The sequence below is a fragment of the Pseudoalteromonas sp. Of11M-6 genome, from assembly GCF_022347905.1.
Lineage (GTDB): Bacteria > Pseudomonadota > Gammaproteobacteria > Enterobacterales > Alteromonadaceae > Pseudoalteromonas.
In genome coordinates this window covers 1-115343 of record NZ_JAKRFW010000002.1, presented here as the reverse complement: position 1 = coordinate 115343, position 115343 = coordinate 1, and the positions used below count along the sequence as shown (strand labels likewise).

Below are 115343 nucleotides of genomic sequence, written 5' to 3'. Positions count from 1 at the left end.
GCCAGAATTATCTTACTTATCAGTGCAGTACTGTTCACATTTGGCTATTGGCAATCTGAAAAGATGCGTATTGGTGATTTACATGCTGGTGCACCGGCGCTACATGAAGATGCCAGATACAACCAAGACACTTTCCTTATCTCAGACCGTTATGCAATTTCTTCTGATATCTTAAAGGTCATTGTAGAAGCGACGCCTGCGGCTTGTACCGAGCACGATACAATGGAGCGTATTAGTCGTTTCCAATGGAGAGTAGAAAACTTACCGAGTGTACAATCGGCTGTTTCTTTAAGCTCCGTTGCACAAGCGGTTAATGCTGGGTACAACGAAGGTAACTTAAAGTGGCAGACGTTACCAAGAAATACCGCTTCTCTAGTTCAAGCTACCTCTCGAGTGGAGACAAGCTCAGGGCTACTTAACGGTGATTGTTCGGTGATGCCTATTATCATCTTTATGGCAGATCATAAGGCCGAATCTATCGACCATGTGATTGCGAAGATAAAAGCGTTCTCAGAAGAAGAGGGAACTGATGACGTTGCCTTTAAATTAGCATCAGGTCCAATCGGTGTGATGGCGGCGACAAATGAATCTGTTTCTGAGGCACAGGTTCCTATGATGATCTATGTGTACGGCGCGGTGATCCTGTTGTGCCTAGCGAGCTTTAGGAGCGTGCGAGCGACTATCGCAGTGGTACTACCTTTATATGTGGTATCAACGCTGGCTCAGGCGCTTATGGTGCAGCTTGAAATCGGGTTAACAGTATCGACGTTACCAGTAATTGCTTTGGGTGTGGGAATAGGTGTCGATTATGGCATTTATATTCTATCCTCTATGATGGGACAGCTTAAGCAAGGTATGCCGTTGTCGGTCGCCTATCGAAATGCACTTGCTGAACGAGGCAGTGCGGTACTGTTTACGGGTATCACATTGGCGATTGGAGTTAGCACATGGATTTTCTCTGCGCTTAAGTTCCAGGTTGATATGGGTATCCTTTTAACCTTCATGTTCTTGGTTAATATGCTGGGTGCTGTGCTGCTTTTACCGGCAATTGGAACGCTTATCTGGTCTGACCAGAAAAAATAATGTGAATAATTGTGCTCCTTTTTATTTGGTATTGGCGATTTATATCTATTTTTTGTGAATAGATGAGCAAACAGCTGAAAAGCTTGAAATGTTTTCGTCAAAAAGGCTGTTTATTAGCGTCAGAAAGGTTAGAATTTACCTGACTCCACGCTAATAAATGGCTGTACAAATAATCTACCGTTCAAAGGTGGTATAGATTAAGGAACACATAATGACACAAAATGAAGGCACAGCTTCTGTTATCCTAGATAACGTCTGCAAGCTTATCCATAAAAAAGTCCATGCTGACAAAGTGTCACTTGTCGAAACGTTTGCCAAAACCTTGTACAGCAACATGTCTAAAGAGGATTTGGCACATCGTAACGACAGTGACTTATACGGCGCAGCATTGAGCCTTTGGAATGCCCTTGATAAAAACAAGTCTGACGATGCCGTCATTCGCGTTTTTAATCCTGAGGTTGCAAAGGATGGATGGCAATCATCGCATACGATTGTCGAGATAATCGCTAAAGATATGCCGTTTTTGGTTGATTCAGTGCGCATGGCGATGAATCGCAAAAACATAGTCTCTCACCTATTACTTCATTCTCCACTTAAGTTACAAAGAAATGATGCAGGTGCAATCACCGCAGTTTCTAACTTAAAAGCAGAACAAGAATCTACGTCTACTAAGACCGTATTCTTTATCGAAATCGACAGGCAAACAGATGATTCGGTGATCGCTGATTTTACAGCTGAGCTTGAATCTGTCTTAAATGATGTTTCTGTTGCGGTTGCTGATTGGCTACCAATTCGCGATAAATTGGTGAGCGTAAGTAAAGAGCTGCCGACCCGTCATTATAGTTGTTCAAAAGAAGAAGTTGCTGAAGCCGTCGAGTTTTTAGACTGGCTGGTTAGCGACAACTTTACCTTTATGGGCTATCGCCAATATGATTTGACTCCAGTTCAAGGTGACTATGAGCTGAAGCCAGTTGAAGGCACAAGTCTCGGCCTGATGAAGAACTCTGGTGACGATCACAGCCGTTTATTGTCTGAACTGCCTGAAGTTGCGCGCAAAGAGGCACGCAGTAACAACTTGTTGATCTTAACCAAGACAAATTCACTTTCACGCGTTCATAGACCAGCGTATATCGACTATGTTGGTATCAAGCGTTTTGATGATGAAGGTAACGTGATTGGTGAAGACCGTTTCATTGGCTTGTTCTCTTCTAGCTTCTACAACAACAGTGCGGTAGATGTTCCGGTACTTAAGAGTAAAATTAACCGTATCATGGAGCAATGTGACTTTGCTAAAGGCACACATGCATACAAGGCGGTACTCAATATTCTTGAAACCTATCCTCGTGATGAGTTAGTACAGGCACGCGAAAGCGAGCTACTTGAAGTGGCAATGGGCGTTTTACAAACTCAAGAGCGTGACATGTGTCGCTTATTTGTGCGTAAGGATGTGTATGGTCGTTTCTTCTCTTGTATGGTTTATGTGCCAAGAGAGAGATACAACACAGCGTTACGCCGTGAAACTCAACAACTGCTAGGCCGTGCATTTAAGTCTAGCGACAAAGTAGAGTTCACCACCTTTTTCTCTGAATCAACACTAGCGCGTACGCATTACATCGTGCGTGTTGATGACAACAACATAGATTACAACGTGAAAGAAATCGAAAATAACTTGGTAGAAGCCGCTCGTACTTGGGAAGACAAGTTACAATCTGCACTTCTTGAAAGAACGGGTGAGTCTCGTGGTAACGAGTTAAACCGTAAATATACGAATGCCTTCCAGTCTGCTTATAAAGACCAAGTGTTGCCGAGTGCAGCAGTAGTAGACATCGAAAAGCTAGAGCAACTAAACGAAGATAACAAACTTGAGATGCTGTTCTACAGACCTCAAGAAGAAGCAACGTCGCAACTTGTTCGTTTGAGTCTGTTCCATAAAGCAGAGCCAATTCACCTATCAGACGTGATGCCAATGCTTGAGAACTTTGGCCTACGTGTTATTGGTGAAACACCATACGCTGTGAAGACGACTGATGGTCAAGTAAACTGGATCATGGATTTCTCTATGCTTATCGACAGCAAAGGGATCACAGATTTTGACAAAGTATCAGCACGTTTCCGTGCGGCATTGACCAATGTGTGGAATAACCGCCTAGAAAACGATGGTTTCAACCGTTTAGTGTTATTAGGTGGTCTAACTGGTCGTGAAGCATCTATCTTACGCGCATATGCTAAATACATGCGTCAAATTGGTGTGACGTTCTCGCAATCTTACATCGAAAATACATTTGACCGTTACCCGCACATTGCAGCGATGATCGTTGATCTATTCGTGAAGAAGTTTGCACCGAAGAAAGTTGCCACTGAAAAGGCACTTCAGAAGGTTGTTGATGCAATCTACCTTGAGCTTGAAAACGTAGCGAATCTAGATGATGACCGTATCATTCGTTTGTACGTTGATATGATCAATGCAACGCTGCGTACTAACTTCTATCAAAAAGAAGCTGATGGCACGAATAAGTCGTATACGTCATTCAAGATCCAGCCAAGCGCAGTGCCAGATATGCCATTGCCATTACCAGCGTTTGAAATCTTCGTATACTCTCCACGCGTAGAAGGTGTTCATCTACGTGGCGGTAAAGTGGCTCGTGGTGGTCTACGTTGGTCAGACCGTCGTGAAGATTTCCGCACAGAAGTACTTGGCCTAGTTAAAGCACAGCAGGTTAAGAATACAGTTATCGTACCTGTGGGCTCTAAAGGCGGCTTTGTTTGTAAACAACTTCCAACTGAACGTGAAGCGTTCTTCAAAGAAGGCCAAGAGTGTTACAAGATCTTCATCCGTGGTCTACTAGACATCACAGATAACATCGTACATGGTGACATTGTGCCGCCAGTGGATGTTGTACGTCACGACGAAGACGACCCATACCTAGTTGTTGCAGCGGACAAAGGGACTGCGACTTTCTCTGATATCGCAAATGGTATCGCTGAATCATATAACTTCTGGCTTGGTGACGCTTTCGCGTCAGGTGGTTCAATTGGTTACGACCACAAGAAGATGGGTATTACTGCTAAGGGCGCTTGGGAATCGGTTAAGCGTCACTTCCGTGAAATGGACATTGACTGTCAGACGACTGATTTTACTGCAGTTGGTATCGGTGATATGGGTGGTGACGTATTTGGTAACGGGATGCTGCTATCTAAGCACATTCGCTTACAAGCGGCATTCAACCACATGCACATCTTTATCGATCCAAACCCAGATGCAGCAAGCTCGTATGTAGAGCGTGAGCGTCTATTTAATCTGCCACGTTCAAGCTGGGAAGATTATAATAAGGATCTGATCTCTGAGGGCGGTGGTATTTTCTCTCGTGCAGCGAAAGCAATTACGCTAAGCGCTGAAATGAAGAAGATGATAGGCACTAAGAAATCGAGCATGACACCAAATGAGTTGATCAAAGCATTGTTGAAGATGCCAGTTGATTTATTGTGGAATGGTGGTATCGGTACTTACATCAAGTCTAAATCTGAAACTGACGCTGAAGTAGGCGACCGTGCAAACGACGCGCTACGTATCAACGGTGGTGAGCTTGGTGCGAAGATCTTTGGTGAAGGTGGTAACTTAGGTGCTACTCAGCTGGGTCGTATCGAATTTGCTTCAAACGGCGGTCGTATCAACACTGACTTTATCGACAACGTAGGTGGTGTTGCCTGTTCGGATAATGAAGTTAATATCAAGATCCTACTTAACGGCCTAGTTGCTGAAGGTGAATTGACGAATAAGCAGCGTAACGAATTACTGTATTCAATGACAGATGAAGTATCAGAATTGGTACTGAAAGATTGTTACCGTCAAACGCACACGCTTTCGGTTACTAAGTCTAAAGGTCCAGCGACGCTGAAAGAGAAAGTACGCTTTATCCATGCACTTGAAAAAGACGGCAAGTTAAATCGTGCAATCGAATTCTTACCAACTGATGAAGAGCTAGCAGAGCGTGCGGCGGCAGGTAAAGACCTAACGCGTCCTGAGCTATCTGTACTGGTTTCTTACTCTAAGATGGTATTAAAAGAGACATTAGTTGTTGATGAGATCTCAGAAAATCCATACTACCGTCAGTTGCTAGTGAACTCGTTCCCAGCACCGCTGCGCGAGCGCTTCAATGCTGCGATGGATAATCACCCGCTACGTAAAGAGATCATTGCAACGAAACTTGCAAACAATATCGTTAACGATATGGGTCTAAACTTCATGGTTCGTATGCACGAAGAGACAGGTGCAACGGATGCAGAAATTGCGGTTTGCTACTCAATTGCAAGTGCAATCTTTGAAATGAAGGAAACGTGGTCAGCGATTTCTGCGCTAGATAATAAGATCCCAGCGGCAGTTCAAACGGAAATGCTATATCAATTACGTCGTACAGTTCGCCGTGCAACGCGTTGGTTCTTGCGTCACCGTGACAAGTCTCAAACTATCGAGCAAACCATCGCGTTCTTTGCACCAACATTTAGAGATTTAAGTGCAAATCTACACAACTACATGGTTGCAAATGAAAGCGAGCAGATCGTTGATAAAGCACGTGACCTTGAATCTCAAGGTGTACCAGCTGAGATTGCACTGCGTATCGTGTCACTTTCAAGCTTGTTCTCGGTCATGGACTTAGCGGAAGTTGCACATAGCTCAGGTCGTAAGATCGGTGTTGTGTCTAATACCTACTTCACGCTCGGTGCAAACATGGGTCTACATTGGTTCCTTGACCAAATCACGGCTCAACCTGTTGCAAACCATTGGCAGGCGCTTGCTCGAGCTTCATATCGTGAAGAGCTTGATTGGCAACAGCGTTCATTGTCAGAGGTTGTGTTAAACAGCTTTGCTGGTGATGACAGTGATATCAATGAACAGATTGAACAGTGGATGGATAAGCAAGCAGGCTTACTACATCGTTGGCAGCAAATGCTAACTGAGTTTAAGACGTCGCAAAGCCATGACTTTGCTAAGTTCTCAGTTGCACTTCGTGAGCTAATGTTACTAAGCCATAACTGCGATACTTCCAAATAATCTAGAAATCGCTACAATACCCCAGCTTTGACTGGGGTATTTTTTTGTCTAATGCCATTGGCATAATCCATTTAGCTAAAGTTACGCTTGGGTAATTTTAGCTAAGTTGATTACGTTACCAATACTGAGGAGCTACCATGTTTTACGATCTTGCGCGTCGTTTTATGTTTAATAAAGATGCGGAGTGGGCACACGATTTTGCCCTAAGCAACCTGCGCCGCTTTGCGAATACGCCAATGAGCCTTGCATGGTCTCAATCAGTTCAAGACAAACCGGTTAATTTTTTAGGTTTAGAGTTTAAAAATCCAGTAGGGTTGGCCGCCGGTCTTGATAAAAATGCTGAGTGTATCGAAGCATTTGCGCAAATGGGTTTTGGTTTTATTGAAGTAGGGACTGTCACGCCAAGACCACAAGCGGGCAACGACAAGCCTCGGATCTTTCGTCTACCTGAAGCAAATGCGATTATTAATCGCATGGGGTTCAATAACAAGGGCGTCGATTACCTAGTCAACAATGTAAAAGCAGCAAAATACGATGGGATCCTTGGGATCAACATTGGTAAAAATAAAGATACACCGAATGAACAAGGTAAAGATGACTACATTCACTGTATGAGAAAAGTATTTGAGCATGCCTCATATATCACCGTGAATATCTCTTCACCAAATACACCGGGCCTGAGAGATCTACAATATGGCGAAGCGCTAGATGATCTATTGCAAAGCCTGAAAAATGAACAGATGGATCTGATCGCCAAGCATAATAAGTCTGTGCCTATGTTGGTAAAGATCGCACCAGATGTTGATGGCGTTCAATTAACTCAGATAGCAGAATCATTAGTTAATAATCGTATCGATGGTGTTATTGCAACTAATACAACATTAGCCCGAGATGCGGTAGAAAACCTAGAGTACGGTAATGAAGCAGGTGGTTTGTCTGGTAGACCTGTTCGTGAAAAATCGACGCATGTTGTCAGCGAATTGAAGCGTATTACCGACGGTAAGCTACCAATCATCGGTGTAGGTGGTATTGACAGTGCGGAATCTGCAAAAGAGAAATTTTCAGCTGGTGCAGATTTAGTACAAATCTACACAGGCTTTATTTATGAAGGGCCTGCACTTGTTAAAAAGATCGTTTCGTCCTTATAAGGATCGGTCATATAACCAAATGATCCAAAACAAAACGTTATTATAAAAAATTTCATCATTGCGTTTTTCGCGTTATACTCCCACTTACTAGTTGAGCTAATTGGTTGGTGGGAGAGAAGTTTTGCAAGCTTCAAAAGAGTGGCAATGGATCCGCTGCACAGAAAGGAACAGGTTGTTAATTGATTTGGGTGACGAGCTTCAGCTTTGCACGCCTTTTCGGTTGCGCCACCTTACTGAAGACTCAACCGCTAATCCCAATTTTAGTCTCAGCGAAGCTGAATTTTATCAGAGTGTATTTTCCTACCTTTGCGGTTTTGGTGTTTGGAATGAGCCCAGATGCTGCCAAATCGCTTTAAATGCAACTGCGGCTAAGTTTCATCTGCAACCGATGCAAGCAAAAAGCTGGTTTTTTAAGCCATATTTTGGTGGTGAACCTGTGAGTGAGGCGGTTGTGTGTTTAAATTCCAAGTTAAGCCGCGGCGAGTTTCTAATTATAGAACATGATGGTCAGTCAAGTCTTTGTTTAAGCTTGAACGAGCAATTTATTCTTGATGAGGGAATAGAGCTTGAACAATTTCAAGCGATAAAAGTACTGAACGATCGGTTAGCGCCTCTTGTGTTAACACACCGAGTTCATCAAAGCGCATAGCCAATTTCATCCCATCGTTTTATTGACCAGCAATTATTTCCTGTATTAATCTGTACCTAATTTGAGTTGTTTGTTGATCTAGGAAACAGAATGCGCTGCCTCTGCGATAAAACATTAAAACTAACTTATGCCGACGCTGAAGGACATTGCGGTTATCAATGTCAGTCATGCGGTGCCATTTGGTTGCCGCGCAAATTGATTGATTCCATTAAATATACTTATCATTTTAGTTATACCGATTTTATTGCAAAGCGGTCGTTGGTTGAGCGTGACGTTTTACAATTATGCCCTGATGATGGTCATACACTTAAAGACTATACGCTCTTTGAAGCTAGTTTTAGTGAGTGCGGGTGCTGTGGTGGCGTGTGGTTTGAAAAAGGGGAGCTCCATAACTTACTGCAAAATTACCAAAGCAGGAACTCGAACATAAGCGCGCTAGATAAGTTAGATTTTCTGAACTTGCTAAATTTTTAACGTAATTTATCCCCATACAACCAAGCTCAACTAATAACTAACGATAACTTGTGTGTTATACTGCGCCCAGTTGAAATTTAAGGGTATTCAAATTGCAATTTATCGCATTGACATCTATTGGTGTAGAGCAGTTACTGGTTGAAGAATTAACCGAGTTTGGTTTTGAAATAAACAAGCAAACCGTTGGTTCAGTTAAGTTCACAGGTGCTAATCTAGACGTACAAAAGTTCTGTATGATGACACGATTTGCAACGCGCGTGATGTTGCTTATTGATGACAAACCAGAAGTGAATGACAAAGATTCTCTCTACAAGTTTGTTCGTTTTCAGGCATGGCAAGATTGGTTTAGCCCAAAGCAGACCTTTGCAGTAGAGTTTAATGGTACGAATAATGCGCTTAAAAATACGCAATTCTCTGGCTTGGTGGTTAAGGATGGGATCGTTGACTACTTCAATGACCTGTTTGAGCAACGTCCAGATGTTGACAAACAGACACCGGATATTCGCATCATAGCGAAATTATCTAAGCAAGGCTGTGCGCTATATATCGATTTCTCGGGACCTCGCTTATCTGATAGAGGTTATCGTGACAAACAAGGTAAAGCGCCAATTCGTGAACATTTAGCGGCAGCGCTGGTTAAACGTAGCGGCTGGCTTGAAGATACTAATAAGCCGCTTTTTGACCCCTGCTGTGGTTCTGGCACGTTACTAATTGAAGCGGCATCTATGGCGCTTGGCTTACCTACTAACCTTAATAAAGATTTTGCCTTTAAACGCTTGCCGAGTTTTCGTGAAAGTAAGTTCACCGAGCTTAAAGCACAATTAAAGGTACAACCAGAGCACAAGAGCTTATGGCTGATCGGTAGTGATATCGATGAACGTGTGCTGTCAATTGCTGAGCGTAATGCCAAGCGCGCAGGCGTTGAGTCACATATTAAGTTTAAGTTTGAAGATGCCAATCACCTTAGCCTTGCTGCTAAACGTCCTGGCACTGTGCTGAGTAACTTGCCTTATGGCGAACGTCTAGGTGGTATGGCTGAAATTATTACGCTATATCGCAATATGGGTATCGCCTTTAAAAAGCACTATAAAGACTGGAATTTGGCGTTACTTGCGAGTGAAGAAAGCCTATTAAAAGTGCTAAAACTAGCGCGTAAAAAGTCTTATAAATTCAAAAATGGCCCACTCGATGTGCTGCTTAACTTGTATGAAATGAATGAAATGCAGGTACAGCAAAATAAACAGAACAGTGGGCTTAATTTTGAAGGCTCGACTGCGTTTGGCAACCGCTTGAAGAAAAATCTACAAGGCTTAAAATCTTGGCTGAAAAAAGAAGACGTTAACGCGTATCGTGTTTATGACGCGGATATCCCTGAGTACAATGTTGCGGTTGATGTATATAACGACAACGCAGTCATCTTTGAATACAAAGCGCCAAAAGAAATTGACGATAGCGTTGCACAAAAACGTTTGCAAGACGTGATCACACTGACCGCCGAGCAGCTTAATATCGACCCGCTGAACATCGCGGTAAAAGTAAGAAAGCGCCAAAAAGGTCAAGAACAATACAAAGCCCTAGACAAGCAAAACCGTACTGAGGTAGTAGAAGAGTACGGTGCTAAGTTTAAGGTTAACCTATTTGATTATCTCGATACTGGTCTATTCCTTGACCACCGTTTAGCCCGCAAGTTTATTCAGCAACATTCGAAAGATAAACGCGTGTTGAATCTATTTGCATACACAGGTAGTGCTTCTGTGCACGCTGCAGTTGGCGGTGCTAAGTCTGTTACCACAGTAGATATGTCAAAGACCTATCTAAAATGGGCTGAGGAAAACTTTGAGCTAAATGGTTTGAAGAATCCACGTTTCAGATTTGAGCAAGCGGATTGCTTAAAATGGCTTGAAAGAGCAGTTGGTCAATATGATTTGATATTCTTAGACCCACCAACATTCTCTAACTCTAAACGTATGTCTGACGCATTTGATGTACAAAGAGATCATTTAAAACTATTTGGTTGGGTAAAGAAGATATTAGCACCGAACGGTGTACTACTGTTTTCTAACAACAAACGCGGATTTAAAATCGATGAAATGGGACTTGCGGCACTTGGCCTAACCGCTGAGGAATACTCATCGCAAACCTTGTCTTTGGATTTTAAGCGTAACAAACAAATTCACAACAGCTGGTTGATCCGTCATGATTAAATGTACTTTATTTCACACCGATGGTTGTCATCTTTGTGAAGAAGCATTGGCGATGTTAATTCAATTTTTGCCTGAAGCCGAAATTGAACTAGTCGATATCGTCGATAGTGAAGAGACGATGACGGAATATCAATATAGAATTCCAGTGATTAAAAAAGGCGAGACAGGTCAGGAACTTGGCTGGCCTTTTACTCAACAACAACTACAAGAATTTATAGAATAATATGGATCTCATTCGAATTGCTAAAGCCCAATTAGCTTTTGGTTCACACCCTATACTTGACCAAGCTGATGCCGTTATTGAATCAGGCGAGCGCGTTTGTATTGTGGGCCGAAATGGTGCCGGTAAATCAACGTTACTGAAAGTACTTGATGATCAAGTTCAACTTGATGATGGTGAAATCAACCGTGTTGGTGGATTAAAAGTTTCAAGGCTAGAACAAGACCCACCAAAGGGCGCAAATGGGTCGGTCTTTGATTATGTTGCAAACGGTTTACCTGATGTTGCTGAGCTACTCATTGAATTTCATGAAGTCAGTGAAAAACTACAAACCAGCCAGTCAGATAAACTGATGACCTCGCTTGAGCGCCTGACTCAGCGATTGGAAAGCGAAGATGCGTGGCGTTTTGAGTCACGGATCAAGCAAGTGCTTAGCCAGTTGCAATTAGATGCGAATATGCGCCTAGAAGAACTCTCAGGTGGCTGGCTACGCAAAGTTGCACTGGCCAAAGCCTTGGTGAGTGACCCAGATTTACTGTTACTCGACGAGCCGACTAACCACCTTGATATGCAAAGTGTCATCTGGCTTGAGCAATTCCTGAAAGAGTTTAAAGGAGGGATCGTGTTTATCTCTCACGACCGTGCCTTTATTCGCGCAATGGCGACTCGAATTTTAGATTTAGACCGTGGCAAGTTGGTTTCATACCCTGGAGATTATGCGCAATATCTAGAACAAAAAGCTCATGATTTAAAAGTGGAAGAGCAACAGAATGCCTTGTTTGATAAAAAGCTTGCCGAAGAAGAAACCTGGATAAGGCAAGGGATCAAGGCTCGCCGAACCCGTAACGAAGGGCGTGTGCGAGCACTAAAAGCGCTTCGTGTTGAGCGCAAGCAACGCATCGAGCAACAAGGCAAGACAGATTTCAACATCGAGACGGCAGATCGTTCCGGTAAGTTGGTCTTTGAAGCGAAACATTTAGACAAAGCATTCCAAGAAAAATGCATTGTGAAGGACTTTTCAACGCTGGTGATGCGTGGCGACCGTATTGGCTTGGTCGGTCCTAATGGAGCAGGAAAAACTACGCTGTTAAAAATGCTTTTTGGTGACATTAAACCTGACGCAGGCAGCGTAAAACAAGGCGTGAACCTGGAAGTTGCGTACTTCGACCAATACCGTGAAAAATTGGATGAAGAAGCAACTGTGCAGGATAATGTCGCAGAAGGTAAGCAAGAAGTAATGATGGGCGGCCGCTCACGTCATGTGCTTGGCTATCTGCAGGACTTTTTATTTCCGCCTGCGAGAGCTCGAACCCCTGTAAAGGCATTATCAGGCGGTGAAAAAAACCGCTTATTGCTTGCAAAGCTCTTCCTTAAGCCTTCAAATATTATTGTGCTGGACGAGCCAACCAATGACTTGGATATTGAGACGCTTGAGTTACTTGAAGAAATCTTAAACCAATACCAAGGCACGGTGTTAGTCGTCAGCCACGACCGAGAGTTTATCGATAATACCTGCGGCAGTGTGTGGGCGTTCGAAGGCGAGGGCTTGGTGACAGAAATTGTTGGCGGTTATAGTGATTTTGAACTGTACCAGCAAAGACGAGAGCAGCAGAAGAAAGAGGCACAAAAGGTTCATCAAGAAAAACAGCAACAAGCCGAGACTAAAAAAGCAGCTGCACCAGCTCGTTCAAATAAGCTGAGTTACAAATTAAAACTTGAATTAGAGTCGCTGCCCAGTAAAGTAGAGGAACTTGAAGAGGCTGTGAATAAACAACAAGCACTGGTCAGCGATCCAGACTTCTTTAAACAAGATCAAGAAACGACCCACAAGGCATTGAACCATTTGACTGAGCTAGAGTCGAAGCTGGAAGCCGCGTTTGAACGCTGGGAAGAACTAGAAGCATTACAGAATCAGCAGTAAGGATTAAAATGAAATTTAAACTTTTAGCCGCGAGTGTCGCCGTAGCCCTTTCACAACAAGCGGCCGCTGCCACCTATCAGTTAACTGAATTACCAAGACATGATAATAGTAAATATAGCTACGTGTCGGACGCAAATGAAGCTGGAGACGTGATTGGTCATGCTTCCAATTTATTTGGTGTTAAGATTGATGTGTCATATATCGACTTCGATGATTCAACACTGAAAAGCGATTATGACAGTGTAAAGAAGCAATATGAGCAGATAGAAGAAGAAATTACCTTCACCTTAGATGATATTCAAAATAACGATGCTGCAAATACCAACGCACAAGCTCATGCATTTATGCTTTATCACTTAAGTCGAAGAGGGGCTAATCAATTTCAAACTGTTGTTCAAGCAATCTCTCTTACGTACAACAACAATACTGCTGAAGAATTTGTAGTATATGATGAACAATCTCCTGATTACGAAGGCCTAACTCGCTCGGTCACTAACTATCTTACAAGCATCGCAGAAGACGGTACGATAGTGGGCTGGGGCTCTGCACCTTTTAAAAAGATAACTTTTACTCCTGAGGGTGAAACAGAAGAAGAAACTTATTTTGTACGCGATTGGCGAAATAAAGGAATTTTGGTAACTCCTGCTGGTGAGAAAGTTAGGCTGGAGCCCGCATTTACTGAGCATGGCGGTATTTCTATCGCGACGGACATCAAGCAAACTAACGAAGGTGGTTATATTGTCGTCGGGCAAAGCTCTACGTCATTATCTCAAAGAGCAATCGAAAATATAGCGGATGATTGTGATGGTGTAGATGAGCCAGTGGATGTTTGCATCCAGAGTATCAGCACTCCATATCACACTAGGGCATATAAATGGACTTTTGATAACAACTTTAATTTAGTTGATGCAACAGATTTAGGGCTCGGTTTTACGCCTGATGAAGATAGTGAAATTGCATACTCTAGTATTGCTGTTGCGACTAACTCGGATGGGTTAACCGTTGGTTACTCTCGAGTACGTAGACAAAGAGATGATAGACTACTGCCATATGAACAAGCTGTTTATTTCGAAGACGGTGAAATCAAACGAGTTAGAGAAGTTGAGAGCTTTATTGAATATAGCCAAGCAGTCGATGTGAATGACAACGGTACCATAGTTGGTGTATTTGGACGTTTCAGTGGAGGTTCTAGAGACTATGACGCAACTGGCTTCTACTTTAATACTACAAGTGCTGAGTTTAAGGAGATGCCCACATACTTTGAAGGTTCAGCAACAGCAATAAATGACATTAACAATAATGGCTTTGTTGTTGGTCAAGGTGTGATTGAAAAGAGTGGTTCAAACCGTCGTCGTGAAGCCTTCTTATATGAAATCGGGGCGGAAAAGCTAGTAAACATTAATTCTCTTCTTCCCTGTAAGAGCGATACCTTCCCTTACACGATTGCGGAAGCAGTAAAAATTACTGACGATAACAAGATCTATGCGATTGCCACCAAAACGGTTGAAAGACGCAATACACTTGGTGAAATTGAGAAGGACAGCAAAGGTGAGACTGAGTATGAGTCGGTAAGCTTACCGGTTCTACTTACGCCAATTTCTGGTGAACCTGAAAGCTGTACACCACCTGAAGCAGAGACATATGAGCGTCAATCTGCAAGTTGGTCTTGGCTTAGTTTACTCGCGCTACCACTAGTGGCGCTGAGAAGACGTCGTAAAGCCTAAAGTACAATTTATACGATAAAAAAGCCCGGAAGGGCTTTTTTTGTGTTTGAAAAGAAATATTCGCAAATTCAATTCGATATTTAATTCAAGCGATAAAAATCTTAACTATACTGGTATTAGCCTTGGCCGCGACTTTGCCACGCTTTATTCACTGAGCGTCGCCACAGGTAGTCGATACCGAAAAAGCCGATAATGGCGGCAAGTGTTGCGCAGATCAAAGAGCCGACGATAAATGCAGGCCCAATCGTTGTTAGGCTTTGTGCAAGCCATTCCCAACTTGCCTCAAAATGGAATGGTTGCTGCTCTTGACCAAGAGCAAATACACCGACTAGGTATGAGCAGTAAAATATAGGCGGCATCGTAAGTGGATTGGTGATCCACACGAGTGCAATAGACAAAGGCAAGTTAACGCGAAATGGAATCGCTAGTGCTGCTGCCAGCACCATTTGAAAAGGAACAGGGATGAATGCGAAAAATAGCCCCACCGAGAATGCGCCGCGTGCTGAGCGCCGGTTTAAATGCCACAGGTTGGCATCATGCAGTAACTTACCAAAGATTTTTAATGATTTCTGTTGTTTGATTTTATTATGATCAGGTAAAAAGCGTTGAATCGTTTTTTTCGCCATTTGCAGCTGCCATCTACTTGGATTCTGATATGTTTTGGAATAATTCTGGGTTGCTTCAGTGCAGTATTTCTTCTCGACAATTGGCGATCAGCCGCAATAAGCATATTCCTCTACTTCATGGGCCGCTATTCTAAGCTTTTTTGTCCTATATTGGCAGGATTTATTTTAGGGATTTCCATTGCTATTGGTCATTACTTTGTTTTTTATCAGCTAAAAATACCAGAAATGTGGCAATCGCAGCTTGTTACTGCTTCGGGTAAAGTTATTGAGGTTGATAATTCTGTGATTGGTGAAGCGTTAAAGGTAAAGCTTGAGCAAGTTGATGGCTACCAATTTGCCCGTTGGCGTACAGTAAACGCAAAACTCTATCGTAACTCATCCACGCCTATGTTGCGTGTCGGTGACCACATTGAATTTACGGTAAAACTTAAGCGTTATCGTAGCCGAATTAATATCGGACTTTTTAATGCTGAATTGCATGCGTTTAGGAAGCATATATATTTTAAGGGCAGCATCAAAACAATCAAGTCGGTAGTGAAGGACACTACGTGGCGAGATAACTACCGCTTATTCATAGATAAAAAGCTTGATGGGCGCAGCTATGCTTGGCTGTACTATATTTTATTAACTGGCGATACAAGCAAAGTCGACTTCGAAAACAAAACACAATTTAGAAGTCTTGGCTTGAGCCATCTGTTAGCGATTTCAGGGCTGCATATCGGAATGGTATTTGCCATCGCGTTTTTGCTGATAAAAGTCGTGCTGTATTGTATCCCGGTAATAATTCCCCAAGCAGCTAACTTACATCAATGGTGTTTGGTTTTTGCGTTACTGTTGTGTTTTGGTTACGTCATTCTCTGCGGTTACAGCGTATCGGCGACTCGAGCTTTAATCATGGCAATGGTGTGGGTTGCTTGTTACCTCTTTGCTGTGCGCCTTAAAGCGCTTCAGGTGCTAACAGTTGCGTTGACCATCGTCTTGATAGTAGACCCGTTTTCACTACTCAATCCTGGTTTATATTATTCCTTTTTTGCGGTTGCTATCATCGTAACGTTAGTGACAAAAGTTGGCAGAGGTTTAGGTGCAAAGCTACTTGCCTTAATCAAGTTGCAGCTTGCGTTATTTATCTGTCTGTTGCCACTCAACCTGTATTTCTTTTCCGGTGCGAGTATTATCTCATTGGTTGCGAACATCATTGTGATCCCGTTGGTTTCCATCGTGGTATTTCCGCTACTACTGCTTCATGTTACTGCGCTGCACGCTATTGGTTGGCAACTTCCACTTCATTTAGTTGATAATGTGTTAGTGTTTCTTTTTGAGCTGTTGCAAAGCGCTCCACTAACTTGGGTAGATATACCCGGCGTTTCGTCCATGTTTCTAATAACCAGCTACTTAAGTGCTTTGCTGCTGTATTTATTCAGAAATTATCTTGGTTTATTACCCATATTGTTTTTCCTCGTTCAGTATCAATTTCGAGCCTCTCCGCTATGGCAAATCGATATCTTTGACGTGGGTCACGGAACGGCAGTGTTAGTTTCTCGCAATAACAAAGGGCTGCTCTATGATGTGGGGGCCAAGTATTTTGGTTATTTTTCGATGTTCGAGTTTGTGATCAAACCTTATCTTTTGAATAATCGAATTACGCTGCAAGATACCATCATTAGTCATAATGATGGCGACCATAATGGTGGCGTTGACGACCTCATAGTCTATGACGGCGGAAAATCGTTACAGCGTTTTCACCCTGCAAGTCCAGCTGATAGTTGTGTGCTAGGAACACATCAATTTCAAGGGCTAGACGTATCTGTGATCTGGCCTCAAGAAGTGTCGAACAATGACAATAATAATTCTTGTGTGGTTCGTATCTCTGATGGGCGTTTTACGCTTTTATTACCAGGAGATATTGAGAAAATAACCGAAACTAAGCTGCTTAACATTGAAAAAGAAGCACTCAAGGCCGATATATTACTGGTTCCGCATCATGGTAGTGGCAGCTCTTCAAGCGAGCAGTTTATTCAAGCGATTGACCCTGATATAGCGATATTTTCTCGTGCCTTTTATTCGCCGTGGAAAATTCCCAATGAGAAAGTGATTGAAAGATACCAAAGAGTAGGGAGCACACTATTGGATACCGCCTTAGATGGCCATATAAAGATCTCAATTTTTGCTCAAGAAATTACAGTTGAACGAGCTCGGGAAGTGGAAAATTACTGGTTTCTCAGATAATCCATTCAGTTTTAACGATTTGAAAGTTACAATAATGCCATATAGAAAAGTAGAGGCTGGCAATGCAACCAACCGACAAGCAGATTTACGCTAGATTATTTAGCTATGTAAAAGATTTTAAACTCGCTGCCGTATTTTCAGTAATTGGCATGATAGGGTACGCTGCGATGGACGCTTCGTTCGTTGCCTTAATGGATCCGTTTATCGATGAGGGTCTCACTGCAGGCAATCGCGATGTACTAAAATTGGCTCCCTTTGTTGTCATCGCGCTAGTTATTGGACGCGGCATCTTTAATTATATGGCATCGTATTGCTTGTCTTATGTCGGGTCGCAGGTTGTGCGTGCTTTGCGACAGCAACTATTTGAACACATGTTGTATCTACCAGTGTCGTTTCATGATCAACACTCTAATGGTGAAATGATATCAAAAATCACTTTTGATACGGAGCAGGTACAGCAAGCCGTCACTAAGGCACTTCAAGTGCTGATCCGTGAAGGTGCATTTGTATTTTTCCTGCTCATTACGATGTTTTATGCAAGTTGGCAGCTATCGCTCATTTTCTTAGTTGTGGTACCGATCGTGGCGGTGATCGTTACTGTGGTGTCTAAGCGCTTCAAGAAAATCTCCAAGAATATTCAAGATGCGATGGGAGAAGTGACGAAAAGCTCTGAGCAAATGATGGCGGGTCATAAAGTCATTCATGGCTTTGGCGGCCAAGAAAAAACCATCTCTCACTTTGCTAAAGTTAATAATCATAACCGTCAGCAACGCGTAAAAATGGATGCGACTAAAGCGCTGAGCGTATCTATCATCCAAATCATAGCGGCGAGCGCAATGGCGGTGATACTCGCGATTGTCGCGATGCCTACTATGGTAGACAAAATTTCATCGGGCACTTTTGTCACTTTGATCACCTCTATGATGATGATGCTGCGTCCTTTAAAACAACTTGCCAATGTGAATAGCGACCTGCAACGCGGGATCTCTGCGGCGAAAAGTGTGTTTGCGGTGATTGATCTTGAAAAAGAAAAGGACACTGGCACTCAGTCTTTATCTCGTGCTCAAGGTAACCTACAAGTCAAAGACTTAACCTTTACTTATCCATCTAAAAACGATCCGGTGATTGAGTCATTAAACCTTGAAATCAAAGCTGGGCAGAGTATTGCGTTGGTAGGTAGAAGTGGTTCAGGCAAATCAACTATCTCTAATCTATTACCACGTTACTATGATATTGAAGCGGGCAGTATTGAGTTAGATGGCACGAACATAAATGATTACCAGCTTGCGGATCTACGCGCGCAGTTTTCCATCGTGTCGCAGCAAGTGGTGTTGTTTAATGACACCATTGCAAACAATATTATGTACTCGTTAAAGCAACCCTTATCGCAAGAAGCCCTAGAAAAAGTAGTAAAACAAGCCCACGTCTGGGAATTTGTTAAAGATCTTCCTGAGGGCCTAAATACCGTTGTTGGTGAAAATGGCGTGATGCTTTCTGGCGGACAACGACAACGTATCGCTATCGCGCGTGCTATTGTGAAAGATGCACCTATCCTTATTTTAGATGAAGCAACATCAGCATTAGACACAGAATCTGAGCGTTTGATCCAACAAGCGTTAGAAGAGCTGATGGCCGACAAAACAACCATAGTAATTGCCCATAGGTTATCGACAATCGAGCGTTGCGACTGCATCTATGTGCTAGATAAAGGTAAGATCATCGAACAAGGCAAGCATGCTGAATTGGTCGCGCAGGAAGGGGTTTATCATGCACTTTGCAAAATGCAGTTTGGTGAGCAATAAATGGCATCCAAAATAGAGCAAAGTTGGTATAAAAAACCGGGACTACTAACGCTATTATTGCTTCCGCTAAGCCTGTTATTTGGACTTATTAGCTCGGTGAGAAAGGGGCTTTATCAACTCGGCTTTTGCCCTGCGTACCGCTCGCCTGTTCCGGTTATTATTGTCGGTAACATCAGTGTGGGCGGTAACGGCAAAACGCCATTTGTACTTTGGTTAGTCCCTTTTCTTGAAAATCTTGGTTTTAAGGTTGGGGTGATCAGTCGAGGCTACGGTGCAAAACCCAGTTTAACCCCATTTTTGGTCACTGAAGCGACCTCAACGGAAGAGGGCGGTGATGAACCTTGTTTGCTCGCCAAACGATTGAAATGCCCAGTGATGATTGGTGCTGATAGACAAGCCAGTATTGAAAAATTATTGGGTAATAGCGATGTAAACATCATCGTCAGCGACGATGGGCTACAGCACTATAAATTGGCACGAGATATTGAGTTCTGTATTGTTGATGCTGTGCGACGCTTTGGTAATGGCTTATGGATGCCAGCAGGGCCGCTTAGGGAATTACCTAAGCGTATTCAGAGTGTTGATCTTGCCGTATATAATGGTGGATGCGAAAGTTATTCCTACACGTTAGAGACCGTTGGTTTTTTTCGTGTTACAGATGATAGTCCAGCATCCAATATTGAAATGGCTGGCGCTTCAGTCTGTGCTATCGGCAATCCCGCGCGATTTGAAAATACGCTACGAGATAGGGGGATTGTTCTGAGTGAAAGCCTACATTTTGCGGATCATCATCCATATCAAGCGTCCGACTTCGCGCAAATCGATAACGGCGCTATTTTTATGACAGAGAAAGATGCGGTAAAGTGTCGCACTTTTGCAAAAGATAATTGGTATTACCTCAAAGTAGATGCCAAACCTACATCAGCGCTTGAAAAAGCGGTATTAAATTTACTTAAAAAGAAAGAGATTTATCATGGCCTTTGATACCAAATTACTAGAAATAATTGCCTGCCCAGTATGTAAAGGCAAATTAAGATATGACAAAGAAAACAAAGAGTTGATCAGCACAGCAGCTAAGCTTGCTTATCCAATTAAAGATGATATTCCTGTGTTATTGGAAAACGAAGCGCGCGAGCTGAGCAGCGATGAGGTTGAGCAGTGGAATTCGTAGTCGTTATTCCGGCGCGTTATGCTTCAAGCAGGCTGCCTGGTAAACCACTTGCTGATATCGGCGGTAAACCAATGATCCAGCGTGTTTACGAACAGGCGATTCAATCTGGTGCGGCAGCGGTTTATATCGCAACCGATCACAGTGCGGTATTTGAGGCAGCGCAAAACTTCACTGATAATGTGCTCATGACGCGTGAAGATCACCAATCTGGAACTGAGCGACTCGCCGAAGTTGTTGAACAACTGGGGCTGAACGAACAAACCTTGGTGGTCAATGTACAAGGTGATGAGCCACTGCTAGAGCCTGATAACATCGCACAAGTGGCAGCACTACTGCACCATTCTGATGCACCGATGGCGACTTTGTGCGTTGATGTGGAAGATGTGGAAGAGGTGTTGAATCCGAATGCGGTGAAAGTGGTGTCTGATATTCAAGACAACGCACTGTATTTCTCTCGCTCGTCTATTCCGTTTCAGCGTAACAGCATGTTAACGCTCGACAAAAATAGCATTCCAGTGAGCCATTTTAAACGTCATGTTGGCATATATGCCTATCGTGCGGGCTTTATTCAAACCTATTTATCGCTAAGTGTTTCACCGCTAGAGGTGCAAGAGTCACTAGAGCAGCTACGTGTGCTGTATCATGGATACAAAATTAAGGTCGCTAAAGCGGTTAAGCCGGTGCATGCTGGAGTGGATACCCCCGAAGATTTGGCACGGGTTCAAGAGATACTGAATGGAAAAGTTTAAGCTCATTGCAGACGAGATAGACTATGTGGTTGCATACAAACCACAAGGTTTGAGCTTCCATAGTGAGGACGGTGCAGGTTTTGTTGCCTTACTGACGGAGCAACTAGGCTATCCCTTATTTGCGGTTCACCGCCTCGATAAAGTCACGTCGGGACTCATCCTTTTAGCGAAGTCTAGTGAGGCTGCAAAGCAGCTGACGAGCCTGTTTTCCGCTCGAAAAATAGATAAATTTTACCTGGCGTTAGTTAGTGTGAAACCGAAGAAAAAGCAAGGTTGGATAAAAGGCGATATGGCTAAGTCGCGCAGAGGCACCTATAAACTGATTAAAACTAAGCTAAATCCTGCGGTGACTCGATTTTATTCATGCTCTGTTGCGACCAACCTACGCGCTTGTATTGTCAAACCGTTTAGCGGTAAAACACACCAAATTCGGGTGGCACTAAAAAGTATCGGTGCACCAATTTTAGGTGATTTAGCCTATAGTGGAGAGCCTGCGGATAGAACGTATCTTCATGCATTTTGTCTTGAATTTGAATGGCAAGGTATACATCAACGCTATCAAGCTGCGCCTGAAGGTGATGGTGCATTTGGCCATTTATTGGCACATGAAATCTTTGCAAGTTGGCAAAATCCAAGTCAATTAGAGTGGTAACATGACGGATTCGAATAGAGAACTAAGATTTGGCGGTATTGGTCGGTTATACGGTAACGCCGAGTTGGAAGCATTAAGTAAAGCACACTTTTGTGTCATTGGTATTGGTGGCGTTGGCAGTTGGGCTGTAGAAGCGCTAGTGAGAACGGGTATAGGTAAAATAACGCTTATCGATATGGACGATATTTGTGTAACCAACATCAACCGTCAGTTACATGCTCATAGCGAAAGTATCGGGATGCAAAAGATTGAAGCAATGCGAGATCGCTGTCTTGCGATTAACCCAGATTGTGAAGTTACCCTGATCGATGATTTTCTGATGTTAGATAACATTAGAAACTACATTCAAGGCTTTGATTATGTTATCGACTGTATCGACGCGGTTAAAGAGAAAGCGGGGCTAATCGCACATTGTAAGCGCAATAAAATACCGGTGATCACCACAGGTGGTGCAGGCGGTCAAACCGATCCGAGTCAGATCCAGTATGGGGATGTGGCAAAGACGACCCATGATCCGCTGCTGGCAAAAGTACGCTATATTCTCAGAAAACAATATAACTTTAGCGATAATCCAAAACGTAAATTTGGCGTCGATTGCGTGTATTCCACAGAGCAACTCGTTTACCCAAGTACCGATGGCACCGTGTGCAAAGCAAAGCAACAAGCTGAAGGTGGGAAAAACATGGACTGCGCCACCGGGTTTGGCTCTGCCACTATGGTAACCGGGAGTTTTGGTTTTTTTGCGGCGTCCAAAGCAATACGTAAGTACCTCGATAAACGAAGCAAAAGCAGCGAATAAGTGTGCTCGTTTGAGCACCTTAATTCACGTTATTTTAATATCTCCGCCTGCACTTGGATCTGTTCAACAATCGCACGGATACCATTACCTCTTGATGGGCTTAGGTGAGCAATTAATCCAAGCGACTCAAACAGTTCATAAGCATTAAACTGGCTTGCTTGTTCTGGCGTTTTACCTGCGTACGCTGCAATGATGATTGCAAGTAAGCCTTTGACAATACGCGTATCTGAGTCGGCAATAAGTACAAGCTGTTGCGCGCTTTCATCTAAGTCAACATAGAGCCAAACTTTACTATCACAGCCTGACACTAATGCTGAGTCGACTTTCAGTGCATCAGGAAGCTCAGGAAGTTGTTTTCCTAGCAGCATAATTTCACGGTATTTGGCTTGCCAGCCGTGACTTTCGGATAATTTTTTTGTGATATGTTCGATATTCATAAGTCTAATCTAGTAATTCGATTGTGGCATTTAATGCATTAATAAAATGCTCAATATCGTCTTGGTTATTATAAAAAGCCAAACTTGCACGTACAGTCCCATTAACCTTGAGCATTTTCATTAGCGGCTGAGTACAATGGTGTCCGCTTCTCACTGCTACGCCGTATGTATTGAGTAGTGTGGCAAGATCGTAGTGGTGTTCGTTTTTATAGTTAAAACTGACGACGCCAACATTGTTTTGTGTATCGCCATAAACCGTGATGCCTTTAATCTGTCTTAGCTTTGCTAAAAGGGAGTGATAGAGCGCTTGCTCAAAACGTTGAAGTGCACTTGGATCAATCTCGTTTACATAATCTATCGCTGCGGCAAATCCGATAACGCCAGAAATATTGGGAGTGCCGGGCTCAAACTTGCCAGGTGCCTCTCGATAGCTGGATCGCTCAAAACTCACTTCTTTTATCATTTCGCCGCCGGTTTTGTATACGGGGAGCGCATTTAGTTGCTGGTATTTACCATAAAGTCCGCCGACACCTGTTGGTCCAAGCGCTTTATGAGCTGAAAAAACATAAAAGTCGCAATCCAGCGCCTTCAGATCAGGTCTTAAATGCAGTAAAGACTGTGCGCCGTCGATAACCGTGATGGTACCCAAGGCTTTGCAAACCGAGATGAGCGACTCAACTGGATGAATATTCCCAAGTGCGTTTGAAACATGGCCCATCGCTAACACATCAGGTTTATGCTGCTTTAACATCGCAATGGCACCTTGCTCATCGAGGACGCCGTCTAACATAGGTAACACCAGTAAAGTTGCGCCGGTACGCTGACAAGCTTCTTGCCAAGGCACTATGTTAGCGTGATGTTCAAAGGGACTGATGGCAATTACACTGTCTGAAGTGAAGCGTGCACTCAGGCCATGAGCCAACAAGTTTAGTGATTCAGTTGCGCCGCTGGTCCATACTATTTCTCGTGTTTCAACATTTAAAAAATTGGCAATTGTTTCTCGGGCACTTTCATAGCGAACGGTGGCGTTTTCACTAAGCGTGTGTAAACCTCTATGTACGTTTGAATTCTCATTTTGATAAAAAGTTTTTATGACATCAATGACTTTGTTCGGTTTTTGCGCAGTTGCAGCAGAGTCAAGATAGCAAAGCGGCTGCCCATCGAGTTGTTTGTTCAAAATTGGAAAGTCGTTGCGCAGAGATTGGATGTCAGTCATAACGTACCTGAGTTAATTGAGCAGCGCGATTCTAACGAATACGCGGCGATATTAAAACAAAAAAGGCCGCATTAAGCGGCCTTTTCAAACACCATAACGAGATTATCTGTCGTTTTGTGTTTTGTAGTCGCGAGACGTGTAGCCTTTGTAAAGCTGACGCGGACGACCAATTTTGTGTCCTGGCTGAGAAAGCATTTCGTTCCAGTGTGAAATCCAACCCACAGTACGAGACATCGCGAAGATAACTGTAAACATGCTTGTTGGGATACCGATTGCTTTAAGAATGATACCTGAATAGAAGTCTACATTCGGGTATAGCTTCTTCTCAATGAAGTAAGGGTCTTCTAGGGCAATCTGTTCAAGTTTCATTGCAACGTCAAGCAGTGGATCTTGAATGTTTAGCTCTTTAAGCACTTCGTGACACGTTTGACGCATTACTGTCGCACGTGGGTCAAAGTTTTTATAAACGCGGTGACCAAAGCCCATTAGACGGAACGGATCGTTCTTATCTTTTGCTTTTGCAACGTACTCGTCAATACGATCAACAGAGCCAATTTCTTCAAGCATAGTTAAACATGCTTCGTTTGCGCCGCCGTGTGCAGGGCCCCAAAGTGATGCAATACCTGCCGCGATACACGCGTAGGGGTTGGCACCTGAAGAGCCAGCAAGACGAACTGTTGAAGTTGACGCGTTTTGCTCGTGATCTGCGTGAAGCATGAAAATACGATCCATTGCTTTAGCAAGTACAGGGCTGACGTTGTAGTCTTCAGCTGGCACAGAGAACATCATGTGGAGGAAGTTTTCTGCGTAGCTCAAGTCGTTACGTGGGTATACGAACGGTTGGCCAACGTTATATTTGTACGCCATTGCAGCAATTGTTGGTAGCTTAGCTACTAACTTGATTGCACAACGCATACGTTGATCTTCGTCAGAAATATCCAAATCTGAGTGGTAGAACGAAGATAACGCACCAACTACACCACATAGCATTGCCATAGGGTGTGCATCTACACGGAAGCCTTGGAAAAACGCAGCAATCTTCTCGTGCATCATTGTGTTGCGAGTGATCTCATCTGAGAACTCAGCTAGTTGTTCTTCGCTTGGTAGTTCACCGTTTAATAGTAGGTAGCAAAGTTCAATATAGTTAGAATTTTCAGCAAGTTGCTCAATTGGATAACCGCGATGAAGCAGTACACCTTTGGCACCGTCAATGTAAGTGATAGACGAGTCACAAGAGGCAGTCGACATAAATCCTGGGTCATACGTAAATAGGCCGTGAGCACCTAAAGAACGAACGTCAACTACGTCTTGACCAGCTGTACCTTCGTAAATTGGTAACTCAATCGGATCGTGACCATCAATATGGACTGTGGCTTTTTTATCTGCCATCTATTTGTCTCCTATTTAATAACAATATTCTGATTGTTATGTTGTGATACTAATGTTAAGCAAATTCAGATCATTCTAACTTATAACCTAGGTTAAAAGTCAATTTTTCTGTGATTTATGCATAAATGTATAATAAATATTCTACGACGATTAAATATTAGACCATTCGCTAATTCGCAAGCGTCTCTATCTAAACAAGAATTGTAAAAGGGCGCATAGCCTTATATACTGTCAACGGTTTTATACCGTATCGTCTGTGGGTAAACCTATTTTTACATCAATTTTTACACTCGAGTGAACTTTTTGGTGTCCTAATTGGTTTATCTAGAGTGTGCCACCTACATTTGCAATATGTAGGTGGGTTTCATAAAAACAAGTAGATGAGCTCCTTTGTGGGCAAAGATGGGCAAGTAACTGTGAAAAAGCAAAGACCTGTAAATCTAGATCTTACGACTATATCTATGCCGCCAACGGCTAAAGCGTCGATTCTTCACCGTGTCACCGGTGTTGCTTTCTTCTTCGCTTTGACCTTTGTGATTTGGGCTTGGTCTGAATCCCTTTCTTCTCCTGAAGGCTTCGAGTTTGTAAAAGAACTGATGTCTGGCTTTATCGCGAAATTCATCGCGTGGGGCACCCTAACTGTATTGTCTTACCACATCATCGGTGGTATCCGTCACATGATCCAGGATATGGGACATTGGGAAGAATTAGAATCAGGCAACAATAGCGCGAAGATTGCACTAGCACTTTGGGTTATCGTAGCAATTTTGGCTGGAGTATGGATATGGTCTTAAATCAAGCGACTCTAAAGCGTGATGGCGTACAAGACTACGTGTCACTACGTACAACTGCGTTAATTATCCTAGCTTACGCGGTATTCATCGTAGGCTATCTTCTAATTACTCCTGAACTAACTTATGAAGCTTGGTCAGGGTTGTTCTCAAATTTAGCTGTGAAAGCAGCAACGATGATCACACTAGTATGTATCATGGTACATACACGCATCGGTTTGTGGCAGGTTCTAACTGACTACGTTAAGAACTCAACAACTCGCACTATTCTTGGCTTTGTATTAAACCTTATGGCTTTAGCTTACGTAGCTATTGGTCTGTTTGTTCTGTGGGGTGTTTAAGTGAAATATAACGTACGTGAATTTGACGCAGTTGTAGTCGGTGCAGGCGGTGCGGGTATGCGCGCGGCACTTGCTATCTCGGAATCAGGCAAAACTTGTGCTCTTATTTCAAAAGTTTTCCCAACTCGTTCTCATACAGTATCAGCACAGGGTGGTATCACCGTTGCGCTAGGTAACTCTCACGAGGACAACTGGGAATGGCACATGTACGATACGGTTAAAGGTTCTGATTACATCGGTGACCAAGACGCTATCGAGTACATGTGTAAAACAGGTCCAGAAGCTATCACTGAACTTGAGAACATGGGTCTACCGTTTTCTCGTTTTGAGAATGGTCGCGTATATCAGCGTCCTTTCGGTGGTCAGTCGAAAAACTTTGGTGGCGAGCAAGCTGCACGTACAGCAGCCGCAGCGGACCGTACTGGCCACGCGTTGCTACACTGCCTATATCAGCAAAACGTTAAAAACAAAACAAACGTTTTCTCTGAGTGGTATGCACTAGATCTAGTAAAAAATGATAATGGCGATGTAGTGGGTGTCACCGCAATCGACATCGAGTCAGGTGAAATCACTTATTTCAAATCAAAAGCAGTTGTTCTTGCAACTGGTGGTGCGGGTCGTATTTTCGCATCAACAACTAACGCGCACATCAACACGGGCGATGGTGTTGGTATGGCGGTTCGTGCTGGCATTTCAATGCAAGACATGGAAATGTGGCAGTTCCACCCGACAGGTATCGCCGGTGCGGGTGTGCTAGTAACAGAAGGTTGTCGTGGTGAAGGTGGTTACCTTCTAAACAAAGATGGCGAGCGCTTCATGGAGCGTTATGCGCCAAACGCGAAAGACCTAGCGTCACGTGACGTTGTTGCACGTTCAATGATGACTGAGATCCGTGAAGGTCGTGGTTGTGATGGTCCTTGGGGTCCGCACATCAAGCTGAAGCTTGACCACTTAGGTGCTGAGACACTTAACTTACGTCTTCCTGGCGTTTGTGATCTAGCGAAGACATTCGCACACGTAGACCCAGCAGAAGAGCCAATTCCAGTAATCCCAACTTGTCACTACATGATGGGTGGTGTACCAACTAACGTTAACGGTCAAGTGCTAAACGTAGACGGTCAAGGTAACGAAAAGATCGTTGAAGGTCTATTCGCAGTAGGTGAGATTGCGTGTGTATCTGTACACGGTGCAAACCGTCTAGGTGGTAACTCACTGCTTGACCTTGTCGTATTTGGTCGTGCGGCGGGCAACTTCCTTGGTACTTACTTGAAAGATGCTGAAATCGCTAAAGAAGCGAGCAACGATAACGTAGACGCAGCACTTGCGCGTACTAACCGTTGGGAAACTTCTGCGAAAGGTCAGGGTGAAGATCCTGTACAAATCAAGAAAGATCTACAACGTTGTATGCAGCTTAACTTCTCGGTATTCCGTGAAGGTGACGCAATGGCTGAAGGTCTTAAAGAACTTAAAGAAATTCGTGAGCGTCTACAGTACGCACGTCTTGACGATAAGTCTGCTGAATTCAACACGCAACGTATTGAGTGTCTAGAGTTAGATAACTTGATGGAAACAGCGTACTCGACAGCGGTTGCTGCGAACTTCCGTACGGAAAGTCGTGGTGCACACTCTCGCTTCGATTACCCAGAGCGTGATGATGAAAACTGGTTGTGTCACTCGATTTACAACCCAGAGTCTGAGTCTATGAGTAAGCGTGAAGTTAACTACGCGCCTAAGACTCGTGAAGCATTCCCACCGAAAGCACGTACATACTAGGAGCTAAGCGATGGCAACTTTAGAATTATCTGTTTATCGTTATAATCCTGATGAAGATGCGGCGCCACGCATGCAAGACTATTCTCTAGAAGTAGAGGAAGGTCGTGACATGATGGTGTTAGATGCTCTTATGCAGTTAAAAGAGCAAGATCCATCTTTATCTTTCCGTCGTTCATGCCGTGAAGGGGTATGTGGTTCTGACGGTATTAATATGAATGGTAAAAATGGTCTTGCATGTATTACTCCAATTTCTGCTTTGCAGAACGGTGGTAAAGGCAAGGTCGTCATTCGTCCATTACCAGGTCTTCCGGTGATCCGTGACTTAGTAATCGACATGAGCCAGTTCTATACGCAATACGAGAAGGTTAAGCCATTCTTGATCAACGACAAGCCAACTGGTGGTGAAGAACGTCTTCAGTCAATTGAAGAACGTGAAAAGCTAGATGGCCTGTACGAATGTATTCTTTGTGCATGTTGTTCAACGTCTTGTCCTTCTTTCTGGTGGAACCCAGACAAGTTCATCGGTCCTGCGGGTCTTCTACATGCTTATCGTTTCTTGGCTGATAGCCGTGATACAGCGACAGAAGAACGTCTTGCTGGTCTTGATGATGCGTTCAGCGTATTCCGCTGTCACAGTATTATGAACTGTGTTAGCGTATGTCCAAAAGGCCTTAATCCAACTAAGGCAATTGGACAAATTAAATCAATGTTGTTAAACCGTTCGGTATAACACATACTACTAGCTAAGATGGCAAGCAAAAGCTTGCCATCTTGTTTTCGTTTGAGTTTCTGCGCTAGATAAAAGGGCTAATAGATGCACGAAGGTGTGATGAAGGCATGGCTAGAATCTTCGCATTTGTACGGCGGTAACGTTGCGTACGTAGAAGATCTATATGAGGCGTATCTAGATGATGCAGCTTCAGTGCCAGAAGAGTGGCGAGAGGTGTTTGATCAACTACCTAAAGTTGATGGAGTGGATGTTGACACTAAACATTCAGAAGTAAGAGCGCAATTTGCGGAGCTTGCTAAAAACAAACACAGAGAAGTCGTGGTTTCCGCAGAGGGTTCTGCTGATGCCAAGCAAGTTAAAGTTCTGCAGTTAATTAATGCATTCCGTTTCAGAGGTCATCAGAACGCAAACCTAGATCCTTTAGGGATTTGGGATAGAGAACGTGTTCGCGATCTTGACCCTGCTTTTCATGATTTAACCGATGCAGACTTAGATAAAGAATTTAACGTTGGCTCTTTTGCTTGTGGCAAAGAGACAATGAAACTCAAAGACTTGTACGCTGCGCTTAAAGCGACATATTGTGGCTCTATCGGTGCTGAGTACATGCACATCACGTCTACCGAAGAAAAACGTTGGTTACAACAGCGTTTGGAATCGTCCTTCTCGAAGCCACAATTCGACAAAGAAACCAAACTAAGAATCTACAAAGGTCTAACTGCTGCAGACGGCTTAGAAAAGTACTTGGGCGCAAAATTTCCAGGCGCTAAGCGTTTCTCTCTAGAAGGCGGTGACTCACTTGTGCCTATGCTGAAAGAGCTTATTCACCGTGCTGGTGAAAGCGGTCAGCAAGAAGCCGTAATTGGTATGGCCCACCGTGGTCGTCTAAATGTACTAGTGAATGTATTGGGTAAAAACCCACAAGAACTATTTGACGAGTTTGCTGGTAAATACGGCGAGCACGCAGGTTCTGGTGACGTTAAATACCACATGGGTTTCTCTTCTGACTTCGGTACGAAGGGCGGCAATGTTCATATGGCATTGGCATTTAACCCATCTCACCTTGAAATCGTAAACCCAGTAGTAATGGGTTCGGTACGTGCTCGTCTTGACCGTTTGAATTGCCAAAGTGGTTCTAAAGCATTACCAATCACAATTCACGGTGACTCTGCAATCGCAGGTCAAGGTGTTGTTCAAGAAACGTTTAACTTATCGCAAACGCGTGCATACGGCGTTGGCGGTTCGATCCGTATCGTAGTTAATAACCAAGTTGGTTTCACTACGTCAAAACGCGAAGATACTCGTTCGACTGAATACTGTACTGATATCGCTAAAATGGTTCAGGCACCTATCTTCCACGTGAACGCAGACGATCCTGAAGCCGTTGCTTTTGTTACACAAGTTGCACTTGATTTCCGTAACAAGTTTAAACGTGATGTGGTGATTGACTTAGTATGTTACCGTCGTCACGGCCACAACGAAGCAGATGAGCCAAATGCAACGCAACCGCTGATGTATCAGAAGATCAAAAAGCACCCAGTACCTCGTCAATTGTATGCTGATCAACTTGTACGCGAAGGCGTGATTTCTGAAGACGATGCGAAACAAATTGCTGACGATTACCGAAATGGTCTTGATAAAGGCGTTTGTGTTGTAGAAGAAATTCAAAAAGAAACCAAACACTCATCAGATTGGTCTAAGTATGTTGGTCACGATTGGGACACGCCGTATGAGCCAAAGGTTGCGCTAGATAAACTCAAAGCGCTTGGCGAAAAGATTGCGAGCTACCCAGAGGCTCATAAAGCACAATCACGCGTTAAAAAGATTTACGATGATCGTAAACTTATGGCGCAAGGCGAGAAGATGCTCGATTGGGGTATGGCTGAGACATTGGCTTACGCGACCTTGGTTGATGAAGGCACTGATATTCGTCTTACTGGTCAGGACTCTGGTCGTGGTACATTCTTCCACCGTCATGCTGTAGTACATAACCAAAAAGACGCATCTACTTATCTTCCGCTGCAAAACATTCGTGAAGGCCAAGGCCTGTTCGAAGTGTACGATTCAGTACTTTCGGAAGAAGCGGTACTTGCATTCGAATATGGTTACGCGACAGCAGAGCCAACGTCATTGGTGCTGTGGGAAGCGCAATTTGGTGATTTCGCCAACGGTGCTCAAGTCGTTTTCGACCAATTCCTAAGTTCAGGTGAGCAGAAGTGGGGCCGTTTATGTGGTCTAACACTACTACTTCCTCATGGCTATGAAGGTCAAGGTCCAGAGCACAGTTCTTCGCGTTTAGAGCGTTATTTACAGCTTTGTGCTGACCACAATATGCAAGTATGTGTGCCGTCAACACCAGCGCAAGTTTATGCAATGCTACGTCGTCAATCGGTTCGTCCACTACGTCGTCCTCTGATTGTAATGACGCCTAAGTCGCTATTACGCCACCCATTAGCTGTTTCTAGCCTAGAAGAGCTATCCGAAGGCGTATTCAATAACATGATCGATGAGATTGATGATATCAATCCTGAAAACGTTGAGCGTGTTGTGTTCTGTAGCGGTAAGGTTTATTACGAACTACTGCAAGAACGTCGTAAGCAAGAGCTTAACAACGTGGCTATCGTTCGTGTTGAACAGCTATATCCATTCCCTCACAAAGAGATGGATGAGATCATGGCTCGCTACCAGCACGTAAAAGATTTTGTTTGGTGTCAAGAAGAGCCACAAAACCAAGGTGCTTGGTACTGTTCACAGCATCATTTCTGGGAAGCTATCCCTGCTGGCGCAAATCTGACTTATGCAGGCCGTAAGGCTTCAGCTGCACCAGCATGTGGATACATGTCTACACATACTAAAGAACAAAACGCGTTAATTGCTGACGCTTTAACAATTAAGAAATAAGGAATAAGAGATGACAACCGAAATTAAGGTTCCTGTTCTTCCTGAGTCTGTTGCCGATGCAACGGTTGCTACATGGCATGTAAGCGTTGGCGATAAAGTGACTCGTGATCAAAACTTAGTTGACATCGAAACGGATAAGGTCGTTTTAGAAGTTGTAGCACCAGAAGATGGTGTTATCGTTGCAATTTCTGAAGAGGAAGGCGCAACCGTTCTTGGCGAACAAGTTATTGCACAACTAGGTGCTGCTGATGAAGCAGCAGCGCCTGCTCAATCAAATGAAAAACCAGCAGCGTCAGAATTGGCGCCAGCAGCAGAAGGTAAAGAAGTGGACATTAAAGTACCTGTACTTCCTGAGTCAGTAGCAGACGCTACTATCGCAACTTGGCACGTTCAACCAGGTGAAGCGGTTAGCCGCGACCAGAACCTAGTTGATATTGAAACAGATAAAGTGGTTCTTGAAGTTGTTGCACCTGAAGACGGTGTGATGGGTGAGCACATCCACGCTGAAGGTGAGACAGTACTAGGTGATCAAGTTATCGGTAAAATCGTTGCCGGTGGCGCACCAGCTGCATCATCAAGTGCGAAGAAAGAAGAAGCACCAGCTGCTGCTTCTGACGAAAACTCAGATGTACTAACACCATCTGTTCGTCGCCTTATCGCAGAGAAAGGCCTTGATGCTGCTAAGATCAAAGGTTCTGGTAAAGGCGGTCGCATTACTAAAGAAGACGTGGACGCTTTCCTTAAAGCTCCAGCAAAGTCAGAGTCTAAGCCAGCAGCTTCTGCACCAGCTGCCCCGGTAGGTGAGCGTACTCAGAAACGTGTACCAATGACTCGTCTACGTAAGACAATCGCTAACCGCTTATTAGAAGCGAAGAACTCAACAGCAATGCTGACAACGTTCAACGAAGTAAACATGAAGCCAATCATGGATCTTCGTAAGCAGTACCAAGAGGTATTTGAGAAGCGCCATGGTATTCGTTTAGGTTTCATGTCTTTCTACGTGAAAGCGGTAACTGAAGCACTTAAGCGTTTCCCTGAAGTTAACGCGTCAATCGACGGTGACGATATCGTTTACCACAACTACTTTGACATCAGCATCGCGGTATCAACACCTCGTGGTCTAGTGACTCCAGTACTACGTGATTGCGATAAGCTTTCTGTTGCTGAAATCGAGAAAAATATTCGTGAATTGGCTATCAAAGGTCGTGATGGCAAACTAACTGTTGACGATATGACTGGCGGTAACTTCACTATTACCAACGGTGGTGTATTCGGCTCACTACTATCTACGCCTATCATCAACTTGCCACAGTCTTCAATCTTGGGCATGCACAAAATTCAAGAGCGCCCTATGGCAGTAAACGGTAAAGTTGAAATTTTACCTATGATGTACCTAGCACTATCTTATGACCACCGTCAAATCGATGGTAAAGAGTCAGTTGGTTTCCTAGTAACAATTAAAGAGTTACTTGAAGATCCAACACGTCTACTACTAGACGTATAATATTTGTTTAAAGAATAAGCTGTATGCTCGCATACAGCTTTTTTTTTGCGCCTTTGGTCTAAGTGGGGTTTTCATCAGAAGCCTTGGGATCTATACTATGTGCGCAATTTGGGATAGCTGACTATTTGCATAAATATTCAGCTTTTTTAGTATAAAAAATTGGATAAAGCATCATGAATTTGCATGAGTATCAGGCAAAACAACTTTTTGCCGAATATGGTTTACCTGTATCAGAAGGCTTTGCTTGTGATACACCTCAAGAAGCAGTTGAAGCTGCTGGTAAAATCGGTGGAGACAAGTGGGTTGTTAAGTGTCAAGTACACGCTGGCGGCCGTGGTAAAGCTGGCGGTGTTAAACTTGCAGACAGCAAAGACGAAATCCGCGCATTCGCTGAAAACTGGTTAGGTAAAAACCTAGTTACTTACCAAACAGACGAGAAAGGTCAGCCTGTTGCTAAAATCTTAGTAGAAAGCTGCACTGATATTGCAAATGAACTATACCTAGGTGCTGTTGTTGACCGTGGTTCACGTAAAATCGTGTTCATGGCATCAACTGAAGGTGGTGTAGAAATTGAACAAGTTGCAGAAGAAACGCCTGAACTAATTCATAAAGCTGAGATCGACCCACTAGTAGGTCCTCAAGCTTACCAAGGTCGTGAGCTAGCGTTCAAACTAGGTTTGAACCCAACTCAAGTTAAGCAATTCACTAAGATCTTCATGGGTCTAGCGCAAATGTTTATCAACCACGACTTTGCTCTACTAGAAATCAACCCTCTAGTGATCACAGACGCTGGTAACCTACACTGCCTAGACGGCAAAATCGGTGTAGACGGCAACGCATTGTTCCGCCAGCCTAAGATCCGCGAATTCCACGATCCTTCACAAGAAGACGCACGTGAAGCACACGCAGCAAGCTTTGAGCTTAACTACGTAGCACTAGACGGTAACGTTGGTTGTATGGTTAACGGTGCAGGCCTTGCGATGGGTACTATGGACATCGTAAACCTACACGGCGGCAAGCCAGCTAACTTCCTAGACGTTGGTGGCGGCGCGACTAAAGAGCGTGTATCTGAAGCATTCAAGATCATCCTTTCTGACGACAATGTTAAAGCAGTACTAGTTAACATTTTCGGTGGTATTGTACGTTGTGACATGATCGCTGAAGGTATTATTGGTGCGGTTAAAGAAGTTGGCGTAAACGTGCCAGTAGTTGTACGTCTTGAAGGTACTAACGCTGAAGCTGGTCGTGAAGTACTAGCTAACTCTGGCCTTGACATCATTGCAGCTGAGTCACTAACTGACGCTGCTGAGAAAGTAGTTGCTGCTGCGGAGGGCAAATAATGTCTGTACTAATTAACAAAGATACTAAAGTAATCTGTCAAGGTTTCACTGGTGGTCAGGGTACTTTCCACTCTGAGCAAGCTATCCAGTACGGTACGCAAATGGTTGGTGGTGTTTCTCCTGGTAAAGGCGGCACAACTCACCTAGGTCTACCTGTATTTAACACAGTACGTGAAGCGGTAGAGTCAACTGGTGCAACTGCATCTGTTATCTACGTACCAGCTGCATTCTGTAAAGACGCTATCCTTGAAGCGATCAGCGCAGGTATCGAACTAATCGTATGTATCACTGAAGGCATCCCTACACTAGATATGGTTGATGTTAAAGTGAAGCTAGAAGAAACTGGCGTTCGCATGATTGGTCCTAACTGCCCAGGTGTTATCACTCCAGGTGAAACTAAGATCGGTATCATGCCAGGTCACATCCACTTGCCTGGTAAAGTAGGTATCGTGTCACGTTCTGGTACTTTGACTTATGAAGCAGTTAAGCAAACAACTGACGCTGGCTTCGGTCAATCTACTTGTGTTGGTATCGGTGGTGACCCAATCCCAGGCACTAACTTCATCGACGTACTAGAGATGTTCCAAAACGATCCGCAAACTGAAGCTATCGTAATGATCGGTGAGATCGGCGGTACAGCTGAAGAAGAAGCGGCTGAGTACATCAAGCATAACGTAACTAAGCCTGTTGTTTCTTACATCGCAGGTGTTACAGCTCCTCCAGGTAAGCGTATGGGTCACGCTGGTGCAATTATCGCAGGTGGTAAAGGTACAGCTGACGAGAAATTCGCAGCGCTTGAAGCTGCGGGTGTTAAAACAGTTCGCTCTCTTGCAGAAATCGGTTCTGCACTAAAAGAGAAAGCGGGTTGGTAAGTTAATACCACACGTTAAAAAGGCTCCTCAAGGAGCCTTTTTTGATCTCGCTATACCAATTGCATGAGGGGATTATGCCTTTTCATAAACTCGGTCAGCTTTGTGAAGCCACAAAAAATGAATTATTAACACTTACTCAGCAAAACCCAACGTTCGACACTAAGCGCTGCAGCCGCAATGAAATATTATTGCAACAAGGGCAAGTGCAACGTCATGGCTTTTTTATCCGCTCTGGTAAGCTTGTATCATCGGTTGTAAATGAAACAGGGGAGCTAAGACATAAGGAGTTCTATTTTGCTGGTGAACTTTGTATTTTATTTGCTGAATGGATCCAAAAATCTCCTAGCTTCTATCAAATCTCTGCGCTGGATGATGTGGAGTTGGTACTCGTTCCGCTAGCCGAATTAGAACAAGATACTCTTCGCGCACTTAAATTAAAATTATTAGAACAGCAGTTGCTATTTAAAGAAGCAAAAGAAGCTTTTCTACTACTAAATACGCTGGAGCAAAGATATTGTTTTTTGCGTGACAAACGTCCGCATTGGGTTAATGGTTTAGCAAATTATGATCTGGCTAATTATTTGGGCGTTACACCTCAAGGGCTATCACGATTAAAGTCGCGAGTAAACAAAGCGCAAGCGACAACAACTAAGCGTTAGCTCAAAGACTATATTCACGCTCTACCTTGGCGATACGAGTTGTATAGCTTTGATACCATTTTTTATTGCCGTTTTTTTGCGCCTCAATATGCTCAGCATTGGCTTTCCATGCTTTGATTGACTCAAGGTCTTGCCAATAAGAAACGGTGATCCCAACCTCTTCACGCGCAGATTCTAATCCTAAAAAACCGGGTTGAAGCTGTGCAAGCTCGACCATTCTAGACGCGGTTTGGGCGTAGCCCTCGTCGTCTTCATTTTTTATATTGGTAAAAATTACGGCGTAATAGGGTGGTGGTGGAGTAGTTGCAATCATAAGTTGTAGCGCAGTAAATTGTAGATGCTATGTTTATACCAATTAACCTGTGCTCTAATCAATCACAATAAATGATGAGTTCCTCATCAGAGCAACTCATCATTTATTTCTAATATCACTCAACCCCAAAAGGATTGTCTATGCTGTGCGCAGGCTCAGTAAACCAACGTGGACCATCGTCGGTCATATAGAAATGGTCTTCCAAGCGAATGCCAAATTCATCAGGAATAACCAGCATCGGTTCATTTGAAAAACACATTCCAGCTGCAAGCGGTTCTGGGTTGTCTTTGACTAAATAAGGCCATTCGTGGATATCTAAGCCGATACCGTGCCCAGTGCGATGTGGGCAACCTGGTAGTTGATAATCAGGACCGAGCCCATTGCTGGCAATATACTCTCTCGCGGCTTTATCAACAGCGCCACAGGGCGCACCAATTTTGGCTACATTAAATGCTGCAATTTGCGCTTGCTTCTCAATTTGCCAAACGGACTTTTGCTTTTCACTGGGGTCGCCAAAAACATAAGTACGGGTGATATCGCTAAGATAGCCGTGTAACTTACAACCAGTGTCGACGAGAACCACATCGCCTTTTTTCAGCGTTTGTGGATTTTTTACACCATGTGGGAATGACGACGCCACACCAAATAGCACAATACAAAAATAATTGCCCGGTGCCCCCACTTTTTTGTGCGCTTCATTAATAAAGGCTTCAACTTCGGTTGTGGTGATCCCTTCATACAGCATAGATGCTGTTGCTTTATGTACGGCAAGTGTCATGTCCATTGCACGTTGAATAAGGGCAATTTCATTGGCCGATTTATGCATTCTACAATGCGCGGTTACTGCCTTTGCATTGATAAGCGAAAGCTCAGGTGCCGCGAGTCTGATCCCATCAGCAACAAAAAACGCGGTGCTTTCATCAATGGCGAGTGTGCCTGTGCTATCAATATTGAGTGTGTTAAGTACGTTTGCAACGAGCTCGTAAGGAGATTCTTCTTCTTGCCAAGCATGAATAGGGCCTTCAATCAGCCAATAATCCTTAATAGAGCCAATTTCAAAAAACGGGACGATAAACTGAACTTGTCCATTGGCGGGTAAAATAGCACCGACCAAACGCTCACTGGCGTACCATTGCAAACCAGTGAAGTATTTTAAATTTGTACCAGCATTTAAATAGAGTGCATCAATGTTGTTTTGCTGCATATATTGTTGAGCTTTTTCTATTCTTGCTAAATACTCGCTTTCGGCAATTGGCGCTACACCTTTGGTCATATTTTCTAAGTTATCTAGCGCTTGCTGCGCGCTCTGGTATGCAATACCTTTCATTTATTGTGATCCTTAGCTAATTAAATCGAGCAATACTAAAGGGAGTAAGATCGATGTCGTTGGGCTTGTTGTCAATAAGATCTGCGATACATTCACTTGAAATTGCGGCTTGGGTCAGTCCTAAGTGCTGATGACCCAGTGCAAAATATAGGTTGTGATGATTTGGCGCTTGTCCGATGACAGGTAAATAATCTGGGAGTGAGGGGCGGCAGCCAACCCAAAGCGCCTCACTGTGTTGTGGCAGAGTTTGCCTTAATAGAATGCTTGCGTGATGTAATAATGCACGAGCACGGCTGTAGTTGGGTTTACTATCCAGTGTGGCAAATTCTACCGTGCCGGCCAGTCGTAAACCTTGTGACATGGGCGTCATGATAAACCCTCGCTCACTTGATGCAACAGGTCGTGTAAGCGTATTCTTCACTGCCAACATGTTGTGATAACCACGCTCGGCAATCATGGGCAGTGAGTAACCTAAAGACGCACAGAGTGTTTTACTTGCCGCTCCTGTTGCTACAACTACTTTGTTAAAGGTCATCTTGTGGCTTTTGGAGTGAAGTGTATAGCCATGCTCTGTGTGGATAATATTGTCGATTGAGGCTTGTTTGAATGCTCCCCCTAGCTGCATAAACTGCTCATATAAAGTCAAACAAAGGGCGTAGGGATCTGTGCTATGCGCGACTTTATCAAAATACAGTGCTGAGGTAATGGTACTCGATAGGCTCGACTCCATTTCTCGGGCTTGATCACCTGTAAGTAAGCTCACTGAGATGTCTTGTTCGGTGTATTTGTTATAACTTTTACGGGCAGAGCTTTCGTCACCTTCAAATACCAGTAAACTGCCGTTGCTAGATATAAGTGTGTGATACTTATCACCAAGTAAACGCTGGTATGCGGGTAGTGCGCGTTCATTTAAACTTCTAAGTGCGATTGTACCTTTGTGGAAACAGCTACTTTTCATTTGCTTTAAGAATCGTACAAACCAAGGCATATTTTTGAGCAAAGAGATGGTCTCAATTCGCAAAGGCCCCACCGGATTGACTAACATGCCAGGCACCTTTGTTAGTAAAGCTGCGTCTGCCATTGGAAATACCTGTTCCGTGGCAAAATGCCCAGCATTACCCTTGGAGCATCCCTCTGCGGGCTGATTTTTATCGAGCAAGGTAACAGCGTGGCCTCGTCTAGCTAATTGCAGCGCGGTGGTTATCCCAATGATCCCTGCACCGATCACTGCAATTTTATTATTACTTTCCACAATTTACCTCTCCATCCTAAATTGTATTTCCACATAGACATCAATCAGGTCTCGTTTAAATACCAAAAAGAAAAAATTTACCACTTATAAATCATAAGATTACAGACGTTTAAGTCAGTCATTTGAGCTAATGGTTAAAAAATCTCCCTTTTGAATATTGATTATTGTATACAATATACCTATTATGGCAAGCACAATAACTAAACAACCTAATGAAAGGCGAGAACCATGAACGTAAATTGGCAGGGTGTATATCCAGCAGTAACCACTCAATTCCATGATGACGAAAGCATCAACTTTGATACCACCAAAGAGATGATAGATAACCTGATTAACGAAGGGGTTCATGGCATCATAGTATTAGGCACCGTCGGTGAAAACTGCTCACTCACGGCTGACGAGAAACGCCAAGTTTTAAAAGCGGCAACAGAAGTGGTAGGTGATAGAGTGCCACTACTTAGCGGTGTGGCTGAGACCACAACTGCGCTTGCTGTCGAGTTTGCCAAGGATGCAGAAGCGCTTGGCATAGATGGACTAATGGTATTGCCGGGGATGGTTTACCGCTCAACCGAGTGCGAAGCGATTCATCATTACCAACAGGTAGCGCGAAGCACGGCATTACCTATTATGATTTACAACAATCCGGTGACCTACGGTGTCGATGTGTCTATTGAAGGCATGAAAACCTTAGCTGAGGAGTCCAATATTGTTTCAGTAAAAGAAGCAACGGAAGATACCCGCCGTATTAGCGAGCTGTTTAGCGCATTTGGCGACCGCTACGTGGTATTTGGTGGTGTTGATGATATCGCACTGGAAAGCCTGATGCTTGGCGCGACGGGTTGGATCTCGGGATTAACCAATGTATTCCCACGCGAGTCAGTGGCTATTTATAAACTTGCTGAACAAGGTCGCTATGAGGAAGCGCGCGCATTGTGGCGTTGGTTTTTACCTTTGCTACGCTTAGATACTATTCCGACACTAGTGCAGTGCATCAAATATGCAGAACATTTGGCTGGACGCGGTAGTGAAGTGACTCGTTCTCCAAGATTGCCACTCACCCAAGAGCAAAAAGCTTACGTGAGTCGTTTGTACGATGAAGCGATGGCAAATCGAATTGACTTAAGCCAATATAACTTGGACTAAGCGTATGATTTTAGGCACCTACTATTGTATAGATGGCCACACCTGTGGCAATCCCGTGCGCTTGGTCACGAGTGGTCATCCACCGCTTTTGGGCGAGAGCATGAGTGAAAAGCGCCAACATTTTTTACGCGACTACGATTGGATAAGGCGCGCACTGATGTTTGAGCCCAGGGGCCATGACATGATGTCGGGTGCCTTTTTATATCCACCGACCACTGCTGATGGGGATGTGGCAATCCTATTTATCGAAACTTCTGGGTGCTTGCCGATGTGTGGGCACGGCACTATCGGGACAGTCACTTTTGGCCTTGAAAGCGGTCTTATAACTCCAAAGGAACATGGTGTACTCAAGCTTGACACCCCTGCGGGGCGCGTGAATGCCTATTATGAGATGAAGGCAGATAAAGTGACTTGGGTAAAGCTCTACAATGTGCCGGCATTTTTGGCGTACCAAGCGGTGCCTGTCCATGTTGATGGGCTAGGGGAGCTCATCGTTGATATTGCCTACGGCGGTAACTTTTACATTATTGTTGAGCCTCAAAGTCTATTTGCTGGTGTGGATCAAAGCTGCGCTGCTAAATTATTGGCATGGAGCCCCAAAGTGCGCGCGGCAGTTAACGCGCAAATAAATCCAATTCATCCCGAAGATTCTTCTGTATGTGGCGCCTCCCATGTGTTATGGACAGGCAAGCCACAACATCCAGATAGTCATGCTGCAAACGCGGTATTTTATGGCGATAAAGCGATTGATAGATCGCCTTGTGGCACCGGCACAAGTGCACGCATGGCACAGCTGTTTGCAAAAGGACTGCTAAAAGATGGCGACACTTTTGTTCACGAGAGCATCATAGGCAGCCAATTTATCGGTAAGGTTGAAGGCACAACTGAAGTCGCGGGAAAAGCTGCAATTTTGCCAAGTATTCAAGGTTGGGCACGTCAAACGGGGAGTAATTGTATCACTGTAGATGACGAAGATCCGTATGCATTTGGTTTTCAGGTGCTCTAGGGCCTGTTGACCTTTGCTGCAAAAACAAACTTGAATGATCAACAGGCCCTAGCCATTAAGATTGAAAGAAAACAGGAGCTAACAATGAATTTATCAGGAAAGAGCTACATTAACGGTGCGTGGCAAGCCGCACAAACGGCAACAACGTTTTACGCGTTTTGCCCAGCAACCAATGAGCCGCTGACGCAAGCATTTTTTAACGCTAGTGAAGTACAAGTAGAGGAAGCTGTTAATGCGGCAGAGCAGGCTTTTAAGGCTTATCGTAAAACGTCGATGACTGCTCGAGCAGAGTTTTTAGAAACCATAGCCCAAGAAATTCTTGCCTTAGGTGATGGGCTAATAACCACAACAATGGCAGAAACTAACCTGCCAAGGGCAAGGCTCGAGGGCGAGCGTGGCCGCACGGTAAACCAATTAAACGCATTTGCTGCAGCGCTGAGAGATAACCTAGCTGAGCTTTGCCTTGCTAAGGAAGAGCAAGCGGACCCAAATCGCACGCCGCTGCCTAAGCCAAAAACACAGCTTAAGCATATTCCTATTGGCGTTGTTGCGGTGTTTGGTGCATCAAACTTCCCTTACGCTTTCTCAACGCTTGGAGGCGATACTGCAGCTGCGTTAGCCGCTGGTTGCCCCGTGGTGTATAAAGGTCACCCAGCACATCCGGCAACGTGTGAGCTAATGACCAAGGCCATTGCTGCAGCAATAAGCAAATGTGATATGCCAAGCGGGGTGTTTTCAATGCTGCAAGCGAAAGCGTACGATGTCGCGCATCGGCTGGTTAAAGCTGAGCCTATCAAAGCGGTTGGATTTACGGGCTCCTTTGGCGTCGCAAAAGCATTGCAGGGCACTATAGCGAAGCGCGATGAACCTATCCCGCTTTACGGTGAGCTTGGCAGCGTAAACCCGCAAATTGTCTTACCTGAAAAAATACAGTCGCAAGGCGCAGAGCTTGGTGCACAATTTGTCCAGTCTTTACTTATGGGCAATGGTCAATTTTGTACTAGCCCCGGTATTTGGTTGGTGCCAAGCAATCATTCACAAACATTTATCGAGACAGCTAAGCAAAATATTAGCGCAGCACCTTCCGATACCTTATTAACCCCTGGCATTTTAAAAGCTTATCAAAACAGCACTGCGGCGCTAAAAGCACACCCTCAAGTAACGTTGTTGAGCGCTGGTGAGCAAGCACAGCCGTTTCACGCCAACGCGCACTTGTTTTCAACGGATAGCAAAAGTTTTGTATCTGACGAGAGGCTTAAAGAAGAAGTCTTTGGGCCAAGTGCTTTAGTGGTGAGCTATGACGACTTAGCGCAGCTTGAGGACTTAATCGCAGACTTAGATGGGCAGCTCACCGCCAGTATTCATGGCACTGATTCTGACTTACATCAAGCCGAAGACATCATAGAGGCGTTACAATACCGCGTAGGTCGATTGATTTATGGGCAAATGCCAACGGGCGTTGAAGTGTGTGCCACCATGAACCATGGCGGGCCGTTCCCGTCATCAACTGATGTACGTTCAACGTCGGTAGGGTTAGAAGCGCTAAAACGATTCGTAAGACCAATTTGTATACAAAGTTAAGCAAACCAAGCCCATAGCATTGCTATGGGCTTTTCTAATGTATTGAACTTAAGGTGGTTTTAGTGCTTATGGCGAGGTTGCATCGTAGGTAGATACTTAGGAGGTTTTCGCTTGAGCAGATATGTGTAGAGTGATAAGTTACCGCTTTTCATAACAATAATCGGAAAAGTGATAGCATTCATGGTTTATAAAAACACAGATAAAAAGCCTAATTCACTAATTAACTCAAACAAGCACAAGTTCAAACTAGCGCTGGCTTTAGGAGTCATAGCGCTAGTCGGTACGGTTATATTTTTTGCCCTGACCAGTAATTTTATGGCGGTTGACAATTGTTTAGATGCTGGGGGAAGCTTCGATTACGCACTAGAGACTTGTGTTCATTCATAAAGTCACCGTTATATGTGTCGCTCCTCATACAATGTTAACCGGTGCGATTTAATAACGAGGAACAAATATGTCTCTTCATCTACGAGTAAACTATAAAACGAAACTCAGTACAATAAACATAAATCTAGGTTTGCTCAGCTGTTGGTAACTCAACACTTGACTCTGTAATTAATCAAGACAAACATGCAATTTGAACTCAGATGCGTTTATAATGAGTTCATAAAACAATAATTACTAAATACTATGGCGATTGTACATAAAACTCGAACTCAATTAGTTGCTGAAGCAATTCGTGAAAAAATCCTCACAGGCGAAATCAAAGCGGGCGAGCCGCTGAGGCAAGCCGCGCTGGCAGATGAGTTAAATGTAAGTCGTATTCCCGTTAGAGAAGCACTGCTGCAACTAGAAGCCGAAGGCTTAGTTAACTTTGAAGCGCACAAAGGCGCGACGGTCACACGTTTAAGCGCTGAGCAAATCGACGAAATTTTTGACCTACGCGCATTGTTGGAAGCCGAGCTTTTATGCCATTCAATCGATAGATTAACGGCGCGCGACTTGCTAGAAGCTGAAGCCATCTTAGCCGAGCTTGAAGAAGCAATGGCTGCTGGCGATACACAACTGGCAACTGGCAAGCTTAACGCCGAATTTCACAGCAAACTCTACAGCAAAGCACAGCGCCCACAGACTCGTGAGCTGGTGGATGTGTACAGTAAAAATTCCGAGCGTTATGTGCGCATGCATATCCTACTTGCAGGTGGCATTAAAACCGCACCAGATGAACACCGCCAGCTATTGGAATTGTGCCGCGATAAAAATACCAAAGGGGCATGTAACTTTTTGAAAAAACATATTACTGGCGCAAAAGATGATATCAAAGCATTGCTGCTTAAGCTTGAAAGCGAGCAGTAGGTAAACTTGGTGGGGTAGGCTTCGGCGGATATCTGAACAATCGTCACGTATATTCCAATGGCGGCTCGATTGTTCAGGGGGCTGTGATTATATTTGCTTGCAAGAGCAAGTGCTCATTTAAGGTTATCTTTTAACTTATGCTAACTCTTTTGAGTAAAGGCGGCACATACTGCAACTCCAAGGCTACACCCAAAAGCCGCACCTATTGCCACACTAAAAGCTAGTATGTTAAACGCTACGCCAACCATAACACCTATTGTAGTTCCAATAACTGCGCCAACTGCAATACTTTTTCCAAGAAACTGATTGTTTAGCTTTTTAGGGGGAGACATAGAAATAATCCTTTATTTTTTAAATAACTTTGAGCGTGCAGAGCAAACTAACAGTAAACAGTAACACCTGCAATCGCCTCATTCTGTTTCATATTAGTACCAGATTAATCAAACATCCACCAACTTTCTTTGTTAAAAAGTAGGGCAATTTATTCGTAGCGAGTAGATGACTCCCAAAGGCACTTTCTTAACTCTAAAAGAAAGTAAGCTTAACTTTGGAAATGTACATTAGCTAAGCTATTGTATCCCCCATACAAACCATAATCGTATCTAACTGTCCCAACCTTGATCCACATCATCCTCGCAAGACTAAAGTCTCATCAAAACTTGGCGGTTTTTTATCTATCTTTACTAAGTTCCAGCGAAACTGAGTAACTTATTATGACAACAATAACCTATCAACAGGCATACCACACATTTACCCAAGACCCAGAGGCGTTTTGGCTTAAAGAAGCGACACGGCTTGATTGGCACACGCCACCAAAAATCGGACATAGCCAAGACCAAGAGGGGTTGAGTCATTGGTTTAGCGATGGTTTGATGAATACCAGTTATGTGGCACTCGACCATCATGTACACCAAGGGAGAGGAGAGCAAACAGCATTAATTTATGACTCGCCGGTGACGAATACCAAACGCAAAATTAGCTATCGCGAGTTGCTCTCTCAAGTGAGCCATTTTGCGGCAGGCTTAAATCAGCTTGGTGTAAGCGTAGGGGATAGAGTCGTAATTTATATGCCCATGGTGCCTGAGGCGGTCGTTGCTATGCTTGCTTGCGCGCGCGTGGGTGTTATTCATTCAGTGGTGTTTGGCGGTTTTGCACCTCATGAGCTTGCGGTGAGAATAGATGATGCTAAACCAAAGCTAGTGATCAGTGCTTCTTGCGGAATTGAAATAGGCCGCACTATTGAATACAAGCCTATGCTGGATGAGGCTTTGTCGCTGGCAAAGCATCAAGTTGAACATTGCGTTGTGTTACAGCGTGAAGCATACCAAGCGCAGATGTCATCGCCAAGAGACTTAGACTGGGCGGTGGTGGCAAACACGCCAGAACCCTTTGATGCCGTGCCGCTACCAAGCACGCATCCGCTTTATATTTTGTATACCTCTGGCACCACAGGTACACCCAAAGGAGTAGTGCGAGAGCAGGGCGGTCATGCTGTGGCATTAAACTACAGTATGAAAACCGTTTACGGCATGGCGCCCGGCGAAGTATTTTGGGCAGCATCTGACATTGGTTGGGTTGTGGGCCATTCTTATATTGTTTATGGCCCACTGATTTATGGTTGCACTAGCGTATTATACGAAGGTAAACCGATTAAAACCCCAGATGCAGGGGCGTTTTGGCGAGTGGTAGAAGAATACCAAGTGGCTGCACTTTTTAGTGCACCTACGGCATTTCGTGCCATTAAAAAAGAAGATCCGAGCGCTGCGCTCTTGGCTAACTACAACACAAGCAGTCTAAAAGCGCTATTTTTAGCTGGTGAACGACTTGACCCTGCTACCTACGATTGGCTACAGTCCACCACAAAGCTGCCGGTAATTGACCACTGGTGGCAAACCGAAACGGGTTGGGCAATTGCATCTAACCCAGTTGGAATTGAATTGATGCCAACAAAGGCGGGCAGTGCCACTGTTCCCACACCGGGCTATCAAGTCGAGATCCTTGATGTGGACGGCAGTCCTTGCGAGGCCAATCAACAAGGTGTTGTTGCGGTGAAATTACCACTCCCTCCCGGTTGTTTAACCACTATTTGGAATAACACGGCGCGCTTTAAAGGCAGTTACTTATCACAATACCCCGGCTATTACCTCTCTGGCGATGGCGGGTATTTTGATGAAGACGGCTACCTGTTTATTATGGGCCGCACCGATGACGTAATAAACGTAGCCGGGCATAGACTGTCAACCGGTGAAATGGAAGAGATCGTCGCAGGCCACAATGCAATTGCAGAATGCGCCGTGTTTGCCGGTAAAGACGAGCTAAAAGGCCAAGTGCCTATTGCCATGGTGGTACTGAAAGATGGCGTAAACACCACAGAAACAGCCATTGCAGAGGAAATAAGAAGCCTGATCCGCGAAAAAATCGGTGCGATTGCCTGTCTTAAAACCATTAAAGTGGTTGAGCGTTTACCCAAAACCCGTTCAGGTAAAATACTCAGAAAGAACCTACGCCAGCTGGTGGACGGTGAAGACATCATCGTGCCATCTACCATTGACGACCCCACCATTATTGAAGAGTTACAGCTAATGTGGAATACATGCCAACACCATAATAGATGAGAGAATTATACCAATTGGTCTTAATACTTGCTCAATTTGAAGAAGCAAACCTGACGCTAACGGTGTTAAAGCTTTCTTATTTAGAACACTAAATAACCTGAGCTTCGGATAATTAATGCCTTTCTAGCAGCCTGTTTTAGCGCTAACTGCGTTAAATTCACTTCCAATAGCCCAGCTATTGGGCCGTAAATTTGCCTTGCCTACAAGGATGTAGGTACCAGTGCGGTAGCAGAACGCGAGATCGGAGTTATCCCCAAAACTCTTTGGCTAGGTAAGAAGATAGTTTAAGGTGATTAAAAAAACAGTGAGTCAGTTCATTCCTTATCCAAACCTCAGGTTAAATAGAATTTTTGCCTGATTATCGACAAGATCTTCTCGCCTCAAAATAAGTCACTTAATTAAGCGAATTGGTATTAATGCAATATAAACTCTTCATTTCTTCGAGGGGTTATTTCAACACAAGCAGAACGAATATTTTGCCAATGCAAATTATATTAGTAAGCCGCACTGCTGTTTATCGACGAAGTCAGCATTTCATATTAGCGCCAAGCGGTGCGGGCTATTACGGCATTAACTACAAACTTTGAGCGTAATGATAAAGCGCTTTTAAGATCTGCATATTGTGCTCATTACCTTCATTCTCTGCGACTAAATTTTCAAGCTCTAGCATAAAATCTTCGGCTGAAATTGAAGGGTTATCTTCATTATGCATCAACTTGTTTTGGCAGTATTTACGCCATTTATCAAGCTCTACAGGTGAGAGCGTCTGCGGCCAGTTTCTTGCTCGATAGCGAAACAGCAACGTGTTAAATTTACTGTCTTCAAAATCCAGTTTAATGGTTGCCAACTCTTCAGGCGATGCATTGCGAATGATTGCAAATTTGGCTTTATCGGCCTTGCTGGTGAAACCATCGTAGAGTTGATAATCCGGATTACTTGGTTTCTCGAATCCCTTTTCATCGCTAAAGACTTCTGCAACTTTATCCCTTAATTCAGAGCGGGCCTTAAGATATTTTAAGTTTTCGAGGCATTGCTCGCGGTCAATTCCAAGCCTTGCTGCATTTTCGGGCAAGAGGGTCTTAGCTGGTGCAACCAGCGGGCATTTATTGATATGTACTAGTTTTAATCCAACCGGTAGTTCATCATCACCCAATTCACTGCGTTTTGTATAAAGCCGTTGTTTGAGTGCCTCAACGTCAAGGTCATTCAATACCTCCGGCGACTGTGTTAAGTCAAAGCAGATCACGGCATTGCTATTGACCGGGTGAAAACTCATCGGGGCAATCCAAGTGGTGCAACCTTGTTGCGCTGGAAACATAGAAGAAACGTGTACTAAAGGCTGCATATTGAAAACATCGATTAGGCTCGACACCGCTTTTTTATGTCTGTGATTAAAGTAGAACTCATACAGTTTTGGCTGTTTGGTTTTAATCAGTTTTGCCAGCGCAATCGTTGCGGTAACATCACTCAATGCATCGTGCGCGGCGCCGTGCTCAATGCCATTGGCGACGGTTAAGTGTTCCAGTTTAAAACTAGGGTTACCATCTTCACGGGTTGGCCATTCAATCCCTTCAGGGCGAAGCGCATAGCAGGCTCTAACTAGATCTATGATATCCCAGCGGCTATTGCCATTTTGCCATTCACGCTCATAGGGGTCATAAAAGTTACGATAAAGGCTATAACGGGTTAGCTCATCATCAAACCGAATACTGTTATATCCAGCAACGCAGGTTTGTGGCTTTGCAAATTCAGCGTGGATCTTTGCCATAAACTCGGCCTCGGTCAGGCCTTTTTTTAGTGCTAACTGTGGTGTGATCCCGGTGACTAAACAGGCTTGAGGATGCGGGAGATAATCAGGCGCTGGTTGACAATACTCAATCAGTGGCTCACCAATAATATTGAGGTCCAGATCCGTTCTGATCCCAGCAAATTGGCTTGGCCTGTCTTTTTGCGGCGTCGCACCCCAGCTCTCGTAGTCGTGCCAATAGATAGTGGGTGTATTCTGGTCGTTTCCTGATGTTTCTGATTGGCTCATATTCGTCATAAAATCAATGGCTTATTGCTGTTTTTGTTTTCTCTTCGTTTTTCCATGTTTCTTGCAATTATGCACAAGTGTGTATATAAGTGTGTATATCAAAACTACCAAGTGTGTATATCGTGGTAACTATGGCAATAACAGACGCGAAGCTGCGAAAGCTAGTAAACAAGAAAAAAGATCCTATCGTATTATCGCATAGAGACGGACTAAGAGTAAGACGTAACAGCAACGGAACGGTAGCCTGGCAATATCGTTTTAGATACCTTAGAAGTCAGCAGATTGTCACGATTGGTTATTACCCAGACTTATCTGTAAAAGACGCACAAGATTTAGTGTCACTCTTAAAAGCTTGGATTGCGGCAGGGGAAGATCCGCGAGTAAAACTTAAAGAACGTAGGCAAGGAGATGTAGCTAGACGGACGCCTGCTCAGATAACCGCAGCATGGTTTGACGCTGAGAAATCTAAATTCAAAGAAAAGACGCAAATATTATACGCAAACAACATCAATAAATGGATCTTGCCGCACCTAACAGAAAAACCAGCGGAAGACATGTCACCTGTAGACTGGCACAAGTTTTTTGATTTTGTAAGAAGTGAAGGCTCAGCCAAGCTAGCGCCGATCATTTTAATACGATTAAAGTCCGCAATAAGGTGGGCTGCTATGCGTGGCGAAATACCCAATAATAATCCTATTTTAGATTTAAAAACTAAGCATGTTGGTGAGCCAAGTACTCAAGGGCAACGCTGGCTAACATTTAAAGAGATTGCATTACTCTGGCGCCAAATTGAGCAGTCGAAAGCAACACCAACAACCAAAGCATGTTTACAAGCTATATTTATTACCGGAGCAAGGCAGTCAGAGGTGAGGTTAATGCGGTGGGAGCACATAGATCTAGAAAGTGGCACATGGACAGTTCCCCCTGAAAACTCCAAGACGAATAAAGCAATTAGAAGACCGCTCACAAAAAAACTGCTATCAATAATAAACAATCAAGGTTTAGTTTATGGCCGCCAAGGAGTTGTGTTCCCTGGTGCAAACCTTTCAAAATCAACCACAGTCCATTCAATTAACCAGTTCTGTGACAGAATGTGGAACCACCTAAATACAAAATATAAAATACCGAAGTTTGTGCCACACGATGCACGACGATCGTTAAGTACGCTATTAAGTGAGCAAGGCGTTTTGCCGCATGTAACTGAAAAAATGCTGGGGCATGCAATGCGTGGTGTAATGGCCGTATATAACAAGCATGACTATATCAATGATCAGCGAGAAGCATACGAGCTCTATTGGCAATGTATTGAACAAGAGATTAATAACTTGTAGTGGGGCGTATACTTAGGAGCAAATATAGCAGCTAATTAGCTATAAATCTTTAAGAATAAAAGATAGCATAAGTTGTAGAATTTTAGCTTTTAAGGTCTTTTGAATGGATATCTCTAGTTTCGCAAGTAAATACAAATCGTGGGTGGAACAGTACAACTGGGACACATGTCTAAATGGTCGTCGGGAGTATGGAGAGTTCCTTAGCTCATTTCTTACAAGCCATAGCAGAGTTATAAATTTAGATGGAGTATATGGCTCTGGTAAAACTGAAACCTGCAAGTTCTTAAGGTTTTTTTTGTCAGCGTATCTCTAAGAGTTAGTCAAAACACTTTCTACAAACTCCTTCGCTCCACTGTTATTGCCAAAGGCGGATTTAGTAACTATATCGTTTTCAATCACGAAATAATTATTAAGCATTTTTGTTGTCAGCTTGAAACTTGGAGCTCTAGTGTAAATATAAGAAGGTCCATCAAAGGTGCAGTTCAAGTGTTCAAATAGTTCAAAATCGATGATAAGTTCTCTAAATTGGCTGGTATGTTTCTTGTGACACTCGCAGTACAAAAGCAACAAAGCAAGTTCATCATTTGAGAGTTGCGCTCGTAGAATATTGCCATACGTTTTTTGTTTTCCCTCTTCTAGTAATGAACTTCTGATAAAGTTTAGAGTTTCATAAAGATTACGGAAGTAACTCGCAAACAAGTACTCGTGTTTCTTATTAAAGGTTCTGAAAAGAACATCTATCGGTGCTTTGGCGGCTTCAGCCCCTTTCTCAAGCGCTGTGTTAATCGCTTTAAGCGAGTACATTCCAAAGCGTTTATTTTGTTCAAAAGGATAGTCATCAGGGACTATCCTTGATTTCAAATACTCACGATCAGCATCAGGACAGTAATAAATATCGTTCAATATTTTACTGTGTAGCTCAAGCATGTTAAAAAATGTCGTTTCAAAGCTCTGAACAGCTAATAGCTTAGCTTGTTCCTCTAGTGCTTTTGAGGAACTCGCTAGCTCGTCACGTGTTAATTTTAGTTCTTCATTGCTTACTCTAAGAGCTTGTTCATTTTGCTTAATTGCTTCTTGGCCTTGCGCGATAGTTTTTTCACTTTGTGCTAAAGCCTTCTGGTTTTGTACTAGAGTATAAGCGATCAAAATTAAGCTAAGTAATGCAAAAGTAGGGTTGAGTACACCACCAAAAAAGTCACCAACCGCCCCCCAATCAGAAATGGTTTTTGCAAACCCGAACCCAAACTTGTTGATGTAGAGCCCGACCATGATGCACGCAACAGCAAACGCCAACCCGAAGATCAAATAACTTAACCGTTTCAATATAATTCCTTTACTTTCTAGAAGTAGCGCCAAATTGCTACATCTCTTTATGATAAAACATTTGATTATTACGGTGTTACTGTATTTTCAGACAGTTACGTAAAGTAACAAGCCGCTAGCTTTGCAGATTATGTCATTTTGGACTAGGTTTTAAACAAGCATGTGGACTATGCATTACAACCCAAGGATGAATGATGAAATACTTACAAAACCTACTTTCCCTAGTCAGCAAATCTAGCAGCGATACACTTTTGCCTAACCAAGAGTACGCATTTTTAATTCAACAAACAGAGCAACGGCCAACAGCCATAATTTTATTGGCGTTGAGAACGGGTGTGCCTTGTAAAAAGTTGGTACAAATTGCTAAGCGGTATCCATATAAATTTAAGCAAGCAAGATACATGGGCTTAAATTCGTTGGTACGTATTGATGGGTACAATGCTAGGCGATAGATGTTCATTTCTATTTACCGAGTAATGCAATTAAGATGAGTGTGGCTACAGCTAAAATTACACTGTTTTTTTAAACAGTGTTTGGCTTGTAGCCCGCCTATTGATTGCGATAAACTAACTTTGCTTGTTGTCATGCAGTGTTAATTATATTAACATAACGTGAACAAGTGTAAGGATTAATCAACTTTAATAAATAAGGATTTAAAATGAACTCCAAATCACTTGATGTGAAAGAATTGAAATGCATAACAGGTGGTAACGGTGGCGGCGGCGGTGGTATTGAGCCGCCAAGCTACACTAACCAAAGCACAATAACGCGCGCAGAAATCGCTAAGGTTGCTGAGTCGAAAACGGTTATTGAACACTCAATGCTCTCAAAAGTAATGGGTGGCAATGGCGGTGGTGGTGATGGCATTGAGCCGCCAAAAGTTGAGAGACAAAATTATACTGCTGCTAGTTATGGTAGTGGTGGAGGCGGTGGTATAGAACCGCCAAAGTTTTAAGCTAGCCTACCGTAGCATTTGATAAAGAAGTTTAAGGAAAAGCATGACAGACTTTTTTGTGTTCACTGGGGGAGCAATTAGAGTTTTAGAAATCCTAATTGTTTTATACCTACTATTTAAATTTAAAAATAGAAAGTGGAGCTTGTTTTTTGGCGGAAAAAGTAGCCTAAAAACTATTCAGGATCACGAATTGCACTCATGCTTTTTATCTGCACTAACAGTAATGGTATTTCACTTTATCAGCTCCAATTTGGCGCAACATATAGTCACAATTGAAGGTATGGAGAAGCTAGAACTTAGACAGTTTTTCTATTTTAGTATGTTCACCTGTTCGATGTTATTTGCTGTTACTCTCTTTGGGCTCCATAAGATAAGGGGTTGTAGCTTTTCACCAACCGCCAGAAGATGTTTGTACATTACATTTTTAATGACCTCGTTGCAGCTAATGCAGTTTGTATCAAGAGGAATGTTGGACTCAAACCTGTTGTCTCCGCTCTATAAGTATGGCGTTGTCATGCTTAATCTAATGACATTAACAGCTGTTGCAGTTTACCCAATCAGTAAATTGGCAAATCTCAAAAGAATTAAGGAAGTATAAAATGGAATTGTTAGTAGCAATGTTAATTGGCAAACTGGTCTTAGTTTTTGGAACAGCCCTAACATTAGCAGAAGGGCATGGTAATCAAGGTATTGAACAAAAAGCAGGACTGCAAGTTAGTTTGTTGCTAGAGACGTTTGAGGAGAAAGTAGAGCCAGAAAGTATAGCTTTTACCTCACATAACATCCTACATGAAGTACACGATGCTATTACAGAACCTAATAAATTACTTTCATACGAAAAAACAGTTGTGGCACATCATAAAGTTAAAAACTACGTGTTAACCACGGCTGGTAAGCCGATTGACCTGTGGCCTAAAGCAGAACGGCCAATGCTTAAAGCTGTAAAGTAAAATTATCTGAATTGTAATAGTTCAGACTGACTGGGCTGATACGAGCGAACAGCTGACATTAACACTTTTTAATAAACCCCGTTTGAAATAAACTGCACGTATATATAGAAAGTTGACCTAGTTAATCCATTTGCTAACCACAGCCCTGAGCAACCTAATGTAACATTGTCAGGGGTAAGCAAAACAGGAGTTTGTTATTAATGTGATAATGACAGCTGTGACTATGCTAACGGTAGAAAGATATTTAATTTACTCTCTATAAATTTTTCACATTGTTCCGGTTCATTCGATGGTAAATAATAAATGTTAAAGCCAACAATAAAAGAAGATGGTATCACCGAAAGTGAAAGGTATTTGGCTAAGTTATCAGAGCGTACTTTTCTAGGCTTATGGAGCTATCCGAATGTCTATACTGACGAAGGGTTCAGCAAAAATAACGAAGGTAAAGAACTCTGTGACCTTTTGGTTGTATTCGATAATAAGGTCATTATCTTTTCTGATAAAGATATAAATTTCAACGTCAATATAGATATAAATATTGCATGGAAAAGATGGTTTAAAAAATCAGTGATAAAGTCAGCGGCACAGTTATACGGTGCTGAATCTTGGATTAGGAAGCATCCAAAAAGACTGTATTTAGATAAAAAGAACCAAGCTCAATTTCCTATTAATATTTCTTTAAATAAATTGGAGGTTTACCTAGTAGCGGTAACAAAAAATAGTATTTTACCTGCTAAGAACTACTTCTCTAAGTTTGGAGAGGGTGGTTCTGGTACTTTACTACAAGTATATTCAATTAATGAAAATGAAAATTTAAATCATCCTTTTGTTATTGGCGATCTTAACCCAGAAAAGACTTTCATACATATATTAGATGAGATTACACTAGACTTGCTTCTCAATGAACTTGATACAGTTAGTGATTTTACTCGTTATTTGAAAGAGAAAGAATCCGCAATAAGGAGTGGCTTTCTGCTGCAAGTCGCTGGAGAGGAAGATTTGCTAGCCCATTATTTGCAACACCCAGATAAAACAGAATTAGGTGCGATTCCCAAATTAGATGGAAAATATAGTGAGTACTCGATTACAATTGTTGAGGGGGGATGGGAAGAATATAAATCCTCTTATTTAGCGTCCAGTCTAAGAAAATTCAAGGAAAAAAGTCTCTACTGGGATCAGTTAATAACTTTACTGTCTGAGCATATATTAAGTTCTCAGGTTGGATTAGGTGCTGATCTTCCATTTGAAATTCACGAGAGAGCTGTCAACTATTTAGCTGCTGAAAATAGGGTTTCGAGGAAATTTTTGAGTGAAGCATTTCAAGACAAGTTTCGAACTGTCCCTCATGATGCTAGGAGTGCAAGGCTTGTTTTCTCTCCTCAATATAAAGACAGACTGTATGTTTTTCTATTTTTTTCAATGCAAGATATCTCTTGTGAATCCGAGTACAGATTATCTAGAAGAAATGCTATTGAGGCATACTCTCTTGTGGCTAAGTATCAAAATCCGCAAGCGAATCATGTGATCGTTATAGCTACAGAAGCTCAAAACTCTAAAACTAGATCTGAAGATGTATTCTCAGTACACTATGATGAGCCGCTAACTTACGATGAAAAAGTTTACGCGAAAAAAATGATGAAAGAGTACAATGTGTTAAATTATACAAAAAAGTTAAATAGTAAACACATTGATAATAGTAATCGTCCATATATCAATATGTCACCTGATATAGGAAGAAACTCTCCATGCTTTTGTGGATCTGGTAAAAAGTACAAAAAGTGCTGTTTATAAATTGTATAGTAGGGTCTTAAGAATAATTCATTATGCTTGGCATTTTCGGTTTGGGTCTAGTTTAATGACTATGGCTTTTAATTTGGGATGTGTAGCCACATACTATATAGCTTATTTAAACGTTGGTGCCTTTCGCAACTCACATAACATTATAGCCCGCTCAAAGCGGGCTTTTTTATGCTGTTTTACTTGAGCTTTGGTCGCCTGCATACCTTGCGGCTAGCAAAGGTTTAACATCTTTTAGAATTAACTTTCCACAGTCATCAAAGTCGACCTGCTTTTCAACGTTCGGTTTAAACCAGTCTAAATGACAGAACATTAAAAGTGATTGAGCTACCTTATCTACAAATTGATCCTCAAATTCAGACTCTGAAATCGTCGCATCATGTTTACTCTGGCTATCACCTGGAGAAACCTGTCCAATTTGTGGGTGCGTTTTCCCAGTCAACAACCACATAGTGTAAATGCTGGTTGCCTTATTATTTGCCAGTTTCTCGATGACTGAGTAGCCAGGTTCAGAACTTCCAAGCTCATATTTTTTAAGCCCTCCAATTCCTATATCAAGTAATTCGCAAAACTTTGCTTGTGATAACCCAAGAGTGGTTCGTATTAATTTTATTTTTTCACCGACATGGCTTGACATGGTACTCATAACGACCTAAATTACACAAATGGTATCTATAGTTACTGTTTTGGTTTTTAAAGCTACTAAATTTTCAGTTTCGGGAGCTTTAAAGCACTTTTATAAGAGCTTAGCACATGGATAGGTAACTTAGAAACCACGTTAGTTCACTAAATTGTTGACGAGGTTATGTATGGATAAACAAAAGTTTAGGAAGAATCTGCTTGGCGAAGTTGTTGGACCTAATGAAGGTTTCTTAAGGCTTGAGAGAGTAATGGAGATGTGTGGCATGTCGCAGTCTCACATCTATAAACTAATGAGTGAAGGTAAGTTCCCTAGATCTCAAAAGCTAACGCATAGATGCTCGGTGTGGTTAGAGACAGACATTAATTTGTGGCGCTCAATGACTACGGAGTCTTTCTACTCTCAGTACGGCGAGCAATTGCTGCAAGCCAAGGAGCAAGCAGCATGAATACTCAAGCTATAACTCAGCTAAATATCTCTCCTGATGCACAAGCCATTCTTATGACATTGCTTAATGAGAACGTACAGCTTAAGCAGCAACTAGCTCAACAGGAGTCTGAGCTAAAAGACGAACTATTACCCACAATAGATGCAATGAAGCTCCTTGGATGTGGCCGCAAGAAATTTTGGGAACTTGCAAAAAAAGATGGATTCCCACCGGCTATTCCATTTGGTAGATCAAATCATTATCGACGTGCCCAACTTATAAAATTTAGAGATAGCTACATAGAAAGTAAGGAGGCTTAACATGGCAAATGCACAGCCTCAGGGCTTACTCGAAATACGAGCAATGATTGGCGACCACCGTAAAAAGCCTGGCTACATTTTTACAAACGTACTTAGCCAAAAGCAACGCCAACTGGTGCTGTTTACAGCAGGGTTCAGCCGTTTAGACCTAGATAAGCACTGGAATGATATGACACTAGACGAGCGCGACAAAGTGCGTAATGGCTTGATGTTTTTGAACAACATTGTGATTGAGTTTATCGACGCGAACGCCATGCAGCCAGAGTGTTTTTATCACGACGCTAAGCCAAACACGCCACGCTACAGTGCCGACAGCGTAGTTACACCGATAAAGCAACATTAGGAGTGGTTATGCGTGTGTCTACACCAAAGGTAAAAGCACCGGTTAGAACCTTTATGTCTTCGCCTAGACAGTTGGGCAGACTAAACCGTTTGTACCAAGAGCAGCTAGAGCTCAACGCCAAGCTAACCCGTGTTATTGAACAAACCATTGGTTGGGTTGAGTCCACAGGTGGTTGTGAAGAGTCTATCCGTATGCTGCGTGTAGCATTAGGTGAGGTGAAATCATGAGCTCAACAGGCCGCGGATATACACGTCATGAAGATGACTATTACGTTACGCCACATTGGATGATTAACGACTTTTTGCATGCGTTTGAGCAAGATGGAATTAGCGACTTTAAATCGTACAATCAGATTTTAGACCCAAGTGCAGGCGGGTGTGAAAAGTACGAAATGAGTTATCCAACGGTGCTAGCTCATCACGGCCTTGTAGCCGAGAGTTGGGACATAAGAGCTGACTCTCGCGCAGAGCGTAAGGGGGCTGATTTTTTACAGCAACCAGCAGGGCCAGAGCATAACCAGTACGATATGATCATCACTAATCCACCTTTTAGACTCTCACAAGAGTTTGTTTATCACTCATTAAAAATGGTTAGAGATGGCGGTGTGGTTGTCATGTTGCAGCGCCTCAATTGGTTAGGAAGTATAAAGCGAAAACCCATGTGGCAATCCGTGCCGCTTGCCTCGGTATATGTGCATAGCAAACGTGGTGCTTTTAACCCTGAAAAACCAAATAAAACCGACTCCATCGAATACGCCCACTTTGTATTTTGCAAGGGGTTTAGGCTCCCAGCAGAGCTAGCCGTAATCTAATTTAATTACCCAAAGGAATAAAAAATGCTCCCTATCAAAGACCAAGATCTATCTAAAATACAGCGCCTAATCAGAAATATTGTTCATCATGCGGTTGAACAGGCCAATTTTACAATCCGTTTGCTCAATCAAAGAAGCACAGTACATATGCTAATGCAGTGCGAAGACACGCTAACTGATTTACTCCCAATCATTGAAATGATCAGTGAAGAGCATGTGGAGTTTTCCCCCATTTACGACCAAATGAAAACAGCGCTAAACGCAGCCCAAATGGGTGGAGAGCCTCAACAAATTGAACAAGTAGAGGAAGCAATATGAACCACGTAATGCTTGATTTAGAGACTATGGGACAGGGCAGTAACGCTGCAATAGTTGCAATTGGTGCCGTATTTTTTGAACCAACAACAGGAGTCATTGGCGCTTCATTCTACCAGCAAATTGACCTAGAAGACGCTGTGAAATATGGCGAAATGGATGCAAGCACGGTGCTTTGGTGGCTTGAACAAAATGAACAGGCACGCAAAGAAATCACAAATGGTGAAGCCTGCAAGCTTAGCGATACCTTATACGACTTTACAGATTGGATTGAGCAAATAGAAGAATACAAAGACAGGGTTGTGTGGGGCAATGGCGCAGGATTCGACAATGTGATCTTAGGCAACACTTACAGACGAATGCATGGCTCGCAGCCTTGGCCGTTCCAAAATGACCGTGACGTTAGAACCGTTGTTGAGCTAGGTAGAACCTTAAAAGGCATAGATTCAAAATACGATATTCCATTTGAAGGCAATAAACACAACGCATTGGATGACGCCATCCATCAGGCCAAATATGTATCAGCAATTTATAAAGCACTAGCCGGCTAATAAAAATCTCCATGTATTGGGGCGAAAGCCCCTTTTTAAGGGAACATGCCAGTGAGTATATGGCCAATAAAAACATTTGAGGTTTGCAAAGCCGCAGCAACCATCACAAAGCAAGTACAGGACAATGCGCACAGAGCGACATTGTTAAAAGGCTTGCAGCGATTTACCGTTTATATCCAGTACAAATTAGCCAAACAATATATCTCTAAAATAACACCTGAGCCAGATGCCTGGTATCAAGACGAGCCTACAAACCCAAGCGAACCGGCTAACGCTTGGTTTTGTAACGTGCTTGCAACTACACCTCATAGAATAGATTTAACCAGTTTAGGCTTGAGCAAACAGGCCGTTGCGGCCTTAAATAAAGTACACAACAACCGCCATCATAATTATATTGCTGCCGACATAGTAGTCAGTAAGCGTGCCAGAAGTATTCAGGCTAGCTTTGTGAGGCAAACTGAGGAAACGCTAAAAGCAGCAGAGACAGCAAAAGCTAAACGCGTTGAGCTATTTGAGCGTGACCGTTCACAAACGGAATTAGACGCAGAGAAAGTGATTGCAAAACAAGCTGGCGGCTTGGTAACTAGCAGTGCAATGGCCCTAGTTAATGCCTTGGGCGACCAAGCTGAAATTGACTTTGTATATGACTGTTTAAGCAAAGTACCAAAGCCACTACAGCTACGTTTTGCTAAGCGTTTTATAGTTAAATATGACTCAGCGCTTGAAAACCTAGCAAGCGCTGGTAAGGATGAGCTATTAGAGATCAGTAAGCGGTTATATGAGTTTGGCAAGCACACGCAACAGGGCGTGCCTGAAGATTTTAAAAACCACTTAAAATGCCAATACCAAGCCAATGCTTGGCTTAGACGTGCAGTAAACACTCTTAAGCCCCGCCTAAAAACACTCAAGAAGATTACAGACAGTATGCCATTGCCTTGGCATATTTTAGCCAATGCAGAAAAGACCAAGAAGCATGCCAGCGAACTCGCGGCCAAAGTGACTGAAGTATTAACTGACTTAGCCGCTGAGCAATCAAGCTGGGGTATGGTTGATTTTTATAACGCCATTGCTGACTTTACTGAGCAGTATGGCGTTACGCTACCTTTTGAGGAAAAAGGTGAGTATTTAACCGAGCCAGACGCCGAAATTGCACTATTAAAAGCTCAGTGCCACAAGTGGTGGGCGCGCAAATTAAAAACCATTAGGCGCCGCTATCTTGAGCATTTAGAGATCGCTACTGGCGAGGTGGGCCGGGACCTATTTACCACACATAACAAAAAGGCAGGCTCGGTCACCAAAAGAAAGGGGATTAATGCTTATTGCTCCAAACAAGCGCTTAAAGAGTACCAAGCCGACCGCGAAAAGGGTAGGCGATACCTAGAAAGCCTCGAGCTAGTAAATGAACATAACGATGTAATTTCATTAATGAAAGCCGTTGAAGCGGGTGTGGCTAACCCAGAAAACATGCGTAATGAATTAATGCTACGGATCCGCGAGACTGAAGAACTTGCGGACGAAATGGGCTATGTAGGCGGGTTTTTTAACATTACAACCCCAAGCCGGTTCCATGCGAACTCTCCTAAGTGGGACGGCTCAACACCGAAAGAAGCAAGCAACTACCTCAATAAGCTGTACTCACAAGCACGGGCTAAGCTGGACCGCGAAGAAATCCCATATTTTGGTATACGTGTTGCTGAGCCACATGCCGACGGCTGTACTCATTGGCATATGCTGCTGTGGATGCCTGAGCGTTATTACCATCAAGTTAATCACATCCTGCGTAGGTACTTTACCAAAGACGATAGAGAGGTCTTTTTTGAACGGTTCAAAAAGCGTAAATCACTGCGTGCCAGGTATGTTCGCGCTCGAAGAATATGGGGCCTGAATAAAAAGCGCAAAGTGTATACCCGAGAACCCAAAAAGGATTACACCCCAAGCGGCCCTCGTTATACAGCCATTAGAATGGAGCCACCAAAGGTTGATAAAGATGGCAACAAAACAGGTGGTGCGGCGGCTTATATCGCTAAATATGTAAGTAAGAACATAGACGGGTTTGCTTTAGCCAACGAATACGACGCGGAAACCGGTGAAAAGCTCATTAAGGCTGTTAATCCAGTAAAAGCATGGGCAAGTACGTGGGGCATTCGCCAATTTCAATTTCAAAAATCCCCCTCAATTACCATCTGGCGTGAGCTGCGCAGAGTACGTGAAGAAGTTAAAGGCAATGACGAGCTAGAGCAAGTGCGTAAAGCTGCTGATGGAGGTGACTTTAAGGCATTTGTGACTTTAATGGGCGGCTTTGGTATTGGCCGCGAGGCACGGTTTAAACCTGCCTATCAACATACTGAGTTCGGCAATGCGTATTCAGAGTGTACAAAGCGCCTTAAAGGCGTGGTTGATGAACAAAGTAGATGCACGCTAATAACTCGAGTTCACACCTGGGACAAACAACCAATTGGTACTGCCGCAGCTAACGACAACACCTATGATGCGAGTATGCACGATGCCAACAACGTCGGCGCAGCCGACCTATCTTGGACTAGTGGGAATAATTGTACGCCTTGCCCTACGGGGCATAGAGACGGATTATTGCTAGATATGATCGGATATTCAGAAAAAGAGATCGCAGAGTTTAAAAAGGATCTGGCGGACGGTAAAAAGGTGCATCACAATGGCCGAGTTTACGTAATTCGGGGAGGTCAATTGCTCGTTATGGATGAAAAAGACCAGAAAAAAGCGATCAAACATGACTATGTGGTTCACGTAGCGCAAACGCTTGCCCAAAAACAAGCTGAAGAACGCAGGAACGAAGCTGTAAACAGCCTAGCGTATTGGGATGTCCTAGAAGATGATCAGCTCAAAGCGTTAGATGAAGATGGAACCGTTATGGCTCATGGGCGGGTGTTCTATAAAGAGGGCGATAAGTTGCGTTCGTTTAAACAACTGGACTTCAGCGACATGGATCGAGCAATTGCAGCTACACCAGAAAAGGATCATTGGCGTGAGGCGAGAGAAATTGTTGATTTGGCATTCAGCTTGGCCGAAGCCGAACAGCGGCGTTTGCCGTCGAACTGCAGATATAAGAAGAAGTTGCAGTTAGTTGGAGATATGGAGCTAGCCAGGTTGATCGTTAGTGGACTAGCCACTGATATCAATGCGAATGATTGGTGGGACATTGGGTTTAGTATGGCATAGCTGACAGTTCGTATTGGCTTCCGAGGGATTTTATGACTACTAAAAATACTGGTGATTTTTTCGTAATGCTTACAACTCAAAACGGCGGATATACACCTTTGATGCTGTGTACCAACATCGAAACTAGCAGCGAAGAGTTAGCAAAGTTCGAGACCAAAGAAGCGGCTGCAAAAGCTGCTGAAAGCTCGGTGCTTGGTGATAACTTTGGCTATGAAGTTTTTGAAATTGGTTATGGCTGTTAACTCAGCTTTTTAGATTGGAATGACAGGGGGAATTATGGATGCACTAACAAAACTCAATGAATTTCATAAACAAGATGACGAACAGTTACTTGCAAATATAAACCATGAGCTACTTTCTGGCACATTTGGAATTAGCCGAATCCAGAGGGTATTGCGGATAGGCTATAACCGAGCCGCGCATTTAGTCGATAGATCAATTAAAAGCGGTATTCTTGTTCGCCCTGACGGCTATCCACACATGACTCGTTTTAGCGATGAAATGCGCAAGCAAATGGACATTAAAATGTGTGTTGTCGAGTGTTTGGAATGTGAAAAAGAGTTTGAAACTTCGCAGCGCAAACAAGGTGACGCAACGGTTACTTGTTCACATTGCAACTACGAACACGGTATTGATACAGATGATCTTGGTGAAGGCCAATTTTGGTATCTTTGCCACAAAAAGCAATAGTTGGAATAAGTGAAATGGGTATCAAACGCGCACTTGCCCGTTGGCTAGCACCTAATTGCGAGCAAGCACCTGAGATTGCTGTAGGAATGAACAGTGCGGGCGTGTTGAAAGTGAACGTTTCATCATTCAGAAAAAGTAAGATCGTAAAGCGTCAAATTTCAGCTTTGCGTAACCAAAAAATTTAAGTTGGAAATCGAGATGAACTTGAAACCTTGCCCCTTTTGTAACTCTGTTCCGTCATTACCAACTGGTGACGGCACACAATATGAGATTTGGTGTGATGACTGCGGTAAAGCGGTTGTGAGTGTTCAAATCTGTGATCTAATGACGCATGAAGAGAAGTTGACGGATGACTTTATAAATTATCGCTACCAAGAAATATACATAGACAGGGCAAAAGAAGAAGCCATCAAACGATGGAACAAGCGTTTTAACTAATTGGAGTTTGTTAAGCCTTGTTAAACATTACCAAGCTTCGCAATCAACTGGATTACAACCCTGAAACTGGCGTTTTCAAGTGGCGCGAAACCGGTTCGGGAAGACGTAAAGATCTAGTGGCTGGCTGTGTTAAGTCAAAACGAAACGATCGCAATGTTTGGTGTAGGATTGTTTTTGATGGTCAAGAATACACATCTGGTCAGTTGGCGTGGGCTTTAATGACGGGTGAGTTTCCCGATTTTATTATCGACCACATTGACCAAGATCCCCTAAATGATAAATGGTCTAATTTAAGGCGTGGTGATGCTTGTGTTGACCAGAGAAACAACAAGAAAAGCATTCGAAATAAAACGGGCGTTGTTGGTGTTAAATTTCACAAAACATCATCGAAGTATCATGCTTTCATAGGTGCTGGCGGCAAGCAAAAATATTTAGGTAGTTCAGACGATTTCTTTGAAGCGGTTTGCATGAGAAAGAGGGCTGAAATTGAATATAAATACAGTCCCAACCACGGACTTTAACGTATTGGAATACGGGGAGCGAAGATGCTTGTTGACTTAATTGACATTGAAATATTACCGAGGTGGTTAGTTTGGCTAGATTGGCAATTTTATGCGCATAAGTTAAGCCTTACAATTTGCATGCTGGCCTCGTTCGCACTTTTAAATATTAATTGGCGTGGATATGAATTTACAGCTGATAATTATGGACTGACTTTTCTGGTTGGTTTTTGTTTGTGGGTGGTATTATGCGCCATTAGGAACGGTCAAGCCATTGGTTAAAGACCAAGCAATTCTAACTGCTGATCTCTTGGAAGATTCTTAATAAGCCCTGCTGCAATTTGCGCTGTGCTTTTGCACGGGGGATTGATGAAATGATCAAATGATTGTGTCACTCGAAATGTGGCACCACACTCACGAGTATTACTGCAAGAACAATACAGCGTAACAACGTGTGCGCTTTGTTTATCACGAGACGTGACGATAGCTTTAGCCTCACAGTTAGGACACGTTACTCTAGCCACCAAAACCCCACTTCAAAACAATTAAGACACTGTGATTCTATACAGTATTAAATGCTTCTGCAAATATCACCCAGAAATGAGAGCGAGAAAGCAAAAGAGCGAAAAATTCACTCCTCCTCGCCAAGCCCGCCGCTTTTGAACAAAAAGTTTGTGACATTCTGACACGGTTTGACTTTGGCATATTTTAAGAATTCTAAATATTAATCATCAAGTTGTAGGATCTAAAAGGATCGGGGGATCTATAGAGGCTTGTCAAAGTTGTGACATCTTGTGACATAAGTTGACACCATCAATGAAAAATCACTAGAAAAACTCAAAAAATCAAATACAATAAAATAATTATGACTTAACTCATAACTATTTTATGAAATACCTTTTTAAAGGCATGCAGAGCCAAGAGCGTTTTGAATTGCTTTTGTCTCTCACTCGAATTCAAAGTGAAAACGTTATTAGTGCGCTTTTTGACTATTTGGTAAAAGGGATGGATAAGAAAGCCGCAGCAATGATTAATGGTGTAGAATTGCCTAATCTTTCTGCGGCCTTAAATAAGCTAGAAGAAAAAGCCTTAATAATTGAGCTTATTAAAGAGATTGACTTGAGATAGCAAGAACCTCATAGCAGCTCAGACGTTAACTGAACAGGAAATAAGATGTCTAAAGTTATAAAAGAAAAGTGTTTGTTGTGCAGTGAGCCGTCGACATATGTTGAAACTGACCATGGAAACCGACGCCATTATATTTGTTCTGGTGTAGAGTGTGGTGAATATGAAGTCTCACTGAGCGCGATAAAACGTGTAAGTCAAAATGAAGTTTCCAAAATGGATTTAACGCACTTAACTAAAGAGGCAAAAAGCAAAGGGTTATTGCTAGAAATTATAGTAGGAAGCAATAATGAAATTGAGCTTAAGGCAATAGAAAAAGCTTAAGCTCGTAGGTCCAATAGATTAATACTTACGCTTTTCGTTTGGTCCAAAAAGCCCTAAATAATCGCATAAGTCCAAGCGTTGAAACGGCAATCCCAACAATGACAAACTCAAAATACCAAGGTGCACCTTTATAGCCCATGGCTTCCCAACCAGCAGCCATGTATGGTTGCATTTCTGGTATAAAGTGACAAATAAATAAGCTCAAAAAGAACAGAATTATCACTTCATCCATTATGGTTTTGTCACGGTTTTTTAATACCAGCAGATCATAGTCGGAATCATTTTGTTCCGCTTGTTCGCAGCGTCGGGCTTTAGCATTAAATTGTGCAATCTTAAAATTAGCTTCAGCGCTTGCCACGGCAGCTGCTGTTTCAGCTGCTATTCGTTTACGCTCACGGTAGCCGCCTGTTAAGTCCGCCACAGGGTTGGTAAAGAACGATAGTACTTTTGATAGCAAACCCATTACTTTCTCCTTAATTGGTTTATGACTTTAAGCGGATCCTTGCTGAATCGCTGACCTAAATTATTTAGTCCATTGAATAGGTGGGGAGCTAAGTAAGCTCCTACGCCAATAAAGCCTGGTCGAGCGCTTTCGGCCACTTGCCAGAAATCGCAAAAGCTCGATACCAAATAAGCCGCAAGTAATGCCATTAGCGCATTAAAAAAATAACGTGCAAAGGTAAAAGCATGCGGGCTCAAATAAAGTTGTATTGCGGCAGCGACCATACTGATCACCACAAACTGAAAAATGTGTTTTAGATATTCCATATCTATCATGCGGCCTTGTCCTTGTTAGGGTATAAATCGGAGTACTCCGGAATGTCAAAAGCAATGTGCAAATGGGCTGGTAAGTAGCGATTAATGCCTGCCATCGTTTGTTGAAGAGGCACTACCTCATTGTTGTAATACGCTCGAGTGATTTTATCCAAATCACCAAAGCCCGGGCTATCTCCGGAGCTTTGGCCGCTCAATGCTTCTTGCGCACGGTGCATACTCAGCATGTCGTTAAGTGTAATTTTCTTAATGCGTTCAAATTCATCTTTTGTAGAGATATCGCCTACAGGCGTGATCTTAATAGACTTCTCAGCGTCGGCTTTATTACTCCTAAAGTTGAAGAACAAGCTTCTAAAGTTACCCACGCCCTTACTGTCTTTAATTGCATTTTTGAGCTTGGCTTCATCATCAGTGCTTAAATTAGGATCGGCCATACTAAATATAAAACCCATGTGTGCGCCGTTCTTGTAGTATCTGCGCCTGAATAATGTGGCATCCTCATTGAGTAGGGCGCTTTGAATTCCACCGTAATACTCAGGTATGCCGTAAATTCCTTGAGCTGGGTCGTATTCCTTTACATGTAATATCTCACCTGCTTTAAAGCGAATGGGTTCTAAGTGGTTATTACTGAGCTGGGCATATACCCCGCGCTCTGTTGTGTATCGCATAGTTAGTGCTGGCAGGTGGCGCAAGCGGATTATTTGACCGAATGGGTTTTTGATGATCTGCAGGTACGCGTTACCAGACCATAAATAATCATAAGCGAATTTTTTGAATGCGTCGTTGCTAAGCACTGAATTGGGTTTAAACCACTTTAAAATCATGTTGCGCTTAAAGCCTAAAATAGGCCCATGCTGGGCATTGACTCGCAACAGCTTTACCAGTCCATGTAAACTAACAGGTGGTGCGTAAATGCCGTTACTGTCTGCAAATACTCCGGTGTAATCGGTCAACCTGTTATCTAAACATGGTTCGGGATCGCCAAAACTAAATACATCGCTCATTGCTGTATAGTTTGGCGTCTCGCCACTTTTTACGTTTATCCTTGGCTTATCCATTAAGCTGCTATCCCTACAGATGTTTGACGGCCCATCGTGTTACCGTCTAATGGTTCAAATTTCATGGCGTGCATAATTGCCCATGCAATATCGGCGTGGCCCGTTGTTTCAGTGCGGTTTGTGGCATAGGTGATTTGGTCGCCAACTACCTTGCGGCGAATGTTTATAAATGAGCTAGCAATATTCACAGCGTCTTTATCAAACTCAAAACGGCGATTTTTAATCACGTTAAGCGCTTTAATGACCATTTGGTTTTTAATGATCGGGTTGTAGTGTATTGGCTCTGCATTTGGAAAGAACGCGGTTATTAGTTCCCACACGCCATAACCCATACCCGTGGTGTCAACCCCGATGTGCTGTACATTGTATTTGTGTGTGAGCTCTTCTATTTCGCGGGCCATTGCCTCAAAATCGTTACCGCTCAAGTCAAGCGCTTCTAGTAACCTAAATTTTTCGCCTGGTTTCATAGGTAGGCTCAACACTGCAACACAGGCTTTATCTCCAAAGCGTGCAGGGTCAAAACCAATTACCACAGGCTTTAAGCCAAATGGGCGCTCATATTCATCGTCAAAATCATCCCATTTTGTTGAGTCGCCCACGCAGGCCATTAGTTGTTTTAAGTTAAATGCCGAGTGTGCATCGTCGATAAACTTACACATAAACAAGTTGTCGAACTCGTCTTGTGAGTATTCGTTTTCAAGTACCTCAATATCAATGCGGTCAAAGCCTGAGTTAACTACATCATGCACGTTAAGCATTTGCCGCCAAATGCCGTCTTCACATAAGCGGCCTTCTTTTAACGCTTTATGGCTGCAATCAATGGCAAATTCAGGATCGTTACAGGCTTTGGTTTTTCGATACCACTTACCATTCCAATGATCGTAAGCTTCATGGCTGGTAACACTGGGTGTGCTGAAGTAAGTAATGCGTAAGTGCTTATGTGTTGCCATTGCTTGAGCAAGGCCACGAAGGGTTTTGTATTTGGGTATCCAAAACACTTCATCTATATATAAGTCGCCGCTTTCTGATTGTGCCGTTCTTGCGTTGGTTGATTTGAAAATAAGCTTAACTGTTTTACCACCTTTGAGCGTTAGCACCATAGGTGAGCCAGTGAGCTCAATATTAAAGTGCTCACGAACCAGAGCGATAATATTGGCTTTGAATACTTCTGCTTGGTCGCGCGATGCAGATATAAAAATTTTATTGCGGCCATTTACAACGGCATCATAAAACGCTTCGAATGCAAAATAGAATGTGGCCCCAATTTGGCGCGGTTTTAAAATAAAGCGGCTTCGGTGGTCTTGGTTCTCAAACCAATGGAGTTGGTGCGGATAGAGTAACCTTTCTTTTAGTTCGTCGAGCATTTCAACCGTGATGGCTGAGCAGTCGTTTTTCTTTTTCTTCTTCTTTTTGCTACCGGCTGCGGAGCTATTACCTTCTGGTTGCCTGTCGTTGGCTGCTCGTTGTTTAGGTGCCGGTGCAAGTTTACTTTTGTTTAGTGCACAGAGCTGGCGAGTGCAAAACTCTAGCTCTTTATAATCAGCTTCGGTCTTTTCAGGTTTGTCGGTTAGGATATTAATACGGCGGCTAAATGCCATTTCAGCATTGTAACTCGGGCACATATCTGCCCATTTACCATCATCAGCCCAGCGGCGAATGCTGCGCGCACTCGGCATGTTTGGCAAATCTGCTATTTCGTCAAACGTGTAGCCTTGTACCACATATAAGTCTTGCGCTTGTTTGCGTACCTCTGGCCCGTACTTTGGTTGCATCCTGCACCATAATTCATCCTTTAATTCGTACAGTTTAAGGGCTAAAAGTAGCTAAATCGTCCAATTAAAATCCTAGCTATTCCTAAAAGCTAAATATAGGAATTTCAAAAAGTTAAACCATTAGAATTAATCATTTATTGTGTGCAAACTTGGCCTAACTTAATAACGCAACGCATTAAACAGGTTAATCAATGCCAGGTCAATTACGCACAATACCGCTTGCTATTGCAGCTGCTGGTTTAACAGTAGACGGGCGAGAAATCGAAGAGCAAGACATTAACGATATTGTTGAGACGTACAATCCTAAAAAGTATGGCGCCCGCATTAATATTGACCATTATGCAGATTGGTCTGGCTGGAAAGCCGAAACACTATCATCGGTTCAGCTCACGGGCGGTATGCTAGGCGATGTGATTGAGGTGAGCACCGACACTAACGAAGATGGCGTGCAAGTTTTAAAAGCGGTGCTAGCGCCAAATGCTAGCTTTGTGCAACTAAACCAAGCCGATCAGCACGTTTACTTTTCCATTGAAATTGACCGCAATTTTATGGGCACTGGAAAAACCTACCTTACAGGTTTAGCCGTCACTGATTACCCAGCAAGCACCTACACATCAAGAGCCAAATTTAATAAGGGCGCAGATAACACGGACGTTTCTTTTTTACGCGCAGACCTTGGCCTACATAGCCAAAGTGAAAAGCCAGCTAAAAAACCATTTTTTAGAAACCTATTCAGCAAGGATGATGAACCCATGCCATTAACGAAAGAAGATAAAGCCGAAATTGGTAACGCAGTTGCCGAGGCGCTTACCCCTGCATTTACTCAGCTTACGTCGAGTATTAAAGAGTTTGGTAAAAATAATGAGCAGGAAGCTCAGGGCCAACAGGAAGAAGGCCAAGGCAGTGATGCCACAAACCTAGAGCTGACGGAGCAGCTCACCCAGCTAAACAAAAAGTTCGATGAGCAAGAAGAGAAGTTTAATGCGCTTCAAAACAAGTTTACTGAACTCTCAAACACTGAAGCCGCAAGCACTACCGATGCTGATGAAGAGCATACAGGCGACGACGGTAAATACGCAAACTTACTGTAAGGACACAGAACATGCGCACAAGAACCACTCAAATTTTTAACGCCGTTTGCGTAGCGCTCGCTAGCAACTACGGTGTTGCAAGTGTTGCGAAGAACTTTGCTGTAGCGCCTACTCTTGAACAAACACTGTATGACCAAGTTTATGAATCTGCTGAGTTTTTAAACCGAATTAACCATGCAATGGTTGATGACATCGCAGGTGAGTCTATATTCATGAGCTCGGGTGCTGGGGTTACGGGTCGCGCTGGTGTCGAGACAGATGACACCAAAGAACGTAAAACCAAAGACGTATCAGCACTAAAAAAGCGTGAGTATCGTTGTCACCCAGAAGAAGTTGATGTGCATTTGCCTTGGGCGACAATGGATGCCTGGTCTAAGTTCCCGGACTTTCATGAGCGTTATCGTAAGCATGTTCGCCAGCAAAAAGCACTCGATATCATCAAAATTGGTTGGTATGGAACCCATGTTGCCGAAAGTACAAATCTGACCGAATACCCCATGATGCAAGACGTCAACATTGGTTGGTTGGAATTGGTTCGCCGCGATGCACCAGAAAGAGCATTTAAAGATGGTGGTACTGAAGATACACCAAGAGTCGATGAAATTCGAATTGGTGAAGGCGGTGATTACGAAAACCTCGATTGCGCAGTAAACGACTTAATTCAAGGGATCCCGTTGCATAAGCGTGTAGGTTTGGTAGCCATTATTGGTGATGAGCTTATTGCCAAAGATAAGGCCAAGCACTACGCCAAAAATGCACACACCCCAAGCGAAAAAGGCAAAGTAGAAATGGCCCAGACCATTAATACGTATGGCGGCTTATCAAGCTTTCAGGTGTCTTTCTTCCCACCGCGCGGCATTTTGGTCACGAGCTTTGACAATTTAACTCATTACATTCAGTCGAAGTCAATTCGTATGAGCATTGAAAGCAATGCTAAGAAAAAGCGAGTGGAAGATTACGAGTCGCGTAACGCCTGTTATTACGTTGAAGACTTAGAAAAAATCGCCTTCATCGAATCTGACTCAGTAAAAATTGATAAAGATGCAGAAGGTAACTGGTCTTAATTTCCTTTGAGGTAGAGCTTCGCCGCTTGGCAGTTTGCAAGCGGCGTTTTTTAGAGAGTGTTTTTATATGAGCTTAGTCAAACGAGCGTTAGCCAAAGCAAAAGGCGAAGTGCCAACAAGCATTAAAAGTAGTGCGCCAGCAACAAGCAAAGCGCAAAACCGCAAAAGTGAGCATACCGAGTACGCGTTTTTTAAAGCGGCCATTGACTCAGACTTGGCTCAGCTAAAAACATTCGGCGATATTAGCGACAAAGCTGACTATAAAGCCAAAGCAATCGAGAAGAACGATTACATAGGTTACTTAAACCAATACCGGTTAAGTGGTGACAATCATCCAAACCTAGTTTTAGCTTGGGTGTTTATTTGGCTAGTTGATTTAAAGCGATGGTCTCAGGCGATTGAACTATTGCCATTGCTGATCGAGCAAAAGCAACCGCTACCTAAACAATTTAACACCAAGCATTGGCCGACCTTTTTAATCGATCAGCTTTACGACGATGCCAACTGGTACTTACAAAACAGCTGCACTGTGGAAGATTTGGCAAACATGGCGTTTACACTCCAGCGAGTTATTCATGCCACTCGCAATCAAGACTGGACTGGAAGCGAAATCGCGGGCGGTAAGCTCTATGCCATTGCTACCAAAATAGAGGCCACGTTGCATAACAATGGTAATGCAGTGCGGTTTGGCAAAATGGCGCAAAAGATTAACGAGAAAGCGGGTGTAAAAACACTCGTCGAAAAGCTAGAAAAAAACTTGAAATAGCTCCAACGCCAGTGGGCAACTTAGCGTAACCAGTTAACAGTATTTGATTGGCTGCTTACGTCTAAGTGGCGCCCACACAAATTTACGGGGGTGGTGATGAACTTAAGCGGTATGCCACAGGCAGATTTACAAAGCGTCAATGTTGAAGTGCCAGGTAATGGCTATTACCCAGCATTAAGTACAGCACATTTTATTGAACATTATGCAGTTGCCAATGAGTACGCAAACAAAAACGATTTACTCGTTGAGAAACTTAAACGCGCACAAACTGATATTAACCAAGAGCTTGAAGATGTGCAGCTTACTAATGGCGAGCCATTGAACGCGCAACAAGTGATTTTTTATCACGATGCAGTGTACAGCAAAGCCAAAGCAAATTTACTGGTATCAAAGCTTGGTAGTACGCATCGGGATAACGCCACAGCACAAAGCCAATCAGCCCTTGATAACCATGAGCATTGGCAACGTGAAAGCATCAACGCACTGCGTTTATTGCAAGCGCTCAGCCCCAACTTATCGGTGGAACTGTTATGAGCCAAAGCAAAATAGCTAAACTTAAGCAGCACTTAGTGAGTGCGGTATACCAAGGCCACAAACTAGCGCTAGAAACGCAATTTGATTGTTGGATTGAAGGCGGGCGAATTGAGCCAAGCAGTAAAACAGTCAATGGCAACGGTTTATTAGCTGCACGATTTTATTACTCAGGGGTTATTAGCATAAACCCCTGTGCTGCACCGGCTGCATTGATATGTGCGTTTGCATCGTTTTGGTTGCAAAACAATGGCGGTAAGTATGACAGCACTGACATTGAATTTAGCGCTGACGTTAACGATGACAACAGCAACGAAGTTGAGCTAACGATAGAGCAGCTTTGTGAGGATATTGAGCTTATTCAAACCGACAATGGCCCGTTTGAATTAAATGGTAAGCGTTATGACTTTGGTGAGCAAAGCCTGTGGATAGCGGAAGCATTCACGTTGCATGGTGAAGTAAGCCGTGCTTAACGTCAAATTTGACGAAGGCCAAAGCAAAGAGCAGTTAGCGTTTTTACAGCTCAAGCCAAATAAACGACGTAACTTGTTACGGGGTGCGATAAGAGCCGCGAACCGCAATAGTAAAGGGCGAATAACCCAACAAAAAGATTTAACAGGTAAAGCGTGGAAAGGCCGAGCTAACGGTCGCAAGAAAAAAATGCTTACCAAGCTAAAGCGTCGAATGAAAGTTCGCTACGGACCAAATAACGCCAGCGTTTATTTTAAAGATACACGTACTGGCAAAATAGCCAGAGCGCAGCAAGAGGGAATAAGCATTACTGCGCAAGTGCCAAAAGACAATGGTGAGCAGCGCAAGGACGGTTTGGCAACGCGCAACCAAGCAAGAGCATTAATTGCCGCCGGTTACAAAATACCACGCGGAAAAGGCAAAGGCACAAAGCGCGCAAGTATTGTGTGGATCACAGAGCATTTAAGTAAGACCCAAGCAGGTTTTTTGCTCCGAGAGTTAAAGGGCAGCTCAGGTAAGAGCAAATGGCAAATTGACTTGCCGGCCCGCTCTTTTTTAGGTCAAACACAGGCCGAAGAAAAAGAGCAACTGAATTTTATATTAAACAAAGCTATGCAAGTAGCGTAGCGCAAATAAGGAACGACCATGGCACAAGGAAAAGTATCCGTTGCCGCCATTCAAACTGGTAGTGGCGCTACGAAAGAAGTGGAACGCACGGCTCTGTTTATCGGACAAGCATCTGCAAACATTGGCAACATTTTACCCATCAATGCTCAAAGTGATTTCGATGATTTATTCGGTGGTGATGACTCACCATTAAAAACGCAAATTGCCGCCTGGCAGCGTAACGGTGATGATCTAGTGAGTGGGTATGCAATTCCTCACGGTGCTGGCGATGATGTTATGGCGTTAATTGATAAAGCAATGGACCAAGACGTGAGTCCTGAAATTATTGTGATCTGTAAGCCAGTCACAGGCAAAGCTGAAATCGAGAGCTATCAAGCTAAGGCATTAGAGATCTTATCAAGTTTGGCTAGACGAGTTCGATTTCTAATTGCGGCGCCTGGTTTATCTGATGGTCAAAATTGGTCGGATTTAGTTACGGCGTTACAGCCGTTAACAAATGGTATCGTTGGCGATAGAGTGGCCGTTGTTCCTCTGCTATTCGGTGATGAGCTGGGCGCGGTTACAGGTCGCTTATGTAAGCGCTCAGTGACGATTGCTGACAGCCCTATGCGAGTACTAACTGGTGCAATGTCACTCATGCCATTGCCGGAAGATGCCGCGGGTAATCCACTAACTAACGCAACTACATCTGCACTGGATGCGCTTCGCTTCAGCTGTACGCAATTTTATCCAGATTTTGACGGCGTATATTTTGGCGACGTTAACATGCTAGATGCTGAAGGTGGTGATTTTCAGCAAATCGAAACAGGCCGCATTGTTGATAAAGCCGCACGCGCCGTGCGCATCATTGCAATTCAGCAGATCAAAAACCGCCGACTAAACAACAGCACAACAGGCATTGAATTTGGCAAACGCACACTGGGTAAGCCACTTCGTGATATGAGCAAGTCAGTAAACATTGGTGCAGATAAGTTCCCTGGTTTAATCGACACGCCGAAAGACGACAGTATCAATCTAACGTTTATGGACGAGCGAACCTTACAAGTTGTGCTGAAGGTAAAACCGATTGATTCCCCGAGCACCATTATCGTTGGGATTATGTTAGACCGAGAAGTGTAAGGAGCGCACATGCAAAAGGTATTAGGTGGTAAGGACTTTGATATCTTCATTGGTAATTCAATGGTCCATGTTATGGAAGCCACGGTAAAAATCACGGATGGCCGAAAGGTTAAAAAGGTTCGCGGTATACCAAAAGGCTTTATTGATGGTGATGTTGAAGGTGAAGTCACGTTAAAACTTGACCATGAGAACTGGTTGATATTGCAAGCTCAAGCGGAAAAAGCTGGGAGCTGGAAAGCGATTGAACCTTTCGACGTTGCGTTTAACGCTGAAGTCGCTGCGGGTAAAAAGAACGTTGAGGCGTTCGGGTGTTTACCGCAACTAGAAGAGATTTTAAACATTAAGGCCGATGGTGGTGAAGAAGACATCACGACGATCAAATGTCCAATCACAAGCCCTGATTTTGTGAAAATCAACGGTGTGCCTTATCTAACTGACGATGAAGTAAGGGATCTGTGATGACAAAAGCCATTCGACACTTAAACCCAGATATGGTGATAAACACTATGCGTGCATGTGGCCATCGTGTATTTGAGGGAGAATTAAACCTCAATATCATCGGTGTTCGCCACAGTAATACACGAGCAAATACATTTAATGATGCGATATGTGTGCTGTATCAACAAGGTGGAGAATGGCAACTAAAGCAGTATAAAGCAACAACTGATGCGGGACTTTACTGGCGCAAACATCCAATGAATGTAGACGGTACAGCCGTGCTTATCGCTGGGCAACACCTAAGTCTTTGGACACTTGGCTATCACCAAGGCAAGTACCGCGCACTTGTACAACATAAACCAGTAGTTGTCTTACGGGATAACAACCAGGACGACGAGTTGGACACCAATACCACGCCTCATGCAGAACTACAGCAAGGCTACTTTGGCATTAATTGTCATCGAGCGAGTGCAACAACGACCTCGACCCAAGTGGATAAGTGGTCTGCGGGCTGTCAAGTAATTGCAAATCCGAATGACTTTGACGAGTTTATTGAGCTTTGCGAGTTATCAGCTCAAAAATGGGGCCCATATTTTAGTTATACACTGCTAGACCAAGCAGATTTAAAAGAGAGTAATGACAATGTCACTAGCTAAAACAATCATCATCGAGACAGACACTACAGAATTCAAGTTTAATGTTGATACTCCTGCATACAACAAGTACATCAATGCATTAACTCCAATCAATAAAATTCAGCCGGCGACGAATTTTTTGATGTCTACTGTTGATGAATCACAAGCAAGAGCACTGAAAGATCTGCTACAGCAACCAGCGGCGGCATTGCATATGGCAAGTGCGATTGTGGAAGATTTTCAACCGGAGTTTAATTTTACCGTAAAAAAATCGAAGAGCGCGCCAAGCAAATAAAGACAAACCGAATTGATCAGTTACTGGCATACCATGCTCGATACTTTGGGGCTATGCCAGTAACGGATGAGAGCTTAGCCCAAGCGCTCTTTCTCGAGATCCAGCAAAATGAATTGTTAGCCACTGCCGTAAATAACGGCATATGTATGGCGTTAAATGGCGATGATTAAATGAGCTCACTCAGTAAATTAGACAAACTGATGTATTCAATAGGTGTGGTAGACAAAGTCACTGGGCCTGTGAATAAAATCATGGCTAAGATTAATCAGATGAGTGAGCAAACTGCTGCTGCGAAAGAGCAGATGACGGGTGGGTTAATGAGTGCAGCTGGCGGCGCGATGATGCTTGTCGGTTCTCTCAATCCTGCGATAGATGCACAGGCCGCGCTTGGTGAAGTCAGTTCACTCAATGTAAGTAATGAGGCGTTAACTCAACTCAATAATACTGCCATGAATTTTGTAAGTAACTATGGCGGCAATTCAGCGGAAGTGATCCGCAGCTCTTATGATATCCAATCTGCAATCGCAGGGCTTAATGGTAAAGAGTTGTCACAGTTTACCAACTCATCAGCTATTCTCGCGAAAGGCACAAAGTCAGATGCCGCTACTACAACAGATTATTTCGGCACTATGTATGGTATTTATCAAGATACTGCAAAAGAGGTTGGTAAGTCTGAGTGGATACAAATGCTCACAGGTCAAACTGCTGCAAGTGTGCGTATGTTCAAAACCACTGGTAGTGAAATGGCGGGGGCGTTCTCAAGTCTAGGCGCAAGCGCAAACTCGCACGGTATTGAAATGAATGAGTCAATGGCAGTGCTAGGCCAGCTGCAAGCAACAATGTCAGGGTCTGAAGCTGGTACAAAATATAAAGCATTTTTAACAGGAGTGGGGGCCGCACAGCAAAAACTCGGCATTCAGTTGACAGATTCTCAAGGCAAGTTGTTACCAATGGTACAAGTGATTGAGCGTCTAAAAGGACGGTTTGGGGAGATAGATACCGTAGCTAAGACAGATGCGTTAAAGAATGCATTTGGCAGTGATGAAGCCGTTGCAATGTTACAGCTTCTTATCCCTCAAACAGAGCAATTAGAATCCAATATTAATCAACTCGCTCAAATTAAAGACATGGATGTTGCCATTGAAATGGCTAATTCAATGAGCAGTTCTTGGGACCGTTTTGGCGGGTCAATGAATGCAGCAATGACTAGCCTAGGACAAGCAGTTTTACCAATTATTGAACCTATCGTCGATGGACTATCTGCCATATTGAGAGGCGTTGTTTGGTTAACTCAAACGTTTCCAACCCTAACCGGGTTAATTGCTGCAGGTGTTGTGGCTTTTACTGCTTATGTCGTTGTCATGGGAGCATTTAATGCCGTGATGGGGCTGTATCGTATGACCATGCTATCTAGTATTGCGTTAACAAAAGCACACTTACTCATTACTAAACTTTGGCAAGCTGCATTGGTCGCTACACGTATCGCAGGGTTGATAGCCTTGGTTGCAAGTTTAGGCGCAGCCACTGTTGCAATGGGAGCATTAAATGCAGTAATGGTGGCGGGAAAGTTCGCTGCACTCTTATTTAGTGCGGCACTTTGGACCAACCCGATCACATGGATAGTAGCTGGAGTCGTGGCACTTATTGCAGCAATCGGTGCGCTTATCTATTACTGGGATGATTTAGTTGCCGCATTTAAAGACACAGCATGGGGGCAGATGTTGATGAGTGTCTTTGACAGTGTTAAATCGTCTTTTAATGCCTTGGCAGATAGCGTTGGTTGGATACTAGAAAAGCTAGGTCTGATTGATGATACCGAAGCAAAATTAAAAGTTGAACATACAAGTCAACCATTGCCAGAGCAACTCTATAAGGCAAACAGTGACCAAATGATGATAGCGCAGCGGGAGCTTGGTCAAACGGCGATTACTCATCAGATCAGCAAAGCTGAATCAACCGTTGTACTTGGGCAGCTACAAAACACAATGTCAGGCGCTAATGCGGGTAGCAGCTACAGATCGTTTATAGAAAGTTTGCCATACGCTCAACAAAAGTTAGGTATTCAACTAAACAGTGACAAAGGCATCGCACTTCCTATCGTTACCATTCTAGAGAGGCTACAAGAGAAATATGGTGAGATTGACTCGGCCAAAGAATACAGCGAGTTAACACAAGCGTTCGGTAGCGATGGCGCCATAGTAATAAAAAATCTAATGCCGCAAATGGACAAGCTTAGAAATAATTTAGATCAAAATATTACCAACTCAGCAATCAATAGCGCATTAGAAATAGAGAGACAAAAAAGCGAGCTTCAGCAACAGAATAACAGCTACAAAGTGAAAACGCATAGGTCTGAGTTTTTACAAAGCTTAAGCAAGAACACAACAAACAACCAAGCAGTATCGACTGATAACTCGAAGCGCGTGATGATTGACTCTCTCACCATAAAGTCAGACAACGTGAAGAGAGATTTTGATGAGCTAATGGAGTTAGCTGGATGATACGTATAGACCTCAATATTGTTGATGGAGATATTCAGCTAGATAGCCTATTCAACCCGTCACAAATCAATGATCGTGATGTGGTTGCACAGGATATTAAGCACCGGATTATTGAAAGTAAAAAACTCCCTTTGCTAATTGGCCTTAGGAACAAAGACCACATTGCAAAAGTACTCACTGAAATTGAACTAATTGTTGAACAAGATGATCGTTTAGTTCCTGGCACAATAAAAATCACACAATTGACTACAGGCCTTATCAATGTAGAGGCAGATACTCGGGATTACGGAAGGATTGATAATGGATTATAAAGCGCTTTTTGAAAAGGAGATGCGAGCTGCTGGTATGTCAGTCTCCGTGGAAGAGTTTTCAGCGCAGTTTGATGAGCACCTAAAAAGTGCGGGGTTTGTTGTAAATAACCAAAGTCCATACAGCCCATTTTTTAGATTACAAAAAGCGTTAGTTGCAGAGCCTGCCGCACAACTGGTCAAACAAATGACTACTCATGTAATGCCAAACAGCTTTGTCATGTTGGCTCAAGCCGAGTGGTTAGACATTCGAGGTAATCCCCGTGATATTGAGAGACTCACGGCTGTGACTGCTAGAGGGCAACTAAAAATAAGTCGTTTAGACGTATCACAAGAAATAGAGATCCCAGCAGGGACTATTGTAGAAAGCATTCCGCTTAATGGAAAAGTATATCGCCTTGTTACAGAGAGCGATTGTGTCTTAGCAATAGGCCAATCAACAGCCTCACTGACTGCTGTCGCTGAATCTCATGGTCATGAATACAATTTAAGTGCTGGCTATTATGTTCGTATCGATGGTGAATATGATGGTGTAAATATCACAAATGATGACGACTGGTTGATCACAGCCGGGCAGTACATAGAGAGTGATGAGAACTATCGATTGCGAATAAAAGCGGCATTCGCACACCTAGGAAAATACCATGTAGATGACGTATACAAGAATATTATCGCAACAGCAGGCGGGATCCCCATGGACAATATCGCACTTGAAAAAGGCGCGCCACGGGGTCCAGGCACTGCAAACGCGTATGTTTATTTAACAGTAGGAACAATCAGCCAAGCGATTATAGACAGTATTAACAACCATATTGCTGCTGGTAACCATGGATTGTCCGATGACATGAAAGTGTTTGCAATGCCAACTCAGTCATTTGATATGACAGTCACCTATGAGGCAAGCCGAGATATTAGCAGTGACATCAGTGTTTTTATTCGCTCTGTCTTTCGTGAGAATGCAGCTTACTCTCCAACTCGAGTCATGCCAAATACCGCATTTAGTTTTAGCTTATTGGCGGCAGAATTACACAACGAATTTCCTGAGTTAACACGAGTATCGTTTAATCAAACCAACTTAAGCACAGGGTTTTGGTTACCAAAGTTAAATGAACTGGTGGTACGACATGGCTAACCTACCAAGTTGGATATATGGCGATGATGCTAAAAAGTTAGCAAAGGCCACTGAGGAATTTTGGAATGAGCTCAATTCCCAACTGCTATGGTGGAATACAATTCAACACAGCACAGAAGACAGCGAAAAAATATTAGATCTGCTTGCATGGGAAAGAAGCGTTAGCCGGCTATCGGGTGAACCACTGAGCATGTACGCAAAACGAGTTCAGTTAGCTCATGTAAATGCGGTTGATGCTGGCAGTGCTGCAGGGCTTGAAAGAATTTTCAGGCGTCTTGGAATATTAGCAGAAGTCAATGAAAGGGTAAGCGGGTTTGACTGGGACCAAGTACAAGTCTCAATGCTAGAAAAGAACTTCGCAGGGAGAGAGCGAATGATACTAGAGCTGATAGCGAGTTATGGCAAGACGTGCAGACGGTACGTGTTAAATGCAATGACAGCAATCACAACAGCAGAAGTATGTGGCTTGGTGTTGTACAACAAGGAGGTAGTTGGGTGAGCCAATTAAAAATTACAAACGAAGGCATTGCATATAAAAATGATGTGTTTGCAGGAACAGAAACCCTCAATATAACCAAGATGGTTTTTGCTCATGTACCAGGATTAAATGCAGATTCGCCGATTTTAAGCGATAGTGTGCCGGCAAACATTGTACATAACCAACCTATTGATCGAGTCAGCAGCTTAGACGGTGATGCAGTCGTGATATCAAGCGTGCTTGGCTACGACGTTGGCGACTTCACTTTTAACTGGTTTGGTGCAATCGCACAAAAAGCTAATGGCACTGAAGTGCTGATTGCGGTTGTACATACAAACGAGCAAACCAAAACGCGTACAGATGGAGCTAATACCGGTGACTATAGTGTTAAGTCAATAATTTGGAGAAGCCAGCAACTAGCTGGGGATCTAAATGTAACACTGGCTACTCTACCTTGGCAGGTCAGCGATGGAGTGTTCGCGACAGCACAAGATTTGTCAGCGCTAAAAGAGAAGTTAAACCGTCGCACCCACGGCAAAAGTATTGCGGTTGATCTGTCAGACCAGGTGCAGTTAACAGGTTATCGAAAAAGCGTTATCGCATTATGTAAACTGGTTAATACGACCAGCACTTACGAGTCATGGAATATTGGCACGTTAACATTTAGTCGAGTTAACGGGATTGTACCCAACATCATTTCACAAGTTGCTGTTAGCAGAAAGTATAGTACAGACCGATTGAGAGGCTGCCTACAAACTAATGGTAGTAAATTCACCCCTCGCTTATGTACATTCAAACTTAATGGAGTGCGGTATGGTGGAGTTGAGTTCTACCATTCAGCTGCACATCACGATTTTGTGACATACAGCGGATCGGGATCATTTGAACCGTTCGGTCTAGATTATTACAATTTACTAAACAACGTTGCGCTCAATCAAGAAGTAGCTGACACCATCAATTTTGAGAGCACGATTGAATTTGACGGTGAAATAGCGTTCAACGGTGCGAGTTTATTAACCGACAAGCGCCTATGCGATGATGATGATGTTATTACAGGTGGGCGTACAGACTTAATTGTCACCCCAAAAGCGGCAGCGGCTGGTGATAATAAAGTTAGACAAGAGATGGGTATTCATGGGCTGGGCAACAGGGTGAGTCATCAGTCAGAATACTTCGTAACACGAACGTTTGATTTAATCATGAATTCGAGTAGACCTCGCGAATTTCCTGATTTGCCATCGGATGCATCTGATATCTTGGTCTTTGGTACAACCCAAAGAACCAGCTCAAATTCAAATTTGGTTGCACGCTTCTACAAAGATAGCCGCGGCTGGGTAGCGAAGCATATTTATACATATGACCTTTACTCAAATCGGCCTAGCGTTCAAATCATCAATGGAAAGCCGCATTTTGTATGCTTTCATGAGTCGAACTATATATATAGCTTTTATTGTCAAATTGCTCTTCAAAATACTGGTAGTGCTAAACCGTTTGACTTTTTCGAAAACACATACACCACATACAACAAGCCATCACCGCCTGAAATAGGGGCTATCTCAGATATTGGTAGATACGTTGACGGCGTTGATGTAAATGATTTAACCGAACGCTCTGAATGCGTTTTAGCGTTGAATAATGTGCAAAACCTGCCATCAGAATCGCCGTACATAGTGGAAGTAATTGTAGTCAAAACCCAGAACAGCAGCGAACAGCGAATTGTACAAAAAGCCCATCTTTATCATGGCGAACCTAAATCATATATTCGCTATCGAGTAGGAGAGGGCCAATGGTCTGAATGGGATTTAGTACTCACTACAAAAAACCCGCCGAGTAAAGCGCTGCTCGCTCTAGACAAGGTGCAAAATATCAATGCGTTTGATTATATGCCACTGCACTCAGAGCGAGATTTTAAAGATGGCACGTTGATAAAAACCAGCATCAATTATGCGGTAGGCAGCGGTGCAGCGTGGATGTTGGAGATTAAAGGGAATGGGTACGGTGGTTCGCCAATCAGCGTAATAGCGCAGGGATATATCTATAGCAATACGATGCTGAACTGCAGGGGGATTGCGACGGGTGAAAGGTTGCATGGCCTCGTTGTATTAAATGTCGATAGCAAAATGTGTTTTTGGTTCCCAAGGCAGAGTTACTGGCAGGGAGTCGATGTGTATTGTAAAGACGTAACGGGCAGCGGGCGGCTGACTAATAAAGTTGAATCTATCACTGATGCACCAAAACCTTCAGGGACTAAAGAAGTCACTGTGGCAATGGATTACGTCTACAGCACCCACAACATCAAACCGGTGCTGATGCAAGAACATCGCCAAACATCTGCAACCCACGAACTATCGGCACACGAAAAGCGATATCTCACAACCGAGGGTCCATACACCCTACCGCCAACAGCAGGTATGTCGGATGGGACAACAATAGCCCTCAATAAATGTCATGGCATTTGGCCTGTTATTAAAACGGCTGATGTGGATATCAAGCTAAGCAAGCGTCACGGTCAAGCCGTGCAAACGGGTAGTGAATTCATGTACAAAGCAAATCGGGAAATTTTAGTCGTGTTCAACGGCGAGCATTGGGAGGTGCAGTAGTATGATGTATGTTAGTGATAACGTCCAACCGCGGCTGATTGATTTGTTAACAGCCCAATATCAAAATGATAATTCAAACTCCTCAGGTTCATACAACGCGGTCATGTTGCCAGAGGGGTACAATGAGGATTACATACTCCTGGAGTACAACCATTTGCAGGGGGTTTTGAATGGGTTTGACAGTACTAACTTGCATCTTGTGTCTCTAATTAGAGATGGGGTAGATGTGATAAAAACGTTTGAAGAAAATAGAGGGGGAGCAACCCCTGCAACCGCAGATTTAGTAAAACAACTACTCCCACTGCATTTTGACGAGTCGATTAAAATCATCTGTAAGCGTCATTACGCAGATTCGTTAGCGTACGCATCGTACAGCGTTTGGAGGACTGAATAGTGGTTATCAAATACGAAACGCTGGACCATACCCCCTTAAGCGAGCCAGTTGCTCCATGTTATAAATTAACCATCGGCAACAGTGGTGAGATAATGTCTAGAGTGTTATTTAGCCCAGAGGTTCAAAATGAACTACCGTTGATTACACTGGGTAACATTACCCTGCAAAGTGAAAACGGTGAAAACGGTGAAAACGTAAAAAAAATAGGTAGAATTTGGTGGGTGCAGAAAGGCACACCACTCATCGTAACTGCTACAGCTGACGGACTACCAAACGGCGGGCTCATGGTGATGGTTGAGCGCGTAGTAAATGCGAGCCAACCAATTGAAGACCTACGGTTTATTGCGACTATCAAAGATGGTGTGGTGACGTTGCCATTACAGTTTGATACCAGCGGTAATTATCTCATTACTGCCAAGAGACTTAATGAGGGTTTGGCTCGCATCGAAAACGCGCCGTTCAGATTGAATTTTGAAACGATGGAGTTTGACGTTTATGTCCCAGTTGCCACAGCCTAAGCTGGAGTTTATTGGGGGTGGCAAAGCTCGCGTGCTTGAGCCAATTAAACACAAATATGGAGAGGTGGCCGCTGGGATCGTAACGGATGGGTTCAGTATTCCTAGGTGGCTATGGTGGTTTCACAATCCATTTGGAGATGGGCTACTAGCTGCAATCATTCATGATGATGAGCTTAGAAAGCGCAACCCACAAGCACATAGGTATTTTCGAGAATACCTTGAGCTTGGTGGTGTGAGTAAATTCAAAGCTCACATTATGTATTTTTTTGTGCTCGGGTATCAAAAAGTAAAATACCCTAATGCTTTTAAGGATAGCCTCAATGGACAGGGCAGCGTTAAATAGACGGATAAAAACACTCCATAAGTTAAGCCATTACAGCTATCAAACATCACGAACTATGACCAGTGCAGCAGGGGCCGCTGAACTTGCGGAAGCTGTACAAGATGAATCCAGAATTGATAGCCCTAACAGTTGGGATGGTTTACTGCTCTATAGTTCTGGACAAACCGAAAAAGCTCTAAAAAGTAAGCTGGAGAACTTTAATCAATCATGTCCAATTGCTGATTTTATTCACACGGCAGCTTATGCAGAGAGCTTAACTACTGTGGAGCAAGATAAGTTTACAATCACAAACGGGCAAAGTTTGGATTGGCAAACGTTAACTACAACATCATTAAAACCTTTGAGTTTACAATGGCTCAATGATTCAAAAAGGCTCATAAATGATGAGGGGACAACCCTTATTACATCCATTGACAATGCGATGACAGAAACCGAAAAACTAAAAGCAGAGCGAAATCATAGGCTAAATCCTAGCGAAGTACACATTGCAACGAGACTTAATGCTGAGCTGATTAGAGCTTCAAGCAGAAGCTCTCTTGCACAAGCTATAACTCGATTTGGCAATAATGACGAACACTGGGTTTTTGTGTTACTCATCGGTAATTTTGAAAGCCTAAGCATAGTGAAAGACGCAATATGATCAGTATAGATGGATGGCGTGTGCCAGGTTATGAGACCAAGGTAAGCGCGGCAGTAAAAATTAAGGGTGATGATGCATCGGGATTCGGCTCGTTTGCGTTGTCACTTGACCAAGGTATTAAGGCTGCGGTGCTTACTGTAAAAACAAAAATACCATTCGCTGAAGAACAAGAGCTAGAAGCGTTGATCAGTAAGGCAAAGGCACTCGATGAAAATGGCGCGCGTCGAACCTATACCATCAATAGCCCTATTTCAGCAGCATATAAAATCCGCCGCGCCAAATTTGATGGCGATGTAAAAGCAACTGAAGATGAAGACGTGAGGGCGTGGCTCGTGTCTTTTAACCTGCTCGAAGTGAGATCGGTATCGGAGCGCCAGCAACAGCAATTAGACTCAAAAGGGCAGCGACACGCTGCGGCGCAGTCAACGACAGGACATGAAAAAATATTGGCTCAATTTAGTGAGGTTGAAGGGCCTTGAAATTAAATGAGCAACTAACAATTGGCGGAGTGCCAGTAACAACAATCGAAAAAAAGCTAGTGCAACTGGATATAGGTTCTACAGGCAGGGCGAGCTTTCAAGTTGTTTGTGACTTTGAACCAGCCGGACTAGTTGAACTGCATATAGGATATGAATTAGAGGCGTTGGAGCCATACTTTTTAGGTGTGATTGAATCAAAGTTATATTCAAACGGCTTGTGGCACTTGACATGTAGAGAGCTAATTGGCGCACTAAGCTTTAAAATACCTATGGCAATTAGACATGCAACGATTGAAAAGGTATTGGCAGAGCTATCACAAGGACAGCTAGAATTTGTTATACCAAATGTACAATATTCAAAAGCCGTCGTACCAGCATTCCACCATGCAGGAACAGGCATTGAAGCGCTACGCCAAATTGGTGCAGTTTGGCAAATACCTCATTACATAGTTCAGCAGCGACCTGATGGGAAAATCTACGTTGGCAGTTGGGAGCATTCCAAGTGGGCCACCTCTGAGGTTAGTGAGTTCCCTGAACACGCAATTAAAACGATAAACAGCTTAAGCGGCGAGGTGTTAGCAATACCAAAGTTAAGACCTGGCATAAAAATCAATGGCCGATACATCACGGAAGTGACACTAAAAGATGACAGGATGCAATTAAGATGGTCAAACAAGCTATTAAACGGCTCATACTAAGGTATTTTCCTGAGCTAGGTGAGCGAAAACATTTACCACAGCTGGCAAAATTTGTTGCTATATATGATTTGCCTACAGATACCCCAAAAGCTAGCACTCCGTACCGGCCATACAAAGCAGCAGATATACAGCTCATAAACCCACAAACTCTTGAGCCGACTGACGCACCGGTATTTCAACAAGTGACACTAGCAATTGGACAGCCAAATAATGCAGGTGTCATCTCACACCCCAAGCCCGGCATGCTTTGTCTACTGCAATATATTGATGGGCTCAATAGTCTACCTGTGATCACTGCAATTTTACCGTGGCAAAGCTTAGTGCCTGACTCTAAACACACAGACGTATCTCTTTTACAAAGTACTACCAGCAGCATCCAAGGCCGGGATGAAAGCTGGCATATGAAAACGGATAGAGATATCAGTCAATGTAGTGACACAAGCACCGTTATATCGAGATCAAGAAATGAGGCCTACCATGAGCGCACGTGCAACATAGAGAGTCATGACACAACAAAGATAGATGGCAACCAAATAAATGAGGTGATGGGTGCCCTGAAAACAATTGTGGGTGAAAAGGCATTACTAACCGCGCTCGAAGGCGTATTGATTGGCAGTAAAAAACAAATTGAAATAAAAGCACATGATGATATGCAGTTGCAAAGCTTGCGGACGCTTTATGCAAAAGCTGCTGACCTTGCAAAAGTAGAGGGGGCGACTGTATGGGTTGGTAACAACTCAGTTAATGCGATAAGAATTATTTTAGAACTAATTGAAGTTGTCGCAAAGACTAACGAAAAAATAGCGACTCATAAGCACGAAATGACAAAACCGCCACCAATTAACGCCGCTGAGTTTACAGGTTTTAAAAGCAAAGCTGATGCGTTACATGAGAATCTTCAGCCAATAACTGAATGAGCACGTCAAGTGTGTATATCACTGTGTATACGGTATTGATTTTAATTTAAAAAGTATAATTAAAACAGTGTGTTAGTTGGTGGTTAGATTAGTCGTGCCAGAAAATAGTTGGGATGTTCTGGGCATTATTCGGTGTATCTGATTGGTTTGTATTTGTCATAAAGTCAAAAAGTTATTCTACTGTTTTTGTTTGTTTTGGTTAATTATATTTGTCGTGATGGTATGACAACTGTGTATATCATCACGACAAATATGATTAACGATAGGCACGTATTATCGCATAGAGGCGCGCTTAGAGTAAGGCATAACCATGGCGGATTGTCTTATTAAAACAAATCAGAGCGGTAATTGGGGAAGCTACGTCACTTATTGACAATCAAACTGCCCAATTACCTATTGTTCAATCACTAAATCGCGATTAAAAGCGCTTTCTTTGAAAGTTTCTCCACATAGCAACTGTTATAACTATTAATAGAGCTGAAACTACAATCAAGACATTAAAATTAAGTGTGTGGTTTTCGCGGGGCGTGACTAGCAAACTTGCAATAGTGCCACCAGAGGCTATCGCAAAGTGCTGTATCGCGTTTTGCAGACTGATAAAGGTACTGCGCTCTTCTGCGTGAAGTGAGGTTATAAGTTCTGTCACTAAGATCATAGAGCGGGTAGCGCTTGCAATCACAAACAGGGTAAAAAGTCCGGCTGCAAAAATAACTGAACTTATCGTAAAACCAAACAAGGCTGCCAATATCATCAAGCCACTAAGAAAGTAAATTAAGTATGAGGTTGTGTGATTGTCTAGCTTACTTCGAGCGTATAGCTGAACTGCAATAAACGAACACACACCACTAAATAAGTAGCTCGCGCTTAGCATCGAGCTTGAGATGTTTAAGTTGGTAATTAGCATCACCGGAAATTGAGTTGAAACTGCAAATGTACTTAGCACCACAAAAAATGCGATGAATAGCGCGTATTTAAGAGTTTTGGTCGGGTTAAAGGCGTTGCTTGGCATTGGGTTGCTATCGATGCTTTGCGAAGCTTGCTTTATGTTTAAGAGAAATATAAATGTAAATAATAGCACTGTAATGGCTAAGCCACTGCCCAGTATCATGAACCCCAACTGCCAGCCTTGATTTGCTGTGATAAATAATAGCGCAGGGATCCCAATTGCCAAGGCGAGTGGAAAAGCACTCAACAGTATCGCGGTGTCCTTTTTCTTGTCGTTTTCATGGCTTAGCTGGATCACTAAGTTGAGATTGAGTACTACCAGTGCGCCGCCACCAATACCAGTCAATGCACGTACGAAAAGCAGGGTATAAAAACTCTCGAGTGCTGAAGTAAGCAAGGTTAACAATGTGGTTGCTGACAGAAAAATAAAGACTTTGTATTTCTCCTTTGAAAGGTTGCGTGTACCGCGCACACATAAACAAGTGAAAGCAGCGGCAATTGCATAAGCTGAAACGAGTAGTCCCGAATTTGATGGGTTGGTACCTGAGCTTAGCGCCATATCCGCGCTAAAGGGTACAATGATTAATGCATCTAACGCGACTAAAAAGTGGATGACAAAACATAACCCAAATTTTACTTTTGGGCTTGCTAAGGTGGTCATGGAAGCTGAAAACATAGACATCCTTAATTGATATAAACAAAGAAGCCTTGATTGTATTAGCCTTAATTAGGTAATAAAGTGTCTATTATTGAATTGATAAACCCATATGTTGGGCTAATAAAATGATTGATCAGATTGACCCTCAGTGGCTTAACAGTTTCCACTGTGTTTATGAATGCTTAAGCTTCAAACAAGCGGCAGAGTTTCTGGATATACCAACCTCCAACGTAAGTCGTCATATTGCACTACTTGAAGAAAAGCTTGATGCAAGATTGCTGGAACGAACGACAAGGCGGATCTCAGTGACAGAAGCGGGTGAGCAGCTTTATGTGAGTACAAAGCCGTTAATCGATTCGCTGTCGGATGCGTTGCAAGAAGTAAATAAACATGCCTCTACGCCAATGGGGCATTTGCGTATAGTGATGCCCGACATCCCCATTCTTGGTCAAGCAGTGGTAACCTTTTGCGCTGCACATCCATTAATTTCAATAAGTTGTGATACCAGCCTGAGTCCAAGAGAAAATCTCTTAGATGGCTTTGATGTCGTGCTTTACTTTCATCGTGGCAAGCTTGAGGATAGCAATTGGGTGGTTAAAGAGCTGGCTCGATTACCAAGCGTCGTAGTGGCAGCACCCAGCTTGCTAGAAAAGCATACTTCGCCGTATAGATTAGCAGATTTACAATCTCTACCTTGTATTTCAACCCTTACCGCAGTAAACGGTACACCTTGGATATTTACTAACAATGAAAGAAGATTAACGACGGTGAATGTTAAATCAAACTTTAGGGTAAACAGTGGGTTTATAGCTAAGTCTGCCGCGCTTTCAGGGGTTGGATTTGCTATCTTGCCACTGAACTCCTGTAAAGCAGAAATTGAGTCAGGCGCGCTGGTACCACTTAAATTAGAGCAGCAACCGGAAGACCTTGTACTTTATGCGTTCTATGCTGGCCGTAAACATCTGGCCAAAAAAATATCAGCGTTTTTGGCACATTTAGAACGCGCGCTACAATGACTATCTTTTGATTTCTACTTTAGGCCAAATCACCATTGATCGAATCTAGTAACTCAATAAGTGCTCGTGCTTTTTGCTCGTCGATACTTGGAAATTTACAGCGGATCTGCTCAGGAATTGTGGCAGCTTGATGTTGCAGATCTTGACCCCTACTTTGTAGTTTTACCACTCGTCTGCGCTTATCTTTTTCGTCTTTAACGATTGAAAGCAGGGCTTTGTCAGTCATTTTCTTTAATATTTGTGTCATAGCACCGCCATCGATGGCGGTTTTCTCTAGTAACTCAGCAATGCTGATTTCATCTTTCTCCCAAAGTGCCATCATCACCACATATTGAGGGTAGGTTAAGTCGAGTTTTTGTAAAGATGCTCGGTAAGCACGGGCAATACCATTGGAAGCCATGTAGAGGCGGTGGCAGATTTGAGCGTCTAGTTTTAATTGTGGGTAGTTCATCACATATTCCTACAAAGTAGCTAAGCTACATTTTAATTTGCACACAAAGTATTTGCAATTCTAAAAAATTGAATCTATTATTTTGCATACAAAATAAATGTTTAATTGATTTTACTTCATCTAGAGTAAAGCCTCGCTGCGTTAGGGTGTAGGTGAGTACTCTACAAGCACAAACTTAGGAGAACGAAATGAAAGAACTACAAAGTATTGCATATACGGCGAAAGCCACTGCCACAGGTGGCCGAGAAGGTGTGGCAAAGTCTGACGATGGTCGTCTTGATGTTGCGCTTTCGACACCAAAAGGCTTAGGTGGTGATGACGGGCAAGGGACTAATCCGGAGCAATTGTTTGCAGCAGGTTATTCGGCGTGTTTTATTGGCGCATTAAAATTGGTGGCAGGCAAAGCAAAAGTCAAGTTGCCAGAAGACACACATATTAACTCTGAAGTGTCTATAGGGCCAATTGAAGGTGGCTTCGGGATAGCGGTGAAATTGGCGGTATCAGTTGGTGACTTAGACAAAGACACGGCGCAGTCACTCGTTGAAAAAGCTCACGAAGTTTGCCCATATTCAAATGCTACTCGTGGCAACATTGCGGTTGAGCTTTCAGTTATTTAACTAACCTGAGGTTTGGGTAAGGAATGAACTAACTGTTTTTTAATCACCTTAAACTATCATCTTACCTAGCCAGAGAGTTTTGAGGATAACACCGCTTCCGCGTCCTGCTCTCGCTAAGGTACCTACTTCCTGTAGGCAAGGCGAATTTACGTACCAATAGCTAGCTATTGGAAGTGAATTCAACGCAGTTAGCGTTAAAACTGGCTGCTAGAAAGGCGTTAATTATCCGAAGCTCAGGTTAACTCACTCAAGTGAGACAAAGCCAGCGTATTTTGACGCTGGCTTATATGTTTTCTAAGGAGTCGGTAATTTTAAAGCAATGAATATCGCCACCTGTTCTAAAATCAATTCGTTTAACTTGCTCAACGATTTCCACCGTATTATAGCCATTGAGTAAACCAAACATTGCCGCTTGTTGGCCTGAGCCGATGGCATAAGATTGCGCTAAGGGTTCAGATTTACAGGTGCCCCTTTTTACACAACCATACCATACGCCTTTTTTGGGGTGGTATTTAATGAATTCCAAACTCTCAATCGTATCAAATTGATTATTTGAAAAATTGTGCTGCAAATTGTGTATATCGCATGTCTGGCCGGTGCAAAACACTCTCCAACCATGATAATCAAACCACTTTTGGGCGTTATCGGTAACGATGATCTTATCGGTAGTGGTTCTACTATCGCAGGCTATTTCTGATGTTTTAGCGTTATAGACGATGGTTGTCATTCCTTTTGACTCCTATGAAATTACATTCGATGAAACCATGCAACTAGTGCAGGTAAAAATGCTGATGGTATAAAGACTTGAATGCTAATTGAATGTTGCACGAGAAGAAGTTTACCGGAGGTGAATGTCTGCTTTCAGGCTAAGATTATAAGAATTTCACTATGTTACTCAATTGTAACTTAAATGAACTTTATTCAATTATCTAGTCATATAAAATGGGGCGAAATTGACCGTTAACTCAAAATAGTATTTATCACTTCATAAAGCTTTTTCATATCTATCGGTTTTGCGACGCAATTATCAAATCCAAGTTGCTGATAGTTTTCTAAATCTCCCGACATCACGTTGGCTGTAACGGCAATAAGTGGGGTTGTCTTATCTTGTTCTCTGACTTCTGAACATACTTTTAGGCCATCTTTTTTTGGCATCTGAATATCTACAAAAAAGATATCAGGTTTCAATTCGTGATAAAGCTCAATCGCCTCTTCACCATCCTGAGCTATGACAAGATTCGCTTCAGTTGGTTTAATCATGGCGCTAAATATTTTTTGATTAAGTGGATTATCTTCAGCAAGTAGCAGGTTTTTATCCCTCAAAGCGGGTATAGCTTGCAAATCTTGCATGACAGATTGTTCTGGTGCATCGCAGATATCGAGTACGAGTTCAACTGTAAACTCACTGCCAATACCTTCTTTACTTGTCACCGTAACACGGCCGTCCATTAACTCGGCAAGTTGTTTTACAATTGCAAGTCCAAGACCGGTTCCTCCATACTTTCTGGTGGTCGACGAGTCTGCCTGTTGAAATCGATTAAATAACTTCTTTAGCGCGACTTCTGAAATACCGGCGCCCGTATCTATTACACGGATGGAGAGATGTTTACCGCCATCTTGGAGTATAACGGTTACAGAGCCGTCACTGGTAAATTTAACGGCATTGGATATTAAATTCCTTAGTATCTGCTTCAAACGCAGCGAATCACCGAGTCGATAAGGATTTGCAAGCTCCTCAGTATGAATAATAAGGTCAATTTGTTTAGCATTGGCAGTATGGACAAACTCTTGTTTTACTTCACTGACAATACTTCTGACATCCACCGTCGCTGATTCCATTTTAAGTTCACCAGCTTCAATTTTAGAGAAATCAAGTAAGTCATTGAGTAAGCTAAGTAATGTTTCTGTGGACGTCATGCCCTGTGCAATAAGCTCTTTGGAATCTGCTGCATTTCTATGGTGCTTCATTAATTGGAATACACCATAAATACCGTTAAGTGGCGTCCTTAATTCATGGCTCATATTTGCCAAAAAGTGACTTTTTGCCCGCTCTGAACTTTGTGCCTTCACTTTTTCACTTTCAAGAGAACCTATCTGCTCCTTAATTTGTTTCGCAAGTTGGTTGAGGGTCACTTGGAGCGTTCTTAGCTCTCTAAATTCAAAATCGCTTGTTGCAGAAACATAATGTCCCTGTTTAAGTCGTTCGCAATGACGCTCAAGTGCGCGCATCGGATTGGTCAAGCGTTTTGCTAATCGGCGTAAATACCAGGTAAGTAATACCACTAGCATCAAGCCGATAAGTACAATGTATAACACCGCGCTTAAAATATCGTTACTGTATACTTCCGCTTCTCGTTGTAGCTGTAAATCAAGTTCAACAAAATCGTCTTTTTGTGAATAAATAGGACTGTGATATACACCTTCAGTGGCATCTGAGGGATGTGTTCCCGCAAGCACAAGGTCTTGACTGGTGATCCAGATAGAGCCTTTTTCCTGATTGGAACCTAAAAATGGTTCAAGATCGACTTCGAGGAATAGTACACCCGTATATTTATAAGGACGCATTAACGACGATAATTTTTGTCTAAGGGGAATGGCGAGAAACAATTTGGCCTGATCAGACGGTTTTTTTTCAATGCTTTCAACTGGGACAACTAGTTTGTCGATTTTTAATGTGCGTCGCTGTTGCGCGAGGACCTTGTGAGCATGCTCGCTAAATACGGAATTGTTCCAACGTAGGGTATTAAAAGGATATCCCTCTACGGTAAACACGGAGCCATCGTTGATAAACGCAGATTTTACCATGTCGGTATTGTCGACTAAGTTGGTTAGCGCCTTAACCGCGTATTGAGTAAACAGTAGATCGCTCGGTAAGGTAGATAAAATATGGTCTTCACTTAATGGTGCAACTTGATAGATAAGCTCATTGATTTGCGCTTTAAAATCGCTGATAAGACTTGCGCCAGTGCGTTTAACGTCTTCTTGCTCTAGGGTTGCTTTTTGTTGCATTAAGGAAAAGCCAACCATCGCAACCAGTACAACCAGGAAGAGAGAGAATAATGCCGTAATTTTTCTTTTTATTTCATCAACGATGCTGCGATTTGCTTTCATTCTGTCCCGACTTTGTGACGATAAATTGCATATATTGCGTCGTTTCTTCGACACTATACACACCACCTAAATAGCGTGTTAGCCCCTTTAACATGGCTTCCCAAATATAGGCCATAATAGGTTCATTCGGTTGTGGATAGGTTTCATGCAGAGATGCGATCAGTTGAGACAGTGCTTTGTCGTCGCGTTTTATAAGTTCAGCTAAGCTGTCACCGTTTGCAGGCAGCGCGTTGAGCTCATCCCATAGTTTATCTTGTACCTTCTGGCTTTGCATAAAGTCAACAAGCTGCTTTAGATGCGGACTTTTTTTAGATTCTATGCCATTGGCAGGAAAAGCCAGTACATGAGACGATGCGAGAGACATCAGCTGATAATTACCCCATCTCGGTAAAGGCGCGATGGCTAGGTCGTCTTTAAGCTTGTCTTTAAGTTGACGATATGCCCAAATTCCATTCACAAAATAATCGAGCTTGCCGGTCTTAAAACGATTCATTAAGCATTGGTAAACACAATCAGCGTCTATGATGCCGCTGTTGAGAAGTGATTGATAATTGGAAATTGCGAGGCGCATCGCTTTGGTGTCAAGCTGTGGCACGCCTGCCTGAATGAGATTAGGCTGAAGGGCGTTCGCAAACGTCACAAACCAATACATTTCATAAAAATTCCAGCCGAGCGTAGGTTTGTCTGCAACAGTTTGCTGTGCGTAGGTTTGTAAGTCGGTAATAGGGTGTGGCACAAGTGCACGGTTGTAATAGAGTACAAGATGGTTGCCATACATAATTGGTACGCCCTTAAGCTCACCATTGACCTTACTATTCTCAATGACTTTTTGTGTGAGCTTTTTGCTTAACCAAGACTCTGGCACCTGAGAAAATTGCAGTTCTGACAACCCCATATAATCGCTGGGAATAATCACGGCATCCGGTAACTGTAGGGCATCTGCATACAACAATAACTCGCTTTTCAACTGATTGTTGTTAAAAGCAAGAATATTAACTTTAATACCCGTTTTTGCACTAAACTCTTCAAACAATGGCTGAAAATCAAAGTTTTCAAGTCCTACCGCGACATCTATCTCTGGCGGTTCACTTGCACGGGCATTTACTGGGTTATAAACCAAAAGAAGTAACATGAACACCAAATAGAGCATTTTACGCGGCATATCAATACGCTTCCTTTACGGGCCTAATAGGCATGTTAATGTTGCTCAGCATTGGGCGTTTCTTATATAAAATTAATCGGATGTGCTTGTTATTGTAGACCAAATTTTTCTGTTTTAAATTATTTTCAGAATGACAAATTCAATTTATTAGACAATTCAATTCTATTTCAGTCGTGAATAATTCACTAAAACACGATAAAATAACAGCCAAATAAGAATGATGAGTACGTCCTTGCTATGAAAAAAGGGTTTATGCTGGTCTGCGATGGCAGCAATGGCGCTGGAAAAACAACGGTTATTACCGGATTGGAAGCGCATTTAAAACAACGCGGTATTGAAGTTGTGATGACTCGTGAACCCGGTGGAACAGAAATCTCAGAGAAGATCAGAGAAATCATTCTAGATCCCTCAACTCCCGAAATGGCAGACATGACGGAGCTTATGTTGTTTGGGGCTGCGCGTGCTCAGCACGTTCGTGAAAAAATTATTCCAGCACTTGAGCAAGGCAAAGTCGTTATTTCTGATCGGTTTGACGCTGCAACATTTAGTTTTCAACATTATGCAAGAGGGCTAGATCTTGCCACCATCACAACCATTAATCAGCTTGCGCTCGGCGGCTTTCGTCCAGACATGAATTTGATTTTGGACTTGGATCCTGAAGAGGGCTTAAAGCGAGTCAAATCGCGAGGTGAGGGGCTAGATAGACTCGAGGATGAAAAGCAACAATTTTTGCAGCGCGCACGTGAGGGTTATCTCGTTCAAGCGAAAAATGACCCTGAACGATTTACTGTGATTGATGCCAGTCAAAGTAAAGCACAAGTACTTGTGCAAAGTATTGAACTGCTTGATAGCTTGATAGCCACATACCTTACAGTGGATGGCAATGAATAATTTGCTTCCAAGTTGGCACAGCAACGCTTTGAGTTATCTTGCTCGGGCACAGCATAATGGTCGTTTGCACCATGCTCAGTTGTTATCGGGCAAAAAAGGCGTGGGAAAGTCTCTGCTTGCGGCGCACTTGGCAGATGCACTGTTATGCTTACACCCACAAAATCTCACTGCCTGTGGGCAATGTAAGCCGTGTAACTTGAACTTAGCTGGTAATCATCCTGATAGACTGAGTGTAGTGCCTGAAGGAAAATCAATCGGGGTGGACGAAATTCGAGAGATTACGCATTTCTTGAACTATTCAGCGCAGCAAGGTGGCAATAAAGTCGCGTTGATTGAACACGCGCATTTGATGACCCATTCAGCCGCTAATGCGCTGTTAAAAACACTTGAAGAGCCAAATGCTAATCGTTATTTGGTCGTTACCAGCGATGATGACAGTAAGTTACCTGCCACCATTTTGAGCCGTTGTAATAAAGTGGCGATCCACTCGCCCAATCAAGCAGAGGCTGCGCAGTGGCTGGCAGCTAAAAATGTCGCTTGTGATTTCCCTTGGTTTGATGAATTTTCTCTACAGCCATTTATTATCGAAGCGTGGCAACAAGAAGGTGCGCTTGACGATGTGACTGCGCTTTATCATGCAGCGAATCAATTAACAGTAGAGAGTGCGCAAACGGTTGAAAAAACTTTGTTAAAGCACAGCGCAATGAGCGATGTATTTGCCCGTTTTTTGCTTAATCGCCTTAAAGTGGCAATGACACAAGGAAATGGCTTGAGTTTTACCCAGTATCAAGACTTAGTGAGCTTAGTACATCGGTTTATGTACGAACAGAAAAATGTGTTAGGGTTAAATCAAAACCTGAGCATTTCTAATTTACTTTTTGCCTTACAAAAACAGCTATAAAGAGGTGGCGCATGCAAGAGTTACTTGCGGATTTTGAAGATTTAGATGAGCTATATCGTTGTTATATGCCATTTCTGAAATCCGGTGGCATATTTATCAAGTCCAATGCCCATTTTGATATGGGGCAAGAATTAAAGCTCAGAGTTACCTTGCCTGACGCTCTAGAGGCGGACGAAGTCAACGCTGTGGTTGCTTGGTTAACACCGCAAGGTGCACAAAATTCTAATCCTTCGGGTGTTGGTGTTGCGTTTGTAGACGCACCAGCTCTGAACGATAAAATAAATAAGCTTTTGGGTGCGACTTTGCATTCAGATAAACCAACTTACACCATGTAGAGCCAGTATGATTGTAGACTCTCACTGTCATTTAGATAGACTCGATTTTGAAAAGTTAGGCCTAAGCCTTGAAGAAGTACTCAGCAACGCGAGACAAAAGCAAGTAGAACACTTTTTATGCGTTAGCGTGACGCTAGACCAATTTCCATCCATGTTAGAAAAAATAGCCCATTTTGATGATGTTTCTGCATCTTGTGGGGTACATCCACTGGATCAAAAAGATAAATTGGATGTTGAAAGGCTAGTGCAACTGGCGAGTAATGATAAAGTCGTTGCTATTGGTGAAACTGGATTAGATTATTATTATTCAAAAGATACGCATCAGGTACAGCAAGAAAGCTTTGCCGGACATATCGATGTGGCTAATCAGCTGCAAAAACCACTGATCATCCATACTCGTGATGCAAAAGCGGATACAATAGACATCATGCGAGCCCACAATGCGCAAAATTGCGGTGGCGTGTTGCACTGTTTCACTGAAGATTGGCCGATGGCAAAGCAGGCACTAGACCTTGGTTTTTACATTTCAATCTCAGGTATTGTGACGTTTAAAAATGCGACGGCGCTTCAGGAAGTCGTTAAGCAAATCCCTATGGACCGATTGCTGATTGAAACCGACTCACCTTATCTTGCACCGGTACCGCATCGTGGTAAAACTAACCAGCCTGCTTATGTACAAGACGTTGCATATTATATTGCTGACTTAAAAGGAGTGAGCTACAAAACGCTTGCAGAGCAAACCACGAATAACTTTTACTCTTTATTTAATTTGGTGAAACGCCAAGATGGTAGCACAACTTAATCAGCTACCTCAGGTGTTGATGGGCCCGCTGGTTCGCCGAGCTGAGCAGAATAAAATTTGTATTCAGGTTGTTACTTGTGAAGCCGTGGACATTTCGGCTTCGCTATTGGCCCATCAAAGTCGATGTGAGGTTGAGACGTTTCAGCTCGGTGCAGCCTGCTTTTTGCATTTTTTGATGATATGCAGCGAGAAGGCTCTGCCAACAGCGCAGCTGCTCGAGTATCAAGTGCTTATTAACGGTGCCGCGTATAAGCCAGATTATCTGCGTTATGGAGAAGAGCTTAGCTTTGCGATACCTGCTTTGCTCAAGCAAATATTACATGGCTCATGCCGTAACCCGCATCACCACGCAAAAGACAGTCTACATACTGCAGATCAGTGGCAAGAGCAGCAACGCGAACTCGGTGAGCTAGGCGCTGACTTGTGTATTTTTTCTGGCGATCAGATCTATGCAGATGATGTTGCCGGCGCCATGTTGTTGGCTATTCACCAACTTATAGCGCGATTGGGTTTGTTTAAAGAAACGAAATTGCCAATGCACCTACCAGCTGATCAACAAGCTCAGCTTTACCATCGTCACTTATATTTACCAAAGACGCCATGGCAGGAGCGCTCAAAGTTTTCACCAGGCTATTGGTTTCGAAAGGATGAACCGCACTTTTCTAGTGTTAAGGCCTTTAATCACCTAATTTTCTTCGAAGAGTTTGTCGCCTGTTACCTGTTAAACTTCTCTCATCTTGCTTGGCAGTTGGTTAACTTTGATGCACTTCATTATGACGGTGGCAACGACAAAGTTAGGCGAATATTTGAATCCGAACTTGACGCCCTAAAAGGCTTTGTTGAAACGTTGCCTAGCGCCGAGCGGCTGTGTGCGAACGTGCCTGTACTAATGATGTTTGATGACCATGATGTGACCGATGATTGGAATTTGACGGCTAAATGGGAACAGGCAATTGCGAACCATAAAGTGAGTCGACGCATTATCAGTAATGGCATCATTAGCTATTGGCTGTTTCAAGGCATTGGAAATGATGCGTTTGAGTATAGCGGGGCGCTGACATCAGCTTTTAATTCAAGCATGATTGACAGCGAATGGCACTTTTCGGCGTTTGACAAACAAGTTCGTCGATTCACACACTGGCATTATTGTTTAGATACGTTTCCAAAAGTGGTGGTGCTAGATACTCGTACACATCGGTGGCGTAATGAACAGGATTTCAATGAACCAAGTGGTTTACTCGACTGGGAAATGTTGATGGAGCTGCAAGACACGCTTATTGACCACAGTGCAGTATTGATGGTCAGTCCTGCGCCAGTATTTGGGGTAAAGGCAATCGAAACCATACAAGCCATATTTAACACCTGTGGTGAACCGTTGGTGGTGGATGTGGAAAATTGGATGGCACATGAAGGGGCTGCGAAAAAGCTAATTGAAATTTTTAAGCGTCCAGATACACCTAAAGAAACCATTATACTCTCAGGCGATGTACATTATTCGTTTTGCTTTTCGGTTCAGGCTCGTTTTGGTCATCATGATAACCGCATTTGGCAGCTAACCGCATCAGGGATAAAAAACGAATTTCCAAAGCCGCTTATCAATATTTTAGATAAGATGGACACGATTTTGTATGCCAAATATAGTCCTCTGAATCTCTTTACGAAACGCTGGCAGCTATCGGTAAGTAAGCATCCTTCATCGCTAAAAAAACATGGCTATTTGGTGTCAGACTCTGCGATTAGTTTAGTAACGCTTGAAAACGGCTTGCTAGAGAAGTATGAGCTACTGCACGGCACGGGGATCCATAGTCATTTTGAGTTATAAGCCTTGGAAATAGATTTTAAATTGATTTAGCTATTTGTAGCTTAGCTCTGTAGCGCATGTATGCGCTAAACTTGTCAAAAAACACATGCTCTTTTTCGCTTTTGCTATAGTTAATATAACGCGGGCTAACATCTCGACTATATGACTCTACTCAAGCGCATGTCTCTGTTCGTTGTACCATACAGCACACTGAAATGGTTTTGTGTGTTGCTGCTGTTGTTATTACCGAGTTTTCCTTGTGCCGCCAGTTTTCCCGAATTTAGCGATACGGCGCAGGTTATGCGACGCTATGACTATAATTCTGGCCTCAGTCAGGTCACTATCACTGCCATTGCGCAAGATCAACTCGGGTACATTTGGGTTGGCACACAGTCTGGCCTAAATCGTTTTGATGGTCATGATTTTGTTCAATTTGAAGTAAAGCAGAACTCCAAACATCATCTCTCCGGTGGCTTTATTACCTCACTATGCCACAGTGGCAAATATATCTGGGTTGGAACAAGTACTGGGCTTAGCATTTACGATACTGAAGCGGGGACCTTTCGCTCTATCTTAGCGGCGCAGAATGAGGCGGTTAGCTCCGATAGAGTTAAAAAAGTGGCATGTTATGGTGAATCAGTGACAGTATCAACAGAAGAGGGCGATGCTTACCGAGTTAACTACCAAACCTTAATGCCTGAAAAACTTTATTTAACTGGTAAATTTGTTCGTGAAGTCCAAGAAACAAGGGATGCATTTGTTTACCTCAATGCAGATGGCCTAGTCAGTCAGCCAAAAGACAAAGTAGGTGCGAACGTTCTGTTGGAAGGTGAGTTTAAAACACTGTCGCTTTCCCACGGAAGGATATTCGTGGTTGATTCGGATGATAAAATCATTAGTTTCGACACTCAGTTCAATAAAGTGCAATGGCAAAAGTCGGTCAGTGCGAAAGTAAACCTCAGCATTCACCAAATTAAAGTAAGGGCGAATGAGATACTCGTTGCTTCCAATACAGGAGTGTTTATTTTAGATCTGCAAGGTAGTATCAAGCGGCATTGGTATCGCCGTGCAGAACAATATGATGGTCTACAAGATAACAATGTACTTAGTGTTCAACGAGATAGAAACGGCGATTTATGGATAGGGACGGAGTCACAGGGGCTGCACTTTTTTAGTCAACTGAGCGAATCGTTTGGTCACGTTGGTGAACAAAACTTTCCGCATGCTCCTTTGGGGCATCCTGATGTTAGGAATTTCGCACTAGACAGTGGCGAGCGCTTTTGGATAGGTACGTCATCGGGTTTATATATTTATCAAAAATCGAGCTTTATCGAAGCGCATCGAATTTTCCCGAGTTTATCTGCAATCAAAGGAAGCTTTATCACCCAAGTAAAGATCTATGATGATACCTTGTGGGTAACAACAAGAGGTGATGGCGTTGTTAGGTATGCTTTAACCCAAGGGGAATACAGCCATTTGATGCCTAACTCGAATAATGGTCCTGAGCTTAGCTTTAATGATGTTATCGAATACCAATCACAGATTTTGGTAAGTTCCAGGACGCTAGGCCTAATGAGATACGACGTGGAGTCTAAAACCCTAGTGCAGTTTTTCGAAAATCGTTCAGATGCACCTTCACATGTATCTTCATTTAAAGTTGTTGGGCAAGATTTATGGTTTGGCACTATAGGTGAGGGGTTGTTCAAGTTTAGTAAAGGCCAGCTCCATAATCTGACTACGCAGGATGGCTTAAAGTCGAATTTAGTTTTTATGATAGATGAAGACCCGTGGCAACGTATCTGGGTTGCAAGTGAAGCGGGCATTAGTTTAGTTGATAAGCAAATGAAAGTTGTCCGAACCATAGGAGAGCAAGAAGGACTAGGAAACCAAGCCGTGTGGGGGCTGGTTTATGATGACTATGAATATATGTGGCTTGGCACCAGTGGTGGGCTGTCGCGCATTAATGTAATGGATTTTGCCATTGATAATTTTCTTCCAATTGACGGCGTACAAGCGCACGAATTCAACTACAATGCCGCATGGAAAGCCCCTGACGGCCGAATTTTTATGGGTGGAGCCAAAGGATTTAATCAGTTCTTCCCCCAGAATGTATCAATTTCAAATACCGCGCGGCCTATTTTAGTTTCCACAATCGAATTACTGGGCGAGCCTTTACAGCCAAGTCTCGATGGGATCCTCTCTGTTGCGCCAGAGCTTGCGGGCTCATTACGATTACGCTATGACCAAAATATCATATCGTTGCAATATTCAAGTCTAGACTTTGGCTCTGAGAAGCTGAGCTTTTATTACCGTATTAAAGGACTAAGCGACAAGTGGCTGAAACTTGCAAATGGAGCAAGGCAAATAAATTTACTCCAGCTTGAGCCTGGCACCTATCGAGTAGAAACCTATACCGTTAATCGCTTTAATATGCAGTCGCCCGTTCACGAGTTTAGCATTTATATCGCTGCACCAATTTGGTGGAACGCTTACTCGAAGACCCTTTATACCCTAGTCATTGTGCTTATCATTGCAGCATTTGTTCGAGCGAGACAACGGCGTTATCAGCAAGTGCTGCGGGATAATCAGAAAATGTCAGCGTTACAAGAGCGGTTAGAGTTGTCATTGTGGGCAAGTGGTGATGAACTTTGGGATTGGCATGTTGAGTCGGGTAAAATTTATCGTTACAGCGTAAATCCAAGGATCGATTTTAGTGATCTCCAAGATAAACTCATCCTCGATGAACTTGACCAGTTTGTACACCCTAAAGATTGTGTGTTACTTGAGGAGCGCCTGCAATCTTGTGTGGACGGCCGTGAAGACGTATATGAATTGTCTATTCGAGTTAAAGATCAACAGGGAGAGTGGATCTGGGTATTAGATAGAGGAAAGGTAGTTGCACGAGATGATAATGGTAGAGCAACGCGGATAGCGGGGGCACTGAAAGATATTGCTGATTTGAAAGCACATCAACAAGCCTTGCAGTCGTTAAACGAGCAACTTGAGATAAAAGTTGCGATGCGCACCGATGAGCTATATAAAAAGAATCAGAAACTTGAGCAAGCAATGTTTGAGTTAAAGCAAACGCAAGAAGACTTGATTGAAAGTGAAAAAATGGCTTCTTTAGGTGTTGTGGTTGCGGGGGTTGCGCATGAGATCAATACACCTTTGGGTATTGCTATCACAGCGCTTTCTCATAACGAAGATTGTTTATCTGAGTTGGTAGAAAAGCTTGAGAATAAAACCCTTAAGCAAAAAGATTTGGTTTCCTCCATCGATGCACAGCAAGAAGGATATCTGCTGATTAGTCGCAATCTGCAAAGAGCAGAAAGCCTTATTAGTAACTTTAAGCAAGTCGCAGTAGATCAATCCAGTGAGACTGAGCGTGATATTAACCTGCTTGAATATATCAATGACGTATTCGACTCACTTAAGCCATTGGCTAAAAATAAAGAAGTATATTTGTCCATAGATGGGAATGCTGATGTAAATCTCTCCACCTATCCAGGCGCGGTTTATCAAATAATGGCAAACCTATTTAACAACTCCGTTATCCATGGCTTTGAGGGGAGTGCCTCTGGTACGGTTAGCGTGTTAGTCGAGGCGACGGATAGCCACTGGACTATTGTATACTACGACAATGGTGTCGGCATGGACGAAGCAATGCAAAAGACCTTGTTTGAGCCATTTGTAACCACAAAACGTAATCAAGGCGGATGCGGATTAGGCATGCATATTGTTTATAATTTGGTAACGCAACTTTTAAAAGGCGAGATCCGCTGTAAAACGGCGAAATTACAAGGTGTCGAAATTACGATAAAAGTACCGTTTAGGAAAATAGCGGTCGAAAATTAACTTAGGTGAATTACAGTTAGCTAACAGCCTGTGACAATGCTTCTTTTAGGAGTTTGTCATGTTCTTATTATCTCAAGTTTTGGTTACCCTTGCTGTTTTACTCGATCTCGCCTCATTTCAATTTATGAAACGCCAGCAGGTGTTATTGGCACTAAGCTTGTCGACTGCACTCACTGCAATTCACTTCTATCTACTTGATGCTATGGCTGGTGCTTTGCTTATGGCGGTTGCTAGCCTCAGATATCTGGTGTTTATCAAGTCGCAGTCAAAGCGCTTGCTTATCGGGTTTCTACTACTCAATACCGTGCCACCTTTAGTACAATTAAATGCAAATTACGAACTTTATGCTGTTATTGGTAGTATTTTATTGACATTTGGTGCATTTATTCGCAAGCAAGTGGTATTTCGGTGTGTGATGATGTTAGGTACGGTGTGTTGGCTGATACATAATTGTTATATCGGCTCTCCCATGGCGATTGTGTTAGAAAGTACTTTTTTGGTGAGTAATTTGATTGGGTTATGGCGAATTTATATGAAGCGTAAAGCGAGTAAGTTAAAGGCTGAATTGAAGTAGATTCAATTTTACTGGAATGGGCACTAATAAAATTAGGTTGAGTTTTAAATGTGTTATATTTCAGTTGGTTAAGTTTTTTCTACCTACTTTTTCAGATAATTACGCTGAGTACAAGTGGTATAGGAAACAGACTGAAATAAAAGTTATATAAATAATCTTTATCTAAATCATAGTGTTATCACTTTTATTAATATTAATTGCATAATTAATATTGTATACAATATATCAATTGTGTATTGTTTGTTCGTTACCAAAAAACACTCAAATCAATGGGAACAAAAGGACAACAATATGCGTAATAACAAAAAAACAGCGCAAACACTGTGTAAATCACTCACTGCATCAGCACTTGCTCTAGCATTGGGGACTTCTACTGCATTTGCTGCAGATGGCAATAGTACTGTGAAAGGGAGCATCGTAAATGGTCAAGGTACTGAGTTATCTCAGGCTCAATTGACCTTTACACACAAATCCAAGGGACTGAAGTTTGCTGTACAAACTAATGGCAAGGGCGAATACATTTTGCGTAATCTGCCTGTTGGCCGTTACAGCGTGTCAATTAATAAAGCTGGATTCGAGTCCGTTATTGAAGAGGATGTCGAGCTTAATATTGGACAGGCGCTAATCTTAGACGCTCAATTATTACAACAAGGGCAGGACATAGAACGGATAGCGGTGACTGGCACGGCGATTCGACGTGTGGATATGGCCTCTTCAACTGCTGGAGTAACGTTTACAGACGCCGAGCTTAAAGTCATGCCAGTAAATACCGGCTTTGAAAGTATAGCGTTATTGGCACCCGGTACAGCTGAGCCTGGTGGTGATTCATTTAATAGAGCCTCAAGTTTCGGTGGGTCCTCATCGGCTGAGAATGGCTACTATTTTAATGGTCTAAATGTCACGAGTATTCAAACTGGTTTAGGCTCAATTCGTTTGCCTTGGGAAGCTATCTCACAAACTCAAATCAAAACGGGGGGAATTAGTCCTGAATTTGGTGGCGCACTAGGTGGCATCGTTAACGCAATTTCTAAATCTGGGGATAACGAATTTAACTTAGGGGCAGAAGTGAGAATAGACCTTGCTTCAACCCATAGTTATCACGACTCAAACTACCTAGATAATGGCACAGTGAATCTTAATACTGAGCAAGAATACGACTCTTTTAAAGAGCTACAAGTTTGGGCAAGTGGTGCACTAATAGAGGACAGCTTATTTTACTATGGTTTGTATGCACCTCGACGGGAGGTTAATCGTTGGGCTGGGCAAACGACCTTCAATGACAGAAAACGAGATGAAGATCGCTGGTTTGCAAAAGTTGATTGGTTCATCAATGAAGACCATTCCATCGGTTTTTCCGCCATGAATAACAAAAGAGAATGGACACGGCAAACCTATGCCTATGACTGGGAAAGCGATGTGATTGGTGATAAACAAGGGGTTGCGGCTCCTGGTGAAGATGGCGGCAAGGTTTACAGTGTCAATTATAGTGGTTACTTTTCTGACTTTTTCTCGGTGTCGGCTGTGGTGGGCCGAGTGACCGAAAACGTTGAAAATATTGTCGCATCAACAGTGCCGGGTGTTTGGGATGAAAGAGAGGGATTCGTTACTTTATCAAGTCATACAGCCAGCAGTGTTTCTGAGCAAGAGTTTATCCGTGATCAAGCGAGAGTCGACTTTAATATCGATTTGGATTACCACTCCATTTTGTTCGGTGTTGATTATACTAAAGTTACGGTAGATCACTTTGAAGGTCAAAATGGCCTTGGAGACGCAGAAGGCTGGTGGACAATCAAAACCGCTGGTGAAGGGAGCATTTCTGGTGCTGCGCTCGGTCAGGATTATATCGAACGTCGAATAAGAACAAGGACGGTTGATTCTGAGGTTAACTCGCTTGCTTTCTACGTCAATGATTCTTGGCAAGTCACCGACCAACTCGTGTTAAATCTGGGCCTGCGTTATAGTCAGTTTGAAAATACCGTTACTGACGGTAGAGCGTTTGTAGATATGGATAACCAACTTGCGCCTAGATTTCAAGCGATTTATGACCTAAACGGTGATGGCGAATCCAAAGTTTTCTTTACTTACGGGCGGTACTTTCAACCTGTTTCTGCCAACATGAACATCACTCAAGGCTCGGCTTCAGTAGAGTGGTTTGAGTATTTCGACCTCGATCAAGTAGACAGTGATGGCTATCCTGTTTTATTAAGTGATGGCTCGCCAAGTCGAGGGGAAATGCTTCGAGATAGACGCTGGCGTCAACGCGGAATTACAGAGCCCGGTTTGATTGCTTCATCCACCCTTAAGCCGATGTATTCTGATGAATTGACTTTAGGATATCAGACCACCGTTTTTGACGATATGGCATTTGGGGTTAGAGCGATTTATCGAGACCTTGGACGCAGTGTTGAAGATACGGATGTTGGTCCTGTGCTTGCGAAGAAATTGGCCGAACTCGGTATCCAAGACAATGTCGGTCAGGGTTCTTACTATGTGCTAAATAACCCGGGTGAAGCGATCACCATGAGTTATGACTTCGATGGCGATGGCCAAGTCGATGAAGTGACACTCAGTGCAGAAGAGCTTGCCCTACAACAGGCTGTGCGTAAATATCTGGCACTTGAATTTACCTTAGAAGGAAATATTACTGATAAGTTACGGATTAATTCTTCTTATACTTGGTCACACAGCTATGGTAATACAGAAGGTTTAGTGAAAACCGATAACGATCAGGCGGATCCAGGTTGGACAACTTCTTATGATTACGCGGATCTGATGGATCACGGCTATGGTAATTTACCGAATGACCATCGCCATTCAATAAAAGTATCAGGTTCTTACGATATCACAGATGAGTTAACTTTGGGTCTGGTTGCAAGAACGTCGTCAGGTCGCCCGACTAACTATTTCTCTAAGCACCCAGTCGGTATAGATAGCTGTACCGCAGGAAGCCCTTGGGATGCATGCGTAAGTAAAGATTATGGCCATGTTTCGCATTACGACGAAAATGGCAACCCAGCCCCTCGCGGTAGTGTAGGTAATCTTCCTTGGGCAACCACGATAGACTTATCACTCAGTTACTCTACAGATATTATGGGACATGACTTGTTACTCAAGGGCACCGTTTATAACCTACTAAACAGTGATAAAGCGCTTGGGATCAATGAACAGCGATCTTTAGATGGTGCAAATGGCTTAATCGTTAACCCTGACTACGGCATTACAACGTTACGACAAACTGAGCGTTACGCGTCGTTAGTTGCAAGGTTTACGTTTTAATTTCCCTGGTGATAGCCAAGACTGGGTGCTATGCACCTAGTTCTTGGTTTAAGCCAAACAAAACGTTTGGCTTATTTCATGTCACGGAGAGTATGATGACGTTAACAATAGATTTTGAGCAAATACTGAGCCACGCGGAAGTAATAGAGACGGTTGACATGCATACCGCCGGAGAGCCTTTGCGGGTAATTGTCGATGGTTTCCCTGAACCTCAAGGCAACACTATTTTAGATAAACGGCAATACTGCGTAGAAAATCTTGATCACTATCGCACCGCGCTGATGTATGAGCCTAGGGGTCATGCTGATATGTATGGTGCGCTTATCGTTGAAAAGCAGTTACCAGTAAGCGATTTTGGCGTGTTATTTCTTCATAATGAAGGATATTCAACAATGTGTGGTCATGCGATTATTGCTTTAGCTACACTATTTTTACAGCACAATCCCGCAAAGAAACAGTTGTTGATAGATACGCCTGCAGGGCTAATTACCGCATGGCTAAGAGACGGCCAAGCTGAATTTGCTAATGTACCAGCAGAGGTAGTGACACTTGATAAGCAAGTCAAGACATCTGAATTTGGTTTAATCTCAGTGGATATCGCATTTGGTGGTGCGTTTTATGCCTATATTGACGCTGATACAATCGATTTAGCTCTTACGTCAGCAAATGCAGCTTACATTCAGCAGTTAGGTTTAACGCTTAAACAAGAAATTGCAACACAGATTAGCTTAGTGCATGACGATGCGCGCCTCGCATTTTTATATGGTGTGATTTTTTATTCCAATTCTCAAAAATCGGACTCTGCTCACAGTAAGCATGTGTGCATTTTTGCCGATGGCGAATTAGATCGCAGTCCAACAGGGACAGGGGTCAGTGGTAGGGCTGCAATTCTTGCCGCCAGAGATGAGCTTGCCGCAAACCAACGTATCTTTATTGAAGGTATATTAGGCTTGGGTTTAGATGTTTGTTATCAACTTAGTGATGATAGTAAATCGTTGATCCCAATAGTTTCGGGCGTGGCCTATATTACAGGCCGACACCAATTTATTTTAGACGACCACGATCCATTAGTAAGAGGATTTTTACTACGATGAATGTAGATTACGCAGCCAGACAGCAACGCTTAGTCAATAAATTACAACAACATCAAAGTGACGCTATCATTATTTATGGCTACGAGAATATTGTATATTTAACCGGCTTTACCGGTCATGCAGCAACATTGTTGATGTCTTCAAATGGGCGACACCGACTCATTACTGATTATCGTTACTTTGAGCGTGCTAGCAATGAAGCGGTGGGAGTCGAAGTTATTTTAAGAAATCGTGATAAAGAAACGCTACCTGATTGTATTTTTAGATTATTGGATGGGCCGCGACAGCTTGCATTTGAAGCGCATCAAATCAGTCACGCAGATTATGTCTCATTAAACATCAGCGCAAAAAATACCACGCTTATTGCCGCGCCGCTTTGGGTGGAATCGCTAAGACAAGTTAAAGATAGTGATGAAATTAACTGTATTAAACGCGCCGCCGAGATAGCTGACTCGGCGCTTGCCCATACACTGCCTTTGTTAAAAGTAGGGATCACTGAGCGAGACGCGGCAATTGAGCTTGAGTATCAGATGCAAAAGCTAGGCTCCGAAGGTCTCTCTTTTGACACAATCCTATTATTTGGTGCGCGTTCTTCCTTACCGCACGGAAACCCAGGACAGACAAAACTTAACCTAGGCGATTTAGTACTTATCGACTTTGGTGCGGTGATAAGCGGCTACCGCTCTGATATGACGCGAAGTTACGTGTTAGGGGAGCCGACGAAGCAACAACAATCCATTTATGACACGGTCCAACATGCACAGCGAGCTGCGTTGGCGCTAATAAAAGCGGGCGTTAACTGCATAGATTTAAATAACGCATCACACGATGTGTTAAGTCATAGTGACTTTTCACAATACGCAGGTGAGGGACTTGGTCACGGTGTGGGGCTATTTCTACACGAGCAGCCGTTTATTAAACCTGGGGTCGATCACCAATTAGAAGCTGGCAATATCATTACCATAGAGCCGGGTATTTACATTCCAAATTATGGTGGTGTGCGCTTGGAAGAAGATGTACTGGTGACTGAAAATGGTTTTGAATGCTTAACCCACGCGCCACAAGTATTTCAGCTAACGAACTAAGGAGTTAGGATGCAAATTATTGCTCGCCAAGAGGTCGCGGATAGCCTCAACTACCCAAGCTTAATTCAGGCGCTTAAACAGGGTTTTGCGCAACCAGCAGGTACACCAACACGGCAAGTTTTTGAGCTAGATAATAGTCACAACAATCATGACGCTTTTGCTGTTTTACCTGCTTGGAATGCCGATGTGATTGGCGTAAAGGCGTTTACCTATTTCCCAGATAACAACCAGTACGATAAAGCCAGCCTTTACTCAAAAATCATGCTGTTTTCTAGGCAGTTCGGTGAGCCGCTCGCGCTTGTGGACGGCACCGAAGTAACATTGTGGAGAACCTCTGCTGTGTCAGCATTAGCCGCGGAGTATTTAGCACCTAAACATGCCAAACATTTGGTTTTCTTTGGCTCAGGCAATTTAGCTAGTTACATGATTAATGCTCATTTAAGTGTTAGAAATTATAGTAAAATTTCAATAATTGCACGTAATTCTGAAAAAGGACGCCTGTTGCTGGAGCTATTGTCCTCGCAGCATCAGGGAGTGGAATTTTCATTGTATCAGCAGGCAACCGCATCTGTTATTGCTTCGGCAGATGTGATCAGCTGTGCAACAGGCAGTCATACGCCTTTGTTCAATGGAGAGTGGTTGAGCGATGGCACGCATATAGACTGCATTGGCAATCACCATAAAGATTGTCGAGAAATTGATACCACAACGGTAACTAAGAGCCGCGTTTTTGTAGATAGTCGCGCCAATGTATTGAACGAGGCGGGCGAATTGTTGTTACCGATCAGTGAAGGTAAGTTTAGCCCCGATAAGGTGGTTGCAGAGCTTAGCGAAATGACTAAAAATAACCTAGGTCGAAGTAACGAGAATGAAATTACTTTGTTTAAGTCTGTAGGAACAGCGCTGAGTGATTTAATTGGAGCGAAATTAGTGTATGACTTGGTTCAAAAATAAAGAGCACGGTAAAGTGTATGAAGTAACCGCAGTAGTCAAAGCTGCTGATAAGCGCTTGGTGAATCCGCTTATTTGTCACGAATGTCACATGTTGGTTAGTTATCAAGGAGTTGGCGGCGAAACGAAAAGCGAAAAGCTGCTTTATGACGAGGTGTTTTACAAAGCGTTTCAAAACCACGATAGCTGTTACGTCATGGTGGATGACAATGGTATTCGCCATTATCATCCAAGTGAGTAAAGTGACTTATTCAATTAAGTGAACACAATTAAGTGAATAAGCGCTAATTTTTGACCTGACAGAGTACAAATATAGAACGCTATGAATACTGACATTTCAGCTATTGGTCAAATGCGGACGGCGGCACTAACATGTTTCTGCCCCGAAATGAGTTAACGTAAATGCTCTAAGGGTGGCTTTGAGCGAAAAGCTGACGTTCATCCTTTCACCTAAATAACTGTATATACATCCATTGTAATTGAGTTTCTTCCATAGTCAGGAAAACGACCCTGTGGGTCGTTTTTGTCGTGTTCACATTTAGATCAATGTAACGTAACTTCAATGCTGGTAAGTACTTCCTAAATTTGCTATCAATAGTCATGGGACAAAAACGAGACAGATTGCTGTAGAAAAACGACCCAATCGCTCGATATTAAATTGTTAAGTGGCTCAATTAGCATCGATTTTATGAGGAAGTAATGCTCAATTATAAGGGTTCATGTAAAAGGGTTGATTTAATTTTTCGGGCAAAATACCCGTATTACGTTACAGAACTATACAAGATTAGTGATTTAGAATATCAAATCTTTTTGAATGAGGAGGTTGATGACTTTCTCTCATTAGAAAAGGAGTATGATAATTCTATAAGGTTCATTACATCACCAGTCCAGTTAGTAAATAAGAGACCTAGCAGGTTCATTGAAAAGGTTGACCCAATTGATGATTCTATTCTTGGCGCAAATTACGAAGGATTGCCTTTTACTCGATTTCAATTAATAAATCACATCGAATGCCTTTACCCAAATGTATTGGTATCAAAAATCGATACCGATCATGACAAAAAAGTAATCCATTATAGCGTTAATGATGAAATGTATAGCGGTTCCATTGACGAGCTAAGAGAAACTCTAATGGAAGCTAGTTCTCCATATGATTATAGGTTGACATTTAGCCAAGAAAAAAAAGAACCTGCTAAACCTACGAATATTTTTGAAGTCGTTGCGTCATCGACTCTCAAGAATTTTGATCCTGGATATCTAGAAAGAGATGAAAGGTTGTGGTTTGACAATGCCAGTAATATATATTCAGGAGGATTTTCAAAAAAAGATCTTTTTTTCTTTGATGAACAAACAAGTAAGTGTCTGTTAGATTTTAGTGTGTTTAGCAATGTCAATTTGAGAAATCACCTGCTGCTATATGATGAAGTATTTTGCATACTGCCTTTAACAGAAAAGATGAATGACTTTCTGGAAAAACAGAAACTGTCAAAGGATGATCTTCTTTATTTGATTGAGCAAGGTCGGTTGAAAATTGTAAACACGCAACCTGAATTCAGGTTGGATCATGCTTTTCTAAAAGAATGCTATCAGACTAAAAGTGAGAGTGTTATTTCAAGAAGAGCTTTAGCTGCTTTGAGTGCCATAGATATAGTAGAGACTCAAAAGAACTACATTTTCAAAGACATTGACTTTATCAGAGATATTGACCCCCTCTTGTCTAAATTAAGTACTGAATGTGGTCAAAAGCCTGATTTCTTGAAAAGGATACTAACATGGCCAACAAGCGCATTGAGAAATAGCTTTGATGCATTAAATTTAACAGCAACAAAATCGATTCCATCTTTTGGTGTTAATCAAACTATTACAAGTCACATGACAGAGGAAACAAAGAAAAGATGTGAATTGGAGTTTTTGGCAAGTTCAGAAGCTATACATATTTCTCATTCTCTTGACGCAACTTATTATCCTTTTTTTGAAGAGAGTAGTGGTTTTTCAGATCAACAAATTGCCATACTAATGGCAAATAGCCTGAACTTCTACAAACTATCAAATATGCAGTATTTGGGTGAAGAACAAAGTATGTTCAACCCTGAACTTACGAGAAATATTTCAGTTGAGTTACTGTCTGTTTTTGATGTGAATGATTATATCTCTATTTCAGAATATCTTAATGAAATTGAAAACCCACTGTCTAGAAAATGTCTCAATAGATTGTTTACTGAGCTATCAAGTTTGCCGATAGAAGAAAGATACGTGAGAATAAGAGAATATAATGAGCAAGTAGAAAAAGCATTAAGAGGTAAGGCTGTTGCACGGAATGCTGTAGATTTAAGTGTGGATGGAGCTGGCCTCTTTGTTCCTTTTATAAGCACTGGAATAAAGGCAGCTGGATGGCTAGGAGCAAAGGCTCAAAGAAAGTATCCTCTTCTCCAAGAAATATCTAATTATATTAGTGATAAAGCACATTCTTCTAATGTGTTAAAAAAAGAAGTGTCAGTTCTTACGCAGATTAATCGAGTAGCAAGACTGAAAAGAACAATTGAGTAACCGCCACTTAACAAGAAAATCCAGGTGACGCCTACGGCGCACCTGATTTAAGCGTTAGGTTTAAAGGAGTAATCATGCCTGTTGATGAAAAATCTGCAAAAGGAATATTGACATCGCTTTTATCATTCGCTGATAAAGATACAAAAGAGCTCATAAATATTTTTCTTTTTATGTTTGTTCCAATGGGTTTTATGCTTCTTCTTATGGGCGGGATGAAGCTAATAGATAAAATAGACGAACCAAATGAAGCCTGTTGGGCTGTTGAAAAGGTTGAAAAGCAGATATTTAAAATTAATAAATGCACAGGTGAAACAGAGTTGCTTGAAGTTACTAAAGACAAAAGTAAGTCAAAAACTTAAACCTAACAAGCAAATTAACGCTCGGACTAATAAAGCTTGGCTTGGTTCGCTGCGCTCACTAGTATAGCCAAGCATTATTAGCCCGTTATTTGGGCGTTAGAGCCAACGATAAATCAAGTTAAGGAGTTTTAAATGGCAACATTTCAAGAATTGGCGAGAGACTACGCCAAACGAATAAAGGACGCTATTGCATCAGATGGCTTTACAAGCAGATCTAGGATTTCACCGCAAGATCTTAGAGGTTCACGAACACTTCAAGAAGCGAAGCAAGTTAAGCGCGAAATTGATGGCTTAATTTATAAACAAAGTAAAAAGCCGCTTAGTGAAGACGATAAGCGCAAGATAATCGAGCAAATCGACCAAGAACTTGGTCTGCCAAGAAATATCCAGAAGAGCTACAACATAGTTGAGTCTGCAAGTAATGATGACTTAGCAGATTTAGCTGATGAGATAGAAAATGTACTAGGTGGCAAGAAGTAATGGATACGGGTGATTACATAGCTCTGGGTAGTGCTGGTATTGCTTTAGTCAGCATGTTTGTAACTATTTATTTTGCGTCAAAAGCTTCCGGGGCAAGCAAAGAGTCTCTTCGCAATGCTGATAAAGCCAATAATATCGCTATAGGACAAACGGAAACCTCCCTAAGAGAACAAATTATGAATGCTCGCAACCGCATGGAAGACTGCGGTTTTAAAATTCAAGATTTCTTAAAAGGTCGAAAAAAAGAAAATCTTTCTGAAGAGGAGTTGCCACACTTAGAGTTTTTAGAAAGTACATGGCGGTCATCTACCGAAAGTTATTTAAATGCTTATGAAGATGCTTGTGGAAAATACCTTGATGATAAAACCGATAAAGGCAGGTTTAAGAAAGCATATATCAACGAAGTTAAAAATATTTGCGATCCTAAAAGAACGTCATTCGAAAGGTTAATGCACCCAGAATCAACTTCAAACTTCGAAGCCATTTGGAAGGTTTACAAAGAGTGGCACCGGCATGAGAATTAGCTCTAACAAGGCAAAGCAGCGGATTCGCTACGCTCTCCGCTGTTTGCGGCGTTAGGTGTGCAATGAAGCGCGGAGCTTTAATCATAATTTCGATACCATTTTTTCTAGTAGGTTTGCTTCTCGCCTCGTTCGATTTTAGTAATTTAGTTTTGGATGCTAAAACAACAGCAAATGACACAAAGCTTCAAGTTCAGAGGACTAAAAGCAAAGCTTTAGAAATTGATAATTACTTCAATGAATTCGGCGAGTGGCCTTCAAACAAGCTATTGGCTTGTGATTAGCAACCATGTCCAGAACATTTTTTCTGGTTGTGGGAATTAGTTCCTTCGAAGAATGGCAAGTACACGCTAAATTATTTAAAAATGAGCAATCGATTTGGGCCATTTTTCAAAAGTGTTGTTGTATATGACTCAGAGAGTCAAACAACTGATCATGACTGGTTTCAAACCCAACCGAATGTGTACTTGTACGCAATGTTTCGGTTGCTTATTGACGTGCTAGTAATGTTTTTTCCTTTCTTTGCGTATCTTTCGTATAGAAAGTTTAAGCACACCTAACAAACTGTTTAAAGTGGACAAAATTCAGTTGGCTGGTTTCGCTCCGCTTCACATTGTAGCCAACTAAATTTGCCCATTAACAGGGCGTTAGGTATACATCGAGCATTTGTGCAATTGGAAAACTCAAAAGTAAAATTTAAAGCCTTTTTTGAGGCAGCAATTCTCACTATGTTTATTGCATTAGCAGGCTCTAGCCTTTTAAATTTGCTAAACCCATTTGTTACCAAGCTGATTGCTTTGGCTCTTATCTTGGCTATGTTTTCAGTGGTGCTTGTCTTCGGGTTTGTTTATAAACAGGCGTATTTTTCAAGTGTTCGTTTAAAAGCCGTAAAGAGCTTTTATTTAGTCCACCAATTACTGTTTATAGCACTTATTTTATTAGCTTTATTTGCCTTAGTAAGGCATTTGTATACCTAACAAGGCAAATCAAAAAGGGCGGACAAAAACCAGTTGGCTTTGTTCTTGCCTCACAAATTTTAGCCAACTAATTTTTGCCGTTTATTTGCGGCGTTAGCTATACAAGGAGGGGTTAGTGTTTGAACGAATCAAAGGTTTAATGTCAAAAGGCATTTGGCATTCACTAGCAATAGTTATTGTTTTCTTAATGGCTGGCCCTGAAATCATGATGGGCATGGAGTTAATGGCTTTAAT

The 115343-nt window shown here is 42.9% G+C and carries 112 protein-coding genes (1 of these 112 running past the window's edge); 92 read left to right on the top strand and 20 right to left on the bottom strand.

Features of this window, described 5'->3' with window-relative positions:
- From MHN32_RS01750 to MHN32_RS01710, 9 genes are all read left to right on the top strand, one after another.
- Positions 1-1083 carry the 3' end of an MMPL family transporter gene (locus MHN32_RS01750; protein ID WP_239420749.1) on the top strand. 1239 nt of this gene lie to the left of the window's left edge, so the window shows 1083 of its 2322 coding nt (coding positions 1240-2322); the start codon falls outside the window, past its left edge; its stop codon occupies positions 1081-1083.
- 211 nt (positions 1084-1294) lie between these two features.
- Positions 1295-6133, top strand: coding sequence for an NAD-glutamate dehydrogenase (locus MHN32_RS01745; RefSeq protein ID WP_239420748.1), 4839 nt, complete (start codon positions 1295-1297; stop codon positions 6131-6133).
- Between the two features lie 137 nt (positions 6134-6270).
- Positions 6271-7281, top strand: coding sequence for a quinone-dependent dihydroorotate dehydrogenase (gene pyrD, locus MHN32_RS01740; protein ID WP_239420747.1), 1011 nt, complete (start codon positions 6271-6273; stop codon positions 7279-7281).
- A gap of 121 nt (positions 7282-7402) precedes the next feature.
- The gene (locus MHN32_RS01735; RefSeq protein ID WP_081489945.1) at positions 7403-7930 is read left to right on the top strand and encodes a cell division protein ZapC domain-containing protein; all 528 of its coding nucleotides are present in this window, start codon (positions 7403-7405) and stop codon (positions 7928-7930) included.
- Positions 7931-8020: 90 nt separating this feature from the next.
- Positions 8021-8404 (top strand): zf-TFIIB domain-containing protein, encoded by a 384-nt coding sequence (locus tag MHN32_RS01730; RefSeq protein ID WP_239420746.1) that lies wholly within the window; start codon positions 8021-8023, stop codon positions 8402-8404.
- 92 nt (positions 8405-8496) lie between these two features.
- The gene (gene rlmKL, locus MHN32_RS01725) at positions 8497-10608 is read left to right on the top strand and encodes a bifunctional 23S rRNA (guanine(2069)-N(7))-methyltransferase RlmK/23S rRNA (guanine(2445)-N(2))-methyltransferase RlmL (RefSeq protein WP_239420745.1); all 2112 of its coding nucleotides are present in this window, start codon (positions 8497-8499) and stop codon (positions 10606-10608) included.
- Complete coding sequence (locus MHN32_RS01720) at positions 10601-10831, top strand: glutaredoxin family protein (protein WP_010371514.1); 231 nt, start codon at positions 10601-10603, stop codon at positions 10829-10831. Before rlmKL ends, MHN32_RS01720 begins: the two co-directional genes overlap by 8 nt.
- Before the next feature lies 1 nt (position 10832).
- Positions 10833-12749 (top strand): ABC transporter ATP-binding protein, encoded by a 1917-nt coding sequence (locus tag MHN32_RS01715; RefSeq protein ID WP_010371512.1) that lies wholly within the window; start codon positions 10833-10835, stop codon positions 12747-12749.
- Between the two features lie 8 nt (positions 12750-12757).
- Entirely contained in the window at positions 12758-14473 is a 1716-nt protein-coding gene (locus MHN32_RS01710; protein WP_102056717.1) for a DUF3466 family protein, read from the top strand.
- 116 nt (positions 14474-14589) lie between these two features.
- Here MHN32_RS01710 and MHN32_RS01705 read toward each other — a convergent pair whose 3' ends face one another.
- Entirely contained in the window at positions 14590-15099 is a 510-nt protein-coding gene (locus tag MHN32_RS01705) for a DUF2062 domain-containing protein (RefSeq protein ID WP_010371507.1), read from the bottom strand.
- Between MHN32_RS01705 and MHN32_RS01700 the strand changes: the two genes are divergently transcribed.
- The 7 genes from MHN32_RS01700 (at position 15079) to tcdA (ending at position 22498) form a co-directional block, all read left to right on the top strand.
- Positions 15079-17325: a DNA internalization-related competence protein ComEC/Rec2 gene (locus MHN32_RS01700; RefSeq protein WP_343224369.1), complete on the top strand. Its 2247-nt coding sequence runs from the start codon at positions 15079-15081 to the stop codon at positions 17323-17325. The genes MHN32_RS01705 and MHN32_RS01700 overlap by 21 nt on opposite strands.
- Positions 17326-17387: 62 nt before the next feature.
- Positions 17388-19127, top strand: a complete 1740-nt coding sequence (msbA, locus tag MHN32_RS01695) for a lipid A export permease/ATP-binding protein MsbA (RefSeq protein WP_239420744.1) — start codon at positions 17388-17390, stop codon at positions 19125-19127.
- Positions 19128-20111: a tetraacyldisaccharide 4'-kinase gene (gene lpxK / locus MHN32_RS01690; protein WP_206472839.1), complete on the top strand. Its 984-nt coding sequence runs from the start codon at positions 19128-19130 to the stop codon at positions 20109-20111.
- Positions 20101-20298, top strand: coding sequence for a Trm112 family protein (locus tag MHN32_RS01685; RefSeq protein WP_010371492.1), 198 nt, complete (start codon positions 20101-20103; stop codon positions 20296-20298). Before lpxK ends, MHN32_RS01685 begins: the two co-directional genes overlap by 11 nt.
- Positions 20286-21047: a 3-deoxy-manno-octulosonate cytidylyltransferase gene (gene kdsB, locus MHN32_RS01680; protein ID WP_174168950.1), complete on the top strand. Its 762-nt coding sequence runs from the start codon at positions 20286-20288 to the stop codon at positions 21045-21047. The genes MHN32_RS01685 and kdsB overlap by 13 nt, the downstream gene beginning before the upstream one ends.
- The gene (locus MHN32_RS01675; RefSeq protein ID WP_237116149.1) at positions 21034-21699 is read left to right on the top strand and encodes a TIGR01621 family pseudouridine synthase; all 666 of its coding nucleotides are present in this window, start codon (positions 21034-21036) and stop codon (positions 21697-21699) included. The genes kdsB and MHN32_RS01675 overlap by 14 nt, the downstream gene beginning before the upstream one ends.
- A 1-nt stretch (position 21700) precedes the next feature.
- Positions 21701-22498, top strand: coding sequence for a tRNA cyclic N6-threonylcarbamoyladenosine(37) synthase TcdA (gene tcdA / locus MHN32_RS01670; protein WP_239420743.1), 798 nt, complete (start codon positions 21701-21703; stop codon positions 22496-22498).
- A gap of 29 nt (positions 22499-22527) precedes the next feature.
- On the opposite strand, the gene MHN32_RS01665 is transcribed toward tcdA, so the two are convergent.
- From MHN32_RS01665 to MHN32_RS01655, 3 genes are all read right to left on the bottom strand, one after another.
- Positions 22528-22935, bottom strand: a complete 408-nt coding sequence (locus MHN32_RS01665; protein WP_239420742.1) for a SufE family protein — start codon at positions 22933-22935, stop codon at positions 22528-22530.
- Between the two features lie 4 nt (positions 22936-22939).
- Positions 22940-24151, bottom strand: coding sequence for a cysteine desulfurase (locus tag MHN32_RS01660; protein ID WP_239420741.1), 1212 nt, complete (start codon positions 24149-24151; stop codon positions 22940-22942).
- A gap of 102 nt (positions 24152-24253) precedes the next feature.
- Positions 24254-25540 (bottom strand): citrate synthase, encoded by a 1287-nt coding sequence (locus MHN32_RS01655; protein WP_010371472.1) that lies wholly within the window; start codon positions 25538-25540, stop codon positions 24254-24256.
- A 416-nt stretch (positions 25541-25956) separates the two neighbouring features.
- Between MHN32_RS01655 and sdhC the strand changes: the two genes are divergently transcribed.
- The 9 genes from sdhC (at position 25957) to MHN32_RS01610 (ending at position 36448) form a co-directional block, all read left to right on the top strand.
- Complete coding sequence (gene sdhC / locus MHN32_RS01650) at positions 25957-26334, top strand: succinate dehydrogenase, cytochrome b556 subunit (protein WP_125252744.1); 378 nt, start codon at positions 25957-25959, stop codon at positions 26332-26334.
- Positions 26325-26672 (top strand): succinate dehydrogenase, hydrophobic membrane anchor protein, encoded by a 348-nt coding sequence (gene sdhD, locus MHN32_RS01645; protein WP_010371467.1) that lies wholly within the window; start codon positions 26325-26327, stop codon positions 26670-26672. The genes sdhC and sdhD overlap by 10 nt, the downstream gene beginning before the upstream one ends.
- Entirely contained in the window at positions 26673-28445 is a 1773-nt protein-coding gene (sdhA, locus tag MHN32_RS01640) for a succinate dehydrogenase flavoprotein subunit (protein WP_010371464.1), read from the top strand. It abuts the gene before it with no gap.
- A 10-nt stretch (positions 28446-28455) separates the two neighbouring features.
- Entirely contained in the window at positions 28456-29175 is a 720-nt protein-coding gene (locus MHN32_RS01635) for a succinate dehydrogenase iron-sulfur subunit (RefSeq protein ID WP_102056724.1), read from the top strand.
- 84 nt (positions 29176-29259) lie between these two features.
- Positions 29260-32073 (top strand): 2-oxoglutarate dehydrogenase E1 component, encoded by a 2814-nt coding sequence (sucA, locus tag MHN32_RS01630; protein ID WP_010371459.1) that lies wholly within the window; start codon positions 29260-29262, stop codon positions 32071-32073.
- 10 nt (positions 32074-32083) lie between these two features.
- Entirely contained in the window at positions 32084-33577 is a 1494-nt protein-coding gene (gene odhB / locus MHN32_RS01625) for a 2-oxoglutarate dehydrogenase complex dihydrolipoyllysine-residue succinyltransferase (RefSeq protein ID WP_239420740.1), read from the top strand.
- Positions 33578-33750: 173 nt separating this feature from the next.
- Positions 33751-34917, top strand: coding sequence for an ADP-forming succinate--CoA ligase subunit beta (sucC, locus tag MHN32_RS01620; protein WP_010371452.1), 1167 nt, complete (start codon positions 33751-33753; stop codon positions 34915-34917).
- Positions 34917-35789, top strand: coding sequence for a succinate--CoA ligase subunit alpha (sucD, locus tag MHN32_RS01615; protein WP_010371451.1), 873 nt, complete (start codon positions 34917-34919; stop codon positions 35787-35789). The genes sucC and sucD overlap by 1 nt, the downstream gene beginning before the upstream one ends.
- A 41-nt stretch (positions 35790-35830) precedes the next feature.
- Positions 35831-36448, top strand: coding sequence for a cyclic nucleotide-binding domain-containing protein (locus MHN32_RS01610; RefSeq protein ID WP_239420739.1), 618 nt, complete (start codon positions 35831-35833; stop codon positions 36446-36448).
- A 1-nt stretch (position 36449) separates the two neighbouring features.
- On the opposite strand, the gene MHN32_RS01605 is transcribed toward MHN32_RS01610, so the two are convergent.
- From MHN32_RS01605 to MHN32_RS01595, 3 genes are all read right to left on the bottom strand, one after another.
- On the bottom strand, positions 36450-36761 hold the full coding sequence (locus tag MHN32_RS01605) for an antibiotic biosynthesis monooxygenase (protein WP_239420738.1): 312 nt from the start codon (positions 36759-36761) through the stop codon (positions 36450-36452).
- A 115-nt stretch (positions 36762-36876) separates the two neighbouring features.
- A complete protein-coding gene (locus MHN32_RS01600; protein ID WP_239420737.1) occupies positions 36877-38088 on the bottom strand; it encodes a Xaa-Pro peptidase family protein in 1212 nt (403 codons plus the stop codon).
- A 16-nt stretch (positions 38089-38104) separates the two neighbouring features.
- A complete protein-coding gene (locus MHN32_RS01595) occupies positions 38105-39340 on the bottom strand; it encodes an FAD-dependent oxidoreductase (protein WP_239420736.1) in 1236 nt (411 codons plus the stop codon).
- Positions 39341-39568: 228 nt separating this feature from the next.
- On the opposite strand from MHN32_RS01595, the gene MHN32_RS01590 reads away from it, so the two are divergent.
- From MHN32_RS01590 to MHN32_RS01570, 5 genes are all read left to right on the top strand, one after another.
- Positions 39569-40483: a dihydrodipicolinate synthase family protein gene (locus MHN32_RS01590; protein ID WP_211868845.1), complete on the top strand. Its 915-nt coding sequence runs from the start codon at positions 39569-39571 to the stop codon at positions 40481-40483.
- A gap of 4 nt (positions 40484-40487) precedes the next feature.
- Entirely contained in the window at positions 40488-41489 is a 1002-nt protein-coding gene (locus MHN32_RS01585) for a 4-hydroxyproline epimerase (RefSeq protein WP_211868853.1), read from the top strand.
- 84 nt (positions 41490-41573) lie between these two features.
- On the top strand, positions 41574-43070 hold the full coding sequence (locus MHN32_RS01580; RefSeq protein WP_235367479.1) for an aldehyde dehydrogenase (NADP(+)): 1497 nt from the start codon (positions 41574-41576) through the stop codon (positions 43068-43070).
- A gap of 630 nt (positions 43071-43700) precedes the next feature.
- The gene (locus MHN32_RS01575) at positions 43701-44366 is read left to right on the top strand and encodes a GntR family transcriptional regulator (protein ID WP_239420735.1); all 666 of its coding nucleotides are present in this window, start codon (positions 43701-43703) and stop codon (positions 44364-44366) included.
- Positions 44367-45079: 713 nt separating this feature from the next.
- Positions 45080-46981: a propionyl-CoA synthetase gene (locus MHN32_RS01570; RefSeq protein ID WP_275440109.1), complete on the top strand. Its 1902-nt coding sequence runs from the start codon at positions 45080-45082 to the stop codon at positions 46979-46981.
- A gap of 574 nt (positions 46982-47555) precedes the next feature.
- Here the strand turns inward: MHN32_RS01570 and sbcB are convergent.
- Positions 47556-49025 (bottom strand): exodeoxyribonuclease I, encoded by a 1470-nt coding sequence (sbcB, locus tag MHN32_RS01565; protein ID WP_239420734.1) that lies wholly within the window; start codon positions 49023-49025, stop codon positions 47556-47558.
- 122 nt (positions 49026-49147) lie between these two features.
- Here sbcB and MHN32_RS01560 point away from each other — a divergent pair, with 122 nt between their 5' ends.
- Positions 49148-50347: a site-specific integrase gene (locus MHN32_RS01560; RefSeq protein WP_239420733.1), complete on the top strand. Its 1200-nt coding sequence runs from the start codon at positions 49148-49150 to the stop codon at positions 50345-50347.
- Positions 50348-50656: 309 nt separating this feature from the next.
- Here MHN32_RS01560 and MHN32_RS01555 read toward each other — a convergent pair whose 3' ends face one another.
- Positions 50657-51670, bottom strand: a complete 1014-nt coding sequence (locus tag MHN32_RS01555) for a putative phage abortive infection protein (protein ID WP_239420732.1) — start codon at positions 51668-51670, stop codon at positions 50657-50659.
- A gap of 194 nt (positions 51671-51864) precedes the next feature.
- Between MHN32_RS01555 and MHN32_RS01550 the strand changes: the two genes are divergently transcribed.
- The 5 genes from MHN32_RS01550 to MHN32_RS01530 all read left to right on the top strand — a co-directional run bounded on the left by MHN32_RS01550 (position 51865) and on the right by MHN32_RS01530 (position 55366).
- Entirely contained in the window at positions 51865-52122 is a 258-nt protein-coding gene (locus MHN32_RS01550) for a hypothetical protein (RefSeq protein WP_239420731.1), read from the top strand.
- 206 nt (positions 52123-52328) lie between these two features.
- Positions 52329-52625 (top strand): hypothetical protein, encoded by a 297-nt coding sequence (locus MHN32_RS01545; protein ID WP_099029194.1) that lies wholly within the window; start codon positions 52329-52331, stop codon positions 52623-52625.
- Between the two features lie 43 nt (positions 52626-52668).
- Positions 52669-53223, top strand: a complete 555-nt coding sequence (locus MHN32_RS01540; protein ID WP_239420730.1) for a hypothetical protein — start codon at positions 52669-52671, stop codon at positions 53221-53223.
- 1 nt (position 53224) lies between these two features.
- The gene (locus MHN32_RS01535; RefSeq protein ID WP_239420729.1) at positions 53225-53575 is read left to right on the top strand and encodes a hypothetical protein; all 351 of its coding nucleotides are present in this window, start codon (positions 53225-53227) and stop codon (positions 53573-53575) included.
- Between the two features lie 303 nt (positions 53576-53878).
- On the top strand, positions 53879-55366 hold the full coding sequence (locus MHN32_RS01530) for an SEC-C metal-binding domain-containing protein (RefSeq protein ID WP_239420728.1): 1488 nt from the start codon (positions 53879-53881) through the stop codon (positions 55364-55366).
- A 175-nt stretch (positions 55367-55541) separates the two neighbouring features.
- Here the strand turns inward: MHN32_RS01530 and MHN32_RS01525 are convergent, their stop codons facing one another.
- Complete coding sequence (locus tag MHN32_RS01525; protein ID WP_239420727.1) at positions 55542-56009, bottom strand: helix-turn-helix transcriptional regulator; 468 nt, start codon at positions 56007-56009, stop codon at positions 55542-55544.
- A gap of 172 nt (positions 56010-56181) precedes the next feature.
- Between MHN32_RS01525 and MHN32_RS01520 the strand changes: the two genes are divergently transcribed.
- The 13 genes from MHN32_RS01520 to MHN32_RS01460 are packed head-to-tail and all read left to right on the top strand — an operon-like array spanning position 56182 to position 63623.
- Positions 56182-56460, top strand: a complete 279-nt coding sequence (locus MHN32_RS01520; RefSeq protein WP_239420726.1) for an AlpA family phage regulatory protein — start codon at positions 56182-56184, stop codon at positions 56458-56460.
- Positions 56457-56759 carry a hypothetical protein gene (locus tag MHN32_RS01515; protein WP_099029188.1) on the top strand — a complete coding sequence of 101 codons (303 nt, stop codon included), beginning with the start codon at positions 56457-56459 and terminating at the stop codon, positions 56757-56759. Before MHN32_RS01520 ends, MHN32_RS01515 begins: the two co-directional genes overlap by 4 nt.
- A 1-nt stretch (position 56760) precedes the next feature.
- Entirely contained in the window at positions 56761-57102 is a 342-nt protein-coding gene (locus MHN32_RS01510; protein WP_239420725.1) for a hypothetical protein, read from the top strand.
- Between the two features lie 8 nt (positions 57103-57110).
- On the top strand, positions 57111-57329 hold the full coding sequence (locus tag MHN32_RS01505; protein ID WP_239420724.1) for a hypothetical protein: 219 nt from the start codon (positions 57111-57113) through the stop codon (positions 57327-57329).
- Positions 57326-57913, top strand: a complete 588-nt coding sequence (locus tag MHN32_RS01500) for a class I SAM-dependent methyltransferase (protein ID WP_239420723.1) — start codon at positions 57326-57328, stop codon at positions 57911-57913. Before MHN32_RS01505 ends, MHN32_RS01500 begins: the two co-directional genes overlap by 4 nt.
- Positions 57914-57937: 24 nt before the next feature.
- Positions 57938-58231 carry a hypothetical protein gene (locus MHN32_RS01495; RefSeq protein ID WP_239420722.1) on the top strand — a complete coding sequence of 98 codons (294 nt, stop codon included), beginning with the start codon at positions 57938-57940 and terminating at the stop codon, positions 58229-58231.
- Positions 58228-58779 (top strand): 3'-5' exonuclease, encoded by a 552-nt coding sequence (locus tag MHN32_RS01490; protein ID WP_239420721.1) that lies wholly within the window; start codon positions 58228-58230, stop codon positions 58777-58779. The genes MHN32_RS01495 and MHN32_RS01490 overlap by 4 nt, the downstream gene beginning before the upstream one ends.
- A 51-nt stretch (positions 58780-58830) precedes the next feature.
- Positions 58831-61974 (top strand): replication endonuclease, encoded by a 3144-nt coding sequence (locus MHN32_RS01485; RefSeq protein ID WP_239420720.1) that lies wholly within the window; start codon positions 58831-58833, stop codon positions 61972-61974.
- A gap of 32 nt (positions 61975-62006) precedes the next feature.
- Complete coding sequence (locus MHN32_RS01480; RefSeq protein WP_239420719.1) at positions 62007-62216, top strand: hypothetical protein; 210 nt, start codon at positions 62007-62009, stop codon at positions 62214-62216.
- Positions 62217-62250: 34 nt separating this feature from the next.
- The gene (locus MHN32_RS01475; protein ID WP_239420718.1) at positions 62251-62664 is read left to right on the top strand and encodes a DNA translocase FtsK; all 414 of its coding nucleotides are present in this window, start codon (positions 62251-62253) and stop codon (positions 62662-62664) included.
- A gap of 14 nt (positions 62665-62678) precedes the next feature.
- Positions 62679-62849, top strand: a complete 171-nt coding sequence (locus MHN32_RS01470; RefSeq protein WP_239420717.1) for a hypothetical protein — start codon at positions 62679-62681, stop codon at positions 62847-62849.
- 13 nt (positions 62850-62862) lie between these two features.
- Complete coding sequence (locus tag MHN32_RS01465; RefSeq protein WP_239420716.1) at positions 62863-63102, top strand: Lar family restriction alleviation protein; 240 nt, start codon at positions 62863-62865, stop codon at positions 63100-63102.
- A gap of 17 nt (positions 63103-63119) precedes the next feature.
- Positions 63120-63623, top strand: coding sequence for an HNH endonuclease (locus tag MHN32_RS01460; protein ID WP_239420715.1), 504 nt, complete (start codon positions 63120-63122; stop codon positions 63621-63623).
- 257 nt (positions 63624-63880) lie between these two features.
- Here MHN32_RS01460 and MHN32_RS01455 read toward each other — a convergent pair whose 3' ends face one another.
- On the bottom strand, positions 63881-64126 hold the full coding sequence (locus MHN32_RS01455) for an ogr/Delta-like zinc finger family protein (protein WP_084204363.1): 246 nt from the start codon (positions 64124-64126) through the stop codon (positions 63881-63883).
- Between the two features lie 364 nt (positions 64127-64490).
- On the opposite strand from MHN32_RS01455, the gene MHN32_RS01450 reads away from it, so the two are divergent.
- Complete coding sequence (locus tag MHN32_RS01450) at positions 64491-64730, top strand: adhesin biosynthesis transcription regulatory family protein (protein WP_239420714.1); 240 nt, start codon at positions 64491-64493, stop codon at positions 64728-64730.
- 45 nt (positions 64731-64775) lie between these two features.
- Positions 64776-65051, top strand: a complete 276-nt coding sequence (locus tag MHN32_RS01445) for a hypothetical protein (RefSeq protein ID WP_239420713.1) — start codon at positions 64776-64778, stop codon at positions 65049-65051.
- 25 nt (positions 65052-65076) lie between these two features.
- Here the strand turns inward: MHN32_RS01445 and MHN32_RS01440 are convergent, their stop codons facing one another.
- Genes MHN32_RS01440 through MHN32_RS01425 form a run of 4 tightly spaced genes read right to left on the bottom strand, consistent with a single transcriptional unit; the run spans position 65077 to position 68655 of the window.
- The gene (locus MHN32_RS01440) at positions 65077-65514 is read right to left on the bottom strand and encodes a hypothetical protein (protein WP_239420712.1); all 438 of its coding nucleotides are present in this window, start codon (positions 65512-65514) and stop codon (positions 65077-65079) included.
- The gene (locus tag MHN32_RS01435; RefSeq protein ID WP_039497804.1) at positions 65514-65828 is read right to left on the bottom strand and encodes a hypothetical protein; all 315 of its coding nucleotides are present in this window, start codon (positions 65826-65828) and stop codon (positions 65514-65516) included. Before MHN32_RS01435 ends, MHN32_RS01440 begins: the two co-directional genes overlap by 1 nt.
- On the bottom strand, positions 65825-66883 hold the full coding sequence (locus tag MHN32_RS01430) for a phage portal protein (protein ID WP_239420711.1): 1059 nt from the start codon (positions 66881-66883) through the stop codon (positions 65825-65827). The genes MHN32_RS01435 and MHN32_RS01430 overlap by 4 nt, the downstream gene beginning before the upstream one ends.
- The gene (locus MHN32_RS01425; RefSeq protein WP_239420710.1) at positions 66883-68655 is read right to left on the bottom strand and encodes a terminase family protein; all 1773 of its coding nucleotides are present in this window, start codon (positions 68653-68655) and stop codon (positions 66883-66885) included. Before MHN32_RS01425 ends, MHN32_RS01430 begins: the two co-directional genes overlap by 1 nt.
- 191 nt (positions 68656-68846) lie before the next feature.
- On the opposite strand from MHN32_RS01425, the gene MHN32_RS01420 reads away from it, so the two are divergent.
- The 22 genes from MHN32_RS01420 to MHN32_RS01315 all read left to right on the top strand — a co-directional run bounded on the left by MHN32_RS01420 (position 68847) and on the right by MHN32_RS01315 (position 86700).
- Complete coding sequence (locus MHN32_RS01420; RefSeq protein ID WP_239420709.1) at positions 68847-69746, top strand: GPO family capsid scaffolding protein; 900 nt, start codon at positions 68847-68849, stop codon at positions 69744-69746.
- A gap of 11 nt (positions 69747-69757) precedes the next feature.
- Entirely contained in the window at positions 69758-70810 is a 1053-nt protein-coding gene (locus tag MHN32_RS01415; protein WP_239420708.1) for a phage major capsid protein, P2 family, read from the top strand.
- 67 nt (positions 70811-70877) lie between these two features.
- Entirely contained in the window at positions 70878-71576 is a 699-nt protein-coding gene (gpM, locus tag MHN32_RS01410) for a phage terminase small subunit (RefSeq protein ID WP_239420707.1), read from the top strand.
- A gap of 96 nt (positions 71577-71672) precedes the next feature.
- Positions 71673-72110 (top strand): head completion/stabilization protein, encoded by a 438-nt coding sequence (locus MHN32_RS01405; protein ID WP_239420706.1) that lies wholly within the window; start codon positions 71673-71675, stop codon positions 72108-72110.
- Positions 72107-72580, top strand: a complete 474-nt coding sequence (locus MHN32_RS01400) for a phage tail protein (protein ID WP_235367696.1) — start codon at positions 72107-72109, stop codon at positions 72578-72580. The genes MHN32_RS01405 and MHN32_RS01400 overlap by 4 nt, the downstream gene beginning before the upstream one ends.
- Complete coding sequence (locus MHN32_RS01395; protein ID WP_239420705.1) at positions 72573-73205, top strand: phage virion morphogenesis protein; 633 nt, start codon at positions 72573-72575, stop codon at positions 73203-73205. The genes MHN32_RS01400 and MHN32_RS01395 overlap by 8 nt, the downstream gene beginning before the upstream one ends.
- A gap of 18 nt (positions 73206-73223) precedes the next feature.
- The gene (locus MHN32_RS01390) at positions 73224-74324 is read left to right on the top strand and encodes a DUF2586 domain-containing protein (protein ID WP_239420704.1); all 1101 of its coding nucleotides are present in this window, start codon (positions 73224-73226) and stop codon (positions 74322-74324) included.
- A 9-nt stretch (positions 74325-74333) separates the two neighbouring features.
- On the top strand, positions 74334-74783 hold the full coding sequence (locus MHN32_RS01385) for a phage protein (RefSeq protein WP_239420703.1): 450 nt from the start codon (positions 74334-74336) through the stop codon (positions 74781-74783).
- Complete coding sequence (locus MHN32_RS01380) at positions 74783-75418, top strand: hypothetical protein (RefSeq protein ID WP_239420702.1); 636 nt, start codon at positions 74783-74785, stop codon at positions 75416-75418. Before MHN32_RS01385 ends, MHN32_RS01380 begins: the two co-directional genes overlap by 1 nt.
- Positions 75399-75692, top strand: coding sequence for a putative phage tail assembly chaperone (locus MHN32_RS01375; protein ID WP_235367700.1), 294 nt, complete (start codon positions 75399-75401; stop codon positions 75690-75692). The genes MHN32_RS01380 and MHN32_RS01375 overlap by 20 nt, the downstream gene beginning before the upstream one ends.
- A 170-nt stretch (positions 75693-75862) precedes the next feature.
- Positions 75863-78193, top strand: a complete 2331-nt coding sequence (locus MHN32_RS01370) for a phage tail tape measure protein (protein ID WP_239420701.1) — start codon at positions 75863-75865, stop codon at positions 78191-78193.
- Positions 78190-78504, top strand: a complete 315-nt coding sequence (locus MHN32_RS01365) for a DUF2590 family protein (protein ID WP_235367704.1) — start codon at positions 78190-78192, stop codon at positions 78502-78504. The genes MHN32_RS01370 and MHN32_RS01365 overlap by 4 nt, the downstream gene beginning before the upstream one ends.
- Positions 78494-79633 (top strand): baseplate J/gp47 family protein, encoded by a 1140-nt coding sequence (locus MHN32_RS01360; RefSeq protein WP_239420700.1) that lies wholly within the window; start codon positions 78494-78496, stop codon positions 79631-79633. Before MHN32_RS01365 ends, MHN32_RS01360 begins: the two co-directional genes overlap by 11 nt.
- Complete coding sequence (locus MHN32_RS01355) at positions 79626-80132, top strand: hypothetical protein (protein ID WP_239420699.1); 507 nt, start codon at positions 79626-79628, stop codon at positions 80130-80132. Before MHN32_RS01360 ends, MHN32_RS01355 begins: the two co-directional genes overlap by 8 nt.
- Positions 80129-82711 (top strand): phage tail protein, encoded by a 2583-nt coding sequence (locus tag MHN32_RS01350; protein WP_239420698.1) that lies wholly within the window; start codon positions 80129-80131, stop codon positions 82709-82711. The genes MHN32_RS01355 and MHN32_RS01350 overlap by 4 nt, the downstream gene beginning before the upstream one ends.
- A 1-nt stretch (position 82712) precedes the next feature.
- A complete protein-coding gene (locus MHN32_RS01345; RefSeq protein WP_239420697.1) occupies positions 82713-83105 on the top strand; it encodes a hypothetical protein in 393 nt (130 codons plus the stop codon).
- A 92-nt stretch (positions 83106-83197) separates the two neighbouring features.
- Positions 83198-83623, top strand: a complete 426-nt coding sequence (locus tag MHN32_RS01340; RefSeq protein WP_239420696.1) for a hypothetical protein — start codon at positions 83198-83200, stop codon at positions 83621-83623.
- The gene (locus MHN32_RS01335; protein WP_239420695.1) at positions 83601-83966 is read left to right on the top strand and encodes a DUF1353 domain-containing protein; all 366 of its coding nucleotides are present in this window, start codon (positions 83601-83603) and stop codon (positions 83964-83966) included. Before MHN32_RS01340 ends, MHN32_RS01335 begins: the two co-directional genes overlap by 23 nt.
- Positions 83944-84606, top strand: a complete 663-nt coding sequence (locus MHN32_RS01330) for a hypothetical protein (RefSeq protein WP_235367713.1) — start codon at positions 83944-83946, stop codon at positions 84604-84606. The genes MHN32_RS01335 and MHN32_RS01330 overlap by 23 nt, the downstream gene beginning before the upstream one ends.
- A complete protein-coding gene (locus MHN32_RS01325; RefSeq protein ID WP_235367714.1) occupies positions 84603-85085 on the top strand; it encodes a hypothetical protein in 483 nt (160 codons plus the stop codon). Before MHN32_RS01330 ends, MHN32_RS01325 begins: the two co-directional genes overlap by 4 nt.
- Complete coding sequence (locus MHN32_RS01320) at positions 85082-85783, top strand: hypothetical protein (protein WP_239420694.1); 702 nt, start codon at positions 85082-85084, stop codon at positions 85781-85783. The genes MHN32_RS01325 and MHN32_RS01320 overlap by 4 nt, the downstream gene beginning before the upstream one ends.
- Positions 85750-86700, top strand: a complete 951-nt coding sequence (locus tag MHN32_RS01315; RefSeq protein WP_239420693.1) for a hypothetical protein — start codon at positions 85750-85752, stop codon at positions 86698-86700. Before MHN32_RS01320 ends, MHN32_RS01315 begins: the two co-directional genes overlap by 34 nt.
- A 418-nt stretch (positions 86701-87118) precedes the next feature.
- Here the strand turns inward: MHN32_RS01315 and MHN32_RS01310 are convergent, their stop codons facing one another.
- Complete coding sequence (locus MHN32_RS01310; RefSeq protein WP_239420692.1) at positions 87119-88321, bottom strand: MFS transporter; 1203 nt, start codon at positions 88319-88321, stop codon at positions 87119-87121.
- 107 nt (positions 88322-88428) lie between these two features.
- Between MHN32_RS01310 and MHN32_RS01305 the strand changes: the two genes are divergently transcribed.
- Positions 88429-89319, top strand: coding sequence for a LysR family transcriptional regulator (locus tag MHN32_RS01305; RefSeq protein WP_010604665.1), 891 nt, complete (start codon positions 88429-88431; stop codon positions 89317-89319).
- Between the two features lie 19 nt (positions 89320-89338).
- Here the strand turns inward: MHN32_RS01305 and MHN32_RS01300 are convergent, their stop codons facing one another.
- Complete coding sequence (locus MHN32_RS01300; protein WP_239420691.1) at positions 89339-89770, bottom strand: MarR family transcriptional regulator; 432 nt, start codon at positions 89768-89770, stop codon at positions 89339-89341.
- Between the two features lie 188 nt (positions 89771-89958).
- Between MHN32_RS01300 and MHN32_RS01295 the strand changes: the two genes are divergently transcribed.
- Positions 89959-90387, top strand: coding sequence for an organic hydroperoxide resistance protein (locus tag MHN32_RS01295; RefSeq protein WP_239420690.1), 429 nt, complete (start codon positions 89959-89961; stop codon positions 90385-90387).
- A 283-nt stretch (positions 90388-90670) separates the two neighbouring features.
- Here MHN32_RS01295 and MHN32_RS01290 read toward each other — a convergent pair whose 3' ends face one another.
- The 3 genes from MHN32_RS01290 to MHN32_RS01280 all read right to left on the bottom strand — a co-directional run bounded on the left by MHN32_RS01290 (position 90671) and on the right by MHN32_RS01280 (position 94660).
- Positions 90671-91114, bottom strand: coding sequence for a hypothetical protein (locus MHN32_RS01290; protein ID WP_174168932.1), 444 nt, complete (start codon positions 91112-91114; stop codon positions 90671-90673).
- A gap of 233 nt (positions 91115-91347) precedes the next feature.
- The gene (locus MHN32_RS01285) at positions 91348-93498 is read right to left on the bottom strand and encodes an ATP-binding protein (RefSeq protein ID WP_174168931.1); all 2151 of its coding nucleotides are present in this window, start codon (positions 93496-93498) and stop codon (positions 91348-91350) included.
- The gene (locus MHN32_RS01280) at positions 93473-94660 is read right to left on the bottom strand and encodes an extracellular solute-binding protein (protein ID WP_010604670.1); all 1188 of its coding nucleotides are present in this window, start codon (positions 94658-94660) and stop codon (positions 93473-93475) included. Before MHN32_RS01280 ends, MHN32_RS01285 begins: the two co-directional genes overlap by 26 nt.
- Positions 94661-94897: 237 nt before the next feature.
- On the opposite strand from MHN32_RS01280, the gene tmk reads away from it, so the two are divergent.
- The 17 genes from tmk (at position 94898) to MHN32_RS01195 (ending at position 115109) form a co-directional block, all read left to right on the top strand.
- Positions 94898-95551 carry a dTMP kinase gene (gene tmk / locus MHN32_RS01275; protein ID WP_239420689.1) on the top strand — a complete coding sequence of 218 codons (654 nt, stop codon included), beginning with the start codon at positions 94898-94900 and terminating at the stop codon, positions 95549-95551.
- Complete coding sequence (gene holB, locus MHN32_RS01270; protein ID WP_239420688.1) at positions 95544-96452, top strand: DNA polymerase III subunit delta'; 909 nt, start codon at positions 95544-95546, stop codon at positions 96450-96452. Before tmk ends, holB begins: the two co-directional genes overlap by 8 nt.
- A gap of 11 nt (positions 96453-96463) precedes the next feature.
- On the top strand, positions 96464-96787 hold the full coding sequence (locus tag MHN32_RS01265; RefSeq protein ID WP_010604673.1) for a PilZ domain-containing protein: 324 nt from the start codon (positions 96464-96466) through the stop codon (positions 96785-96787).
- Between the two features lie 7 nt (positions 96788-96794).
- Entirely contained in the window at positions 96795-97589 is a 795-nt protein-coding gene (locus MHN32_RS01260; protein ID WP_102056738.1) for a YchF/TatD family DNA exonuclease, read from the top strand.
- Positions 97573-99411 (top strand): alkaline phosphatase D family protein, encoded by a 1839-nt coding sequence (locus MHN32_RS01255; RefSeq protein WP_239420687.1) that lies wholly within the window; start codon positions 97573-97575, stop codon positions 99409-99411. Before MHN32_RS01260 ends, MHN32_RS01255 begins: the two co-directional genes overlap by 17 nt.
- Before the next feature lie 141 nt (positions 99412-99552).
- Positions 99553-103245: an ATP-binding protein gene (locus MHN32_RS01250; RefSeq protein ID WP_239420686.1), complete on the top strand. Its 3693-nt coding sequence runs from the start codon at positions 99553-99555 to the stop codon at positions 103243-103245.
- 58 nt (positions 103246-103303) lie between these two features.
- Positions 103304-103819, top strand: coding sequence for a YgjV family protein (locus MHN32_RS01245; protein WP_010604677.1), 516 nt, complete (start codon positions 103304-103306; stop codon positions 103817-103819).
- A gap of 291 nt (positions 103820-104110) precedes the next feature.
- The gene (locus MHN32_RS01240) at positions 104111-107095 is read left to right on the top strand and encodes a TonB-dependent receptor (RefSeq protein WP_239420685.1); all 2985 of its coding nucleotides are present in this window, start codon (positions 104111-104113) and stop codon (positions 107093-107095) included.
- A 95-nt stretch (positions 107096-107190) separates the two neighbouring features.
- On the top strand, positions 107191-108189 hold the full coding sequence (locus MHN32_RS01235) for a proline racemase family protein (protein ID WP_239420818.1): 999 nt from the start codon (positions 107191-107193) through the stop codon (positions 108187-108189).
- On the top strand, positions 108186-109274 hold the full coding sequence (locus tag MHN32_RS01230; RefSeq protein WP_239420684.1) for a Xaa-Pro peptidase family protein: 1089 nt from the start codon (positions 108186-108188) through the stop codon (positions 109272-109274). Before MHN32_RS01235 ends, MHN32_RS01230 begins: the two co-directional genes overlap by 4 nt.
- 9 nt (positions 109275-109283) lie before the next feature.
- Positions 109284-110228 (top strand): ornithine cyclodeaminase family protein, encoded by a 945-nt coding sequence (locus MHN32_RS01225; protein WP_239420683.1) that lies wholly within the window; start codon positions 109284-109286, stop codon positions 110226-110228.
- Positions 110209-110466, top strand: coding sequence for a hypothetical protein (locus tag MHN32_RS01220; protein WP_017217477.1), 258 nt, complete (start codon positions 110209-110211; stop codon positions 110464-110466). Before MHN32_RS01225 ends, MHN32_RS01220 begins: the two co-directional genes overlap by 20 nt.
- A gap of 458 nt (positions 110467-110924) precedes the next feature.
- Positions 110925-112772 carry a hypothetical protein gene (locus MHN32_RS01215; RefSeq protein ID WP_239420682.1) on the top strand — a complete coding sequence of 616 codons (1848 nt, stop codon included), beginning with the start codon at positions 110925-110927 and terminating at the stop codon, positions 112770-112772.
- 74 nt (positions 112773-112846) lie between these two features.
- Positions 112847-113131 (top strand): hypothetical protein, encoded by a 285-nt coding sequence (locus MHN32_RS01210; RefSeq protein ID WP_239420681.1) that lies wholly within the window; start codon positions 112847-112849, stop codon positions 113129-113131.
- Between the two features lie 132 nt (positions 113132-113263).
- Entirely contained in the window at positions 113264-113611 is a 348-nt protein-coding gene (locus MHN32_RS01205) for a hypothetical protein (protein WP_239420680.1), read from the top strand.
- Positions 113611-114135 carry a hypothetical protein gene (locus MHN32_RS01200; RefSeq protein WP_239420679.1) on the top strand — a complete coding sequence of 175 codons (525 nt, stop codon included), beginning with the start codon at positions 113611-113613 and terminating at the stop codon, positions 114133-114135. Before MHN32_RS01205 ends, MHN32_RS01200 begins: the two co-directional genes overlap by 1 nt.
- Before the next feature lie 665 nt (positions 114136-114800).
- Positions 114801-115109, top strand: coding sequence for a hypothetical protein (locus tag MHN32_RS01195; RefSeq protein ID WP_239420678.1), 309 nt, complete (start codon positions 114801-114803; stop codon positions 115107-115109).
- The last annotated feature ends 234 nt before the right edge of the window (positions 115110-115343 follow it).

What these genes read in the sequence shown, in the direction of transcription:
- MHN32_RS01745 (WP_239420748.1), top strand. Translation starts at nt 1,295, where the DNA reads ATGACACAAAATGAAGGCACAGCTTCTGTTATCCTAGATAACGTCTGC.
- pyrD (WP_239420747.1), top strand. Translation starts at nt 6,271, where the DNA reads ATGTTTTACGATCTTGCGCGTCGTTTTATGTTTAATAAAGATGCGGAG.
- MHN32_RS01730 (WP_239420746.1), top strand. Translation starts at nt 8,021, where the DNA reads ATGCGCTGCCTCTGCGATAAAACATTAAAACTAACTTATGCCGACGCT.
- MHN32_RS01720 (WP_010371514.1), top strand. Translation starts at nt 10,601, where the DNA reads ATGATTAAATGTACTTTATTTCACACCGATGGTTGTCATCTTTGTGAA.
- MHN32_RS01715 (WP_010371512.1), top strand. Translation starts at nt 10,833, where the DNA reads ATGGATCTCATTCGAATTGCTAAAGCCCAATTAGCTTTTGGTTCACAC.
- MHN32_RS01710 (WP_102056717.1), top strand. Translation starts at nt 12,758, where the DNA reads ATGAAATTTAAACTTTTAGCCGCGAGTGTCGCCGTAGCCCTTTCACAA.
- MHN32_RS01705 (WP_010371507.1), bottom strand. Translation starts at nt 15,099, where the DNA reads ATGGCGAAAAAAACGATTCAACGCTTTTTACCTGATCATAATAAAATC.
- msbA (WP_239420744.1), top strand. Translation starts at nt 17,388, where the DNA reads ATGCAACCAACCGACAAGCAGATTTACGCTAGATTATTTAGCTATGTA.
- lpxK (WP_206472839.1), top strand. Translation starts at nt 19,128, where the DNA reads ATGGCATCCAAAATAGAGCAAAGTTGGTATAAAAAACCGGGACTACTA.
- MHN32_RS01685 (WP_010371492.1), top strand. Translation starts at nt 20,101, where the DNA reads ATGGCCTTTGATACCAAATTACTAGAAATAATTGCCTGCCCAGTATGT.
- MHN32_RS01675 (WP_237116149.1), top strand. Translation starts at nt 21,034, where the DNA reads ATGGAAAAGTTTAAGCTCATTGCAGACGAGATAGACTATGTGGTTGCA.
- tcdA (WP_239420743.1), top strand. Translation starts at nt 21,701, where the DNA reads ATGACGGATTCGAATAGAGAACTAAGATTTGGCGGTATTGGTCGGTTA.
- MHN32_RS01665 (WP_239420742.1), bottom strand. Translation starts at nt 22,935, where the DNA reads ATGAATATCGAACATATCACAAAAAAATTATCCGAAAGTCACGGCTGG.
- MHN32_RS01660 (WP_239420741.1), bottom strand. Translation starts at nt 24,151, where the DNA reads ATGACTGACATCCAATCTCTGCGCAACGACTTTCCAATTTTGAACAAA.
- MHN32_RS01655 (WP_010371472.1), bottom strand. Translation starts at nt 25,540, where the DNA reads ATGGCAGATAAAAAAGCCACAGTCCATATTGATGGTCACGATCCGATT.
- sdhD (WP_010371467.1), top strand. Translation starts at nt 26,325, where the DNA reads ATGGTCTTAAATCAAGCGACTCTAAAGCGTGATGGCGTACAAGACTAC.
- MHN32_RS01635 (WP_102056724.1), top strand. Translation starts at nt 28,456, where the DNA reads ATGGCAACTTTAGAATTATCTGTTTATCGTTATAATCCTGATGAAGAT.
- sucA (WP_010371459.1), top strand. Translation starts at nt 29,260, where the DNA reads ATGCACGAAGGTGTGATGAAGGCATGGCTAGAATCTTCGCATTTGTAC.
- odhB (WP_239420740.1), top strand. Translation starts at nt 32,084, where the DNA reads ATGACAACCGAAATTAAGGTTCCTGTTCTTCCTGAGTCTGTTGCCGAT.
- sucC (WP_010371452.1), top strand. Translation starts at nt 33,751, where the DNA reads ATGAATTTGCATGAGTATCAGGCAAAACAACTTTTTGCCGAATATGGT.
- sucD (WP_010371451.1), top strand. Translation starts at nt 34,917, where the DNA reads ATGTCTGTACTAATTAACAAAGATACTAAAGTAATCTGTCAAGGTTTC.
- MHN32_RS01605 (WP_239420738.1), bottom strand. Translation starts at nt 36,761, where the DNA reads ATGATTGCAACTACTCCACCACCACCCTATTACGCCGTAATTTTTACC.
- MHN32_RS01600 (WP_239420737.1), bottom strand. Translation starts at nt 38,088, where the DNA reads ATGAAAGGTATTGCATACCAGAGCGCGCAGCAAGCGCTAGATAACTTA.
- MHN32_RS01590 (WP_211868845.1), top strand. Translation starts at nt 39,569, where the DNA reads ATGAACGTAAATTGGCAGGGTGTATATCCAGCAGTAACCACTCAATTC.
- MHN32_RS01585 (WP_211868853.1), top strand. Translation starts at nt 40,488, where the DNA reads ATGATTTTAGGCACCTACTATTGTATAGATGGCCACACCTGTGGCAAT.
- MHN32_RS01580 (WP_235367479.1), top strand. Translation starts at nt 41,574, where the DNA reads ATGAATTTATCAGGAAAGAGCTACATTAACGGTGCGTGGCAAGCCGCA.
- MHN32_RS01575 (WP_239420735.1), top strand. Translation starts at nt 43,701, where the DNA reads ATGGCGATTGTACATAAAACTCGAACTCAATTAGTTGCTGAAGCAATT.
- MHN32_RS01570 (WP_275440109.1), top strand. Translation starts at nt 45,080, where the DNA reads ATGACAACAATAACCTATCAACAGGCATACCACACATTTACCCAAGAC.
- sbcB (WP_239420734.1), bottom strand. Translation starts at nt 49,025, where the DNA reads ATGACGAATATGAGCCAATCAGAAACATCAGGAAACGACCAGAATACA.
- MHN32_RS01560 (WP_239420733.1), top strand. Translation starts at nt 49,148, where the DNA reads ATGGCAATAACAGACGCGAAGCTGCGAAAGCTAGTAAACAAGAAAAAA.
- MHN32_RS01550 (WP_239420731.1), top strand. Translation starts at nt 51,865, where the DNA reads ATGAAATACTTACAAAACCTACTTTCCCTAGTCAGCAAATCTAGCAGC.
- MHN32_RS01545 (WP_099029194.1), top strand. Translation starts at nt 52,329, where the DNA reads ATGAACTCCAAATCACTTGATGTGAAAGAATTGAAATGCATAACAGGT.
- MHN32_RS01540 (WP_239420730.1), top strand. Translation starts at nt 52,669, where the DNA reads ATGACAGACTTTTTTGTGTTCACTGGGGGAGCAATTAGAGTTTTAGAA.
- MHN32_RS01535 (WP_239420729.1), top strand. Translation starts at nt 53,225, where the DNA reads ATGGAATTGTTAGTAGCAATGTTAATTGGCAAACTGGTCTTAGTTTTT.
- MHN32_RS01530 (WP_239420728.1), top strand. Translation starts at nt 53,879, where the DNA reads ATGTTAAAGCCAACAATAAAAGAAGATGGTATCACCGAAAGTGAAAGG.
- MHN32_RS01525 (WP_239420727.1), bottom strand. Translation starts at nt 56,009, where the DNA reads ATGTCAAGCCATGTCGGTGAAAAAATAAAATTAATACGAACCACTCTT.
- MHN32_RS01520 (WP_239420726.1), top strand. Translation starts at nt 56,182, where the DNA reads ATGGATAAACAAAAGTTTAGGAAGAATCTGCTTGGCGAAGTTGTTGGA.
- MHN32_RS01515 (WP_099029188.1), top strand. Translation starts at nt 56,457, where the DNA reads ATGAATACTCAAGCTATAACTCAGCTAAATATCTCTCCTGATGCACAA.
- MHN32_RS01510 (WP_239420725.1), top strand. Translation starts at nt 56,761, where the DNA reads ATGGCAAATGCACAGCCTCAGGGCTTACTCGAAATACGAGCAATGATT.
- MHN32_RS01505 (WP_239420724.1), top strand. Translation starts at nt 57,111, where the DNA reads ATGCGTGTGTCTACACCAAAGGTAAAAGCACCGGTTAGAACCTTTATG.
- MHN32_RS01500 (WP_239420723.1), top strand. Translation starts at nt 57,326, where the DNA reads ATGAGCTCAACAGGCCGCGGATATACACGTCATGAAGATGACTATTAC.
- MHN32_RS01495 (WP_239420722.1), top strand. Translation starts at nt 57,938, where the DNA reads ATGCTCCCTATCAAAGACCAAGATCTATCTAAAATACAGCGCCTAATC.
- MHN32_RS01490 (WP_239420721.1), top strand. Translation starts at nt 58,228, where the DNA reads ATGAACCACGTAATGCTTGATTTAGAGACTATGGGACAGGGCAGTAAC.
- MHN32_RS01480 (WP_239420719.1), top strand. Translation starts at nt 62,007, where the DNA reads ATGACTACTAAAAATACTGGTGATTTTTTCGTAATGCTTACAACTCAA.
- MHN32_RS01475 (WP_239420718.1), top strand. Translation starts at nt 62,251, where the DNA reads ATGGATGCACTAACAAAACTCAATGAATTTCATAAACAAGATGACGAA.
- MHN32_RS01470 (WP_239420717.1), top strand. Translation starts at nt 62,679, where the DNA reads ATGGGTATCAAACGCGCACTTGCCCGTTGGCTAGCACCTAATTGCGAG.
- MHN32_RS01465 (WP_239420716.1), top strand. Translation starts at nt 62,863, where the DNA reads ATGAACTTGAAACCTTGCCCCTTTTGTAACTCTGTTCCGTCATTACCA.
- MHN32_RS01450 (WP_239420714.1), top strand. Translation starts at nt 64,491, where the DNA reads ATGAAATACCTTTTTAAAGGCATGCAGAGCCAAGAGCGTTTTGAATTG.
- MHN32_RS01445 (WP_239420713.1), top strand. Translation starts at nt 64,776, where the DNA reads ATGTCTAAAGTTATAAAAGAAAAGTGTTTGTTGTGCAGTGAGCCGTCG.
- MHN32_RS01440 (WP_239420712.1), bottom strand. Translation starts at nt 65,514, where the DNA reads ATGGGTTTGCTATCAAAAGTACTATCGTTCTTTACCAACCCTGTGGCG.
- MHN32_RS01435 (WP_039497804.1), bottom strand. Translation starts at nt 65,828, where the DNA reads ATGATAGATATGGAATATCTAAAACACATTTTTCAGTTTGTGGTGATC.
- MHN32_RS01430 (WP_239420711.1), bottom strand. Translation starts at nt 66,883, where the DNA reads ATGGATAAGCCAAGGATAAACGTAAAAAGTGGCGAGACGCCAAACTAT.
- MHN32_RS01425 (WP_239420710.1), bottom strand. Translation starts at nt 68,655, where the DNA reads ATGCAACCAAAGTACGGGCCAGAGGTACGCAAACAAGCGCAAGACTTA.
- MHN32_RS01420 (WP_239420709.1), top strand. Translation starts at nt 68,847, where the DNA reads ATGCCAGGTCAATTACGCACAATACCGCTTGCTATTGCAGCTGCTGGT.
- MHN32_RS01415 (WP_239420708.1), top strand. Translation starts at nt 69,758, where the DNA reads ATGCGCACAAGAACCACTCAAATTTTTAACGCCGTTTGCGTAGCGCTC.
- gpM (WP_239420707.1), top strand. Translation starts at nt 70,878, where the DNA reads ATGAGCTTAGTCAAACGAGCGTTAGCCAAAGCAAAAGGCGAAGTGCCA.
- MHN32_RS01405 (WP_239420706.1), top strand. Translation starts at nt 71,673, where the DNA reads ATGAACTTAAGCGGTATGCCACAGGCAGATTTACAAAGCGTCAATGTT.
- MHN32_RS01400 (WP_235367696.1), top strand. Translation starts at nt 72,107, where the DNA reads ATGAGCCAAAGCAAAATAGCTAAACTTAAGCAGCACTTAGTGAGTGCG.
- MHN32_RS01390 (WP_239420704.1), top strand. Translation starts at nt 73,224, where the DNA reads ATGGCACAAGGAAAAGTATCCGTTGCCGCCATTCAAACTGGTAGTGGC.
- MHN32_RS01385 (WP_239420703.1), top strand. Translation starts at nt 74,334, where the DNA reads ATGCAAAAGGTATTAGGTGGTAAGGACTTTGATATCTTCATTGGTAAT.
- MHN32_RS01380 (WP_239420702.1), top strand. Translation starts at nt 74,783, where the DNA reads ATGACAAAAGCCATTCGACACTTAAACCCAGATATGGTGATAAACACT.
- MHN32_RS01375 (WP_235367700.1), top strand. Translation starts at nt 75,399, where the DNA reads ATGACAATGTCACTAGCTAAAACAATCATCATCGAGACAGACACTACA.
- MHN32_RS01370 (WP_239420701.1), top strand. Translation starts at nt 75,863, where the DNA reads ATGAGCTCACTCAGTAAATTAGACAAACTGATGTATTCAATAGGTGTG.
- MHN32_RS01365 (WP_235367704.1), top strand. Translation starts at nt 78,190, where the DNA reads ATGATACGTATAGACCTCAATATTGTTGATGGAGATATTCAGCTAGAT.
- MHN32_RS01360 (WP_239420700.1), top strand. Translation starts at nt 78,494, where the DNA reads ATGGATTATAAAGCGCTTTTTGAAAAGGAGATGCGAGCTGCTGGTATG.
- MHN32_RS01355 (WP_239420699.1), top strand. Translation starts at nt 79,626, where the DNA reads ATGGCTAACCTACCAAGTTGGATATATGGCGATGATGCTAAAAAGTTA.
- MHN32_RS01345 (WP_239420697.1), top strand. Translation starts at nt 82,713, where the DNA reads ATGATGTATGTTAGTGATAACGTCCAACCGCGGCTGATTGATTTGTTA.
- MHN32_RS01340 (WP_239420696.1), top strand. Translation starts at nt 83,198, where the DNA reads ATGTCTAGAGTGTTATTTAGCCCAGAGGTTCAAAATGAACTACCGTTG.
- MHN32_RS01335 (WP_239420695.1), top strand. Translation starts at nt 83,601, where the DNA reads ATGTCCCAGTTGCCACAGCCTAAGCTGGAGTTTATTGGGGGTGGCAAA.
- MHN32_RS01330 (WP_235367713.1), top strand. Translation starts at nt 83,944, where the DNA reads ATGGACAGGGCAGCGTTAAATAGACGGATAAAAACACTCCATAAGTTA.
- MHN32_RS01325 (WP_235367714.1), top strand. Translation starts at nt 84,603, where the DNA reads ATGATCAGTATAGATGGATGGCGTGTGCCAGGTTATGAGACCAAGGTA.
- MHN32_RS01315 (WP_239420693.1), top strand. Translation starts at nt 85,750, where the DNA reads ATGGTCAAACAAGCTATTAAACGGCTCATACTAAGGTATTTTCCTGAG.
- MHN32_RS01310 (WP_239420692.1), bottom strand. Translation starts at nt 88,321, where the DNA reads ATGTTTTCAGCTTCCATGACCACCTTAGCAAGCCCAAAAGTAAAATTT.
- MHN32_RS01305 (WP_010604665.1), top strand. Translation starts at nt 88,429, where the DNA reads ATGATTGATCAGATTGACCCTCAGTGGCTTAACAGTTTCCACTGTGTT.
- MHN32_RS01300 (WP_239420691.1), bottom strand. Translation starts at nt 89,770, where the DNA reads ATGAACTACCCACAATTAAAACTAGACGCTCAAATCTGCCACCGCCTC.
- MHN32_RS01295 (WP_239420690.1), top strand. Translation starts at nt 89,959, where the DNA reads ATGAAAGAACTACAAAGTATTGCATATACGGCGAAAGCCACTGCCACA.
- MHN32_RS01290 (WP_174168932.1), bottom strand. Translation starts at nt 91,114, where the DNA reads ATGACAACCATCGTCTATAACGCTAAAACATCAGAAATAGCCTGCGAT.
- MHN32_RS01285 (WP_174168931.1), bottom strand. Translation starts at nt 93,498, where the DNA reads ATGAAAGCAAATCGCAGCATCGTTGATGAAATAAAAAGAAAAATTACG.
- MHN32_RS01280 (WP_010604670.1), bottom strand. Translation starts at nt 94,660, where the DNA reads ATGCCGCGTAAAATGCTCTATTTGGTGTTCATGTTACTTCTTTTGGTT.
- tmk (WP_239420689.1), top strand. Translation starts at nt 94,898, where the DNA reads ATGAAAAAAGGGTTTATGCTGGTCTGCGATGGCAGCAATGGCGCTGGA.
- holB (WP_239420688.1), top strand. Translation starts at nt 95,544, where the DNA reads ATGAATAATTTGCTTCCAAGTTGGCACAGCAACGCTTTGAGTTATCTT.
- MHN32_RS01265 (WP_010604673.1), top strand. Translation starts at nt 96,464, where the DNA reads ATGCAAGAGTTACTTGCGGATTTTGAAGATTTAGATGAGCTATATCGT.
- MHN32_RS01260 (WP_102056738.1), top strand. Translation starts at nt 96,795, where the DNA reads ATGATTGTAGACTCTCACTGTCATTTAGATAGACTCGATTTTGAAAAG.
- MHN32_RS01255 (WP_239420687.1), top strand. Translation starts at nt 97,573, where the DNA reads ATGGTAGCACAACTTAATCAGCTACCTCAGGTGTTGATGGGCCCGCTG.
- MHN32_RS01250 (WP_239420686.1), top strand. Translation starts at nt 99,553, where the DNA reads ATGACTCTACTCAAGCGCATGTCTCTGTTCGTTGTACCATACAGCACA.
- MHN32_RS01245 (WP_010604677.1), top strand. Translation starts at nt 103,304, where the DNA reads ATGTTCTTATTATCTCAAGTTTTGGTTACCCTTGCTGTTTTACTCGAT.
- MHN32_RS01240 (WP_239420685.1), top strand. Translation starts at nt 104,111, where the DNA reads ATGCGTAATAACAAAAAAACAGCGCAAACACTGTGTAAATCACTCACT.
- MHN32_RS01235 (WP_239420818.1), top strand. Translation starts at nt 107,191, where the DNA reads ATGACGTTAACAATAGATTTTGAGCAAATACTGAGCCACGCGGAAGTA.
- MHN32_RS01230 (WP_239420684.1), top strand. Translation starts at nt 108,186, where the DNA reads ATGAATGTAGATTACGCAGCCAGACAGCAACGCTTAGTCAATAAATTA.
- MHN32_RS01225 (WP_239420683.1), top strand. Translation starts at nt 109,284, where the DNA reads ATGCAAATTATTGCTCGCCAAGAGGTCGCGGATAGCCTCAACTACCCA.
- MHN32_RS01220 (WP_017217477.1), top strand. Translation starts at nt 110,209, where the DNA reads ATGACTTGGTTCAAAAATAAAGAGCACGGTAAAGTGTATGAAGTAACC.
- MHN32_RS01215 (WP_239420682.1), top strand. Translation starts at nt 110,925, where the DNA reads ATGCTCAATTATAAGGGTTCATGTAAAAGGGTTGATTTAATTTTTCGG.
- MHN32_RS01210 (WP_239420681.1), top strand. Translation starts at nt 112,847, where the DNA reads ATGCCTGTTGATGAAAAATCTGCAAAAGGAATATTGACATCGCTTTTA.
- MHN32_RS01205 (WP_239420680.1), top strand. Translation starts at nt 113,264, where the DNA reads ATGGCAACATTTCAAGAATTGGCGAGAGACTACGCCAAACGAATAAAG.
- MHN32_RS01200 (WP_239420679.1), top strand. Translation starts at nt 113,611, where the DNA reads ATGGATACGGGTGATTACATAGCTCTGGGTAGTGCTGGTATTGCTTTA.